Raw genomic sequence first — 115,343 nt, 5'->3', positions numbered from 1 at the left:
ATCACCGCTAGCGCTTCGCTTTTCATCCTTGTTGTGTGTGTCCGCATGGCACGATCGTATGCCCATTATTATGAAAATAATCATCAATGGGCACAGAAGTAAGAGTAGGAAAGGACTCATTCCTATAAGCCATTCGCGGGCGCCAGGAAATACCAAATAGGCACCAGTAACAAGGGCTGCTAGCCAAATACCAGCCTTCAACATCGTTTTAATATCGCATTTCATATTTTCTCTCCTGACAGGGGGCTGGCATGGCGTGGCAGTGTCAACTTTATCCTGTAGCGCCTGTCAGGATGATTGCCCTTCTATTACAACTTTGTAACCCAGGGCGGCTTCTGCTACCTCACTACGCCGCGGCTATATGACAGAACGGTAATTAAGAAGTCATCCTCCAGACAGAAATTGCCAACTATTGTTTGCATAGAACATACCTAATCCCATTTTGTCCTGGAGATTTATACTATGCTTAAGCTTCGTCCTACCCTCGTAGCGGTTTCATTAGCCCTCTCCATCGGTACGGGTCATGCGGCATCCATGCCCAATGCCGTTGTCTATAGTGCCAATGAGGGTGACGGCTCAATCAGTGCAATTGAGCTGCGAACAGGGGCTGTGAGCACTACAGCTATTTCCATCGTGCCTCATAATGTTCAGATATCCCCTGATGGGCAGATATTACTCGCTGTAGGTAGCCCGAAATCGGGATCGAAAGAGCAAGGCGGTCATGGTGGCCATGGCCAAGCGGAAGGTGGTGCAAAGGGGTTACTGCTGATGGATCCTGAGCAGCCGGAAAATGTACTGGAGGCTCTTCCTTCAGGCAGTCATCCTGCCCACGTCGTAACCAGTCAGGACGGGCGCTATGCCTACATCACAAATGCGGATAATGATATTTTGACGGTCGTTGATACGCAGAGGAAAACCGTTGTTGCAGAAGTTGAGACTGGAAGTTACCCCCATGGCTTACGCCTGAGCCCGGATGGTGATGAGCTTTATATCGCTAACGTCACTGATAATAGCGTGTCAGTTATAGATACAGAAAATCTCAAGGAAGCGGCACGAATCCATGTGGGCCAAGCTCCCGTTCAAGTAGCATACACGCCGGATGGTAAATACGTTTATGTGTCATTGCGGGATGAAAATAAGGTGGCGATCATAGATGCCGAGACGAGAAAAGTGGTCGATCGTGTTAGCGTAGGACGCAACCCTATCCAGCTATTCGCCGCATCAGACGCTAAAATGTATGTCGCGAACCAGGGCGATGCGGCCGACCCAGATGATAGTGTTACTGTAATTGATACAAACAACAGGACAGTTGTGAGTACGATAGTAACGGGGAAAGGGGCGCACGGTCTGGTGGCCAGTGATGACGGAGATTTTATGTTCGTCACCAATAACGTGGATAATACGGTAAGCGCCATTGATGTAAGGAAAGAAAAGGTAATCGCCACGTTTTTGGTTGGCCCAAATCCGAATGGCATCACCTATCGCAGCGTTCGTTAGTTATCTCCTACCAGCTTCGATAAAGCTAAAGCAGCCCGGCCTTCAGTCCAACCTGAAGGCCGGGCCGAATATTCAGTAGAGGAGTCAGATGATGGATAGACAATTTCAACCAAACCTGGGGCCCGCAGAGGTATACGAACGCTATCTCAGCCGGAATATTGCAGATCCGTGGGCACGCGTGCTGCTTGACCTGGTTTCCCCCCAGCCAGGTGACCATGTTCTGGATCTGGCATGCGGTACGGGTAGTGTGGCAAGGCAGGTTGCGCCGCTGGCCGGGGAGGATGGTCGCGTTGTTGCGGTCGATATAAATCCAGACATGTTGAAGGTCGGCAGCAAACAACAGATTCCGGACGGGGCCGCCATCATCTGGCACTCAGGGGATGCCACGCAGCTCGACCTTCCGGATAACGAATTCGATATTATTTTCTGCCAACAAGGGTTTCAGTTTTTCCCAGACCAGCCTGCAGCTGTGCTCGAAATGCGACGGGTACTGCGTTCCGGTGGTAAAGTAGTTGTCAGCGTATGGCAGTCGTTAAACCAGCAGCCCTTATTCCAAATCCTGTTTTCTTCAATTTCAAAGCATCTTGATGTGCCAGTTGCTGATTTGGATATCGCGTTTTCTTTGGGTAATGAAGAAACGCTGCATCAATTATTCAGCACCCAATTCAAAGATGTGCAGGTCGCCGCTATAACTTTACCTGTCCGAATTCCTGAACCTGAAAAATTTGTACAAATTTCAATATTAGGGGCTGCTACTTCGATTCCATCATTTGCAAACATGGATGCTACAAGCCGTCTTGCCCTCATAGAGAAGGTGACTAGCGATACGCTTGCGGCCGTGCAGGGGTTTGCGGAAGGAGGAGTTTTGGTTTTCGACATGAGCACGCATATTGTGGTTCTGAGTTGACAGCGAGCCAGTGTCATCGTTTACCTAGATAAAGCAGAAGACGCTATCGGTTTACGGGGCTTTCAAACACTGGGTTCGCGTCTGCCTTGATGTTAGACAGGTATACAATCTTTGCCTCTTGGCCAAAACAGCCGTTTTATCAAAAGCTAGCGGTTTTCTTTCGCATTCGAGCCTAATGAAGGCAAAGCATTTCCAGCGCAGTGTGACTGCCACGACCTTGACAACCTCTGGCTGTTCGACAATCATCACTCATGTATTCCGTCGTCCACGCCCGGTAATCGTGGAGCCCTTAGCGCTGAGAAGCGCCTCCTTTGAGCGGCTGCGCATTCCGAAAAGCCGCCAGCACCCGGTGCTGAATGCTCGTCTCATCACGCTTTATCGCTTGACCTCAAATCCGCGGTACCCACCTTGCGGGGAATGCTTTCCCTGCAAGGGAAAAGCTGTCTCCGCTTTTCAGCACGTTCAGAAATCGGAGAATTGCCATGAGCGCTACTCAAACCTCAGAAACCAAATACTTTGACCTTCACACCACTGGTATCGGTTACCTCAATCGCCTGCGGGAGGTGACTCCGCGCAAGGGAAAACCTTTCATGGCTGTGACCGTCGCCGCTCTGAAGGGGGCGACTGATGCTGTCGAGTACACCTACGTTGATTGCAATGTTGTCGGCGAAGAGGCTGAAAAGCAGATTCGTCGTTGCCAACAAGCGGTAGATGCTGAAATGAAGGTTCTGGTTGGCTTCCGGATTGGTGACATCTGGCCGGATGTTTTTACCTACCAGAATGGCCCCAAGCAGGGTCAGGCCGGTGTTTCACTGAAAGGTCGACTGCTGTATATCGGCTGGATCAAGATAAACGGCAAGATGGTCTACCAGGCCAAAGCGGTCACTGCCATGCCTGAACAGGAGCAAGAGGTAGCCTGATTTCAGGGCAGAGCAACCGCCCTTTCATATTCAATACACTCAAACCCATCGGGGAGCAATCTCACTCCCGGCGGGCGTGATGATTCTCCCCTTATTTCTGTTCGGAGAATCGACATGCTTTCAAAACAATTGTTGGTGGAAAATCCGCAGGGACATTACGCCCCGGCAACCATGGATCAGGTGTTCGAAGCTGCTCGGGATGCCATGCAGCAAAAGTTCCGCCGCGGAACAGCCTTCACCGCCCCAAGTGCTGTCAAAGAATATCTTTGGGTCCAGATGGTTAACTATGAACACGAAGTATTCGTTGCACTATTTCTCGATAACCAGCATCGCTTGATTGCTTGTACCGAGCTATTCAGGGGCACGATTGATCAGGCTGCTGTGTATCCAAGGGAGGTGGTCAAGGAAGCGTTGCGTGTTAACGCCGCCGCAGTGATCTTTTCCCACAATCACCCCAGTGGCTCGCCTTCTCCCAGTGAAGCTGATAAACGGCTGACTCATCGTTTGGTTCAGGCTATGGGATCTGTAGATATCCGCGTTCTGGATCACATCATCGTTGCCGGCACTGAAACTGCTTCGTTTGCTGAGCAAGGACTGATATGACCAAGGGTTGTTACATGGATCCACAGTCAACGGATCGTCATCTGATCCGTTTTAAGCATAGGTCTGACTACAGCGCCATGGCGTCGTAGGGCATTTATATCTACACCCTGCCGGGGTTCCCGGTAAGGGACTCCGGCCACTTCATGAGGATTCATTTCATGGGATGGTTATTTTCATATCGCAATAGAATGGATTTGATTCAAAAGCTGCTAGCTCCTGACAGAAACTATATTCGTAACCGTAAGGTGTTGCAGCATGCTTTGGTGGGCAACGAGCTGTGGATGGTGGTGAGACTGAAGCTGAAGATTGCCGGGGTGGTGAATGACAACGCCGTCGGCGACGACTACACCTTCATAGTCTGCGAGCTGCTTGCGTGTGCGGATGGCCTCTGGGGGCACAAGTCTATACCGGAAGAGATGGGGCCGTTCTACTACGGATGCCCGCTGCATTTTCTCGATATTACTCCAGACGGCAATAACCCTGAGTGGCGCGCTAAGCTGCGTGAGATCCATCGCCAGCGTGCCCCTGCGCATTCAGTGCAAGAGCGTGATGCAGCTTTAATTCCCACTGGGAAGGTGGTCATGACGCGCGCTGTATATGAACTCGTGCGTCGAGGTCTGGTTAATCCGTACCCGTACCTGCAGCGGCACCTGGCTGGGGATTGGGGAGATCTTTGTGACGAGGACAAGGCAGTAAACCTGTTGGCGTTAGATGAGCACGGTCAGTTGTTCTCCAGTTATGTGATTCCGGTAGAGGGGTCGCCCAAGCTATGGGTCATCACTGAAGGAGACCGCAGCGTAACAACCTTGTTGTTGCCTTCCGATTATTAGCTGAAAGCGGCGAATATTCTCTATTGATGCATCCGAGGATCTTCGTCTCTGATCGGATATCTGCAGCAAAAAAAATAAAGATGGCCACCAGTCGGTGGCCATCTTTTTGTCAGCTAAAGCCGTGGTGGTTTTACGTTTCATTAAACCAGTCAAATGAGGACTGATGACATGAGCCAGGCTAGCAATTCATATCTGGTAGAAGCAGTTGATGATGTTCTCGGTGGGCGCAGCGTCAGGGAATTCGAAAGCTTTGAAGACTTCTGGGCAGAATTCGATGCCGCTTTCTGGTACGAGAGTCAGGACGCCGGCGAGGACACATTGGAGAGCTATGACTACATAAAGAAAATATTCATGAAGCGCCTATAGGAAGTTGGGACCGGTGCGGTCAGCAACTCTCCATTCATGCGGTGAGGGACACCCAGACAGGAACAGTCTTGCTCCGTCTGGGTGGTAATACCAAGGAGGGAAGGTTGGGTTAAATCAATTGATCCAGTGATCCTCGCAGCCGGTACCGCTGCGGAGGGTTATCGTTGAACTTCGCTTTGTACCATTGCTCCAGGCTGACGCCGCTCCGGCGGGAAAAAGCCGGCGTCTCGTAGTCTGACCAGTCTCTGTTTTCAGCCAAAGGGTTATTGAGGTGCATTTTTGCTGCGTTGATTAAGCCGGAGATACCAAGCAATAACGGGGTCATGTGAATACTCCTGAGTAACGTGGGACACGCAAGCGCCAAGGCGGCTTGCGATTGCCAATCGGGTGGGAATATGACGAGACCCTGCCCAGGCGGGAAAGGCCCGTCTGGGTTGGTTTGAATAGCATTCAGCGCTGCAGAGCGCCGTCGACTTTTCAGAATGCGCAGTCGTTCAAAGGGTAGCGCTTCATTGCGCTGAGGGTTCCACGATCACCGGCCGTGGACGACGGTTGCCAGACAATAATTGGATTGCTTTGAGCTCCTGTCAAGCTGCTAAAGAAATACCAGAAATGGGTATTTCATTTCCCCTGTGCTTGGCCAGAAGATTACGCTGTAGTAACCCTGAACACAGGTGCATTACGGAGTGATCATGACAATGCAGGCTATCCTGAGGCGTCTTGTATTCGGGCTGGACGAAGACATTGAGGAGGTGACAGACCCTCAATGGTCGCGCCTGCAAACAGCCAATGATCTGTTGGGCACTCCATACCGCCGGGGCCTGTTGCAGCTGCTGTATGAGATGAGCGCAATACCGAGGGCTACGTTCGATACCTACGTTATGGCACCGATAGAACGTTACGCTGCATTTGTTCAGCTACTTCCTGCGTCTGAATCTCATCATCATTCTTACCCGGGTGGAATGCTGGATCATGGACTGGAGATCATGTGTTATGCCCTCCGAATTCGCCGGAAGCATTTATTGCCCGCGGGAGCCAGACCAGAGGATCAGGTATCGGTAGGCGAGCTGTGGAGCATGGGTATTCTGTACGCTGCACTACTGCATGACGTGTCAAAAGCGGCTGTGGATGTCGATATCTTGTTGCAGGATGGCTCGTTGTGGCGTTTGTGGAATGGTCCCATCCCAGGGACTTATCGCGTGCGCTACAAGTCAGGTCGTGATTACCACCTACATGCAGCAACCGGCGCTCTTTTTGCCCGTGACATTCTAGGCGGGGCGGTGCTGGATTGGTTGTATAGCGATGCAGTTTTGTTTGGACAGGTGATGTATTCGATCTCTGGCCATATGGAGCGGGCTGGCATTGTCGGCGAGATTGTTCATCAAGCCGATAAAAGTAGTGTGAGCAAGGCGATGGGCGGCGATCTGCGGCGGCTCGATGCCGCACCCAAACAGTCCCTTCAAAGAAAGTTGATCGATGCCCTTCGGCATCTCGTGAAAAGTGAGCGCTTGCCATTGAATGGGACTAAAGGTTCCGCCGTTTTCTTGTCCGAAGATGCTGTTTGGTTTGTCACACCAACGGTGCCGCGTTCGCTTAAGACGTACCTATATGAACAGGGGATACCCGGCGTCCCGGCAGATGAAAGTCGTTTATACGATGAAATGCTCGCGCATGGCCTGGTATTGCCAAACCCTGAAGGATTGGCAGTGTGGTCTGGCTGCACTGTGAAAGTCGGTGAATGGAGTACCTCCAAACTGCATTTGCTCAAAGCAACTCCGTCGCTCATCTGGGCAGCGGGAGACGAGCGCCCGGAAGCTAAAGCTGTCGTGACGTCCCCAGACGTTGAGCAGAGCATGGATTCAAGCGATCCAGCGCTGGAGACAGGGGCAAGTATCGGCGATACGAGGAATCGGTTGATTTCCGATGAGCTTGGTGGGAATGTAATTCCCGCCGCTGATGCGTCGTTGCCGCTGGTTCCACAAGCAACGCACCAGCGGCTACATGGTGAAACTGAGAAGATCGGCGAAGTAGCTCACGACCAAGGGGATGAATTTATCTCTTGGGTAAGGGAAGGCATTCACTCCAAGAAACTCGGGGTTAACCACGCCAAGGCCGTTGTCCATGTTGTGGCCGGTTCATGGTTCCTGGTGAGCCCGAATATCTTCAAGAAATACTGTGTAGACCGTTACGGACACGATGGGGCATGGGAACAGGTTCAAATCCGGTTCCAAAAAAAGAAGTTACATGTCCGCTGTCCAGGTCCAGAAAAGCGAAATATCGTTACTGTATCCGTCGCTGGCCCCAGCGGTAAGACCAGCACCCTCAAGGGAGTGCTGCTCAGTAAACCTGACATCCTGGGCGTTCCTCCTGCAAACAATATTTATCTCGAACTTCGAGAAGGAAATTGATGTGCACGGTTTAACGTTTGATGAGCTAATGACCGAGCTGTTCACGGAACGCTGGTCTTCTCTGAAAACACAGTCAGGCTATGCCATGTGCGTTCGTGTGATGAAGAGACACATAAAAACTGATTATCCGGCAGAGGTTACCAAGCAGCAGGTATTGGCTTGGCGGGCAACGGTTGTAAAGCGCCCGGGGAGGCCTGAGGGCATCTCCGAAGTAAGCTGGAATACATATAGTCGACACTTGAAGGCCCTCTACAACTTTGGAATTGAGCGGGGGTACGTTACAGAGAACCCTTTTCTTCGGGTCAATCTGAAGCCCCCCATACTAAAGACCAAAACGCTACCGGACGGGGCTATATCAAAAATACGACAGCTGCTCAGGTATTGCATGGATCTTGAGGAGAAAGGCGAGCCTCGGGGTGCTTATATCCATCCGGCCTGGTTCTGGCTGGTGGTGGTGGAGATGCTTTACCACACCGGCATAAGACAGAGGCAACTGCTATGCATCAAGCTGCATGACATCGACCTGCGGAACGCCCGCTTTATATGTTCGGCGGAAGGGGCAAAGAACTCGAAAGAAAGCCTGCTACCGCTGCACAGGGAGTTGATTCCGTTGCTGGACCACCTGTTGGACCAAGCGGTGCGCAGAGGTGCGAAGCCGTCTGACCAGCTGTTCAATGTGAACCTTCACAGCAAGAGGCACCGGCTCGAAACAATGAACACCTGGCAGGTGGGCATGTTTTTCACCCGGTTATCTCGCAAGCTGGACATGACAATCTCTCCGCACCGATTCCGCCACAGCTTCGCTACCGAGCTGATGGCCGGTGATAACGCGGATATTCACCTGACCCAGCTGTTGATGGGGCATTCGGATATCCGGTCCACGATGGTCTATGTGGATGTGCCGGTTGATAAGCTGAGAAATTATTTGATGCAGCGGTCCGAGGCGTAACGCTGAGCCTTGCCCCACCTCACGAGCGAATGGAATCGCTCAATCTCGGCTGGTGAGCAGGCACTCAGCCTGCATTTTTAGACCTACAGTTTCTTTGTCGACATGAGCGCAGCCCATTATTGCTGCCGCTTTTAATCCCACTACTTCCGCAACGACAATCCTGCTCTTTGTACCCTTAGCCACTACTGTCTGGCATCATGCCTTCGGAGAGATATCGCCCTGTCCAGCATGTGCGTAGGACATCTGCAGGCATAGACAAGGAACGAAATGCATGGCAATTCCAGATTTTCAGAGTCTCATGCGACCAGTGCTGGCGACCGTAGCCGATGGTACACCATTGGCATTGAGTAGCCTGCGTGAACAAGTCGCCAGCGGCTTTCATCTTAGCGATGCGGAGCTGCACGAGCGCCTGCCCTCAGGTAAGCAAACTGTGATCAACAACCGCATTGGCTGGGCGCGTACCTACCTGAACAAGGCTGGGCTGCTGAGTATCCCGGCCAAGGGCATGGTGCAGATTACCGAGCGTGGCTTGGAAGCTCTCAGCACCGGCCCAGAGCGCATAACTGTTACTTGGCTCAAGCGGTATCCCGAGTTCGCAAGTTTCCACACAGCACGCCCGGCCGACAGCAGCGTCAGTCCGCAACCTAGCGAGCCGTTAGAACAGGCCACACCTGACGAGCAGCTGACCAGCGCCCATCAAGCATTGACTCAGTCACTGGCGGATGAGTTACTGGCCCAGGTTCGCGCTGCCTCGCCTGGTTTCTTTGAGCTCCTGGTAGTGGATCTTATGATCGCCATGGGCTACGGCGGCTCGCGCAAGGAGGCCGGCAGCGCTACTCAGGCCACAGGGGATGACGGCATAGATGGCATCATCAAGGAAGACAAGCTCGGCCTGGATGTGATTTACCTTCAGGCAAAACGCTGGAGTAATACTGTACACCGCCCCGAGATCGATAAATTCATCGGAGCCTTGACCCGCCAGCGCGCTCGTAAGGGCGTGTTCATCACAACCTCGGACTTTTCCACCGGCGCGCGCGAAGCAGCGCTCAGCCTGGATATCAAGGTTGTGCTGATCGACGGAATAGAGTTGGCTCGGCTGATGGTTGAGAATAACCTCGGATGCAGCGTTAAACAGGTCTATGAGATCAAACACTTGGATACGGATTATTTCAACGAGGACTGAAATCGTTCTTAATTCAGCTGCAATGGAATGCTAAAAATGTTCAGGGAAATACAAGTCTGAAGCTGACCGTCCCCTGATCTGTGACCCTTCACGAGACGCCAGTCGCGCACATTCCGCTGACTGTTTGGGTGCGCTAGCCCGCTGATTCTTGACATTCGCTCAAGGTCGATTATGATCTTTCTCAGCAACATTGTGGATTAGCGGCAGTAGCCGTAGACACATTTAAGGTCAGGGCCTGACTTGTAATCAGTAGGTCCCGAGTTCGACTCTTGGTGCCGGCACCATCATTGAAAAGGCTCGCAGAAATGCGGGCCTTTTTTGTTTTGGGCAGATTGGACATGAGGGTGGCGGTGAGGACCTGACACGCCATCAAGCAAGCGCCAGTTTGGCGATACCCGAGCCGCCTGGGATCGGGTCGATAATCTCTTGCGGCTTCTGTATAGTCAGCCCCTCTAGAATTTCGGAAGACAGTTTGAAGATGACTACCCAGCTTCACATTGAACGGCAGCTAACGCCGCCATAGCGCCCAGCCCCCTCCGCTGTAAGCGACCCTGGACAGTCCAGTGGTTTTGTCTCGCTGTGCATGAGAGCTCCGCTCCTACGCAGCATCTCTAATCTTTTTGAAAATGTCATGTCGATCCATTGCGTCCGGTTCAAGCCGTGCTGCGTCGCCGACTCATGCAGTTGAGAAATACAATGCTTCTATCACTGAAACAAGACTGGTTCTCCAATATCCGCGGGGACATTCTGGCGGGTCTCGTTGTTGCCCTTGCACTCATTCCTGAAGCAATCGCGTTTTCCATCATCGCTGGTGTCGACCCCAAGGTCGGGCTTTACGCCTCATTCTGTATCGCCGTGGTAATTGCCTTTGTGGGTGGGCGTCCCGGCATGATTTCGGCGGCGACCGGTGCTATGGCCTTGTTGATGGTGACCCTGGTAAAGAATCACGGCCTTGAGTATCTGCTTGCCGCAACCTTGCTGTGTGGCGTGCTGCAGATACTGGCTGGTTACCTGAAACTGGGTTCGTTGATGCGGTTTGTTTCGCGCTCGGTCGTTACCGGCTTTGTTAACGCCCTGGCGATCCTCATTTTCATGGCGCAATTGCCTGAGCTGACCGGCGTTACCTGGCATGTCTATGCGATGACCGCGGCCGGTCTGGGAATCATCTACCTTTTTCCTTATTTACCCCGAGTGGGCAAGCTGATTCCGTCTCCCTTGGTATGCATCCTGACACTTACCGCTGTGTCTCTTTACCTTGGGCTGGATATCCGTACGGTGGGTGACATGGGTGAGCTGCCGGATACTCTGCCGGTATTTCTCTGGCCGGATGTCCCGCTGACTTTCGAGACGCTGGCCATCATTTTTCCCTATTCCGCTGCGCTGGCGGTGGTTGGTCTGCTGGAGTCCATGATGACCGCAGCCATTGTCGATGACCTGACCGACACCACCAGTGACAAGAACCGTGAGTGCAAGGGCCAGGGCGTAGCCAATATCGCTTCCGGGCTCATTGGCGGTATGGCCGGTTGCGCCATGATTGGTCAGTCGGTGATCAACGTGAAGTCGGGCGGGCGCACACGATTGTCCTGCCTGGTGGCCGGCGCTGTGCTGTTGATTCTGGTGGTGTTTCTCAGCGACTGGGTCAGTCAGATTCCCATGGCTGCCCTGGTCGCTGTGATGATCATGGTCTCGATCGGCACCTTCAACTGGTCTTCCATCACGGACCTGAAGAAGTACCCGCTGTCGACCAATATCGTCATGCTGGTGACGGTCGCCGTGGTCGTAGTCACCCATAACCTTGCATTCGGTGTGCTGGCGGGCGTGCTGCTGGCTGCTTTGTTCTTCGCCAACAAGGTGGGGCACTATATGGAAATCACCTCGACGCAGGACAAAGAGGGGAAGCAGCGAATCTACCGAGTTGTGGGCCAGGTTTTCTTCAGTTCCTCGGATAAGTTCGTCTCCGCCTTCGACTTCAAGGAGGTGTTGGAGAAGGTCACTATCGATCTGAACAACGCCCATTTCTGGGATATCACTGCTGTTTCGTCACTCGATAAGGTCATTCTCAAATTCCGGCGTGAACGGACGGAAGTAGAGGTGCTGGGACTCAACCAGGCAAGCGCGACCATCATTGACCGCTTTGGCGTCCATGACAAACCGGATGCTGTCGACAAGCTTATGGGCCACTGAGGAGGGTACTCGGAATGCAAGCCCAACCTTGATGCACTGATTTTCATCATGCTCCATTTCAACGCAAGCTCTCAGCCGCCAAGCCTCTAAATCAAGTCTTGGCGAGGCGGCACAGATATTGCTCCGTCCCTGTTGATCCATTCAATGAGGACGATCCATGTCTATTCGCAATCGTTTTACCCGCTTGCTCCCTTTCGCTCTGCTTCCTTTGGCTGTCGCCGTGCATGCCGATTCTCCAGAGCCATTCGCCATTCTCGAGCAGCTTTCCGACACCGCTACTCAACTGGAGCAGGGGGAATATGCCGGGAATTTCTACGTACCGTCTTCCTTGGATAACGTGATCTGGGGGTATCTCCCGAACCGCACCGCCAAGCCGGTATTGACTGTTCCATCCGGCAGCGTGGTCACCTTTGACACGGTGTCCCACGAAGGTCTGTTGGAAGATCAGGGTCGCGACCCTGCCGCGTATTTCGGGTCGCATGGCGTCAAGCACGAGCATGTTCTGGCCGAGGCTATCGCCTTGACCGCCTCGGACCGTGCCCATGATTTCAGCAAGGATGGCCCGCATGTGGTGACCGGCCCGGTTGCCATCGAAGGCGCCGAGCCGGGCGACGTGCTCAAGGTGGAGATCCTGGCGGTCGAGCCGCGCGTTCCCTATGGTGTCATTTCAAACCGGCACGGCAAGGGCGCGCTGCCGGGTGAGTATCCGAAGACCCCGGCTCAGGCTGATGCCAGTGCCGAGCATCCAGAGCGGTACGGTAATCTGTCGATATTCACACCCATTGAATGGAGTGAGAACGGATACGTCGGAGTGCTGGACGGCGGCGATGGCAGGAAGATCAAGTTTCCGCTGCAACCTTTCATGGGGATCATGGGGGTGGCCGCCGATACCGATGAACCCGTCCACTCCGTGCCCCCGGCCCACTACGGCGGTAACGTGGATGTAAACGACTTCGGTGCGGGTGCGACAGCCTATTACCCCGTTGCGGTTCCGGGTGCCCTGTTCTACACCGGTGACAGCCACTTCGTGCAAGGTGACGGCGAGGTCGCCTTGACCGCGCTGGAAGGCTCGGCGCGTGCCACCTTTCGTTTGACGCTGCTGAAGGGTGGGGCCAGTGACATCCCTGGCAAACAGCTCTCCCAGCCCATGGGTGAAACAGACGATTTCTGGATTACCCTGGGCCTGGACGAGGACCTGGACGAGGCAATGAAAAAGTCCACGCGTGAAGCTATCCGGTTCCTTGTCGAGCAGTACGGCGTGGACGAGACCGTCGCCTACGCCTATCTCAGCGCAGCGACTGACTTCCAGGTGTCCCAGGTAGTCGACAAGACCAAAGGCATCAATTCCATGATCCGCAAGGCGGACTTCAGTGAATTCCAGCCGTGACAGCCGTCGCTTTTTTCACAGCGAATCAAGAGCAACTTACACCTGATCCCGAGTCGAGGAGCAAAGCATGATTTCAAGCCGAGAAGAAGTGACCCGTATGATCCTCGCCAGCAAGGTCCGCAAAGGCCTGCAATGGCGGGAGGCAGCGGAGGTGGTAGGGCTATCCAAGGAGTTCGTGACCGCGGGTTGTCTGGGTCAGATGACCTTTGACAAGGCGCAGGCCGAGGCGCTGGGCCAGTTATTCGAGTTGCCTGACGAAGCCATAGCCTGGCTGCAGATCGTGCCGTACAAAGGGTCATTGCCCAGCGCGGTGCCCTCTGATCCGCTTATCTACCGCTGGTACGAGATCGTCAGCGTCTACGGCACTACCATCAAGGAGCTTATCCATGAGGAATTCGGTGATGGCATCATGAGCGCCATCGATTTCTCCATGGATATCCAGCGCCAGGCTGATCCGAAGGGGGACCGGGTCAACGTGGTACTGTCGGGCAAATTCCTGCCTTACAAGAGCTACTGAGTATAGCTTTCAGCAATCGGATGCTGCGGAAGAAAACTTAACGCAGCGTCCGGTGTCAGTTAACCACGACAGCGCAAGCTGTCCCTGATGAGGTTGTTTCCAACGCAATGAGTTTGAAAGGTATTTAATGCAATTAACTATCAAGGCACTCGTCCTGCTGGTGGTGCTGGCTGTGATATCCGGGTGCAGCAGCATGCCCGGGTCGGGTGCTGGCGGCAACTGGGTGGGGCATACAGAATCAGGTCAGGCGTCGTTCTATGCCGACCGCTACGAGAACCGGAAGACCGCCAGCGGCGAGCGCTACAAAGCCCGCCAGAACACGGCAGCACACCGGACACTGCCGTTCGGCTCACAGGTCAGGGTGACCAATGTGCGAAATGGTAGAAGCGTGGTGGTGCGCATTAACGACCGAGGGCCATTTGTCCGTGGTCGGGTTATCGATCTTTCTCGTTCGGCCTTTGCCAGTATCGGTGATACCTCCGCAGGCCTGCTGAAAGTCAGGATGGAGGTCATCAAGTAGTTCGGGTGGCCGCCTGAACATTGCTCTCTGCTCCGTCCAAGCGACGGGCATAGAGCACGCCCCAGATCATCCCCTATGCAGCAGCGGCCACCGAGCCCAGCAGTACACCCAGCTTGGCCGCGCGTGAAACCGACACTAGCCTGTCGCAGAACGCACAGTTTTCTGCACGGTATCGGCCAGGCGGCGCAGGCGCGGCAGATAATCATCCAGCAACACCTCAAGGGGTACCCGTGCGGCATTGGTACTGATATTGATGGCGCCGAGCAAATCACCATTGCTGGCGAACACCGGCGTCGCCACCGAGCGCAAGCCCAGGTCCAGTTCCTGGTCGACCAGGGAATAACCTCGCTCCCTGACCTGCGCTATCTCCGCGCGCAGCGCATCCATGTCGACCAGCGAATGGGGCGTGTGGGCGCGCAATTTCACCTGCTGCAACAGGCTATCAAGCTTCGCCTCCGGCAGTTGCGCGAGCAATACCCGGCCCATGGACGTATAGGCAGCGGGTAGTCGTGTACCGACCGACAGGCTGATTGCCATCAACCGGTGCGGTGCTGCCGAACGCACCACATACACCACATCGACCCCATCCAGCACGCTGAGCGAGGACGACTCGCCGATTTCGGCGGTGATGTCCTGTAGGTAGTGCTGGATGACGGCGCGGTACTGGTTGGACGCCTGGAAGGCATGCCCCAGCTCCAGAACCCGGGGGGTCAACTCGAAATCTCGAGCGCTGCGCCTGACGTAACCCAGGGCTTCCAGGGTCAGCAGAAAGCGCCGGGCCTTGGCCCGGTCCATATCGGTGCGGGTGGCCATCTCGGTGAGGGTCATGCGTGGATGCTCGGCATCGAAGGCGCTGAGTATCTGTAATCCCGACGCCAACGCAGCGACGTAATCCCGATCACCGGGTTGAAGTTTATTGTCCAGAGCCGTTCTCCCTGAGATGCATGACAGAGGCGATCTTAGCATTGTTCGCATGGCGAACATCAGCGCGTATTTCGATTAAGCCCAAAGCTGGTATTGACGGAAGGAAAGTAGTTGCGCCATGATGTTCGCATACAAAACAAAAGTTCGCCATGCGAACTTGCCCAGTTAATCTTAGTGGAGATATGTAATGGCTGAATTCCTCTCTCTCCAGGACGCGGTGAAAAAGCATATCCACGACGGGGATACCGTCGCGATGGAAGGCTTCACCCACCTGATTCCCTTCGCCGCGGGCCATGAAATCATCCGTCAGCAAAGACGCGAGCTGACCCTGATCCGCATGACTCCGGATCTGGTGTACGACCAGATGATCGGTGCCGGCTGTGCCAGCAAACTGATCTTCTCCTGGGGCGGCAATCCGGGTGTAGGCTCGCTACATCGCCTGCGCGATGCCGTCCAGCAGAGCTGGCCGTGCGCTCTCGAGTTGGTCGAGCATAGCCACGCGGCCATGGCCAATGCTTACGAGGCTGGCGCCGCCGGGCTCCCGCTGGCGGTATTGCGCGGGTACATCGGCAGTGATCTGCCCAAGGTCAACGATCAGATCAAGTTCATCGAGTGCCCCTTTACCGGTGAGCGTCTGGCGGCGATCCCGTCGATCCGGCCGGATGTGACGGTCATTCACGCCCAACGTGCTGACCGCAAGGGCAACGTGCTGGTGGAAGGTATTGTCGGCGTGCAGAAAGAAGCGGTGCTGGCAGCCAAGCGCAGCATCGTCACCGTTGAGGAAGTTGTCGACGACCTGGGCGCTTCGGTAAACGCCTGTGTCATTCCGTCCTGGGCTATCAGCGCCATCGCCGTAGCGGAAAAGGGCGCTGCGCCTTCCTATGCGCTGGGCTACTACGATCGCGATAACGCTTTCTACAAAGATTGGGATGCCATCGGCCGTGATCGCGAGCTGTTCCAGGCCTGGCTGAAAGACAACGTATTCGAGAATGGAGCGGCTTGAGATGACTAGCGAATTTACCTCCTCGGAAATGATGAGCGTCACTGCGGCGCGCGCACTGAACAACGACATGACCTGCTTCGTCGGTATCGGCCTGCCCAGTGAGGCAGCGAACCTGGCGCGTCTGACCCATGCGCCGGATATCACTCTGATCTACGAGTCCGGCACCTTGCAGACCAAGCCCGACGTGCTGCCGTTGTCCATTGGTGATGGCGAGCTGTGCTCATCGGCACTGACCACCGTCTCGGTACCCGAGATGTTCCGCTACTGGCTGCAGGGCGGGCACGTCAGCGTCGGCTTTCTCGGCACCGCGCAGATCGATCGTTATGCCAACCTGAACACCACCTTGATCGGCGATTACCGTGATCCCAAGGTACGCCTGCCCGGCGGTGGCGGCGCCCCGGAAATCGCCACCAATGCCAAAGAGGTGTTCATCACCGTCAAGCATTCCAAGCGTACCTTCGTGAAGGACATAGACTTCATCACCACTGTCGGCTTTGGCCGCGATGGCAAGGCGCGGGATAACGTGCCAAACATTGGCCGTGGCCCGACCGTGGTGATCACCGATCTGTGCATCCTTCGGCCCGATCCGCAGGACAAGGAGCTGGTCGTCACTTCCCTGCATCCGGGCGTGACCCGCGAGCAGGTGATCGAGGCCACCGGCTGGGAGATTCGTTTCGCCGATAGTCTGGAAAGCACCCCGCCGCCCAGCGAGCAGGAGCTGACCGTGCTGCGCGACCTGAAAGCGCGTACCGCGGCGCACCACGCCGGTCAATAAATCGAGGACTGTCATGAGCAACGTCTATATTTGTCACCCCCGCCGTTCGGCCATCGGCCGCTTCGGCGGCACCCTGGCCAGCGTGCGCCCCGACGACCTGGCAGCACAGATCTTCCGTGCCGTGCTGGAGCAGGCGCCCGAGCTGGACCCGCATGCCATCGATGAAGTCATCATGGGCTGTGCCAACCAGGCCGGTGAAGACAACCGCAACGTCGCCCGCATGTCCGCGTTGCTGGCCGGGCTGCCGACCAGCGTACCGGGCACCACACTGAACCGCCTGTGCGGCTCGGGCATGGATGCGGTAGGCACCGCGTTCCGCGCCATCCGCGCCGGGGAAATGGATCTGGTGCTGGCCGGCGGCGTCGAGTCGATGTCCCGCGCGCCCTATGTCATGGGCAAGGCGGACAGCGCCTTTGGCCGCGGCCAGAAGATCGAAGACACCACCATCGGCTGGCGCTTCGTCAATCCGCTGATGAAAAAGCAGCACGGCATCGACTCCATGCCGGAAACAGCGGAAAACGTCGCTGAGCAGTTCGGGGTTTCCCGCGCCGACCAGGACCTATTCGCCCTGCGCTCCCAGGAAAAGACCGCCCGCGCCCAGGCCGATGGCATCTTTGCCGAGGAAATCGTGCCGGTCAGCATTCCGCGCCGCAAGCAGGAGCCGCTGAGCTTCGACACCGACGAGCATCCGCGCGCCTCTACGCTGGACAAGCTGGCCGCACTGCCCGCGCCCTTCCGGGATAACGGCACGGTCACTGCCGGCAACGCCTCCGGCGTCAACGATGGCGCTGCCGCCATGCTGGTGGCCAGCGAAGCTGCGGTGCAGTCCTATGGGCTCAAGCCGGTGGCGAAGATCCTCGGCATGGCCACCGCCGGTGTCGAGCCGCGCATCATGGGCATTGGTCCGGTCCCGGCGACCCGTAAGTTGCTGGATAAGCACGGCCTGAAGATCGACGACATCGACGTTATCGAACTCAACGAAGCCTTCGCCGCCCAGGGCCTGGCAGTCATGCGCGAGCTGGGCATCGCCGATGACGACCCGCGGGTCAACCCTAACGGCGGTGCCATCGCCCTGGGCCACCCACTGGGCATGTCCGGCGCGCGGTTGCTGATGACGGCTGCATTCCAATTGCAACGCACCGGTGGGCGTTATGCTATCTGCACCATGTGCGTGGGTGTGGGGCAGGGGATTGCGATGCTGATCGAGCGGGCGTAATCCAGTCGATAGCGGGGCCCCCACAAGGGGCTCCGCTGTCGGCATTTTAATGCCTATGATTGGCTGCTATGTATGATTAAAGGCATTAAAATGCCGTTTCTGCTTGTCCAAGACCTGATTTTAGGTATTATAATACCTATCAGGATCTCCGGAGGCAGGTCATGGACTCGAACAGGGTAACACTACAAACCCATCTCGACGGTCGCTGGCAGGATGCAATGGTGATCCGTTTCGACCAGCCGGAGCAGGGACTGGCCAGCGTCTGTTCAACAGAATATTTCAGCCATTATCTCGTTGAGCATCTGCACGCGCTGGATTCTGTCCTCCAACCATCGGTAAGTGCAGGGTACCCCCTGTCATGGGATATCCACCGCGGTATCGCTCCCGCATTTCTGCATGACATCATCCCCGCTGGCGCAGCCCGGAGGCATATCCTCGCTTGCATGTCCGTGCCTCTCGGTGCGGGAGAAGATTTCTTCCTGCTACAGCAATGCACAACCGCACCTATCGGTCATCTGCGCATCCTGGAAGGTGTTGAGCGCCTGTCATCCAGTCCACTGACCGGGTTCTCCCGGGCTGAAGTCATTCGCCGCGACACCCTGTTTCTTGATCATGCCTATGACCATGGCGCTGCCGTGGGTGGAGCTTCGGGTGCCGGCGGTGAAGCGCCCAAACTGCTACTGGCAGAAGATGTAAGCGGTGCCCTGTATCCGGATGCGTCGTTACCCGACGAACAGGCCCGGCACCACTGGTTCGTCAAGTTTCCACGGCATCCGGCGGCCGCGACGGATCGCAATATCCTGTTCAGCGAATATTGCTATTACCGAGCACTGGGGGCACTGAGGTTCAACACCATCGCAAGCGATGGACTGGCCTACGAAGAAGCGAACCGTCCCAGCCTGTGGATGCCCCGTTTTGATCGGCAAGTTGAGGGTGAAACCGTCAAGCGTCTTGCCGTTGAATCCATCTACTCACTGTGCGGTGTAACTCGGCCGGGTAGCCGAATGGACCATGTTGCTGTGGCCGAGCGTCTGGTCGAGGTTTGGGTGGCAGCGGGGCAGCAGCAGGGTATACCCGGCATGCTGCGTGAGTATCTGCGGCGCGATCTGATTAATCAGGTACTCGGCAATACTGACAATCATGGGCGCAACCTTGCTGTGCAACGAGAGGCGGACAGCATCAGCCTGGCCCCCATGTATGACATCGCACCCATGGTAATGGACCCCGCTGGTGTGGTGAGAACAACGCGGTGGCCGGATGGTATCGAGCAGCTTAATCAGGTGGATTGGCGCAGAGCCTGCCAACAGCTGGGGCGATGGGTTGATGGCGATGAGCTATTTGAGGGTTTGCGAGAGGATGCCGCAGCGTTGCTGGCCTTGCCCGACCTACTCAGTTCTCTACATCTACCCGAAGAAACCTGGAACGCTCCGTTGATACCACTCAGGCGCTTGCCGGCAACCTTGCAGAAATGGGGGTTGATATGAAAGAGCAGAGTCGTGCAGAGGTGTTCGATGATATCTGGCGCCAGCTCGACGAAGGCAGCATCAGTCTCGGCGAAACCGTCCGTCAGCTACGCACTCGCATTACAGGGCTCACCCAGGCGGATTTCGCCCGCATGTGCAATATTTCCCTGCGCACCCTGCGGCAGTTGGAGCAGGATAGCGGCAATCCGACGCTGGAGACCGTCAACAGTGTGTTACGGGCCTTTGGTATGCAGATGGGTGTGGTGCCGTTGCGGCGAAAATAATGGGCGGGTGCGTTACCTGAAGCACTTTGGCAGCGAACCAATGAGTGTCGATTTTGAGCTGCTGGATAATTGATAAGCCCCATAAATACAGGGCCATGTGCCCTGTATTTATGGGGTAGGGGAGAAACAAACTTCAAACTTTCAAATCACCTGTTTAAACAGCTCCACCATCTTGGCCGGACTCTCCACCGCCGGCACATGCCCAACCCCCTCCAACACCACCGGCTCCGCCGCACCTAATGCCTTGGCCAGTGCCTGCAGTGATGCGGGCGGGGTGGCGATGTCGTCGCTGCCGGCAATGATCTGCAGCGGTACCTGCACATTGCTGAAGGCTTCGCTGTAGTTGCAGCGGCCGAGCATCAGGCATAGCAGGGCGTAGCTGCGGTTGTCGGTGCGGCCCAGCTGTATGCACCAACCCGGGACCAGCGCTGGCTGCTCATTGCAGATCTTCGGGCCGAACCAGCGTGGGACCAGATCCGGCGCCATGGTTTGCAGGCCTTTTTCCATGATCATGTCAGCGCGCTGGCGCCAGGCGTCGGGCGTGCCGATGACCGGGCCGGTATTGGTCAGGGTGGCGGACAGTAGCTTGTCAGCGTGCTGGCTCAGCAGTTGTTGGCCGATCACGCCGCCAATGGAGGTGCCGGCAAAGTGGAACTGCTCGGCACCGGCCAGGCCCGCCAGCATCAGTGCTTCCTGGGCCAGGTCTTCGGCTTCGATGGCATCGCGATCATCCGGCCAGGCGCTGCTGGCACCGTGGCCGGGCAAATCCCAGGTGAGAACACGAAAGCGGCCGAGCAGTTCGGGGAGCATGTCGTCCCAGATGCCCTGGGTCATGCCCAGCGGATGGGCGAGGAGCAGCAGAGGGCTCTCGGGCTGGCCGAGCAGGCGATAGCTGATGGTGCGGCCTTGGTGAGCGCAGAATGTCATGGTGAATGTCCTGTCCGGTTGATAGATGTGATGTTCGCATTACGAACTAAAGTTTTTAATGCGAACATCTTGCGGTCAGATGATTTGCTCCGTCAAGTGCAGCCGACCATTGTCCGCCGAAAGTCGAACTCTCGTTAGCGCGGCGACGTCTCCTCAGGGGTAGCGGCCCGTGAGCCGGTTTTCCACCAGTTCCGCCAGAATGGTATTGGTCAACCGCATGATGGCGTTGGGGTTTTCCCCGTGGCGACGCGAGGCGATGACCGGGACGGTGATGTTGTCATCAGCCAGCGGCATGTATTCCACATCTTCTCGCTGCAGGCGACGTACCTGTTCTGGTACCAAGGTGAACCCCATATCCGAGGCCACCAGCGATAGGGCGGTCTGCAGATCGTTGACCTGTTGGATGACATTGACCTTGAGGCCACGCCGCCGGAACAGGCCGTGCACCAGATCGGCGAAGTTGGGGCCGGTACTGGAAGGGAAGACGATCATGTTCATCTCCGCCAGTTCCTTCATAGTCGGGGGGCGGGCCGTCAGCGGGTGGGATACGGGTAAGGCGGCGATCAGCGGCTCGTCGAACAATTTTTCCTGATCCACTTCAGCATCTTCGATGCTGATGCGGCCAAAGCCGATATCGATCTTGCCCGCCTTCAAGGCATCGACCTGTTCCCGAGTCTTCAGCTCGTGCAGGACAATTTCCAGATTCTTGTTCTGCCGCAGGCGGCGGACCATCAGCGGCAGCTGACCATAGAACACCGACGGTACGAAGCCGATGGAGAATATAGTCTTGCGATGGGAGGCAATCCGACGGGTATCAGCGATGGTCGTCTCGACCTTGTCCAGAATCTGTTGGGCATGGGCGAGGAAGTAGGCGCCGCCCGATGTCAGCTCCAGCCCCCTGGCCTTGCGGATGAATAACTCCACGCCGATCTCTTCTTCGAGCTGCTTGATGGCTCTAGTCAGGGGGGGCTGGGCGATGAACAACTTTTCCGCGGCGCGGGTGAAATTGCGCTGGTCTGCCACTGCGACGAAATAACGCAGGTGTCTGAGTTCCATCCATACCTCCAGGGTATTGCTGCCTACTTATTCAATATTGGTTGGCATAGCTGAAACTTCGTACTGTTCGACTCACAGTCCTTTTGTCTCGCATTCGGAGTACACATGCCCGCCACCATTCAGTCCCTTGAAGCCGTTCTGGTCGACATTCCGACCATCCGGCCGCACAAGCTTTCAATGACCACCATGGGTGTACAGACCATGGTAATCGTGCGCATCAAGGACTCGGACGGCCTCGAAGGGTTGGGCGAGGCAACCACTATCGGCGGTCTGGCCTACGGCCCGGAAAGCCCCGAGAGCGTCAAACTTACCATCGACACCTATTTCAAGCCACAGCTGATCAATCAGCCAGCGGATAACATCAATACCCTACGGGTAATGCTGGATCGCTCCAGCCGCGGCAACAATCTGGCCAAGTCGGCGATCGAGACCGCCCTGCTGGACCTGCTCGGCAAGCGTCTGAACCGGCCCGTATCCGAGCTGTTGGGTGGCGCGATTCATCAGCACATTCCGGTGCTCTGGACTCTGGCCAGTGGCGATACCGCCCGGGACATCGATGAAGCCGGAACCCTGATGGCCGCCAAGCGCCACTGCGACTTCAAGTTGAAGATTGGTTCGCGCCCGGTAATGGATGACGTACGCCATGTGGCAGCGATCAAGGCTGCCGTCGGCGATGAAGCCAGTGTCCGGGTGGATGTGAACCAGGCCTGGGACGAAGCTACCGCCGCTAGGGGCATGGCCGAGCTGCAGGCAGCCGGTATCGATCTGGTCGAGCAGCCGACGCCGATGAAGGATTTCGCTGCCCTGGCCCGCCTGTCCGCCAAATTCCACATCCCGATTCTGGCCGACGAAGCCGTGGCCGACGCCACTGACATGTACAAGCTGGCCGCGGAAGGTTTCAGCGGTGCGGTGGCGATGAAGATCGCCAAGGCCGGTGGCCCGCTGCGGGTGCTGGAGCAGGCCGCAGTGGCCAAGGCAGCCGGTATCGGCCTGTACGGCGGCACCCTGCTCGAAGGCACCATCGGTACAGCAGCCTCGCTGCATGCCTGGTCGACGCTGGACACCCTGCACTGGGGCAGCGAGATGTTCGGCCCGCTGTTGATGAAGGATGACATTGTGGTTCAGCCGTTGAATTTCCATGACAACGGCGTGGATCTGCCCCGCGGTCCGGGACTGGGCGTCGAGATCGACGAAGACAAGCTGGCCGAATACCGCCGCAAATAACCGAGGAGAAGAACATGCTGTTCAAGGTCGAGATGAAGGTCAACATTCCCCACGACATGCCGGCGGAAGTGGCCAATGAAATCAAGGCGCGGGAAAAGACCTACGCCCAGGATCTGCAGCGCCAGGGCAAGTGGCGCCATTTGTGGCGCGTGGCCGGTAGTTACGCCAACGTCAGTATTTTCGATGTGCAGGACAACGCTGAACTTCAGGATCTGATCAGTGGCCTGCCGTTGTTCCCCTATATGGACATCAGCGTGGCGCCCCTGTGCCGCCACCTGTCGTCGATCCACGAGGATGATCGCTGACAGGACGCTGTGAAACAGGCGCCGTCAGGCAAGCAGGCGCCATTGAACAACATTGCCAACGCCCAAGCTGTGATCAGGCAATAAGAATAAATATGAGGACAATAACCATGACAATCCAAACCACCCACACTGCCGAAGTACAAGAACTGCTGAACAAGGTTGCTGGTTTCCACGTCGAGGCCGGTAATGAGCGAGTGAAGAAGATCGTGCATCGCTTCATGAGCGACGTCTTCCAACTGATTGAAGATTTTGATGTCACTCCGGAAGAGTTCTGGAGTGCGGTCTACTACGTCGGTGAGCTGGGCAAGAATGGCGAAGCTTCGCTGTTGGCGCCGGGCCTGGGCATGGACAAGTACCTGGATATCCGCATGGATGCTCAGGACGAAGCAGCCGGCCTGGCCGGCGGCACGCCGCGCACCATCGAAGGTCCACTGTATGTGGCCGGCGCGCCGCTGGCGGACGGCTTCGCCCGGATGGATGATGGTACCGATGAGACAGCTGAACCCATGCTGATCAAAGGTCTGGTTACCGATGAGGATGGCAAGCCCCTGGCCAACGCCATCGTCGACATCTGGCATGCTGACTCCAAGGGCAATTATTCCTACTTCGACAAGTCGCAGAGTGACTTCAACCTGCGTCGCCGGATCAAGACCGACGAGCATGGCCGCTATGCCGCTCGCTCGATCATTCCGTCCGGCTATGGCTGCCCGCCCGAGGGTTCCACCCAGGCGTTGCTGAACCAGCTGGGCCGCCATGGCCAGCGCCCGGCGCATATCCACTTCTTCATCTCGGCGCCCGGTCACAAGCACCTGACCACCCAGATCAACCTGGCCGGCGATGAATTTACCTATGACGACTTCGCCTTCGCGACCCGCGACGAGCTGGTGGTCGAGGCTCGCGCAGTCGAACATTCCGCCGACGGCGAAAAGCATGGTGTCAGCGGGCCGATCACCGAAGTGGAGTTCAATTTCCAACTGGTCTCCACCGACAAGGCCGAGCTGCAAGCCCGCCATGAGCGCAAGCGCGCCCTGGAAAACGCCGCGGTAGCCTGAACCACCCCAGCGCCAGCAAGCAGGACATCGACCAGCCCGGTAACGGGCTGGTCCGGGGGCCTATACCCCGGTGCTGGCGACCAATAAAAGCATGAAGGAGTTACGCACATGACTCGTCAACTCGACCAACTCGAGAAAAAAATTCGCGGCGCGGTGGAAGTCGATCCAGCCAACGGCAATTACCGTTGCGATCGCAGCATCTTCACTGATCAACAGCTGTTCGACCTGGAGATGAAATACATCTTCGAAGGCAACTGGGTATTCCTCGGCCACGAGAGCCAAGTGGAAAACCCCGGTGACTATTTTACCCTGACCCTGGGTCGTCAGCCGGTGGTCATCACCCGCACCAAGGAAGGCGAGCTGCAGGCGCTGCTCAATACCTGCTCGCATCGCGGCGCCACCCTGTGCCGCAAGAAGCGCGGTAACAAGGCCTCGTTCACCTGCCCCTTCCATGGCTGGACTTTCAAGAATGACGGCAAGTTGCTCAAGGCCCGCGACCAGAAAAAAGGCGGCTACCCGGAGAGCTTCAATACCGACGGCTCCCATGACCTCAAGCGCCTGCCGCGCTTCGAGAACTACCGGGGCTTTCTGTTCGGCAGTCTGAGTTCGGACGTGCTGCCGCTGGCCGAGTATCTGGGCGAGACCACCAAGGTTATCGACAACATCGTCGATCAGGCCGAAGACGGTCTGGAAGTGCTGCGTGGCACCTCGACCTACACCTACGAAGGCAACTGGAAGCTGACTGCCGAGAACGGCGCCGATGGTTATCACGTTGGCACCGTGCACTGGAACTACCTGTCGACCATGGGCCAGCGTGACTATGAGAAGGGCGGCACCGAGGCGGTGGACGCCAAGAGCTGGTCCAGTGAAGGCGGTTTCTATTCCTTCGAGAACGGCCACATGATGCTCTGGACCCGCCTGACCAATCCCCAGGTGCGCCCGGTGTACAAGCATCTGGAGCGTCTGCAGGGGAAGGTGGGCGAGGCGCGTGCCGATGCCATCGTCAACACCACCAAGAACCTGTGCATCTACCCGAACCTGTACCTGATGGACCAGTTCTCCACCCAGATTCGCGTGCTGCGCCCGATTTCGCTGAACAAGACCGAGATCACCATCTATTGCTGGGCACCGAAGAACGAGCCGGCGGACGAGCGTGCCAAGCGTATCCGCCAGTACGAGGACTTCTTCAACGTCAGCGGTATGGGTACACCGGATGATCTGGAAGAGTTCCGTGCCTGCCAGCAGGGTTACAACGCCGAAGGCCTGAAGTGGAACGACATGAGCCGCGGCGCGGCGCACTGGATCGAAGGCGCGGACAAAGGTGCCCAGCGCATCGATCTCCAGCCCACGCTCAGCGGCGCCAATCCCGAGGATGAAGGCTTGTACGTGACGCATCACCAGCATTGGGTCGAGGAAATGTTGCGTGCCGTCGAGACCGAACGCGCCCGTTTCGTTGCCCTTACCGCACAGGAGACTTCGGCATGAGCATGACTTTCGAACAGATCCAGGCCTTCATCAACCGCGAAGCGCGCCTGCTGGATGATCGCCAGTGGGATGAGTGGCTGACTTGCTACCACGAGGAAGCGGTGTACTGGATGCCCTGCTGGGATGATGAGGCCGCGCTCACCGAGAACCCGCAGACGGAGCTGTCGCTGATCTATTACCCCAGCCGCAAGGGTCTGGAAGATCGTGTCTATCGGATCAAGACCGAGCGCTCGGGTGCCACCTCCATGCCGGAGCCCCGCGTCACGCACTTGCGGACCAATCTGGAAATTCTGGAGCAGACTGACGGCCAGGTGAAGCTGCGCTTCAACTGGCAGACCAACAGCCATCGCTACCACACCACCCAGATGTTCTTCGGTACCGCCTTCTGCACCCTGGATGTCACCGGCGAGCAACCGGTGATCACCGAGAAGAAGGTCATTCTGAACAACGATTACATCAATCAGGTGATTGATATCTATCACCTGTGATTGATCGGACGCGCCGATCAGGAGTAACCGACATGAGCTACAACATCGCACTCAATTTCGAAGATGGCGTCACCCGTTTCATCAGCTGCAACGAGGGTGAAACCGTGCTGGATGCGGCTTACCGCAACCAGATCAACCTGCCGATGGACTGTTCCGATGGTGTCTGCGGCACCTGCAAGGGCAGCTGCCAGCAGGGCGTATATGACCTGGGCGAGGAGTATATCGAGGAAGCGCTGACCGAGGACGAAGCCGAGCAGGGGCTGATCCTGACCTGCCAGATGGTGCCCTCCAGCGATTGCGTGGTGAATATCCCGGCGGCTTCCACCCTGTGCAAGACCAGCATCATGGAAACCACTGGCACGGTGTCCGAGGTGAATCTGATTTCACCCACCAGCATCGAGCTAAAGGTCACCGCTGATACCGATATCGTCTTTTTGCCCGGCCAGTACGTGAATATCCAGGTGCCCGGCGGCAGCGAAACCCGCGCCTATTCCTTCAGCTCCGCCCCCGGTAGCCGGGAACTGAGCTTTCTGATCCGCAACGTACCGGGTGGCCTGATGAGCACCTGGCTGGTGGGCAGCGCGAAAACCGGTGATCAGGTCAAGCTGGCCGGCCCCATGGGGATCTTCTACCTGCGCGCGGTGGAGCGTCCGGTGGTGATGCTGGCTGGTGGTACCGGTCTGGCGCCGTTCCTGTCCATGCTCGAACAGCTCAAGGCCAATGGCAGCAGCCAGCCGGTCCATCTGATCTATGGCGTGACCAGTGATGAGGACCTGGTGTGTGTGCCGGCATTGCAGGCGTTTGCCGAGGCCATTGACGGCTTCACCTTTACTACCGTGGTCTCCAGCCCGGACAGCAACCATCCAAACAAGGGTTACGTGACCAACCATATGGACGGTGCGCCCCTCAATGGCGGTGATGTCGACGTTTACCTGTGCGGGCCACCGGCGATGGTCGATGCGGTGCTGGGTTACTTCCGCGAGCAGAACATCGAGCCGAACTCCTTCCATTACGAACGCTTCACGCCCAGCGTAGCGGCGCAGGAGGTCGCATGAGCGCCCGCTTCACCGGCAAGGTGCTGGTAATCACCGGCGCCGCCCAGGGCATCGGCAAGCGGGTTGCCGAACTGGCCGGCGCCGAGGGCGCCCGGCTGGTACTGGTGGACATTGCCGATTATGTTCAGGGCGTGGCTGGCGAGCTGCGTGACCGGGGGATTGAGGCGCTGGCATTGCAGGCCGACCTGGAAACCTGGGAAGGAGCCGAGAGTGTCATGGCGCGGGCCCATCAGGAATATGGGCGGATCGATGTATTGATCAACAACGTCGGCGGCACCATCTGGGCCCAGCCCTTCGAGCATTACCAGCCCGAACAGATCCAGAAGGAAATCCAGCGCTCGCTGTTTCCAACCTTGTGGTGCTGTCGTGCGGTGCTGCCGTATATGGTGGCGCAGCAGCAAGGTGCCATCGTCAACGTGTCATCGGTGGCCACCCGCGGGCTGATGCGCGTGCCCTATGGTGCGGCGAAAGCCGGCGTGAACGGGCTGACGGTGAACCTGGCGTTCGAATATGCCGAGCAGGGCATCCGCGTCAATGCCACCGCCCCGGGCGGCACCGAGGCGCCACCGCGACTGACGCCGCGCAATACCGAGGCGCAGGGCGAGCGGGAGCAGGGCTGGTATCAGACGCTGATCGCGCAGACCAACGACAGCAGCTTCATGCACCGCTACGGTACGCTGGACGAGCAGGCCGAGCCGATCCTGTTTCTGGCATCGGATGCGGCCAGCTATATCACAGGCACCATTCTACCGGTGGCAGGTGGGGATCAGGGCTGACCAGCGGTCGGCCGATCAAGCTGGGTACTGGCGCCAGACGCCTGCGAGGTTCGAGCATCAGCTCCTATCTTGCTGGCGATGGCATCGGTGTTGTCTGATGGGAAAGCTGTCGAGCTGGTGCTCGACAATCCCAGGGGGCGAGCAGGCCGCATCCACAAGCCTGCTCCCTGTTATCTCAAATCGACCACGCCTCCAACTGCTCCCGCAGCGCCGGTGAAATCGGCACTGGCCGGTTGGTGGCGGGGTCGATCACCACCATCACGCTGCGCGCACTGACCTGCACCGCATCCTTGTGCAGGGCGCAGCTGGTGAACAGGAACGAGCTGTTGCCGATACGGCTGATGCCGGCGGCCAGTTCCAGCGGCGTCCAGCCGGCCTGGTAATGCTCGAAGCTGACATCCACCGACGCTACCAATACGCCCAGGCCGTCAAAGTCCAGCTGCCGCACGCCAGTCGAGCGGGCCTGTTCCATATACAGCGCCAGCGCCGACTCGCTGCGCTGGCTGTCCGCGTCCACATCGGCATAGCGCGGCGTAAGCTGCTGGCGAATGGCGAAGTTGTGCGCATGTTGCAGGTGGTCGCGGTAGTCCGCTGGTGCCAGCGGGCCGGCGCTACCATTGCTGGCAGCCGCCATGACGGTACGAATATTCTCGGGCAGGGCGATCCGATGGCCATTCTCGAAAGCGGCCATTACCGATTCCTGAGTTCCCACCAGTGCTCCATCTTGATACAGCTCGCAGCGCAGGCGGAAACTGTCATCGTCGCAGTCGGTCACGCTGATCCAGGCATTGATATCGCGGCCGTACCAACTGACCTGGCGATAATCGGTGATGGTACGCAGCGGCCGCAGGCGCACGTCATCGGAAAACCAGGCGTCCTGGCCGAAACGGCTGACGTGGGCGAGCACGCGGGCTTCGAGGTGCAATTGATAGATACGGGAGTTGTTCACGTGCCGCCAGGTATCCAGATCGGTATAGCGGGGCGAGAAGCTGAAACTCAGGGGTGATGTTGTCTTGTCTTGTTCGGTCATGGCGCAGGTGAATCCGTCGTATGGCTGTATAACCCGAGCATCCGGTTTTAAGGCGGCGGAAGCAATCTCATCACTGCGATAAATGCAGGTCGATCAGGAAAAATTCACCTGAACCCTGGCCCGCAGCGTCCGGTCACAGTCTCAGCAGCGCCTGGCCCCGGGCTGCGATCCGGGGCGGATACGGTCGAGCCGAGGAGGTGATTCCATGGGTACTACAGTCAGTGACTATTTCGTTGAGCGCCTGTACGACTGGGGCGTGCGGCGCATCTACGGTTACCCGGGCGATGGTATCAACGGGGTCATGGGGGCGCTGAATCGGGCCAATGGTAAAATCCGCTTCATCCAGGCGCGCCACGAAGAGATGGCGGCGTTCATGGCCTCTGCCGATGCCAAGTTCAGCGGCGGCCTGGGCGTCTGCCTGGCCACCTCGGGGCCGGGCGCCTCGCATCTGATCACCGGTCTGTACGATGCGCGCCTCGATCATATGCCGGTACTGGCGATCGTCGGCCAGCAGGCGCGGACCAGTCTGGGCAGCCACTATCAGCAGGAGCTGGATCTGACGGCGATGTTCAAGGATGTGTCCGGTGCCTTCGTGCAGCAGGCCAGCGCACCGGCCCAGGTGCGGCATCTGGTGGACCGGGGCATCCGCACGGCCTACGGTGAGCGCCGGGTGGCAACCATTATCCTGCCCAACGATCTGCAGGACGAGGCATACACCGAGCCGGGCCATGCCCACGGCATGGTGCACTCGGGCATCGGCTACAGCCGGCCCAAGGTGGTGCCCTATCGGGAGGATCTGGAACTGGCGGCCGAGGCGCTGAATGCCGGGCGCAAGGTCGCTATTCTGGTGGGTGCCGGTGCGCTGGGGGCCACGGACGAAGTGATTCAGGTAGCGGAAAAACTCGGCGCCGGGGTGGCCAAGGCCCTGCTTGGCAAGGCGGCGCTGCCGGATGAACTGCCCTGGGTAACCGGCTCCATCGGCCTGCTGGGCACCGAGCCGAGCTATAAGTTGATGACCGAGTGCGACACCCTGCTGATGATTGGCTCGGGTTTTCCCTATTCCGAATTTCTGCCGCAGGAAGGGCAGGCCAGGGGTGTGCAGATCGATATCAAGGCCGACATGCTCAGCCTGCGCTATCCGATGGAGGTCAGCCTGCAGGGCGATGCCGCCGAGACGTTAAGGCTGTTGTTGCCGCTGCTCACCGACAAGGCCGACCGTAGCTGGCGCCGCAAGGTCGAGGCTTGGCGCGAGGATTGGGAAAAGACCCTGGAAGCCCGCGCCATGGTCGCCGCAGACCCGATCAATCCGCAACGGGTAGTGTTTGAGCTGTCGCCACGGCTGCCGGACCGGGCAGTAATCACTTGCGATTCCGGCTCCTGCGCCAACTGGTATGCGCGGGACCTGAAGATTCGCCGCGATATGCTGTGCTCGCTGTCCGGCGGGTTGGCGTCCATGGGCGCGGCGGTGCCCTACGCCATTGCTGCCAAGTTCGCCCATCCGGACCGGCCGGTGGTGGCGCTGGTCGGCGACGGGGCGATGCAGATGAACAACATGGCCGAGCTGATCACGGTTGCCAAGTACTGGCGGGAATGGGGCAACGGCCAGTGGATCTGCGCGGTGTTCAACAACGAGGACCTCAACCAGGTGACCTGGGAGCAGCGGGCCATGCAAGGCGATCCGAAGTTCGAGGCGTCGCAGAATATCCCCAACGTGCCCTATCACCGCTTCGCCGAATCCATCGGCCTGAAAGGTATTTATGTTGACCGCGAAGACGCCGTGGCCGCAGCCTGGGAAGAGGCGTTGATGGCTGACCGGCCGGTCGTCATCGAATTCAAGACCGACCCGGATGTGCCGCCGCTGCCGCCGCACATCAAGCTGGAGCAGGCCAAGGCCTATGCCCAGACATTGCTGCAGGGCGACCCTGATCAACAGGGCATCATCAAGCAGTCGGCCAAGCAGGTATTGAGCCGTATGTTGCCCGGTAAAGCAAAGGACTGAACCGGCTCCAGGGTTACCAGTGAACTCTTCGCCCTCGCGGGAGATGCCGAAAGCGAGCTTTTGCCTGAACTGTCAGGCCACCGTCCGGGTCGAAAAATGACATACCTCGAATACGGAGTTCTCTATGCTCAAGTTTCTCGCCAGCACTGCAGGTATCATCTTTCTGGTTGGTCTGCTGGTCATCATCGGTCTGCTGATGCTGATTTTCTGACCCGTCCCAACCACCTGTCCCAGCGCAGGTTCACCCACAACGACAGGCCGATCACCGCGCCGCCCAGCAGCAGGCGCGGCAGGTCGGCTTGCTGATTCCAGATCACCAGATTGACTACCAGCCCAGCGGGAATCAAAGCGTTATTCATGATGCCCAGGGTGCCGGCATCCACCTGGGTGGCGCCGCGATTCCAGAAGAAGAACCCCAGCCCGGACGCGATCAGCCCCAGCCAGCCAAGTACGCTCCAGTGCAGCCACGTCTGTGGCAACTGCTGGTGATTGCCGAGCAACAGCCAGGCCGGTAGCGCCAGCAGCAGGGCGCCGATGAAGAAGAAGCCGAAACCGTGCCACTGCTGGCGGCGGTCCATCTGGAAGTGATGCACCAGATGGGCATATCCCACCTGGCCCAGGGCGAAGGCGAGGTTAGCCAGCTGCAATAATAGAAAGCCTTTCACATAATCATCGCTAATCCCGTCATAACGAATGATGCCCGCGCCCACTACGGCGATCAGTGTGGCGACCACCGGGCCGACGCTGAAACGCCGCCGCAAGGCATTGTCCACCAGCGCCACATACAGCGGCGTGAAGATGGTGAACAGCAGCACCTCGGGTACCGTGAGCAACTCGAAGGACAGATACAGGCAGATATAGGTCAGGCCGAACTGCAGTGCGCCCACGGCGAGCAGGCCGGGAGCCGCGCCGCGGGGCAACCGCCACGGACGCAGCAGCGGCAGGAACAGCGCCCCGGCCAAGACGATGCGAGTCAGTACCGAGAAATAACTGTCGACCTGGCCGGCCAGGTACGCGCCGATCAGGCTGAACGAGATGGCCCATAACAGGGTGACGGCGATGAGATAGAACATGGGTTTCCTTGGGCAACAGCCCTTGGGCCAGGGCGGCGAAGGATGATAGCCAGCTTCGGGAAAGGAGTGCAATCTGCCGAGGGCTGTGGCAGATTTGTGCGGTTCGCCGCAGCGGCGAATCAATACCATTCACATGCAAGGACAACACGATGAACAAGGCAGGGATAGCAGCGGGCACGCTGGCGTTGTTGGTGGGCGCAGGGAGCGCCGGGGCCTGGTATACGGGCACGCGGTTGGAGGCGGTTCTGCAGGACTCTGTCCGCAAGGGCAACGAGCAACTGGCGGCGCAGTTTCCGGGTAGCGATATGGCCCTTGAGCTGGTTGAATTCAAGCGTGGCATTCTCTCCAGCGAAGCGCGTTATCGCCTGGCTCTGCCGGCAACTGACAGCGCCGAGCTGCCGGTCGAGCTGTTCATCAAGGATCGGATCGAGCACGGTCCCCTGCCGCTGTCGCGACTGGCTTCGTTGCGTTGGATGCCGGTGATGGCGGTCAGTCATGCCGAACTGGAGCCCAGCGATGCACTCGCCGGGTTGTTCGCCGCCAGCCGCGCCCAGGCTCCGGTGATGGTCAATAGCAGCATCGGTTACCGCAACGACATTACCGGCGATATCCGCATAGCACCGATGGTGGTTAATGAGGATGGCACCGAGCTGACGTTCTCCGGTCTGGATGCGGATTTTGCCACCGATACCCAGGGCAGCAAGGTGGTGATGACCGGTCGGGTCGACTCGCTGAAGATCCAGGGGCTGGCCCAGATCGACATGGTGGGTGGTGAGTTCGAATTGGATCGCCGCCGCGAGGGCGAATACGGCCTGTATCTGGGTGATGGTCGCCTGACCCTGGACAGCCTGGCCATGGAGATCGCCGACGGACCCGTGATGGTACTGCAGGATATCGTACAGACCGACAGCACCACGTTGGGCACCGAGGGAGTAAAGGGCGCGCTCAACTACCAGGTGGGTGCGGTCAGCTACGGTGGTCAGTCGTTGGGTTCAGTGCGCATGGACTGGAGTCTCAGCCGGCTCGACCCGGCGGCGACCGCCGTGCTCGCCGGCCTGTATAACACCCTGAGCATGGGCCTTGAGCCGAGTGATCCGCAGGCGCTGGAGGAGCAGTTCACCACGGCGATGCAGCAGTTGCTGGAGCGCAAACCGAGGGTGGCGCTGGATAACCTGTCGATCCGGACGGCCAATGGCGAAAGCCGCTTCACCCTGGGGGTGGATCTGAGCCAGCCGGCGTCCTTCGATCTGCCGCCGGCCATGCTGGCGCAGCAGTTGATTGGTGGCCTGGACGCCAATCTGACGCTGTCCAAACCGATGCTGAGTGATATGGTGCGTTACAAGGCGCTGTTCCAGCCGGACGCGGACGCGGCTGCGGTGGAGCAGGAAGCGTTGATGTTGGCGGAGATGGCCGCAGGCATGGCGGAGATGATGCAACTGGGTACGCTCGAGGGTGACAACATTCTGTCCAACCTGCGTTATGCCGACGGTCTCATCGACCTCAACGGCCAGAGTATTCCCCTTGAAGACTTCATCGGGATGCTGGCGATGCTGTCACCGGACACCAGTCTGGAAGCATTGAAATAACGCCCGGTATTGCCCGCCTTGGCAGTGTCATGGCGGGCAAGTAACATGTTCGGTCCAGCCTGCGACAGGCAGTCCGCAGGCAACCATCGAAGAGAGTTGCAATGACCCCTACTGATGAACTTCACCTCATGCTGGGCCTGCTGGTGATCGGCTTTCTGTTGCTGGGCACCGGGTTCAGCTTTCGCGACAAGGGTTGGGGGGTGGGGCTGATGCTGTTTGGCTCTGCCGTGTTGCTGGTGACAATAGGGACACGCATTCTGGAGGCGGTGTCGCTGAGCTGAACAGGCGACACCGGCGCTATCAACTGATCAGAAGTGCACCTTGACCAGCAGGTTGGTGACGTTCTGGTTGGTATCGAAAGCTGCGGTATTCTTGATACCGTACTTGTCTTTCCAGTAGCTGTACTCGATGCCGGTATACAGCTGTTTGGCCTTCCAGCCCAGCGCCTTGCCCAGATCATATTTGACCTGTGGATTGAAATGCAGGTTGGCGTGCTTGCCATCCCCATCGTTGTCGACGATCCAGTCGATGTAGCCATCGATCAGGATATCCGACTTGCCGACCGGCAAGGTCACCGCCCACACCGGGGTCACCTGCCAGGCGCCCCGCACGCCGTCCGGCGTATCGGAGTGACGGTAGTAGGTATTGAGCTGGAAGTAGTCGAAGCCGGGCAGGTTCAGGTCAAAGCCGGGTCCGAGCAGGTAGTTCTTGATGTCGCCACGGCCACGCTCGTAAGTACCGGCCAGCAGTACATCGGTGATCGGGCCGAATGTGAGCTGTTGTCCACTCAGCTTGCCGAATGACAGGCGCGGTGCGACTTCCCCATACCAGGTGCTGTTGTTGCCATTGGCATCCTTGGCCCCGTTGTAGTGAATGCTGTCGACAAACAGGAACAGGTCGCCAAAACTCCAGCCGCTGACATGCTCGAAGGTGACTGCCTGCTGGGTCTTGGGGTCGACCTCGAAATCATTGCCGTACAGGTAGGTCAGGCTGTTGTCTTGCCATTGCAAGGGGGAAGCGGCGGCAAGGCTGCTGGCGAGTGCCAGGGTGGTGGCCGCGATGCCGATGATCGGTTTGTGCATTGTGGATTCCGACTACTGGGTTGAGAAGCGCGCATATTAAAGCCTTTGCCGAAAAAGCCAAACGGCATCGCAATGCCGAGCGCGGATCTCTGGAACACCTTGGGCCATTGCCTGTCACAGACATTATGTCGCACGCCGCGTGATCCGCCTGATGGTATCGTGTTGCCTGTTACCCCTGTGGATATCGGTGCCGCCGGTTTTCTTTCTCCAGTCCAAGGAGTTGCACAGATGGAACTCGATCCGCTGCTGCTATCTCGCCTGCAATTTGCTTTCGTTGTCTGTTTTCATGCGATTTTTCCCGTGTTCACCATCGGTCTGGCGACCTTTATCGCCTTTCTTGAAGCCTTGGCATTCAAGACCGGCAATCCGTTATACACGCGGCTGTCGCAGTTCTGGATTCAGGTGTTCGCGGTGGCCTTCGCCATGGGGGTGGTGTCGGGTATCGTCATGTCCTTCCAGTTCGGCACCAACTGGAGCAATTTTTCCTATGCGGCGGCCAATTTCATCGGGCCCATGCTCAGCTACGAGGTGGTGACCGCATTCTTCCTGGAGGCGGCTTTTCTTGGGGTACTGCTGTTCGGGCGCAACAAGGTGCCGCCGGGGGTACACCTGTTCGCCGCCTGTATGGTGGCATTGGGTACGATTATTTCCACCTTCTGGATTCTGGCGGCCAATAGCTGGATGCATACACCGGTCGGCACCGAGCTGACCGATGGTATGTTCGTGGTCGGCAGCTGGCGCGAAGCCATCTTCAACCCGTCCTTCCCGTACCGTTTCACGCATATGGTGTTGGCGTCGTTCCTGACCGGCTCATTCGTGGTGGCGGGCGTCAGCGCCTGGTACTTGCTGGTGGGGCGTGAGGTGGAGGCCAACCGCCGGGCATTGTCCATGTGCCTGTGGCTGATCCTGTTCCTGGCGCCGACCCAGGCAGTGGTCGGTGACTATCACGGTTTGAATACCCTTGAACACCAACCCACCAAGGTGGCGGCGATCGAGGGCAACTGGGAGACCACGCGCGGCATGCCGCTGCTGTTGTTTGCCATTCCCGATCAGGAGAACGAGACCAATCACTTCGAGATCGGCTTGCCGAAACTGGGTAGTCTGATCCTCACTCATGATCTGGACGGTGAGGTGCCGGGGCTCAAGGAAGTGGCGCCGGAGGAGCGGCCGCCGGTGTGGATCGTGTTCTGGGCGTTCCGCATCATGGTGGGTATCGGCTTGCTGATGATCGGCTGCGCGCTTGCCGGACTGTTTCTACGCGCCGGAGGGCGCTACTGGCGGCAACCGCAGTTTCTCAACGCCATGCGGCTGATGACCTTCGCGCCCTTCGCTGCGGTGCTGTGTGGCTGGATCGTCACGGAGGTAGGTCGCTTCCCCTGGGTGGTATATGGGCAGATGAGTCATGCGGAAGGGCTGACACCATCGCTGACCGGTGGAATGGTGCTCTTCACCCTGTTGGGCTACATCGCGGTCTATGCGGCGATCTTCAGCGCCGGTCTGTACTACCTGATGCTGGTATTGCGCGCCGGTCTGGAAAGTATCGACCAGGATGACGAGGAGGTACACGACATCGAGCGTCCGAAGCGGCCGCTGTCGGCGTCTCACGTCGGTATCGAAGAAGGAGGGCGCTGATATGCATGGCATTGATCTGACTATTATCTGGGCGGTGATCATCGCCTTCGGCATCATGATGTACGTGCTCATGGACGGTTTCGATCTGGGGGTGGGTATCCTGTTTCCCTTCGCCCCGGATGAGGACGCGCGGGACGTAATGATGAACTCGGTGGCACCGGTCTGGGACGGCAACGAGACTTGGCTGATTCTCGGTGGGGCGGGGTTGCTGGCAGCCTTCCCGCTGGTCTATTCGGTATTGATGCCGGCGCTGTACATCGGTGTATTTTTGATGCTGGCCGGGCTGATCTTCCGCGGCGTGGCCTTCGAATTCCGCTTCAAGGCCGGCTCCCACCGCTACTTGTGGAACTGGGCATTTGCCGGCGGTTCCATGGTTGCGGCCTTTGCCCAGGGCGCGGTGGTGGGCGCCTATATCGAAGGCTTCAACACGCTGGATGGCCGTTACGTGGGCGGCGCGTTGGACTGGCTGACGCCCTTTACCGTATTGACCGGGCTGGGGCTGGTGGCCGGTTACGCGCTGCTTGGCAGCACCTGGCTGATCATGAAGACGGAGGGGCATATCCAGCAGTGGGTCTACCGGCTGGCGCCCTGGTTGCTGGCCGCCGTGCTGGCAGTCTTTGCAGTAGTAAGCGTATGGACCCCGGCGGTGGACCCATCGGCTTTCGAGCGCTGGTTCAGCGTGATCCGGCTGATCTGGATCTTCCCCTTGTCGGCGTTGCTGTTTGCCTTGCTGGTAGTGCGCGGCCTGCGTCGACGCCAACAGTCCATGCCCTTTGTTGCGACCATGGGCATGTTCGCCTTTACCTATCTCGGTCTGCTGGTGACCAAATGGCCCTATGTGGTGCCGCCCAACTACACACTGTGGGACGCCGCCGCTGCGCCGGGTTCGCAGCTGTTCCTGCTGATTGGCATGCTGTTCGTGATTCCGGTGATCCTGGCCTACACCGCCTGGACCTACTGGGTGTTTCGCGGCAAGGTCAAGGTGGGTGAGGGTTACCACTGAGCAGCGCTGCGCCGGTGTCTGATCCTGCAGAGACAAAAAGCTGGCTCCGTTGGCTGCTGGCGCCGCAACAGCGCTTGCTGAATGCGGCGCTGGCGCTGGCCGTCGCGGCGGCCGGGTTGTTCATCCTGCAGAGCTGGTTGCTGGCCAGCCTGTTCAGCCACTGGCTGCTTGCCTGGCAGGCGGGCAGCTTGGCCAGCTTCGATTCTTCCTTCTGGTGGCCGTGGCTGGTCGGGCTGCCGCTCTGCTTTATCCTCCGCCCATGGCTGCAATACGGCCGCGAACGCCTGTCGCAGCGGGCCAGCCTGCGGGTGCGCCAGGCGCTGCGCGAACAATTGCTGCAGCGGTTGGCGATGCTCGGGCCGGCGCGGCGTGGGCTCGGCGCCGATGCCGAACTGGGCAGCCGTCTGCTGGAGCAGGTGGATGCGCTGGATGGCTATGTCAGCCGTTATCAGGTGCAGCGCCAATTGGTGGTCATCGTCCCGCTGCTGCTGTTGTTGGCCACCGCCTGGCACAGTCTGCTGGCTGCCGCCTTGCTGCTGGCGACAGCGCCGTTGGTGCCGCTGTTCATGGTGTTGTTGGGCCAGGCGGCGGCGAACGCCAGCCAGCGCCAGTTCGTGGCGCTGGGACAGATGAGCGGGCGTTTTCTCGATCTGCTCCGTGGCATGGCAACCCTGCGCCATCTGCAGGCGCTGGATAGGGCGCAGCTGGCGGTGGAGCAGGCCGCCGAGGATTACCGCAGCCGCACCATGCGCGTGCTGCGCATGGCGTTCTTGTCCGGCGCAGTGCTGGAGCTGTTCGCCTCGATCGCCATCGCCATGGTGGCGCTCTATCTGGGCATGGGCCTGCTGGGCATGCTGCCCTGGGCCCAGGGCGAGATTCCGGTGCCTTATCAGGGCGCCCTGTTTATTCTGCTGCTGGCGCCGGAGTTCTATGCACCGCTGCGGCAGTTGGGCAGCGATTACCATGCGCGAGCCGAAGCCGAGGGCGCGCTCGCCGAATTGCTGCCGTTGCTGAAGCTTGAGCTGTGGCAGCATCCGGGCACGGAGCCGTTGCAACTCCAGCAGGCCCCGGTCATTGATTGTCGCAGCGTCGGTATCGATCTGCCCGGCGCCGCAGCGCGCCTGTGCCCGCTGGATCTGCGTCTGGCCGCGGGTGAACGGGTCTGGTTGCGCGGGCCCAGTGGCAGTGGCAAATCGACCCTGCTGCATGTACTGCTGGGGTTTCTGCCCCATACCGGTGAGGTACTGATCGATGACCTGCCGCTGGATGTCGTGCGGCGCAGCGACTGGCATCGTCATGTGGGCTTTCTGGCCCAGCAACCGGAGCTGATTCCGGGCACGCTGGCAGACAATCTGCGCCTCGCGGCGCCCGGCGCCAGCAACCAGCAGCTGATTGCGGCGTTGCAGGAGGTCGACCTGTGGCCCCTGCTGCGGCAATTGCCCCTGCAACTGGCAACGCCGCTGGGCGAGCGCGGGCTGGGGCTATCCGGTGGCCAGCTCAGCCGTCTGGCCCTGGCCCGGCTGTTATTGCGTGATACCTGGGTCTGGCTGCTGGATGAACCCCTGGCACATCTGGACCCGCAAACCGCCGAGCTGATCGGCAGGTTGCTGGAGCGGCTCAGCCGCGGCCGCACTGTTTTGCTGGTCAGTCATGAGACGGTGGGGCTGGACTGGCTGGATCGGCAGGTGGAATTGCAGGAAGGTGAACATGGCTGAACAGCATCAACCGGCGGTGCGTCTGCGCAGCCTGCTCAACAGCCGCCTGGGTGGTTGGTGGGTGGCTGGCGTGCTGGGTTTCATCACGCTGTTTTCCGCCATCGCGTTGCTGGCGGTGTCCGGCTGGTTTATCAGCGCTGCGGCGCTGGCAGGCCTGGCGCTTGCCAGCGCCAGTGTCGGACACGGCTTCGATATCTTCCGCCCGGCTGCGGTTATTCGACTGCTGGCGCTGACCCGCACCGTAGGCCGCTATACCGAGCGGCTGGCGTCGCACCATGCTGCCCTGGGTCTGCTGCGGGACCTGCGCAGCCGTCTGTTCCGGCGAATCACCCAGGCTCGACGCCTGCCGCTGCGCACCCCGGGTGCCATGCACCGGCTGGTGGCGGATATCGATTTGCTGGATCAATTCCCCCTGCGCGTGGTGCTGCCCTGGGCCTGGGCCAGTCTGCTGCTGGGGTTGCTGTTGCTCTGGCTGGCGTTGCTGAGCCCGGGGTTGTTGCTGGTGACGTTGCCCGGGCTGCTGCTGGCCTGGCTGTCACCCTGGCTGGGATACTGGCAGGGCGGACGGCTGGCGCGTGAAGAGGTCGCCCATGCCGAGCAGCGGCGGGAATTTCTGCTCGATAGCCTGGAGCTGCTGACCCCGCTGTTGATCTGGCAACGCTGGGGGGAGCGCAGCGCCGCCTTTGCCGGGCAGGACCGCGCGCATCTGCAACGCCAGGACCGCCAGCAGCGGCTGAGCAGCCGCATCGCGCTGCTGCAGCAATGGGCGTTGGCCGCCAGCCTGCTGGCCCTGCTGTGGCAAGGCTGGCCGCTGATCAGCGAGGCGGCAGTGTCGGTGCCGTTGTTGCTGGCGGTGTTGCTGACATTGCTGGGGCTGAGTGAGGCGCTGCTGCCGCTGGCCGGCAGCTTCGTTGCCCTGGGCCTGAGCCAGGCGGCGCGGGATCGACTCAATAGTCTGGCCGGGGAGGCACCGCAGCAGGAGCCGTCACGTCCGCGCCCTGAAGGGCCGTGGAGGTTGCAACTGCATGCCGTTACCGCCCGCTGGCCCGGTGCGCTGAATGGCCCGGACAATATTCATTTGCAACTGGAACAGGGCGAGACGTTGCTGTTGCAGGGCCCGTCCGGTGGCGGCAAGTCCACCCTGCTGCAGCTGCTGGCCGGCGAGCAGCTGCCGTCCAGCGGTGAGTGCCGGCTCAATGGCCAGCCACTGCTGCATTGGGATGTGCGTCAAGTGATCGGCTACCTGCCGCAGGATATCGATATCTTCAACCTGTCACTGGCCGCCAACCTGCGCCTGGGTAATCCACAGGCCAGCGATGAGCAGTTGTGGCAGACGTTGACGGACGTGGCGCTGGCGGATTGGGCCAGGGCACACCCGCAGCAGTTGCAGCTGCAGCCCGGGGAACTGGGTTCGGCGGTGTCCGGCGGGCAGGCGCGGCGCATTGCCCTGGCGCGGTTGCTGCTGGCCGAGCGGCCGGTACTGCTGCTCGACGAGCCCTTCGCCGGGCTGGATGCCACCACCCGTGAACAGGTGATGGCAGCGCTGGTGCGGCGCCAGGCGCAGGGCTTGCTGGTCATTGCCAGCCACCAGCCGATCATGGCTGATCGGCTACGGGTTCTGCCTGTTGGTGATGGCTGACCGCAGGTAGCTGTTACCAGGTATCCACAAACGGCCGCATGCCGCGCTGCAGCGACTCCGGCGGCGCTGAGCTCAACCCGCGCAGCAACCAGTCCCGGGTTTCCGCCGGGTCGATGACCGCGTCGATTTCCAGGAAGCTGGCCATGCTCAAACCCTTGCCGCGGGCATACAGCTCGCCCACCAGCTTGTCGAACAACGCCTGCTGCGCTGCGGGATCGTCCAGCGCTGCCAGTTCCTTGGCAAAGCCCAACCGCACCGCGCCCTCCAGGCCCATGGCACCGAACTCGCTGCTCGGCCAGCCGATGGTGAACATGGGCGCGTGAAAGCTGCCGGCGGCCATGGCCTGGGCGCCGAGGCCGTAGCCCTTGCGCAGCACTACGGTGAAGAACGGAATACTCAGGCTGGCGGCGGTGACGAACATCCGCGACACGTGGCGCACCGTGCCCTGCTGCTCCGCCTCCGGGCCGACCATGAAGCCGGGCGTGTCGCACAGCGATACCATCGGCAGTCCGTGCGCCTGGCACAACTGCATGAAGCGTGCGGCCTTGTCCCCGGCTTCCGCATCGATGGCGCCGCCCAGGTACATGGGGTTATTGGCGATCAGCCCGAAGGGCTTGCCGCCGACGCGGATCAGCGCGGTGATCATGCCCGGCGCGAACTGCCGACGCAGTTCCAGCACCGAGCCGGTATCGGCCAGCGCCTCGATGACCTGGCGGATGTCATAGACACGCAGGCGATTCTCGGGAATCAGGTGGCGCAGCCGCCGCTGGTCGGCGCAATCGTCCGCCGCCAGATCGCCCTGGAAATAGGACAGGTACTGCTTGGCGACCCGGGTCGCTTCGGCTTCGTCTTTCACCAGTACATCGATCACCCCGTTGGGCGCCTGCACGCTGGTTGGTCCGACCTGTTCCGGGGTATAGCTGCCAAGGCCACCGCCCTCGATCATCGCCGGGCCAGCCATGCCGATAGTCGCGTTCTCGGTGGCGATGATCACATCGCAGCAGCCGAGCAATGCGGCGTTACCGGCGAAGCAGCGCCCCGACACCACGCCAACCAGCGGTACCTGGCCGCTGAGCCGGGCCATGCGCATGAAGGTGGTGCAATCCAAGCCGGCCACGCCGACCTTGTCCACATCCCCCGGTCGGCCGCCACCGCCCTCGGTGAAGAACACCAGCGGCAGCCGCCATTGCTCGGCGAGCTCCAGCATGCGGTCGGTCTTCTTGTGGTTCATTACGCCCTGGGTGCCAGCGAAGACCGTATAGTCGTAACTCATGGCCATGCAGCGGGCAGTTTCAGCGCCGAACAGTTCAGCGTTCACCGTGCCGATGCCGGCGATAAGACCGTCGGCGGGGCTCATCTTCAGCAGGTCTTCGTGGCTGCGGCGGGTGCGCTGGGCGGCCAGGGCGAAACCGCCGTATTCCATGAAACTGCCATCATCGAGCAGCTCGGCGAGGTTCTCACGGGCGGTGCGCTGACCGGTCTTGCGGCGCTTGGCAACCGCCTCGGGGCGCTCGGCATCGGTCAGTCCGGCGCGGCGCTCAAGAACCTCCTGCAGGTCGGCGCGGATATGCTGCAGATCGATCTGTTCTTCGTTGAGCTGTTCCGCGCCTGCTGTGCCGGTCGGCTCGATAAACAGCAGCGGGTTGCCCGCAAACAGGTTGTCACCGGGGCTGGCGGCCAGGGCGCGGATGATGCCGCTGCACTCGGCCTTGACCTCGAATTCCATCTTCATCGATTCCATCACCGCCAACTGTTGGCCAGCGCTGACCTGCTCACCCGGCTGGACCGCTAGACTCACCAGCACGCCCTGGACCGGCGCCTTCAGCGGCTCGCTGCCAGCCGGTGCGGCGGCTTCGGCTGGGCCAGACTGCCGCGCCTCGGTGTTGCTGTTGGCATGCAATTGGGGATGCGGTTGATCGGTGGTGCCAACCAACGCGGCGGCATTGGCTTCGATGAAGCCGGTGGTGACCTGGTTGCCCTGCACCTCGGGGTGCAGCAGCAGGTTCTGCAGAAAAGCCCGGTTGCTGTCCACGCCCTCCAGCCGGAACTCGCATAGCGCGCGGTAGGCGCGGCGCAGGACGCTGGGATAATCTCCCTCGCCCTGCACGATCAGCTTGGCCAGCAGTGAGTCGAATGCGGGGTTGGTGGTGTAGCCGCTGTAACCGTAGCCATCGACGCGCACGCCATGACCACCGGGTGGCTCATAGGCCGTCAGGGTGCCGCCGCTGGGGGTGGCGCTGCCGTCGGATTGCATGGTCTCCAGATTGATGCGCAATTGCACCGCGTAGCCCCGGGGTGGCGCTATGCGTGATTGCTCCAGATTCAACTCGGCGAGGCTGGCGCCCGCGGCCAGACGGATCTGCAGTTGCGCCAGATCCAGCCCGGTCACCGCTTCGGTGACGGTGTGCTCGACCTGAATGCGCGGGTTGGCTTCCATGAACACGAAATCGCCGCTGTCCTCGTCCACCAGGAACTCGACGGTACACAGGCCGCGATAACCCACGGCGGCGGTCAGCGTCACGGCAGCGGCCAGCAGCCGCTCGCGCAGCAGCGGGTCGAGCCCCGGCGCGGGAGCTACTTCCAACAGTTTCTGATTGCGCCGTTGCAGGGTGCAGTCGCGCTCCCACAAATGACTGACTGCACGACCATCGCCGATAATCTGCACCTCGATATGCCGGGCGTGGCGGATCAGCCGTTCGATATAGAGGTCGCCATTGCCGAAGGCCGCGCGAGCCTCGGAGCTGCAGCGAGCGAAGGCCTGCTCCAGTTCTCCGATGGAGTGCACCGCACGCATGCCGCGCCCGCCACCGCCGGCGAGGGCCTTGAGCATGACCGCCGAGCCTGCCGGCAGCCCGGCCATGAAGGCCTGCGCCTGTTCCAGACTGGTCGCCTGGTTGGTTCCCAGGACCAGCGGTACATCATGCTGGACTGCCAGGCGCCGGGCGCTGGCCTTATCACCGAACAGGTCCAGCACCTCGGCACCCGGGCCGATAAAGGTAATGCCTGCCTCGGTGCAAGCGCGGGCGAAATCGGCATTCTCGCTGAGAAAGCCGTAGCCCGGATGGATGGCATCGCAGTCATGGTCCCGGGCGATATCGATCAGTTGCCGGTGATCCAGATAGGCTGCGGCGCCCCGGCCGCGCAGCGCCACCGCGGTATCGGCCTTGCGTACATGCAGCGACTGGGCATCGTCTTCGGCATAGACCGCCAGACTGGGGATATCCAGCTCGGCTGCGGCCCGGGCCAGGCGAATGGCGATTTCGCCGCGGTTGGCAATCAGCAGACGTTTGAAAGGCATCAGATCCATTCCTGTAGTTCGTTCTTCTTCACCTTGCCGGTGGCGGTCATGGGCAGGGTATCCACCAGCCGCACCTCTGGCACCTTGTACACGGCCATGGTCTGGCGGCACCAGTCGCGCAGTTGGTCAGCGGTCAGGCCACTGCCGGGCCGAGCGATGACAAAGGCCAGCGGCGTCTCGCCGCGCTGTTCGTCCGGTCGCCCGATCACCGCCGAAGCGAGAATGCCCGGATGCTGGCCGAGCATGGCTTCCAGCTCGCTGGGGAACACGCTCATGCCATTGACCTTGAGCATCTCCTTGCGCCGACCCAGGTAACGGATAAAGCCCTGCTCGGTGATCACGCCGCTGTCACCGGTATGCAGCCAGCCATTGCGCAGGGCCTCGGCGCTGGCCTCGGGTTTATTCCAGTAGCCCTTGAACAAGGACGGAGAGCGCACGCACAGCTCGCCCTCGCTGCCTAGCGGCAGCAGCGTGCCGCTGTCGAAATCGCACACCTTGAACTCGGTGCCAGGCACCGGCAGGCCGACGAAGGTCGGTGCCGAGCGCAGATCGAAATCATCTTCCTGCAACCCGGCGGTAAAGGTGTCGCAGGTATGGGTTTCGGTCATGCCGAAGCTGGTCTCGAACAGGGTACAGCCGGTCAGCTCGCGCCAGCGGCGACGGTATTCGGGGGTCAGCTTCTTGATGAAGGACACGCAGCTGGTGACTTCCAGCGAACTGAGATCGAACTCATGCCGCTGCGGGTGATCGAGGACTTCCGCCGCGCTGTCGACCAGCAGGCTGCCATGACTGACCTGGTAGTGCTGCACCGCGCCCATGAACGCCAGCGCATCCCAGCGCGCCAGCAACACCAGGGTAGTCCCGCCGAATACCGGGAACAGCAGCCCGGAGTTTTCTCCGGCAATCCAGAATTCGGGCATGAAGTTCAGGGTCACGCGTTCGCTATCCAGGCCCAGCGCGGCGGGCAGAAAGCTGGCGCAGGTATAGAGCATGTCGCCATGGGTGTGGATGCAGCCCTTGGGCAGGCCGGTGGTGCCGCCGGTGTAATTGAGCGCGGCGATATCGTCGAGTGCCGGTTCAGGCAGATCTGCTCTGGGCTCGGTGGCCGCCAGGGCTGGCAGCAGGTCGATACTGTCGGTAACGGCCAGTTTCGGCGTTTGCAGCAATTCAGGTATGGCGAAAGGCGGCTCGGCGGGACAGACTTCCGCCAGACTGGTGCTGATCAGCACGCGCAGCGCAGTTTCACCAGACGCGGCGCGCACCACTGGCAGCAATTGATCAAAGCACACCATGACGCTGGCACCGCAGTCCTTCAGTTGGTAGGCCAACTCTGTCGCCGTGGCCATGGGACTGACCGGAGCGTGAATGGCGCCGGCTTTGAGAATCCCGTAGAAGACGACATGCAGTTGCGGACAGTTGGGCATATATACGGCGACGCGATCCCCGGCTTGCACGCCCTGATCCAGCAGCAGCGCAGCGAAGCGGTCGCTTAGCTCATGCAGCTCGGCATAGCTGAGGTCATGACCATAGAAGCGTACGGCGGGCTTGTTCGGGGTCGCCTGCGCCCAGTGCTGCAGATAATGCGTAAGCGGGCGCTGACCCAGCGGGTACTGCGGTTCGCTGGCATGGCCGGCGGGCCAGGCCTGGCGCTGTAGGTCGCGAAGCTGCTCCAGATAGTCTCGCTCATGCATGATCGACACCTGCCTTGTTATTGTTGGTGGCAGGTCAGAGTAGAGCGGTTCGGCAGGAAAAGCAGCATGCTTGCCATGGCGAATGGCGGGGCAGTACCGATGTTTATGGTGAGCGCTGGCATGACGCTGCTGATTTTGTGGGAGCGGCCTGGGCCGCTCTCACCAATAAGGTGTGATGCTGCCCTGCACCAGCGGTTAGAACAGTTCCAACGGGGTGATGCCACCATCGCTGCTGTAGCCACCGGAGTCCAGCTCACTGGCTGGCGGCGGGACATCTTCTTCCTTGAATATTTCCAGGTAGGCGCCTGGGGTGCCGGGCCGGGCGCTACGCCCGGTCAGCGGGTCGACCCGGGTGACGACCAGGCCTTCGGGTTGCTCCAGATCATGCTCGGGCTGGCCTTCCAGGGCGCCGGCCATGAATTCCATCCAGATGGGCAGTGCAGTGGTGCCGCCGTATTCGCGCCGACCCAGGGTCGAGGGCTGATCAAAACCGACCCAGACAGTGGCTACATGATCGCCATTGAAGCCGGCGAACCAGCCATCCTTCTGCTCATTGGTGGTGCCGGTCTTGCCACCCAGGTCGCTGCGCTGCAGCGAACGGGCGCGGGAGCCTGTGCCGCGGTTGATCACGTCCTTGAGCATGCTGGTGAGCTGATAGGTGGTGCGCGGATCGATTACCTGTTCGGCCACGCGAGCCTCGGGCGGTACTTCACCTGGCGTCAAACCGATATAGGCATCAATGCGCTGCTGTTCGGAATCCACCGCCCGGGGGATAACTGCCGGACGGGCAAAGTCGATTACCTGATGTTCGGCACTTTCAATACGCTCGATCAGCCAGGGCCGGACTGCATGACCGCCATTGGCGAAGACGGCATAGCCGGTGGCAATCTGCAGCGGCGTGAGTTCCGGGGTGCCCAGCGAGGCGGACAGGTTGCGCGGCAGTTCTTCGCGGCTGAAACCGAAGCGCTCCATATAGGTCAGCGACTGGTCCACGCCGATGTCTTGCATCAGGCGAATTGAAACCAGATTGCGCGAGCGGTAGAAGGCTTCGCGCAGGCGGATCGGGCCGAGGAAGTCGCCGCTGGAATTGCGGGGCCGCCAATCGTCGCGCTGATTGCCATCATTGAAGACCAGCGGGGCGTCATTGACCAGGCTGGCGGGAGTATAGCCATGGTCCAGCGCCGCGCTGTAGAGGAACGGCTTGAACGAAGAGCCCGGCTGGCGGCGCGCCTGGGTTACGCGGTTGTAATTGCTCTGCACGAAGGAAAAGCCGCCGGTCAGCGCCTGAATGGCACCGGTTTCCGGCGAGAGCACCACCAGGGCGCTCTGTGCCTGGGGTATCTGCGCCAGTTTGTACTGACCGTCCTGCTCGGCCGGCTGTACCCGAATAAGGTCGCCGCGCTGCAACACATCGGCCGGTTTGCTCGGGTTCGGTCCCATGCTGTTGGCGCTCAGGTAAGGACGGGCCCAGCGCATGGCTTCCCAGGCGACGGTGCCGCTGTCACCGTTACGCAGCAGGATGCTGACGGTATCCGCGCCCACGTCGCTAACGATGGCCGGACGCAGCCCGCCCATGCTGCGGTGGGGCTTGAGCAGGTCGATCAGTTGTTCGGGAGTGGCATCCGGGTGGCGGGCTTCCGGGCCGCGGTAGCCATGGCGCTGATCATAGGTCATCAGGCCGGCGCGCAGGGATTGGTTGGCCAGCGTCTGCAAGCGACTGTCGACCGAGGTATAGACATGGTAGCCGTCGATGTAGGCCGCAGTGCCGAACCGCTCGAGCATCTCCAGCCGCGCCATCTCGGCGACATATGGCGCTTCCATCTCTGGGTTGGCGCCATGGTTGCGGGCGATGATGGGCGAGGCGACGGCCTCGTCATAGGCGGCCTGGTCGATGCTGCCCAGAAGCAGCATGCGCTGCAGGATCCAGTCGCGACGAATCCGGGCCCGCTCAGGATTGGCGACCGGATTGTATGCGGAGGGCGCCTTGGGCAGCCCGGCGATCATCGCCAGTTGCGCCAGCGGCAGCTCGGCGATGGGCTTGCCATAGTAGACGTGGGCGGCCGCCTCGATACCATAGGCGCGGTTGCCCAGGTAGATCTTGTTCACGTACAGCTCGAAGATCTCTTGCTTGCTGAGGTTGCGTTCGATCTGCAACGCCAGCAGAATCTCGTTCAACTTGCGTGAGAACACCCGGTCGCTGCTGAGGAAATAGTTCTTCGCCACCTGCATGGTAATAGTGCTACCGCCCGTCTGAATCTGCCCGGTGCTCAGCAGTTCGGAAGTGGCCCGCAGCAGACTCATGGGATCTACCCCATGATGGTTGAGGAAGTTGTCATCCTCGGCGGCCAGAATGGCGTCGATAAATTCTTGGGGAATCTGCTCGAAACTGATCGGCAAGCGGCGCATCTCGCCAAATTCGGCGATCAGTTTGTGATCTGCGCTGTAAATGCGCAAAGGGGTTTGCAATTTGACATCACGCAGTGTATCTACGTCTGGTAATGTCGGGCTGAGATACAGGGCGACCCCGCTGATGACCAGTAGCGGTGCGCTCGCCACGGCGACCAGCAACCAGAAGAGAAAAATTATAAAACGCATGAGGGATTGAGCATTTCCCTGTCAAATGAAACGGTTGATATGAGATGGTGTTGAGAACGGGTTAACAGTCCGCATTATAAGCGAATTATTTTCCGTTTAGCCATTTGCGCTGGGACAAGGACTGTTATTTAATGCGGTAAAACATAAACCGCCCGTAAGTGGCGGATGCTGATAGGAAATTGGCTGTGCTAGGGCTATTCAAAAAAAAGGCGAATACGCTGCTGGGTATTGATATCAGTTCCACAACCGTGAAACTGCTTGAACTCAGCCGATCAGGGAACCGCTACAAGGTGGAGGCCTATGCGGTTGAACCGCTCCCACCCGGCGCTGTAGCGGAAAAAAACATCATCGAACTCGAAGGCGTGGGCCAGACCCTGGAAAAGGTGCTGGCCCGTTCGCGTTCCTCGCTGAAACAGTCGGCTGTCGCCGTGGCTGGTTCGGCGGTGATTACCAAACTCATCGAAATGGATGCCGGCCTCGATGACGACGAGATGGAAGAGCAGATCAAGCTTGAGGCGGATCAGTATATTCCGTACCCGCTTGACGAGGTCTCCATCGATTTCGAAGTGCAGGGCGTCTCGCCGCGCAGCCCCGAACGGGTCGAGGTGTTGCTGGCGGCCTGTCGTCGGGAGAACGTCGATATCCGCGAGGCTGCACTGGCGCTCGCCGGGCTGGACGTCAAGGTCGTCGAGGTCGAGGCCTACGCCATGGAGCGGGCCTGCGAACTGGTAGTCGATCAGCTCGACGGCAATCCCGACGATCTGACCATTGCGGTGATCGACATCGGCGCCACCATGATGACCCTCAGCGTGCTGAGCCAGGGACGCACCATCTATACCCGGGAGCAGCTGTTCGGCGGCAAGCAACTGACCGACGAGATCCAGCGCCGTTACGGGCTGTCCCAGGAAGAGGCCGGCCGGGCCAAGAAGCAGGGCGGCTTGCCGGACGACTACGAGAGCGAGGTGCTGGAACCGTTCAAGGATGCGGTGGCGCAGCAGGTGTCCCGCTCATTGCAGTTCTTCTTCGCCGGTGGTCAGTACCAGGATGTCGACTACATTCTGCTGGCCGGCGGGACTGCCTCGATTCCGGGACTGGATCAACTGATCCAGCAGAAACTCGGCACCACCACTCTGGTGGCCAACCCCTTTGCAAACATGACCCTGTCGAACAAGGTGAATGCGGTCGCGCTCAGCAATGACGCGCCGGCACTGATGATCGCCTGTGGCCTGGCAATGAGGAGTTTCGACTGATGGCTCGCATTAACCTGTTGCCCTGGCGCGAGCAGCTCAGGGAAGAGCGCAAGAAACAATTCATCAGCATTCTGGTGCTTATCGTACTGTTTGCCGGTCTGCTGGTCTTTCTCGGCGACCGCAACCTGAACGGCAAGATCGATCAGCAGAATGCTCGCAATGACTTCCTGCGCAAGGAAATCAGCCTGCTGGACGGGCGTATCAAGGAAATCGAACAACTGCAGGCTCGACGCACGCAACTGCTGGACCGGATGAAGATCATCCAGGACCTGCAGGGCAATCGTCCGATCATCGTGCGTGTGTTCGACGAAATGGCTCGCACGCTGCCGGATGGCGTGTACTTCACCTCGGTCAACATGAAGGGAGCGGTGATCGGCATCAAGGGTGGAGCGGAGTCGAACAGCCGGGTGTCCAATCTTATGCGACAGATGGATGCCTCCGACTGGCTGACTACGCCGAACCTGACCGCCGTGAAGGCGGTCACCCAGGGAGCATTGGATCAGGCCAACGTATTCGAGATGTCGGTCCGCCAGACCGAGCCGGGTGCGCCAGCCGCTGAGGGAGAACAGCAGCAATGAGTTTTGCTCAATCCATGGAAAGTCTGAAGAAGGTCGACATCAATGACCTCGACTTCAACAATATGGGCTCCTGGCCCGGTGCGTTGAAGGTGATCGTCGGCGCACTGGTATTCGCGGTGCTGCTGTTTCTCGGCTACCACTTCCATCTCAAGGACCTGCAGACCAATCTGGAGCGTACCGAGAGCGAAGAAGTGAAGTTGCGTAACGAATTCGCCGGAAAGTCGTTCAAGGCCGCCAACCTGGAAGCCTACAAGGAACAACTGGTCGAAATAGAGGAGCGTTTCGGCACTCTGCTCAAGCAGTTGCCTAGCGACACCGAGGTGCCCGGTCTGCTGGAAGACATCACGCAGATGGGCCTGAACAGTGGCCTTGAGTTCGAATCCATCACCCTGCAGCCGGAAGTGGCCCAGCAGTTCTATATCGAACTGCCGATCAGTATCGTGGTGCAGGGCAATTACCATGATATCGCCACCTTCGTCAGTAGCGTCGCCGGCTTGCCGCGTATCGTGACCCTGCATGACTTCGATATCGCACCGGTCAGCGAGGGCAACCCCGATCTGTTGAAGATGAATATCCTGGCCAAGACCTACCGCTATCATGATACGGATGCGGGAGGTCAGCCATGAGCCTGTTCAAGCCGGTTTCCGGTCTGGCCATCCTCGGCGCGTTGCTGCTCGGCGGCTGTGGCGGCAATGACTTCAGTGATTTGCAGGTCTTCATGGAAGAGACCCGGGCGCGTCCGGCGGGCAAGATCGAGCCATTGCCCCGGTTCAAGCCCTATGAAGCCTTCACCTACAGTGCCTCCTCCCTGCGCAGTCCCTTCCAGCCTCCGGTGCGTATTGACCTGACGCAACGGCAGAAGGGCTCGCAGGACATCAAGCCGGACGAGAACCGGGTCCGGCAGTTCCTCGAAGGTTTCAATATCGAGGGGTTCGAGATGGTCGGCGTGCTCAGCAACAACCAGGGCATGCAGGCACTCATTCGTGGCGCGGGAAGCGTTCACAGGGTCAAGGTCGGTGATTATCTGGGCCGTAACCACGGCCGGGTTACCAGCATCGAGGAAGGTCGTGTCGATGTGGTCGAGATAGTACCGGATGGGGAAGGTGGTTGGTTGGAGCGGCCGCGCACACTCAGCTTGCCTGAGCGCGGATAAGGTCAACCAGGGAGAGATAACATGAACTGTAAACAGTCACGCGTGGAACGCAATCAAATGCCTCTAACCAGGAAGTTTTCATTCGCAGCCGTGCTTGCGCTGCTCAGTCCGCTGGCGCTTGCGGCCGACCTTGAACGTCTCGATGTGGCCTCGCTGCCTGGGGAACGGGTGGAACTCAAACTGTCCTTCGACGAGCCGGTGGCGGCCGCACCCAAAGGCTATACCATCGACCAGCCTGCCCGGATTGCCATCGACTTGCCGGGTGTCAAGAACAAGCTGGGCGAGCGTTCGCGGGAACTCGGGCTGGGCAATGCCCGCAGCCTGACCGTAGTGGAAGCCAACGACCGCACCCGCCTGATCATCAACCTGGCAGATCTGGCACCCTATACCACCCGGGTCGATGGCAACGATCTGTATATTCTGGTCGGCGCTGACAAGGCGCCCGGCTATGCTGCGGGGGCCACGCCGGCCGCCGCTCCGGCCCAGGCCGGTAACAGCAATTGGCGGAGCAATGAGCAGGCAGCGGTGAGCAGTCCTGCGGCGGCGACCAGTGGGCCGGCTATTCGCAGCCTGGACTTCCAGCGTGGCGAGCAGGGTGAGGGTAACGTCATCGTTGATCTGTCCGATCCGTCGATCCGCGTCGATGTGCAGGAGCAGGGCGGTCGCGTACGGTTGAACTTCCCCAATACCAGCCTGCCCGATGAGCTGCGGGTACGCTTGGATGTGAAGGACTTCGCCACCCCGGTCAATTTCGTCAATGCCAGCGCCTCCGGCAAGGACACCACCATTTCCATCGAGCCCACTGGTTTCTATGAGCACCTGGTCTATCAGGCTGACAGTCGGCTGATTGTCAGCTTCAAGCCCCTGAGCCAGACCGAGGTCGAGCAGCGCCGCGCCGATGCTTTCTCCTATACTGGCGAAAAACTGTCGCTCAACTTCCAGGACATCGAAGTGCGCTCGGTATTGCAGCTGATCGCCGATTTCACCGATCTCAATCTGGTGGCCAGTGATACCGTTCAGGGCAGCATCACCCTGCGACTGCAGAATGTGCCCTGGGATCAGGCGCTGGACCTGGTATTGAAGACCAAGGGCCTGGACAAGCGGCAGATCGGCAACGTTCTGCTGGTCGCGCCGGCCGAAGAAATTGCTGCCCGCGAGCGTCAGGAACTGGAGTCGCAGAAGCAGATCGCCGAACTGGCGCCGCTGCGCCGTGAGCTGATTCAGGTCAACTACGCCAAGGCATCGGATATTGCCACCTTGTTCGCTTCCGTCACCGCTGGAGAGGGTGAACAGCGTGGTTCGATCACGGTAGATGATCGTACCAACAGCATCATCGCCCTGGAAACCCAGGCCAAGCTGGATGAGCTGCGCCGCATCGTGACCCAACTGGATATTCCGGTACGTCAGGTGATGATTGAGGCGCGCATCGTCGAGGCCAACGTCGGCTTCGACAAGGCGCTGGGTGTGCGTTGGGGTGGTAACGTGAATCTGGGTAGCCGGTTCAATGCCTATGGTAAGGATGGCAATATCGATGTTACTGACGATCCCTATCCTGTCACGGTAACCAATCCCGATGGCAGCACCCAGGAAGTTTCGCGAAACACTGCCGGTTTCATCGGTATTCCGGAAATCCCGCTGAATACTCCCTTCGTCGATATGGGCGTGTTGGGTGCTACCTCGGGTATCGGTATCGGCTTCATCACCGACAACACCATTCTCGATTTGCAATTGTCGGCCATGGAAAGCACTGGTAATGGCGAGATTATTTCCCAGCCCAAGGTAGTTACCTCTGACAAGGAAACCGCCAAGATCCTCAAGGGCTCGGAGATCCCCTATCAGGAGGCCAGTTCCAGCGGCGCCACCACTACGGCCTTTGCCGAAGCGGTGCTGTCCCTGGAGGTAACGCCGCAGATCACGCCGGACAACCAGGTGATCATGGAAGTCATCGTGACCAAGGATGAGCCCGACTTCACCAGGGATGTAAATGGTGTGCCGACCATCCGCAAGAACGAAGTCAATGCCAAGATTCTGGTGGCTGATGGTGAAACCATCGTCATCGGTGGTGTATTCTCCAGTGAATCGCAGAAGAGTCAGGAGAAGGTGCCCTTCCTCGGAGACCTTCCAGTTATCGGCAGAGCCTTCCGGCGTGACGTGAGTTACGAAAGCAAAACCGAACTGCTGGTATTCCTGACTCCGCGCATTATCAACAATGGAGCTATCAGTCTTGCCAGGTAACAGTGTTGCGTAACGTCTTCCTCGTAGGCCCGATGGGGGCAGGAAAAAGTACCATCGGGCGCCTGCTCGCCAAAGAGCTCAGGTATCCCTTCAAGGATTCGGACCGGGAAATCGAGGCCAGAACCGGCGCCGATATTCCCTGGATCTTCGATGTGGAAGGGGAAGAGGGATTCCGCCAGCGTGAAGAAGCCATGATCGCCGAGTTGGTGCAGGAGCGAGGTATCGTTCTTGCCACTGGTGGTGGTGTTGTCATGCGCGAGGCCAATCGCTTGGCACTGGCGGCCAATGGTTTGGTGGTCTATCTACGCACCAGCGTTGATCAGCAATTGCAACGCACCAGCAAGGATCGCCAGCGACCACTGCTGCAAACCGCTGACCCGGAAAAGGTCTTGCGCGAACTGATGGCCCGTCGTGATCCGTTGTACCGGGAAATCGCCCATCTCACCATCGATACCGATCAGCGCGGTCCCAAGGTGGTGGTCAACACGATCATGACGCAGTTGGAGCAGGAGCCGGAGTAGTACCAACAGCTCTAGTCATCCCCGCGTTGATGATAACTGCTTCTCATTGAAGGCTGCATGCGCAGATATCGGGACTGATGTATCCTTGCGGGTTTCAGGGCAACCGATCCTATGGGGAGTTTCATGCAGCAATTGACCGTTAATCTCGATGATCGTAGTTACCCCATTCATATCGGTAGTGGCCTGCTTGATCGCGTAGAGCTGCTGGCTCCGCATATTGCTGGCCGCCAGGTCTGTATCGTCACCGATGACACCGTCGCTCCGCTGTATCTCGAACGCCTGACCCGCACTCTGGTCGATTACGCAGTACTACCGGTGGTGCTGCCAACCGGCGAAGCCTTCAAGAACTGGGCGACCCTGCAACAGATCTTCGACGCTCTGCTCGCTGCCCGGCACGACCGCCGTACCACGCTCATTGCGCTGGGGGGTGGGGTAATCGGCGATATGACAGGCTTTGCTGCCGCCTGCTATCAGCGCGGCGTGGACTTTATCCAGATCCCCACCACCCTGCTGTCCCAGGTGGACTCCTCGGTGGGTGGCAAGACCGGTATCAATCACCCGGCCGGCAAGAACATGATCGGCGCCTTCTATCAGCCAAAGGCGGTGCTTATCGATACCGACAGTCTGCGCACCTTGCCGGAACGTGAGATCAGTGCCGGGCTGGCGGAGATTATCAAGTACGGCCTGATTCGCGACAGCGCCTTCCTCGACTGGCTGGAGCAGAACATGCCGGCCCTGCGCACCCTGGATCCGCAATTGGTGACCGAAGCGATTGCCCGCTCCTGCGCGATCAAGGCAGAGGTGGTGGCGGCGGATGAGCGCGAAGGCGGTATCCGGGCCATTCTCAACCTGGGACATACTTTTGGTCATGCGATCGAAGCTCACCAGGGTTACGGGGCCTGGCTGCACGGCGAAGCGGTTGGCGCGGGCATGGTCATGGCGTTGCAGCTGTCGCGCAGGCTCGGCTGGCTGGCTGCAGATGAAGAGCTGCGCTGCATTGAGCTGATTGCTGCCGCCGGGCTACCGGTCGCGCCGCCGGCCGATATGCGTGCAGAGGACTTCACGCGTCTCATGGCCGTGGACAAGAAAGTGCTGGATGGGCAATTGCGCCTGGTGCTGCTCAAGCGTCTGGGCGAGGCGGTGGTTACCGCGGATTTCGATAAGCAGGCCCTGCACGCCGTTCTGGCGGTGGCTGGCCGATGATTGATCAACCGGAAGAAGATATGAGCGACTTGAGCGCAACAGAGGATTTTCTCAGTCATTACCAGTTGCAGCATGACCCTTTCGCTGGGCGCACGCCGGGATTTCGCTTCTTCACACTCAAGCGCAAGCCGGTGTTGGCACAGTTGCACCACATGGCGCATTTCTCCGAGCAGGTGCAGGTGGTGGTCGGACCGGCTGGCGCCGGCAAGACGCTGCTGCGCCAGGCCTTGGTTGCCAGTTGCAACAAGGACAATGTGCAATGCATTGTCACCTCGGGGCGTGATCTTGCCGATGCGCCAGCGCTGACGCGCTTTCTCTGCCAGGCGCTGAACGTAGCGGATACCCGGGCGCTATGCGAGCGCGCGGAACAGCTGCATGCCACTGGTTTGCAGCTGTATCTGGTGGTGGATGATGCCGATAGTCTGGACAGCGAAGCAATTCAGTTGCTGGCCGATCTCAGTCAATCCGGCGGGCGAGCCGCGCCACGAGTCTTTCTATTTGCAGATGAAAGCATCGCCGACCTCCTGGCGACTGTGGATATGCCGGCGGATCGGGTCTGGCTGCAACTTGTCGAGCTGGCTCCCTTCGAGTTGGAGGAGACCCGCGATTATCTGGGACAGCGTCTGGAGACAGCGGGCCAGGGCATCGAGCTGCTGGATGACGAGCAGATTGCCCAGATCCATCAGCAAAGCGGCGGTTGGCCAGGAAACATCAACGAGGTCGCCAGACAGGTGATGATTGACGCGATCGAGCCGGCTCGGCCGATGCCGCCGCGCCGGGCCAAGGGCGCGGTGCTGCCGTTACGCTCGCTGGTCGCGCTGGTACTGGTGGGTATCGGAGTCGCCATCGCCTGGATGATGGGCGGTGATGAGCCGGAAGCCACCCGTACCGTCATCAACCTGCCCGATCAGGTTGCCACTGTGGATGTGAGCGGTGCAGAAGGTCCGGTATTGCAGATGCCCAGCGACAATGCTGCAGATCCGCTCGAGCGGATCCTGCAGGATCCGGATGCTGAGCCGGCAACCCCCGCCATTGCTAGCGGTAACGAGCCAACACTACCGCCGCCCAGCGTCGCCGATCCCAATGATCTGCCCGAGCCGATGGCCATGCCAGAGCCGACGCCCATCGAGGCGCCTGCGGTCGTTGCGGCGCCAGAGCCAGTGGCAGCGCCTGCGCCCCAGCCGCAATCTCAGCCTCGACCCCAGCCTGAATCGGCCGCGCCGACCGCGCCACCGACCACTACCTCTGCACCAGCCACCGGTGGATACCACGAGGCTGGCTGGTATCGTCAACGTGCGGCCAGCGAGTACAGCTTGCAGGTGCTGGGCAGCCGTTCGCGTCAGGCAGCACTGGACTTCATTAGAGCCCAATCAGGCGTAGCGGATCTGGGTTATTTCGAGACGGTGCATGAAGGCAAACCCTGGTTCGTCGTGACTCAAGGTGCCTATGCCGGCCGTACCCAGGCGCAACAGGGCGCGGCGAGGTTGCCCGAGTCTCTGCGCAAGCTCAATCCCTGGCCACGCAGCATGGGTAGCATCCAGCAGTCGCTACGCTGACAGCAACCCTGCATGGTGTGGTGCAACTACGCCACACCATGTGGAAGCGGTCCCGACCGCATCGGTTTGCCGGCCTCCATCACTAGCCAGCCCGTTTCCAGCTGTAATCCGTTCACTTAGGCATTCCAGGCTCCGTTCGAGTGGCGCTTTGTCGTGCTCGACCCTGTCATTCTCGTCTGCGCCAAGCATGACGGGGCCAAGTGAGCGGCGTTGGGCTCCCAGTTGACACTTCAGTTCGATCCTCTCCCGGCGTTCCCTGTACTGATATTGCCCTCTCATGGTGCAGGAAAGTTATTCCTTGCACTGCTTTGGTTCAAAATTTCCATACTCGGAAATAATGCATTCATTTTTACGACAGTTATATATGTTTTTGCGGCAAAAATAATTGTAGGCCCTAGGTCGCGTGTGTACAATCGAGTTCTCCCTTGCAGCGTCCATCGGCTCTTTCTGTGGCTGATTAAGACTGCAAGTGCCTGAAATTCAAGGAAATACGAGAGCGTGTCTATGAAAGCAGGTCTATATCAGCCTGAACAATTCAGGGATAACTGTGGCTTCGGTCTGATTGCTCATATGCAAGGCGAGGCCAGTCATCATTTGCTGAAAACCGCCATCGAAGCGCTGACCTGCATGACCCATCGCGGCGGCATCAACGCTGATGGCAAGACCGGTGACGGTTGCGGCTTGCTGCTGCAGATGCCCGATCGTTTCATGCGCACCATTGCCCAGGATGAGCTGGCGGTGAGCCTGCCGCAGCAATATGCCGTGGGCATGGTATTCAGTGGCGCCAGTGAGCAAGCGCAACAGTGCGCGCACCAAGCCTTCGCCACCGCCTTGGCTGACCAGGAACTATTATCCCTGGGCTGGCGCCAGGTGCCGGTACAGCCGGATGTATTGGGTCCATTGGCGCTGAGTAGCCAACCCCATATCGAGCAACTATTCATTTCCGGCGAAGGGCTGGACGAGCAGCAGTTCGCGATCAAGCTGTTCTATGTCCGCCGCCGGGTGGAAATCGCTCTGCAGGAAGATCCGGACTTCTATATCTGCAGCCTCTCGCCCAAGGTGATTTCCTATAAGGGCCTGATGATGCCCGCCGATCTGGACAAGTTCTTTCCCGAGCTTGGCGATCCGCGCATGGAAACTGCGATCAGCGTATTCCACCAGCGCTTCTCGACCAATACGCTGCCGCGTTGGCCCTTGGCGCAGCCGTTCCGCCTGTTGGCGCATAACGGTGAAATCAACACCATCACTGCCAACCGCAACTGGGCCCATGCCCGGCGCAACAAATTCACCAATGATCTGCTGCCCGATCTGGACAGCCTGGCACCGCTGGTGAATGTGACCGGCTCGGACTCGTCCAGCATGGACAACATGCTAGAGCTGCTGCTGGCCGGAGGCATGGACCTGTTCCGTGCCGTGCGCATGGTGGTACCGCCGGCCTGGCAGAACATGGAAACCATGGATGCCGACCTGCGCTCCTTCTATGAATACAACTCCATGCATATGGAGGCCTGGGATGGCCCGGCCGGTATCGTCTTGACCGAAGGGCGCTACGCGGTCTGTCTGCTCGACCGCAACGGCTTGCGCCCGGCGCGCTATGTCATCACTGCCAACGGCTACATCACCCTGGCCTCGGAAGTCGGGGTCTGGGACTACCGGCCGGAAGATGTCATCAGCAAGGGGCGGGTCGGCCCGGGGCAGATTCTGGCCGTGGACACCCGCACTGGTGAAGTGCTGCACACCGATGAGGTGGATAGCCGGTTGAAATCGCGGCACCCGTATCGCAAGTGGCTCAAGCAGCATGCCCTGCGTATCCAGGGTACGCTGGATGACCGGGATAACCGTGACGAATTCCTCGCATCCGGAGCCCTGCAGCAGTATATGAAGATGTTCCAGGTCACCTTCGAGGAACGTGATCAGGTATTGCGGCCGCTGAGTGAGAATGGCCAGGAAGCAGTTGGCTCCATGGGTGACGACACGCCCATGGCGGTGCTGTCGAGCCGGGTACGTACGGTCTATGATTACTTCCGGCAACAGTTCGCCCAGGTCACCAACCCGGCCATCGATCCGCTGCGCGAAGCCGTGGTCATGTCGCTGGAAACCTGCCTGGGCGCTGAGCGTAACGTCTTCGAAGAGACCCCCGATCACGCCAACCGCGCCATCCTCAGCAGCCCGATCGTGTCGCCAGCTAAATGGCGCACCCTGATGAACCTTGAGCGTCCGGGGTTCGCCCATCAGGTCATCGACCTCAACGTGGCTGCCGATGTGCCCTTGGGTGCCGCCGTAGCCGCCATCGCTGAGCAAGCTGAAGCTGCGGTACGTGCCGGCAAGACGTTGCTGGTGCTGAGCGACCGGGCAATCGAGCAGGGCAAGCTGCCGGTGCATGCGGCCCTGGCGGTCGGCGCGGTGCATCATCACCTGATCGCTGCCGGTTTGCGTTGCGACTGCAACATTTTGGTGGACACTGCTACCGCCCGCGATCCGCACCATTTCGCGGTGCTGATCGGTTTCGGGGCCTCGGCGGTCTATCCGTACCTGGCGTATGAGGTGCTGGCCGACCTGATTCGTACCGGTGAGGTCATTGGTGATCTCTATGAAGTCTTCAAAAGCTACCGCAAAGGCATTTCCAAGGGGCTGCTGAAAATCCTGTCGAAGATGGGTATTTCCACCGTCGCCTCCTACCGTGGTGCGCAACTGTTCGAAGCGGTCGGTCTGGCCGATGAGATCGTTGATCTTTGCTTCAAGGGCGTGCCCAGCCGGATCCAGGGCGCGCGTTTCAGCGATCTGCAGGCCGAGCAGGCATTGCTGGCCCGCGAAGCCTGGAACCCGCGCAAGACCATCCAGCAGGGCGGGTTGCTCAAGTTCGTTTTTGGCGGCGAGTACCATGCCTACAACCCGGACATCGTGCGGGCCTTGCAGGACGCAGTGCAGGGAGACAGCTACGACAAGTATCTGGAGTACGCCGCGCTGGTCAATCAGCGCCCGGTGTCGACGCTGCGGGATCTGCTGCAGCTACGTGAGGATCAGACACCCATTCCGCTGTCCGAAGTCGAGCCGCTGGACTCCTTGTTCAAACGCTTCGACTCCGCGGGTATTTCCCTCGGCGCATTGTCGCCGGAAGCCCATGAGGCCATCGCCGAGGCGATGAACCGGCTGGGCGCCCGGTCCAACTCCGGCGAGGGCGGGGAGGACCCGGCACGCTACGGCAGCATCCGCACCTCGAAGATCAAGCAGATCGCCTCGGGTCGTTTCGGGGTGACGCCGGAATATCTGGTCAACGCCGAAGTGCTGCAGATCAAGCTGGCCCAGGGCGCCAAGCCGGGTGAGGGCGGGCAATTGCCCGGTGGCAAGGTCAACGAACTGATCGCGCGGCTGCGGTATGCGGTGCCCGGCGTGACCCTGATTTCACCGCCGCCGCACCATGACATCTACTCGATCGAGGATCTGGCGCAGCTGATCTTCGATCTCAAACAGGTCAATCCCCAGGCGCTGGTGTCAGTGAAGCTGGTCGCCGAGCCGGGTGTGGGCACCATCGCCGCGGGCGTGGCCAAGGCCTATGCTGATCTGATTACCATTTCCGGTTACGACGGCGGTACCGGCGCCTCGCCGCTGACCTCCATCAAATATGCCGGCTCGCCGTGGGAGCTGGGCCTGTCCGAAGCCCACCAGACCCTGCGTGGCAACGACTTGCGTGGCAAGGTGCGGGTGCAGACCGATGGCGGTCTGAAGACCGGTCTGGACGTGATCAAGGCAGCGATTCTCGGCGCCGAGAGTTTCGGCTTCGGTACCGCGCCGATGATCGCCTTGGGTTGCAAATACCTGCGTATCTGCCATTTGAACAACTGCGCCACCGGCGTGGCTACGCAAAACAAGACCCTGCGTGATAACCACTACATCGGCACGGTGCAGATGGTGATGAACTTCTTCACCTACGTCGCCACCGAAACCCGCGAATGGATGGCCAAGCTGGGCGTGCGCCAGCTGCAGGACCTGATCGGCCGTACCGACTTGCTGGAAATTTTGCCCGGTGCGACTGGCAAACAGCAGGGCCTGGATCTGCGCCCGCTGCTGCATAGCGACGCGGTACCGGCGGACAAGCCGCAGTATTGCCAGATCCAGGGCAACGCACCCTTCGACAAGGGCCTGACTGCCGAGCGCATGGTGGAAATGGCGCGTGCGGCCATTGAAGGCGCTACCGGCGGCGAGTACGAACTGACGTTGACCAACTGTGACCGCTCGATCGGCGCCCGAATCTCCGGCGAGATTGCCCGGGTACATGGCAACCAGGGCATGAGCAGCGCGCCCATCACCTTCCGTTTCAGCGGCACCGCAGGCCAGAGCTTCGGGGTGTGGAATGCCGGTGGCCTGCATATGTATCTGCAGGGCGATGCGAATGACTACGTCGGCAAGGGCATGACCGGCGGCAAGCTGGTGATCGTACCGCCGGCGGCCAGTACCTTCCGGTCCGAGCAGAGTTCGATCATCGGTAACACCTGCCTGTACGGCGCCACCGGCGGCAAGCTGTTCGCTGCCGGCGTGGCCGGTGAGCGCTTCGCAGTGCGCAACTCGGGTTGCCATGCGGTGGTCGAGGGCACCGGGGATCATTGCTGCGAATACATGACCGGCGGCATGGTCTGCGTGCTCGGCAAGACCGGCTACAACTTCGGTGCCGGGATGACCGGTGGCTTCGCCTACGTGCTGGATATGGATAACAGCTTCTTCGACAAGCTCAACCACGAGCTGGTGGAGCTGCAGCGCATCAGCGGCGAAGCCATGGAGGCCTATCGCAGCCACCTGACCCAGGTGCTGACCGAGTACGTCGCGGAAACCGGCAGTGCCTGGGGTGCCGAGGTGCTGGAGGATCTGGACAACCACATCCGGCGGTTCTGGCTGGTCAAGCCGAAGGCAGCGAGCCTGCGCGCGCTGCTGCGGACCACCTTGGCCAACCCGCAGTAACTCCCGGCGGCGGGCCCGGTTGGGCCCGACCACGACAAGGAACATCAGGCAGCGACGGGCAAACCCACGGCGCTGCAGTAATGAGGTGCAACAATGGCAGACCGTCTGAATAACGACTTCCAGTTCATCGAAGTGGGCCGCAAGGACCCGAAAAAACGGCCGCTGCGCCACCGCAAGACGCGCTTTATCGAGATCAACGAGGCGTACAAACCGCAGGAGGCGGCGGAGCAATCACATCGCTGCCTGGAGTGCGGCAACCCCTACTGCGAATGGAAATGCCCGGTCCACAACTTCATCCCCAACTGGTTGAAGCTGGTAGCCGAGGGCAACATCATCGAGGCGGCGGAGCTCTCGCACCAGACCAATACCCTGCCGGAGGTGTGTGGCCGTGTCTGTCCGCAGGACCGGCTCTGTGAAGGTGCCTGCACCCTGAATGACGAGTTCGGCGCGGTGACCATCGGCTCGGTGGAGAAATACATCACCGACACTGCCTTCGCCATGGGCTGGCGCCCGGATATGTCCCAGGTGGTGCCGACCGGCAAGCGGGTGGCGATCATCGGTGCGGGCCCGGCGGGTCTCGGCTGCGCGGACGTGCTGGCGCGGGCCGGGGTCAGCCCGGTGGTATTTGACCGTAACCCGGAAATCGGCGGCTTGCTGACCTTCGGCATCCCCGAATTCAAGCTGGAAAAGACCGTGATGTCGCGCCGCCGCGAGGTGTTCGCCGGCATGGGCATCGAGTTCCGTCTGAATACCGAAGTCGGCAAAGACGTGACCATCGACCAGTTGCTGAGTGAATACGATGCGGTATTCATGGGTATGGGCACCTACACCTACATGAAAGGCGGCTTCCCCGGCGAGGACCTGCCGGGTGTGCATGACGCGCTGGATTTCCTGGTGGCCAACGTCAATCGCAATCTGGGCTTCGAGAAGTCGGCTGACGATTTTGTCGATATGCACGGCAAGCGGGTGGTGGTGCTGGGCGGCGGCGACACCGCCATGGACTGCAACCGCACCTCGATTCGCCAGGGCGCCAGTTCGGTGACCTGTGCCTATCGCCGAGATGCGCAGAACATGCCGGGCTCGCGCAAGGAAGTGAAGAACGCCAAGGATGAAGGGGTGAAATTCCTGTTCAACCGCCAGCCGATCGCGATCGTCGGCGATGGCAAGGTCGAAGGCGTGAAGGTGGTGGAAACCCGCCTTGGCGCACCGGATGAGCGCGGCCGTCGCAGTCCCGAGCCCATTCCCGGTTCCGAGCAGATCCTGCCGGCCGATGCGGTCATCATCGCCTTCGGCTTCCGCCCCAGCCCGGCACCCTGGTTTGCCGAGGTGCAGGTGCAGACCGACGATCAGGGCCGAGTCATCGCCCCCGAGCAGGCCCAGTACAAATTCCAGACCAGCAACCCGAAGGTGTTTGCCGGCGGTGATATGGTGCGCGGCTCGGATCTGGTGGTCACCGCCATCTGGGAAGGGCGCCAGGCGGCTGAAGGGATTCTGGATTATCTCGAGGTTTGATGCCGGTTGGGGGTGCTTGCGGTTTGCGTTAGCGTTACTTGATGGTATTGGTGTCTGGGTTGACGGTCTGGCCTGCCTTCGCAGACACGCCGTGAACCCATCCCTGGGGGCTCGTTGATGCCATCCCTGGCATCAAACGGTCTGCGAAGGCAGGCCAGACCATCAACCCTGCGAGACATTGAGCCGCTGATGGATTAAACCCTAACGTTCTGCTCAGCCAAATTGGTGAGAGTTGTCTCACAGCCTCTGATTTTTATTGGTGTTTGGCCTCCGTCTCGCACGGAGATGACGGCAGCGGTTACCGGTCGGGCCAGCTCGACCGTCGGTTGCCAAGGATGGCAACCGCGAGCCTACAGGGACGTATTCACGGCGTGTCGAGCAGGTCCGACCGGTAACCGCAGTCCCTGCACAATATCCAATATTTATAACCTCATCGAAACGAAGCCCCCCGCGCCCCTTTGCCGCACCGCCCCTTATCTTCCCCGCGAGAACGGTTACAATGGCTGCATTTACGCCACTGGATACCGATTTCATGTCTGAATTGAAGAATGACCGTTTTCTGCGTGCGCTGCTGCGCCAGCCTGTTGATGTAACCCCGGTATGGATGATGCGCCAGGCAGGCCGCTACCTGCCCGAGTACCGCGCCTCCCGCGCCCGCGCCGGTGACTTCATGGGCTTGTGCATGAATCCCGAGATGGCCTGTGAAGTGACCCTGCAGCCGCTGGAACGCTATCCGCTGGACGCCGCCATCCTGTTTTCCGACATCCTGACCATCCCCGACGCCATGGGTCTGGGCCTGCACTTCGAGACCGGCGAAGGCCCGCGTTTTCGCAAGCGCATCGACACCCTCGCCGATATCGAAGCCCTGCCGATTCCCGATCCACGCCAGGACCTGGGCTATGTCATGGATGCGGTCAGCACCATCCGCCGCGAGCTCAATGGCCGGGTGCCGCTGATCGGTTTCTCTGGCAGTCCCTGGACCCTGGCGACCTACATGGTAGAAGGCGGCTCTTCCAAGGATTTCCGCAAGATCAAGGCGCTGATGTACGACCAGCCCGAGGCGGTGCACCTGCTGCTGGACAAGCTGGCGCAATCGGTCACCAGCTACCTGAACGAGCAGATCAAGTCAGGCGCCCAAGCGGTGCAGATCTTTGACACCTGGGGCGGCAATCTGTCCGCCGATGCCTATCAAACGTTCTCCCTGGCCTATATGCGCAAGATCATCAGCGGTCTGATTCGTGAGCATGACGGGCGCCGCGTCCCGGTGATCGTATTCACCAAGAACGGCGGCCTGTGGCTGGAAAGCATTGCCGAGTGTGGCGCTGATGGTGTTGGTCTGGACTGGACCATGGATATCGGCGTGGCCCGTTCCCGGGTCGGCGCCAAAGTCGCGCTGCAGGGCAATATGGACCCCACCGTGCTGTATGCCAACCCGCAGGCGATCCGCAATGAAGTGGAACGGATTCTCGCCAGCTACGGCAAGGGCACCGGCCATGTATTCAACCTAGGCCACGGCATCACCCCGGAAGTGGACCCGGCTCACGCTGGTGTGTTCATCGAGGCGGTGCATGAGTTTTCGGCCAAGTACCATGACCTGAAGGCAGTCTGACGACTGAACAGTTATAGGGAGAAAACAATAATGAAGCTCGAAACTCTGGCAATACACGCCGGCTACAGCCCCGACCCGACTACCAAGTCGGTCGCGGTGCCGATCTACCAGACCACGTCCTACGCTTTCGACAGTACCCAGCATGGCGCTGACCTGTTCGATCTGAAGGTGCCCGGTAACATCTACACGCGGATCACCAATCCGACCAACGATGTACTCGAGCAGCGGATCGCGGCGCTGGAAGGGGGCGTAGGAGCCCTGGCGGTGGCATCGGGTATGGCCGCGATTACCTATGCGATCCAGACCATTGCCGGGGTGGGCGACAATATTGTTTCCACCGCCAAGCTGTACGGCGGCACCTATAACCTGTTTGCCCACACCTTGCCGCGTCAGGGCATCGAGGTGCGTTTTGCCGCGCATAACGATATCGCCGCGATGGAAGCGTTGATCGACGAGAACACCAAGGCGGTGTTCTGCGAGTCTATCGGCAATCCCGCGGGCAATATCGTCGACCTGCAGGCGCTGGCCGACGCGGCGCACCGGCATGGCGTACCGCTGATCGTGGATAACACGGTAGCCACGCCGGTGTTGTGCCGGCCCTTCGAGCATGGCGCCGATATCATCGTGCATGCGCTGACCAAGTATATCGGCGGCCATGGCAATAGCCTGGGCGGCATGGTGGTGGATTCGGGCAAATTTCCCTGGGCGGATAACAAGGAGCGTTTCCCGCTTCTGAATACGCCTGATCCTTCCTACCACGGCGTGGTCTACACCGAAGCCTTCGGTCCGGCGGCCTTTATCGGTCGTTGCCGGGTGGTGCCGTTGCGCAACATGGGCGCGGCGTTGTCGCCGTTCAACACCTTCCTGATCCTGCAGGGTCTGGAAACCTTGAGCCTGCGCATGGAACGCCACTGCGAGAACGCGCAGAAGGTGGCCGAATACCTACAGCAGCATCCGCAGGTAGCCTGGGTGAAATATGCCGGGCTCAAGGATAATCCTGAACACGATCTGGCCCAGCGCTACATGGGCGGTCAGCCGGCGGCGATCCTGTCCTTCGGGATCAAGGGTGGCCAGGAAGCCGGTGCGCGTTTCATCGATGCGCTGGAGTTGGTACTGCGGCTGGTGAATATCGGTGACGCCAAGTCATTGGCCTGTCATCCGGCCTCGACCACGCACCGCCAGCTGGACGACGAGGAGCTGGAGAAAGCGGGAGTGCCGCGAGACCTGATTCGGCTGTCGATCGGTATCGAGCATATCGACGATATTCTTGCGGACCTGGCGCAGGCGCTCGAAGCGGCAAAATGAGTCAGTGCTGAAAATATAAAAGGCGGCCTTGGCCGCCTTTTATGTTTCTGTCAGGCCGGAAACAATGGCCAGATCAGCGGGATTACCAGCGTCGCCGCGGCCCACATGATCAGGTTCAGTGGCAGGCCGATCCGCACGAAGTCCATGAACCGGTAACCGCCGGCGCTGTAGACGAAGGTGTTGGTCTGGTAGCCGATCGGCGTGGCGAAGCTGGCACTGGCGGCGAGCATCACCGCCACCACGAACGGGCGCGGATCAGCGCCCAACTGGTAAGCCACGCCAATGGCGATGGGTGTCAGCAGCACGCCCACCGCATTGTTGCTGACAATCTCGGTGAGAATCGAGGTCAGCAGATAGATGAAAGACAGCATGAACAGCGGGCCGAGCAGCGGCGACAGGGTCATCACCTGACCGACGATGCCGTCCACCAGTCCGACCTTGTCCATGGCGATACTGATCGCCAGCATGCCGAAGATCAGCGCCAGGATCTTCCAGTCGATGGACTTGTAGGCATCCTCGACTTCCAGGCAGCCGGTGGCGACCACCACGGCGGCAGCGATGATCGCCAGTCCTTCGATCGACATCACCCCCAGCGCCGCCAGCACCATCACTGACAGCATGGCGACAATGGCAATCGGGGCCTTGTTGCGGCGATAGGCCCGTTCTTGCACGGTATTCAGGCTGATCAGGTCGCCGTTATCGGCGAACTTGCGGATCTGCGCCGGCGAGCCTTCGACCAGCATCACATCACCGAACTGCAACTCGAAGTCGTCGAGGTTGTCTTGGATGTGTTCGTCCTGCCGATGCACGGCCAGTACGTGGATCCCGTAACGGGCAGTCAGGTTGAGGTCGCGCATGGGCCGGTTGATGTAGCGTGAGCTGCGCGCCACCACGGCCTCGGCCAGTACCACATCGCGAGTGGAGATGGTTTCGAAACTCTGGTCGCGGTTGAATTCCAGTACGCCATTGTGCCGCAGCTCGACGAAGTCGCGCACATTGGCATGCAGTATCAAGCGGTCGCCAGCATTGAGCATGGTGGTGTTGAGCGGGGTGGTCAGCTCGTCGTCACCGCGAAACAGCTTCAAGACCTGAATGCCGCTATCGCCATTGAGCTGGGCTTCGGCGATGGTCTGGTTGATCACGGGTGAGTCCTGGGGCACCAGCAGTTCGGTCATGAAGGTGCGGCTGCGAGTTGGCCGCAGGCGGTCCGACAGGCTGTCGCGGTCTGGCAGCAGACGGTTGCCGAACAACATGATGAAGGCCAGGCCGATGGCTGACATGATCGCACCCGCCAGGGTGATCTCGAACATACCGAACGGCGCCAGCCCCTCCTGTCGGGCTACCCCGTCGACCAGTATGTTGGTGGAGGTACCGATCATGGTCATGGTGCCGCCGAGAATAGTGGCATAGGACAGTGGAATCAGAACCTTCGATGCCTTGCTGCCAACCCGGGCGGCGAGGGTGACCGCCACCGGCGTGAGAATCGCCACCACCGGCGTATTGTTGATGAAGGTCGACAACAGCATGGCGGTGACCAGCAGGGCGAACAGCATGCGCGTAGGGCTGGTACCGCCGATACGGGCAAGCACACTGCCCAGCTTGTCCACGCAGCCGGTGCGTTCGAGGGCGGCAGACAATACGAACATGCAGGCGATGGTGATCGGGGCGCTGTTGGACAGCACGCTGAGTACCTCTGTCGGCGTCAACAGGGTGGTGGCCAGCAGAATGGCGACGGCAATACCGACCACCACGTCGGGACTCAGCTTCTCGCGGACAAAGGCGTACATCACCCAGCACAACAGGGCGGCCACACCAAGCGTGGCCAGGGTATCCCAATTCATCGGTACCAAAATCTCGTGTGAGGTATCGGTCCCGCAACGGGAACCAGACTAGAGCCGCTACCCTAGTTGCCGCCGCTTAGTCTGTCCAAGACCTGATAATGATTTTGTTATTCCTTAAAGGTATAAGTGGTGCGGTTTTGCTGTGCAAGCCGCTACGAGCGTGGAAGACCGCTTTTCGGATTGTCGAGTAGTGCTCGACGATAAGGCAGGAAGGCTGCGATGCCGCAGGCGTAGCGCATGTGCGCTACACCCGAAAGGCAATACCGGATGGCGGACATCAGGACGAACAGCTGATCTCCAGCCGCCGCCCCCAATCCGGCGGTGGCGCAGTGTAGGCTTCCTGCCCCGGTTGCCGAGTAAATGGCTGGCGCAGGACCTGATGCAGGCGGCGGACTTCGCTGAAGTCATCCTGCTCGGCTGCCGTAATGGCCTGCTGCGCCAGATAATTACGCAGTACGTACACAGGATTGCAGTCCAGCCGGCCGGCCAAGGCGCTGGAGTCCGCGGCCTGTCGAGCCTGATGCTGCGTCAGCCAGCGGTCAAAAGCGTCGCGGTCGATGAACTGACCCCGTGCGCTGACATCATCCTCGGCCAACAGCCGCAGAGTGATGTGGTAATCACTGGCGCTGGTCTGCATCTGCTGTAGCAGTTGCTGCAACAACTCCTCATCCTCGGGCTGCTCGCCGGCCCAGCCCAGGCGCGCGCGCATCAGGCGCAGATATTCCGCCTGATAACGCGGCATCGCTGTCGCCAGTGCCGATTTCAGCGCTTCGACTTCGACATAGGGCGTTAACGCCTGGGCCAGACAGGCCAGGTTCCAGTGGGCAATGGCCGGCTGCCGATTGAAGGCATAACGACCCTCGTGATCGGAATGGTTGCAGATATGGCCAGCGTCATACTCGTCAAGGAAGGCGTAGGGGCCAAAATCGAATGTGATGCCGAGAATCGACATATTGTCGGTGTTCATCACGCCATGACAGAAACCATAAGCCTGCCAGCGGGCGACCATGTCCATGGTGCGCTGCAGAACCTGATTGAACATGTCCAGTACCGGGTCGGTGGCTTGCTGGGACGCTGGATAGCAGGTCTGCAGGGTGAAGTCGATGAGCTGGCGCAGTGCGTCATGCTGCCGGGTGTAGTAGAAGAACTCGAAATGCCCGAAGCGGATGTGTGACGGGGCCAGGCGCAGCAGCATGGCACCGCGCTCCTGCCGCTCACGATAGACCGGATCGTCACCCACGGTGACGCACAGCGCTCGGCTGCTGGGAATACCCAGCGCCGGCAGCGCCTCGGAGGCTAGGAATTCGCGGATCGACGAACGCAACACTGCGCGCCCGTCACCCATCCGCGAATAGGGCGTGCTGCCGGCACCCTTTAAATGCAGATCCCAATGCTCACCGCGGCCATTGACCACCTCGCCGAGCAACAAGCCACGACCATCCCCCAACTGCGGGTTGTACACGCCGAACTGGTGGCCGGAATAGACCATGGCCCGTGGCTCCGACGCACTCCACAGTTTGGCCCCGGAAAACAGTTCGGTGAATAGCTCAGAGTCCGCTTCGCTGGTGTCCAGGTCGATCAGTGCCATGGCATCGGCGCTGCTGACCACCAATCGTGGATTGCTCAACGGGTCGGGCACCACCTTGCTGGAGAAAGTGTCGCCGAGGTCGGCGAAGCGGTTGTCGAATTGCAGGTCGGCCAGCGTGGTCATAAGCACACCATCGGGATGGAAAGACCTCCATGCTGCCTGCCTTATGGCCCTGTATCAAGCGGTGTAATGGTGAGCCGTTTCCGTTGACCGTCCGGTCAGCGGGGCATAATGTCAAACGACTGTATGAATAATAAACAGCCCACCCGCTGCGTCATTTTCGGAGAAACCAATGCCCAGTTACAACGCTCCCTTGCGCGACATGCGCTTTGTCATGGATGAAGTATTCGATTTCGCTGCCGGTTATCAGACCCATGGCTTGACCGACGCCACGCCCGACCTGGTAGACGCCGTGCTCGAGGAAAGCGCCAAATTCGCCAGCGAAGTACTGGCCCCGCTGAACCGCACCGGTGATGAGGAAGGTTGCCATTTCGACAACGGCGTAGTCACCACGCCCAAGGGCTTCAAGGAAGCCTATCAGCAGTACGTGGACAACGGCTGGGCAGCCATGAGCGGCCCGGTAGAATTTGGCGGCCAGGGCCTGCCCGCCTCGCTGGGCCTGGTGGTCAACGAGATGACCGCCGCCGCCAACTATGCCTGGAACATGTATCCTGGCCTGACCCACGGCTGTGCCTCGGCCATCCGCGCCCATGGCAGCCAGGAGCAGAAAGAGCTGTACCTGAACAAACTGGTGCCCGGCCACTGGACCGGCACCATGTGCCTGACCGAGCCCCACTGCGGCACCGACCTGGGCCTGATCAAGACCCGCGCGGTGCCCCAGGCCGATGGTAGCTACTCGGTCACCGGCACCAAGATCTTCATCTCCTCCGGCGAGCACGACATGGCCGAGAACATCGTCCACCTGGTGTTGGCCAAGCTGCCCGATGCACCCGCCGGCACCAAGGGTATCTCGCTGTTCATCGTGCCCAAGTTCCTGCCTGACGCCAATGGCGAGAAGGGCGAGCGCAACGGCGTAGTCTGCGGCTCCATCGAACACAAGATGGGTATCAAGGCCTCGGCCACCTGCGTGATGAACTTCGACGGCGCCACCGGCTTTCTGATCGGTGAGGTCAACAAGGGCCTGAACTGCATGTTCACAATGATGAACGGCGCCCGCCTGGGTACCGGCATGCAAGGGCTGTGTCATGGCGAAGTGTCCTATCAGAACGCCGTTGCCTACGCCAAGGACCGTCTGCAGATGCGCTCGCTGTCCGGTCCGGCCGAACCGGAAAAGCCGGCAGACCCGATCATCGTGCACCCCGACGTTCGCCGCATGCTGCTGACCATGAAAGCCTTCAACGAGGGCAACCGCGCGCTGGCCTACTACACCGCGCAATTGCTGGACAGTGCCCACTATTCACAGGACGAAGCCGTTCGCGCCAACGCCGAAGACCAACTGGCCTTCCTGACGCCGATCTGCAAGGCGTTCATGACCGAGACCGGCCTGGAAGTGACCCTGCTGGGCATGCAGGTGTTCGGTGGCCACGGTTACATCCGCGAATGGGGGCAGGAGCAGCAGGTACGTGACTGCCGCATCGCGCCGATCTACGAAGGCACCAATGGCATCCAGGCCCTGGACCTGCTGGGCCGCAAGGTGCTGATGAGCCAGGGCAAACTGCTGCGCGCCTTCTCCAAGGAAGTGCACCTGTTCTGCCAGGCCAACGAAGGCCATGCGCAGTTCGGCGAGTACTTCAACAAGCTCACCGCCCTGAATGCCCAATGGGGCGAGCTGACCCAGAAGGTCGCGGTCAAATCCATGCAGAACAAGGAAGAAGTCGGCGCTGCTGCGATGGACTTCCTGATGTTCTCCGGCTACGTCATTCATGCCTTCTTCTGGCTGAAAATGGCCGTGGTCGCTCAGCAGAAACTGGAAGCCGGTAGCTCCGATGCTGCCTTCTATCAGGGCAAGCTGGCTACTCAGGAGTTCTACTTCAAGCGACTGTTGCCTCGGGCCCAGGCGCATGTGGAGGCCCTGGAAGCGGGTGCTGATGCTTTGATGCGGATGACTGCTGATCAATTCTGACGTTCTGTGAATTGACGTTGGGTTGCTGTTGGTGCTGTGTTGGGTTCTGGTGGGTATTACCCCACTTCAGAACTCGCACCCCGCCATCCATGGCGCTCGTGTGCGTCCGTCCCTGGACGCACACGGTTCTGAAGTGGGGTAATACCCACCAGAACCGGCGATTTTGTGTTGGCTGCAGGAAGAAAAACCGTTATGAGATATGGATTGGCTAGTCGGCAGTATGTTGTCCATCGCCGATTGGTAGCTATAAATATCTAATTTCTCAACTCCTCACTCCCCTCCCTGTTTCTCCATCAACCACCTCAATCTGAGTTCGGCCGTAGGGTACTTCCCCCTTTTCAGAACCGTGTGCGTCCAGGGACGGACGCACACGAGCGCCAGGGATGGCGGGTGCGAGTTCTGAAAAGGGGGAAGTACCCTGCGGCCTTGCACAAACTCTCCGCCCAAGAACATCCACACAAGCACAAAGCCAGCCAATCCAATAAATATGTGACCATATCAAAGACAAAAGTCACAACAAGACGCTATCGTTTGAAATGGTCTCAGTCTACAATCAGCCCAATCGACCCGGTTGAGCCGGCACACTGACTGAGGAGTTCCCATGGCCGAGTACCAAGCCCCCCTGCGTGACATCCGTTTCGTTCTCAATGAAACCTTTGCAGCCGACCAGCTGTGGCAGAGTCTGCCCGGCCTGAATGGCGCCATTGATGCCGATACTGCCGAAGCCATGCTCGAAGAAGCGGCCAAGATCACCTCCCAGACCATCGCCCCGCTGAACCGCAACGGTGATGAAGAAGGTGCCGTGTGGAACAACGGCGAAGTCACCACTCCAGCCGGCTTCAAGCAGGCTTACGCCACCTATGCCGAAGGCGGCTGGGTAGGGTTGGCTGGTAATCCCGAGTTCGGTGGACTGGGCATGCCCAAGACCCTCGGCGTCCAGGTTGAAGAGATGATCTACGGCGCCAATAGCAGCTTCGCGCTGTACATCGCCCTGACTGCCGGCAGCACCCTGGCGCTGGACGCCCATGGCAGCGAAGAACTCAAGCAGAAGTACCTGCCGAACATGTATGCCGGCACTTGGGCTGGCACCATGTGCCTGACCGAGCCCCATGCCGGTACTGACCTGGGTATCATCCGCACCAAGGCCGTACCCGAGGCCGATGGCAGCTACGCGGTGACCGGCACCAAGATCTTCATCACCGGCGGTGAACACGACCTCACCGAGAATATCATTCACCTGGTACTGGCCAAGCTGCCCGACGCACCGGCCGGCCCCAAGGGCATTTCCCTGTTCCTGGTGCCCAAGTTTCTGGTCAACGAGGACGGCAGCCTGGGTGAGCGCAATACCCTGAGCTGCGGCTCGATTGAACACAAGATGGGTATCAAGGGCTCGGCTACCTGCGTGATGAACTTCGATGGTGCCAAGGGCTATCTGATCGGTGAATTGAACAAGGGCCTGAATGCCATGTTCACCATGATGAACTACGAGCGCCTGTCCATCGGTATCCAGGGCATCGGTTGCGCCGAAGCGTCTTACCAGACGGCCGTCGCCTACGCCCGTGAACGCATCCAGAGCCGCGCTCCGACCGGCGCAGTACAACCGGACAAAGCCGCCGACCCGATCATGGTGCACCCGGACGTGCGTCGCATGCTGCTGACCATGAAGGCGATGACCGAAGGTAGCCGGGCCTTCTCCACCTATGTTGGCATGCAGCTGGACATCAGCAAGTTCGCTGACGACGAGCAGATCAAGAAGAAAGGCGAAGACCTGGTGGCGTTGCTCACGCCGGTAGCCAAGGCCTTCTTTACCGACGTCGGCTTCGAAAGCTGCGTTCATGGTCAGCAGGTACTCGGTGGCCATGGCTATATCCGCGAGTGGGGCCAGGAACAACTGGTGCGGGATGTGCGTATCGCGCAGATCTACGAAGGGACCAACGGCATCCAGGCGCTGGACCTGATGGGGCGCAAGACAGTCGCCAACGGTGGTGCCTTCTTCAAGGTATTTGCCGATGAGATCGAAGCGTTCATCAGCGAAAACGATGCTGCCGAAATGGGTGAGTTTATCGAGCCCCTGCAGGCGGCACTGGAGAACCTCAAGGAGTTGACTGCCCAGGTCATCGATAACAGCAAAGCCAATCCCAACGAGATCGGCGCGGCTTCGGTGGAGTATCTGCACACCTTCGGCTACACGGCCTACGCCTACATGTGGGCGCGGATGGCCAAGGCGGCATTGACAGCGGAGCAGGGTGCTGACGGTTTCTATCAGGGCAAGCTGGCTACTGCGCGCTTCTATTTCAAGCGTCTGCTGCCGCGTATCCATTCGCTGAGCGCGTCGGTGCGCGCCGGTAGTGACGTGTTGTTCGAACTGGAATCGGCGCAATTCTGAGACGCTTCTTCCGTACGTAGGAAAACACTTACAAAACGTGGCGGTAATAGCCTATGGGCCGCCACCTGACACCTGCGTACTATTGGTTTCGCAAGGATGCACCGCAGGAAGCGAAGCAGTACAAAAGGGAGCAGGGATCGAGTTACAGGAAGTACCAGCGTTAAGGATGATGATCAGGACGTTATTCTGCGAAACCCCGCTTCGGCGGGGTTTTTTAATGGGCGTCTTCCAGCCATCCGGCCTTGCCGGATATCAGCCGTTCTCTGTCGACTCGTGCTCCGCCGATTCCACCTTGCGCTTGCGTAATTGCTGCAAGTCCGGCGTCTGCAATATCAGCAAGGCGCCGGCCCCGGCGACCATGCCCCAGAATGCCGATGCTATCCCCAGCAGCGACACCCCCGAAGCTGTGACCAGGAAAGTCACTAACGCCGCTTCCCGGTGGCGTTCCTCCTGCAGCGCACTGACCAGTCCGCTGCCAATGGTGTTGATCAGCGCGAAGCCGGCGATGGCCAGTACCAACTCCTTCGGAAATGCCAGAAACAGCGCGCCGATGCTGGCCCCGAAGATACCTGCCACCAGATAGAACAGACCGGACACTATCGCTGCGGTATAGCGCTTGGCGGGATCGTCATGGGCCTCGGGGCCGGTGCAGATGGCCGCGGTGATGGCGGCCAGATTCACGCCAAAGGCGCCGAACGGCGCCAATACAAAGGTCGCCAGTCCGGTCCAGCCGATCAGGGGCGAGGCGGGTGTCTGATAGCCTGCGGCCCGCATCACAGCTAGCCCCGGCAGATTCTGAGATGCCACGCAGACGGCGAACAGCGGCAACGCCACCCCCATCAAGGCCTGCACGCTGAATGCGGGTGTGACCCATTGCGGCGTAGTGACGGTGAAACTCAAGGCGCTGAAGTCGAGCGAATCACTGGCCGCTGCCACAGCAATGCCCACCACCAGCGGCGCCATCACGGCATAACGAGGGATCAGGCGGCGGGCCAGCAGGTAGGTCAGCAACATCGGGAAGACCAGACTGAAAGCCGTGGCCAGCGCGGCGAAAGCTTCCATGCCGAAGCGCAGCAGTACCCCGGCCAGCATGCCCGCCGCAATCGCCGGTGGAATCCGCTGCATGATCCGCTCGAACCAGCCGAAGAAGCCGCACAGCGCCATCAGAAGTCCGCACAGGACGAACGCGCCGGTGGCTTCCTGCAAAGTGGCGCTGGAGGCGGCGGTCACCAGGACTGCAGCGCCCGGCGTCGACCAGGCGGTGACGACAGGCGCTTTAAAACGCCAGGAAAGATAGATGCCCGAAACCCCGATGCCCAGACACAGTGCAAGCATCCAGGAGCCGATTTGCGCAGGCGTGGCGCCTAGCTCGCTGGCAGCCTGGAATACCAGCGCGGCGGAGCTGGTGAAGCCCACCAGCACAGCGACGAAGCCGGCGCTGAAGGAAGAAACGGAAAGGTCTTTGAAAAAACTCATGGGCAACTCATCAGGTCATGCACAAGGGATAGCAGTCAGGGCTACGATCTTCACATAATTGGGCCCGCTCATGTTAGCGCCGGTTGCCTTGACGTGCTCGTGCTAGGATGAGCACGCCGCACGCGGGCGGATAACAGTTTTGAGTGGAGGGATCGTGTTCTCGCTGAAGCGTAAGGGTGATTATCGGCTACAGCTGACTCGCACATTGAAAAAGCCGGGCCGCTACGACGTCGAGCTATATCTATTCACGCCCCATGAAAATGACCTGTCCGCCTGGACGCTGGATGAGCGGCAGTTCTTCTTCAGCACGCTGTCACACCGCTTCGGTTTGCTCGGTTTGCCTGAAGAAGACCGGGTCAGCAAGACAGACGGATCTTTCGCGCTGTTATCCCCTCACTATGAAATCATGTTCGGCTCCTGGCTCTTTCAATATCGGGCCTCCATGGACCGGCTGCGACAGCAGATCCAAAATGCCGGTGTGACGGAAGAGCCGCTCAAGCGGGCGCTGCGACTGAGTCAGAACTTTGCCCAGCGTCTGCGCAGATCGACGCCGGAGCAGAGCAATCAGCGGCGCTACTTCCGGCAGCTGGATATCTACTTCTCCTGGCATGCAGAACAGTTCTTTCTCGAATGCATGACCCTGGAAGGCTACAGCGAGCTGGATGAAGAGCTCATCGCAGCCATCCAGGAGTTTTTGCAGCAGGAATACCGCCATCGCCGGGAGCGGGAATATCTGAGCGACTTCCACGGCTCCCCGACCCGGGTCTGGAATCGCATGAGTTTGTATCATCGTCTATTGGAATATCCGGTGCTGCTGCGTTCCAAGGTGACCGAGCTGGGGGAAGGTACCCGCAAGCTGGTCAAGGCGGCATCAACCATGCTGATCATGACGCTGTTCACGTACTTTCTGTTCAATGCGCGGGCGGGCAATCAGCACCTATCGATTGCGCTGCTGCTGGGTATCGCCTCGGTGTACGCCATACGCGACCTGTTGCGTGACGACATGATTACGGTCATCACCCGCTGGTTGCGTAAGGGCAAGCCGCGCTGGAAGATCCGCCTGCTGATGCCTTACACAAAAAGACTCATGGCTCAGCAGCGAGTATGGCTGGACTATCGCAAGCTCCCCAATTTGCCCCATGAGGTGCTGGAGCACTCCGGCAAATGGGCTACCAATGAAGAGCGGCAGATCATCTGTTACCGTTCGGTACTTTCGCTGGAAAAGGGGGCGCTGGAACGGGACAAGATCCAGGAGCGCCTCAGCCTGGATTGCGAAAAATTGTGCGAAATGATCCAGGCCACACGAAACCGGCTGTTCAGCTACGCTGACGATGAGCCCTTTGCTGCGATCCAGGCCCACCCCATCGAGAAACAGCACGACTACAATCTGTTGCTGGTGTACACCGAGCCGGGAACGGGGCATTCCACGGCCCAGCGCTGGCGTTTGCGCCTGGGGAGCGATGGTATAGTCCACTGCGAAAGCAAGAAGACGCACTGGCCCAGCGCCGAAGAGCAGCAGCGCAGAAGCGGGCTGCTGCGCTTGCGTGACCATCTACGTCGACATTGAATGCCGGGTGAATGTAACTTTACGAAGCGGCAAGTGACCAATGAATAATAATCCGGTTTGGTGTCGCAGGGAGACAACCGAGCCGGTTGAAACAAAGGGAGCGTCACGGAGAATGTTTGTGCTCGGGTTACCGCTACAGAAGAAAATTGCATGAGGATGGCAACGCCGCTATTGCGTGCTGCCATCATCTGCCTGGCTGTTTCCACCACGGCTTGCCGTGTGTCGCCGCCAGCGGAACCGGTGTTGCCGTTTACCCTGCCGGTTACCTTCGCCGCTGAGTCTTCCGGCGCCTTCGAGCCCGCCGAGCGTTGGTGGACGGAGTTTGATGACGAACGCCTGAACCATTTTGTCGATACGGCCCTGGTACGCAATCCCGGCCTCGCCCAGGCCATCGCCCGGGCACGCATCGCCGAAGCGCGGGTCAGGTCCACCGGCGCCGATGCGCTGCCCCAGGTCGGGATTGGCCTGAACAGCACGCGCCAACGCCAGAACCTGTCGGGCCTGGGATTATCGGATCTGGGTGACGATATGGCCATGCTCAGCAATAACCACAATGCGGCACTGGATATTAGCTGGGAGCTGGATCTGTGGGGCCGCCTGTCCGCTCTGAGCGCCTCGGCCCGAGCCGAATTTCTGGCCAGCGGCGAGCAGCTGCGTGCCATGCGTCAGTCGGTAGCAGCGCAGATCACGCAGCTGTATTTCGACATCACCCATGCCCGGGCACAGGTCGAACTATCGGAAGATACCGTCACTGCCTTGGAAGAAATGGCCCGGCAGATCAACAACCGGGTCCAGATTGGGATCGCCTCGCCAGCAGACGGCATGCTCGCCGACGCCAACCTCGGCTCGGCCCAGGCCGGGCTTGAACAGCGCCGTGAGGCGCTGGCCGTCAGCGTCCGGCAGCTGGAAATACTGATGGGAAACTACCCGGCCGGCAATCTGCAGACCAGCGCCACGCTGCCTGCTGTTTCGCCGCCACCCACCGCAGGTGTGCCCGCGCAGCTGCTGGTGCGGCGCCCGGATGTGCGCGCCGCGGAGCTGGCGCTGATCGGAGCGGGATACCAGCTGGGCGCGGCCAAGCGCTCCTTTCTGCCGTCCGTCTCACTGACGGGCTCGGGCGGCTACTCCAGCAGCGAGTTCTCCGACCTGTTCAGCAGCGGCAATCTGATCTGGTCGATTGGCGGGCGCATTGTGCAGCCGATATTCCAAGGCGGGCGCCTGGTTGCTCAAGTGGATATTGCCGAAGGCCAGCGCGACGAGACGCTGAACGCCTACATCGAAACGGCGCTCAATGCCCTGGCGGAAGTCGAAAGCCGCCTGGCGGTAGAAGGGCTGCTGGCACGCCGCGAGCAGGTGCTGGATGGGTCGGCCAGTGCGGCAGAGGAGGCGGTACGGGTGTCCTATAACCGCTATCTGCAAGGGATAGATCCGTTTCTCAACGTGCTGGAGAGTCAGCAACGCGCCCTCGATGGCCGCAGCGCCCATATCACCGCCCGCCATGCGCGGATAGAAAACCGCATCGCATTGCATCTGGCGCTGGGCGGCGGCTTCGAGTCCGGCTCGTCCACGGTGCTTGCGGTAACACCCGTCAGTGCCGGCAGCCTGTCCACTAATCCCAGAGAAGAGCCCAGATAATGTGCAAGAGTCGTATGAGCGCTGTTGGCGTGGTTTTGCTGTTCGGTTTGCTGGGGTGTGGTGGCACCGAGGAACCGGAGGCGCAGCAGAACGGCCAGTCCGCTACTGCGGGGCAACAGGGCGGTGAAGCGCAATTGGTTAGCGTCAAGGCGGTGCCGGTGGCACATCGCAATCTGCAGACGTGGGTCTACAGTCAGGGCACTGCCCGCTCGCGTCAGCGTGAATTTCTGACCTTTACCCAGCAAGGCATGGTCTCCCATGTTGATGAAGAACTGCGGGTCGGCAGTCCAGTGAAGGCCGGTCAATTGATCGCCCACCAGGCACCCGAGCGGGTGCAAGCTGATCTACAGGCGGCCAAGGCGGCGCTGGCTGAAGCCGAGGCCAATCTGGAGCTGGCCAAGGTAACTCGCCGGCGCTACGAAGCCCTGATCGAACAGCGCTCCGCATCGCGACAGGAACTGGACCAAGCCGTGGTGCAGGTGGAGCAGGCCACGGCAGCACGGGACAACAGTCGTGCGCAGCTGGCGCAGGCGCAATTGACGGTGGACGAGTCGCGACTGGTGTCGCCCATCGACGGGGTGCTGGCGCGCCTCAATATCGAGAAGGGCCGTTATTTCATGCCCAGCGTGGTGCAAACCAACACCGAACAGAATGCCCTGCGCACGGTGCCTGCCCTGGTGATCGGCCCGAACCGTTTTGAAGTGCGGGTGGACCTGCCGTCCTATGACTTCCGGCAGGTCGAGAATGGCGCCCGGGCAGTGGTTGGTGGTGAGCCGCCGAGAGACGGTCGCGATGTCGATCCGTTGGTCGGGAATGATCGGGTGGCCGGCACGGTGCATGCGATCAGCCCGTCCCTGGACCCGGAAACCCGCACCTTCGAAGTGGTCGTGCATACCGAAGGCGACAACCCAGGCCTGCTGGACGGCGAGTTCGTCGCGGTTTGGATCGCGCTGCCGGTGCTGCAGGAGAGCTTGGCCGTGCCACTGGAGGCGCTGCGCTTTCGCAACGATCAATCCTTCGTCTTCGTGGTGGAACGGGATAGTGGCCGGGTCAATGAACGCCGGGTCGAACTGGGCCAGCAGGCCGGCGCCTACCGGGCAGTCGTCGAGGGGATAGCAGAGGGCGAACTGGTGGTTACCGATGGGCGGGCGGCGCTCTATGATGGACAGCAGGTCCGGGTCCTGCAAGCAGACGGGGAGCGCGAATGAGCACCGCCAACAGTCCGGACGGTGCGCTCCCGGCGACCCCGCGGCAGGAAAGCGAAGAGGTACGCACGGCCCACCCGTTGGCGCGCTTCTTCTTCCTGCAACCGATCTTCGGCATTCTGTTACTGATCACATTGTTGCTCGGTGGGCTGATGGCCTATATGCAACTGGTCAAGGAGTCGCTGCCGGATCTGAATATCCCTCAGGCCACCATCACCACCACCTGGCCCGGCGCCGATCCCCGTACCATCGAGGAACAGGTCACTGACTTCATCGAGGACGAGGTCACCACCCTGGAGGGGGTGCGTAAAGTTGACAGCGCTTCCTACGATTCCTTCTCGGTCATATCCGTCGAATTCGACGCCTCGGCCGACCCCATCGATGCCATGACTCGGTTGCGGGCCGCGGTGGCTGACGCCGAGGCGGAACTGCCGGCAGACGTGGAGCGGCCGACGATCAAACAGGCCTCGGTCGATGATCGTCCGATTCTTACCTTCACCCTGCATGGTGAGGCGGGCTCTGCAACCATGAACCAGCAGGCCAGGCGCATTCGCGATGAGCTGGAGCGCGTGCCCGGCGTCAATGAAGTGAACATTGGCGGGGAGCGTGAGGAAATCGTTCAGATACTGCTGCGCCCTGAGCGGCTACTGGCGCTGGGGTTGTCGCCGTCAGCCGTGCGCAATGCGGTGCAGCAGGCCAACGTGGAGCAGCCATTCGGTGAGATCCGCAGCGATGATATCGGGGCCGTGGTGCGTCTGGAAGGGCGCTTCCATGATGTGGACGACCTGCGTGCGTTGCCGGTGGCGCGGCTCAGTGGCCCGGGCGCCGACCGCCCCGTACGTCTGGATGAAGTGGCCTCAGTGCGCCGCATGCAGGAAACCGAAACTTCCCGGGCTTTTTTCAGCGCGAACGGCGAAGAGTACGCCGCGTCCCTGGAGCTCTCGGTCCGCAAGACCCCCGGTGCTGACACCGTGAATCTGGTAGCGAATCTGCATTCCGCGTTGGAGCGGATGCAGGACGCAGGAGCCTGGCCTTCCGGTCTGGAATACAGCATCATCCAGGATGAGGCAAACCAGATCATGGAGTCGCTGGCCGAGGTGTTCTTCAGCGCCCTGCAGACCATGGCCGTGGTGTTCATCATCCTGTTGCTGACGATTGCCTGGCGCGAGGCAATCCTGGCCGGCCTGTCAGTGCCGGTGACCTTTGCCGGGGTGCTGCTGATCATCATGTTGATGGGCTATTCGCTCAACGAGCTGGTGGTCATCGGCATGGTGATCGCGCTGGTGATGATCGTCGACGTCTTCATCGTTCTGCTGGAAGGGCTGCACGACGAGATCTACAACGGCGGCAAGACCTTCGGCCAGGCCGTGCTGGCGACCGTCAAGCGCTACGCCTTGCCCGCCTTTGCCGCACAGTTGACGACCATCCTCGCGCTGGCGCCGCTGATGTCGATCAGCGGCACCGTGGGCGAATTCATCCGGGTGTTGCCGACCACCACGGTGGTCTGCCTGATCCTCTCTTTCATCGTTGCCATGTTGTGCACCTTGCCGCTGGCCCGCGCCTTGCTGGGTAGGCAGCGCAAAGCTGAAGACCCGCAGCGTCAGGGATTGTCCGACCGGATTACCCGGCGTGCCGTCGATGGGCTGGAGCAGTGGAACGCCCGCTGGGTCGTACGGCAGCGTCGGCAAGCCTGGCTGTGGTTGCTCGGCGCCATTGTGCTGTTCATTTTCTCCATGTGGGCCTTTACCCAGGCGCGGGTCGAACTCTTCCCCGCGACGGACGGCGAGCGCCTGGGTATCAACATCGAGCTGCCGCCCACGGTGCAGCTGGAAGCTTCCCAGGCGGTCGCCGATGACATTGGCGCTATCCTGCGCGACAAACCGTATTTCGAGAATGTGGTGAAGCTGGTGGGCCTCAAGAGTCCCTTCGCCGGCGGCTCGATGGCCTCCAACCTGCAGCCCAGCGAAGCGGAGAATTTTATCGGCTTCTCCGCCACCTTCCGCCCACTGGAGGAACGCGACGCTCCGTCTTATGAGCTGGCCGATGAGTTGCGCCGCGAGCTGTCGGCCTATCTGAATGCGCATGTTGCCGCCGCGCAGTTGCTGGTTGTTCCGGAATCAAGTAGCCCCAGTGCGGGTGATCCCATCGAGATCCAGCTGATCGGTGCCGATATGGACGAACTGCTGCGCCTGTCCCGCGAGGTCCAGGCGCTGCTGGCCGATACCCAGGGCGTGGTGGATGTGCGCGATAACATCGGCATGCTCAAACCGCAACTGGCCCTGCAGCCCGACCGCGAAGCGGCCAACTTCTTCGGCATCGACCACGGTGATCTGGCTTCACAGCTGCGCATTGCCTTCAGTTCCGACGAAGTCGGTACCTTCGTCACCGCCGATGGTGACGACAACATCGATATCCGCCTGGGCACTGAATGGCCCAGCCGCCCGGGCGAGGCGGGCGGACCGCGCAGTACTGAAGAGCTCACGCGAGTACGTGCCTTCACCCAGGATGGCCGTTCCGTCGCCATGCAACAGCTACTCAACCCCACCCAGTCCGAAGCGGCTATCGCTATCTCTCACGTCGGTGGTGAGCGGGCGCTGACCGTCATGGCCAAGAACGAAGGGCGCACCGTGGGTGAAGTCTTTGCCGAAGTGCAGCCCCGGCTGGACGAGCTGCAGCAACAATGGCCCTCCGGCTACCGTGCCGTGATCGGCGGGGAAGCAGCGGATACCACCGAAACCTTCGCCTCGGCCCTGGTGGCGCTGATCATTGCCGTGGTGCTGATCGTCGGTGTGCTGGTCATCCTGTTCAGCAGCTTCCGTCAGGCTTTCATCATCTTCGCGACCATGCCGCTGGCCGTCATTGGCTCTGCCCTCGGCTTCTGGGCCTTCGACATCACCTTCTCGTTCTTCGCCATGATTGGCTTGGTCTCGCTGATCGGGATCGCCATCAACAACGGCATTATCATGGTCGATACCATGAATAACTACCTGAAGGACGGCATGACCGTCCCCGAAGCCGCCGCGGCCGGCTCCGCCCGGCGTCTGCGACCGCTGCTCACCACGGCCATCACCACCATTGTCGGCCTGGTGCCGCTGGCGGTCAGTAGTGCCTTCTATCGACCACTGACGTTGGTGATTATTTTTGGACTGCTATCGGTGTCGGTGCTGGCGCTGTTCGTGGTGCCGGCGCTGTATGTGCTATTGACCCCGGCGGATGCGGGTGAGGAGAAAGTGCTGGATTGAGTTGGGCGGGGGGCTGCTCGGTGGTTTACCTAAGCCGTGCCATTGTTTTAGTCGTTATGGATCTCTGTGCGACTGCATCAACAGCGCGGCCCACGGCTGTCTGAGAGCTGCCGCCTAAGGGCGGCTGCTCTCAGACTCCAGTTACGCGTGCTCGACCTGGCGATGGGTATCCACGGCAACCATCTCGTGGCCGATCTGCTGGGCTGCTTGCAATATCTTCGTCGAGTCAGCGGTTTCACTGTCCAATAGCAGGTGCGAGCTCAACACCTTTGCGCCGCAATAATTGAAGATGCCATGGTCGATTTGTGTCTTCATGGCCGCTGCATAGCCATGCCGCTCGAAGGTCCCCGGATCGGCGCCGCCGATACCTACCAGGTGGACGTTCAGGTACGCCAGCTTTTTAATCAGGGCGCCTCCCGGACTGAAATCGAAGGCCCAGCCGTTCGAGAACACCCGGTCTATCCATCCCTTCATAAGCGCGGGCATGCTCCACCAGTAAACGGGATATACCAATACCAAGGCGTCGGCGCGATCGATTCTGGTCTGCTCTGACTGCACATCGGCAGCAGGTGATGCTTGTGTGCGGTGTACAGTCAGGTCGGCTGCGGTGAAGCGAGGGTCGAAGCCTTCCTGCGCCAAGTCGGCTATCTCGAACGTATGCTGTGGTTGTGCACACGTAATGCCCTTGGCTATATGCGATGCGACGGCCTGAGTCAGCGACTCAAGCTCTGGGTGAGCGACTACGATGAGTGTATGCATGGCGAAACCTCTGTGAAAGTTTGAACCGCCAGCGTGGCGGCTATATACTTTTGGTAAGTTACGCCCATAAGTTACTAATGGTATATAGCGATGTCAATAACCAGCAAAGATCAAAAAGATGGATCGTCCAGGCCGCGCCGTCGGCTGACCCGGGAGGAGCGGCTACGCCAGTTGCTGGATGTGGCATGGCAACTGGTTAGCGACGAAGGCACTGACGCCCTGACGCTAGGCCGGCTCGCTGAGCAGGCCGGGGTGACTAAACCGGTGGTCTACGACCATTTCGCAACCCGTTCGGGGCTGCTCGCGGCTCTGTACAAGGATTTCGATCTGCGCCAGACGTCCATCATGGATGCTGCTATCCAGGCTAGCGATCCGACGCTCTTGAGCCGGGCCACGGTTGTGGCTTCGTCCTATATCGACTGTGTGCTGCTTCAAGGGCGGGAAATCCCCGGTGTGATTGCGGCGTTGGCGAGCACTCCAGAGCTGGAAAAAATCAAACGCGAATATGAAGCGGTTTTTCTGAACAAATGCCAGGAGCTATTTTCGCCATTCGCAGGTGGCGAGCTGAAGCTGGCCAGTCTGCACGGGATGTTGGGGGCGGCCGAAGCGCTTTCGGCGGCCGCTGTCTGCGGTGAGATTACAGCCGAGCAGGCCAAGGGTGAGCTGGTGGAGGTGATAACAGGGATGGTTGCCAGAAATGCGCGGGGGAGAGTGCCTGACCAGGTTTGAAACTCGATGCGGTGTCATCCATGATGACGCGGCTCGCTGGAACCTACCCCGCTTTACACCTTATCAGCACCGCGGCTCCAGAACCGGCGCGCCGGCTGTGTTAAAGTACCGCCCGCGCTCCCCCTCCTGGAAATAATTCATGTCTACTTCTCCTCGGTACTCGCTGATTGCGGGACTTGCCTTGCTTATTGGTTTCAATCTCCGGCCGATCATGGCTGCCATCGGCCCGTTGCTGGAAATACTCCAACGGGATCTGGGCCTCAGCAGTACCCAGGCGGGGCTGTTGACGACATTGCCGGTCGTGCTGATGGGCGTATGCGCTCTTGCTGGTCCGTGGTTGCAGCGCTGGGTAGGGGAGGTGAGGGGAATAGCACTCGGCATGCTGTTGATCACCCTGGCCAGCGCCGCGAGATTCGTGATTGATTCAGGCAACTGGTTGATCGTCTCGGCAGCCGTTGCCGGCACTGGCATCGCCATGGTCCAGGCGCTGATGCCGGCCTGGCTGAAAAGAAACCATCCCGAGCGGGCAGGCTCGCTCATGGGGTTGTTCACCACCGGCATCATGGGTGGGGCGGTGATAGCCGCCGCCGGAGCGGCCCCGGCGGCGGCTGTCGGTGGCTGGCAGCTGGTGCTGGGCATCGCGCTGATTCCTGCCTTGCTGGCGCTGATCGCCTGGATACGCTACGCCGGCGGTCGCGAGCGTACAGCGGACCGTGTGGTGCTGCCCTACCGTAGCACCCGGGCCTGGTACCTGCTGGCCTTCTTCGGCATCGGCACCAGCGCATACACCCTGGCCCTTGCGTGGTTGCCAGCCTACTACATCGACCTGGGATTCACCTCGGTTCACGCGGGTTACCTGCTCGGTACATTGTCAGCCATGGAAGTCGTCGCCGGGCTGGCCGTATCAACCCTGGTGCACCGCTTCCCGGACCGCCGGCCGTTGCTGACCGTCGTCATCCTGTTTGTACTGGCGGGCCTGGGTTGTCTGATTCTGGCGCCCATATCGCTCATGCTGCCGGCCATTGTGCTGCTGGGCCTGGGCATCGGCGCACTCTTCCCGCTGTCTCTGATCGTCACCCTGGACCACGCGGATTCCCCAGCCCAGGCCGGCGCGTTGCTGGCTTTTGTGCAGGGTGGTGGTTATGCCATCGCAGCGTTGATGCCACTCTTGGCGGGCGTCATCAGAGACACCATGGCCTCGCTGGAATGGGCCTGGATCTGCATGGCGGTGGGTGCGCTGGTGGTGCTGGCGATGAGTTGGCGACTGGGAAAAGCGGAGGACGAGGCGGAGGCTGATGCTGTCGCTTCGTTGTAATTCACTGCAACGTCAAAATGGTGGGCCCAGTAGGACTTGAACCTACGACCAATCGATTATGAGTCGACTGCTCTGACCAACTGAGCTATAGGCCCACTTATTACAACAGTCGCGGATTATACGGACTGCGGTTGGCTCTGGCTAGGCTGCTGTGCGGCAGCGGGTGGGGGAGCCTGCAAGGCACCGGGGCACCTTGCAGGCAGGTGAGTTTACTCGCTGATATCGATGCTGGAAATGCGTTCAGCTTCGATCTGCTCTCTGGTAAAGGGCACCCGATGCCAGTTCTTGTCTGCATAGGCTTCGGTGTAGTCAGCGTAGTGCGGGCTGGCCGGGTCGGTGGACTGGGAATTGCTCAGGAAGGTATAGGCTCGTACCGGTTCACCTTCGGGGAAATCCACCACGTGCATATAGGTGTTACGCAGCACGGTAAAGTAGCCTTCCTCGCCCTCGCCACCATATTGGGGGATCTGCTTGCCCGGTTTGAGGAAGAACTGCACCTCACCCAACTTGGCGTTGAGCGGGATATTGGCATCCACCAGTTCCGCAACGGCGCTGGAAAATGCGCTACGAACGGCTTCCTGCACGCTGGTATTGCTACTCAGACCCGCTGGTGTATTGACCGGATCGGCTGCATCGAAGGGCGTGGCATACAGGCTCTGGCCTGGGGCCAGATCTATGTTCATCCAGAAGGCGGTCCAGATATGGGCGCCGACGGCATCGATCTCGCCGGTATTGTTCCAGCTGGCCAGGATCTGGCAGGCCTGCTGCTCGGTGTCGGGCGCACCGGCGTCGCAGACGCTGGCAAGCACTTCGTCCTTCAGCAGTTCAGCGCTATAGACCCGGCTGTTGAGCACGATATCGCGGATATTCTCGCTGCTGGCCAAGTGGCCGTTCAAACCATCGGTACCGGCCAGCCGTTCCCTGACCAGGGTGTGACCCATGCGCGTGCGCAGGGTTTGCTGGTAGTTCTCGCGGCCGATGATGCCGTTGAAACCGGTCAGCGGTTGCTCGGGATTGCTCAGCCAGTAGCTGTCGTTCATGTTCGCCACATAGTCGTTGGTGAGCAGGCTGGGCAGCTTGCTGGGGCCGAAGGCGCCAGGCTGCCGCGAATCGCCATCCGTACGCCAATCACACTCGGTACGACTGCCATCCAATAGCGGCAGGCCTGGTACCAACTGCAACACGATGGGTCCATAAGGCTGAGCCAGGCAGCCGGGCAGCATGCTGTCGGGTACGTTGGGCACAGCGGTGATGTCGGAATAGAGCGCACGATCATCGCCACGACCGATGGCCGTGGTGTTGACCCACGGAATGCCGACGTACTGTCTGGTTATGTCATAGAAATCGGTCAGCGACTCTGCCTGGTTCCAGGCGAAGAAGTTCTCGAAGGCTCGGGTGTTTTCGAGGTTGATATCGCGCAGGGTGAAGGCGGCCTGATCGCTCCAGCCCGGCAGGCCCATGCCTGCCAGGTTGATCATCGGACCGTAGGCCGAGCGATATAGCGTCCGTGAGGCGGGGGCCAGAGAGCCATCGGCTTGCTTGACCTGAACGGTGATCTCGGTGGCCTCCAGCGCTTTCTCCTGGCCATCCTGGATGTAGCGCGTGGGATCGCCGTTCGCCAGCTGTAACTGATAGAGCGTGAAGCGGTAGGCGGTGGAGACGGTATGCGCCCAGGCGATATTGTCGTTGAAGCCCATCTGGATCATGGGTGAGCCCATGATGGAGGCCCCGGAAATATCCAGTTTTCCAGGGATGGTCATGTGGATCTGATAGAAGCGGTCAATGCCCAGGTGAAACCAATGAGGGTTGGCAAACAGCAGGCTCTCACCGGATTCGGTAGTGTCGCTGCCAAAGGCGAAGGTATTGCTGCCGATCCCCTCCTTGCGGCCCAGCTTGAAGCGCTCCGGATCGATATTCAATTCCTGCGGTGCGCTGCGGCTGCGCATTGTGGCCGCGCCGATGGCTGGCGGCTGCGCGCTGGCGATTTCCTGTACCCAGTTGGCACTGCTGGCGGCCAGGTTCAGCCCAACGAGGCGACGCATGAGGTCGTCTTCGGTTACCGTCATCAGCCATTCCTGGTTGCGGCAATCGGCATGGCGACCGGCATGCCCGCCGTCTTGTATTTCGGTTACATAACGGTTGTAGCCTGCGGTAAAGCCGTGCAAAAGGTCACGGACATCCTCGGATTGCGCGTCCTTGAATTTCTCAACCTGTTGATCATCGACTACAAAGCGGAAAAAGAAATCCGCCTCCAGGTTGGGGGGTGAGCCGAAGGTGCTCATCAGCGAGGCGGGTTCATCTGGCCCGAAATAACGTGAGCGTTCGCCACGGAAGGTAAGGAAGGCATCGGCCAGCACACAGAGGTTATCCTCCGCGATGGCGTAACCGTGTCCGTATCCTGCGCCGGCGAAATTGTCGGCGGTGATATGGGGGATGCCGTAGGTGGTGCGTTCGATAGTGGCCTTGTAACTGGCTGGAGGGGGAGCATCGCTACCGCCGCCACTGCTACCGAACTTGCACGCACCCAGCATCAGAAAGGTGCTGATCAATCCTAGTTGAGCGAGACTTCTACGCTGCCTATATTGCTGCATGTTCCTTTCCTCTTATTATTATTCAAACACCCGTTTGGGTGATGCTGCCGAAGCAGAATAAGCGAGGATGGAAGCGCAGCATAGAGCGCAGCCGTAATTTCTTTGGCGGGGAAGTGAATGTTGGAAGCAGAAACGCCCGGCAAGCCGGGCGTTTCTATTGGTACTGCGGTGTGCTTACTCGTCGAGGAAGCTGCGCAGGTGATCGCTGCGGGTTGGATGACGCAGCTTGCGCAGGGCCTTGGCCTCGATCTGACGGATTCGCTCGCGGGTGACGTCGAACTGCTTGCCGACCTCTTCCAGCGTGTGGTCGGTGTTCATATCGATGCCGAAGCGCATGCGCAGTACCTTGGCTTCACGGGCGGTGAGGCCGGAAAGTACTTCGCGGGTCGCTTCCTTGAGGCTTTCCACGGTCGCTGAATCGATCGGCGATTCCATGGCGCCGTCCTCGATGAAATCACCCAGGTGCGAGTCTTCGTCGTCACCGATGGGGGTTTCCATGGAGATCGGCTCCTTGGCGATCTTCAATACCTTGCGGATCTTGTCCTCGGGCATTTCCATGCGCTCGCCCAGCTCTTCAGGGGTGGGCTCGCGGCCCATTTCCTGCAGCATCTGACGGGAGATGCGGTTGAGCTTGTTGATCGTCTCGATCATGTGCACCGGAATCCGGATGGTGCGCGCCTGGTCGGCGATCGAGCGGGTGATCGCCTGGCGAATCCACCAGGTGGCATAGGTCGAGAACTTGTAGCCGCGGCGGTATTCGAACTTGTCCACCGCCTTCATCAGGCCGATGTTGCCTTCCTGAATCAGGTCGAGGAACTGCAGGCCGCGGTTGGTGTACTTCTTAGCAATGGAGATCACCAGACGCAGGTTGGCCTCGACCATTTCTTTCTTGGCACGGCGGGCGCGGGCTTCACCGATCGACATGCGACGGTTGATGTCCTTGACGTCGGCGATGCTCAGCTGGGCGTCTTCTTCCAGTGCGACGAGTTTCTTCTGCGCACGGATGACGTCGGCCTTGACCGCTTCCAGCTCGGCAGCATAGCGCGGCTTGTCGGCCAGCAGGCTGTCGATCCAGGCTTCGTTGGTCTCGTTGCCGGGGAAGCTGCGCAGGAAATCGGCACGCGGCATACGTGCATCCCGCACGCACAGCTGCATGATGGCGCGTTCCTGGGCGCGGATGTTGTCCTGGGTGCTGCGCACGCGAACAACCAGCGCGTCATACTGCTTGGGTACCAGCTTGATCGGCATGAACAGCTGCGCCAGCGCTTCCAGCTCGGCAACGACTTCCGGGCTGTGGCGGTCGTGCTTCTTCAGTGCCTTGCGGACTTTCTGCAGTTGCTCGTTGACCGCGCCGAAACGCTGACGGGCAAGCTCTGGATCCGGGCCGCCATCACCTTCTTCGGCCTCGTCATCGTCGTCCTGCTCTTCGTCTTCTTCGTCTTCGTCGTCGGCCTTCTTGTCGTTCTTCGGCTTGGCTGTCTCACCGGGAACGATGGCATTGTCGGTACCGGACATGCCGTCATCGTCAGGGTCGATATAACCACTGAAGATATCCGACAGGCGCCCGCCTTCTTCGGCGATGCGCTGGTATTCGCTGATGATGCCCTCGACGGTGCCGGGGAACATGGAGATGGCCGCCATCACCTCGCGGATGCCTTCCTCGATGCGTTTGGCGATTTCGATCTCGCCTTCGCGGGTCAGCAGCTCGACGGTACCCATTTCGCGCATGTACATGCGCACCGGGTCGGTGGTGCGGCCGATGTCGCTTTCAACGGCGGCCAGAGCGGCTGCGGCTTCTTCCGCGGCGGCTTCGTCGGCGTCATTATCGGCCAGTAGAAGAGCATCGGCATCGGGTGCAGTCTCGAAGACCGTGATTCCCATGTCGTTGATCATGCGAATGATGTCTTCAACCTGTTCTGGATCTGAGATATCCTCAGGCAGATGGTCGTTGACTTCCGCGTAGGTCAAGTAGCCTTGCTCGCGACCGCGGGCAATGAGCTCTTTGAGACGGGATTGCTGTTGCGCTTTTCCGGACATAACAACCCTATGTGGATGCCTTGGTGTGCAAAAAAGGAAGCTGCGGATTATACCCTGAAATCAGGGTGCCTTACCAGTTTGCCTGATTGTCAGTTCTCGGCAGTTGGTGTATGTCTTCTGCCCAGAAGCTCGCGCAGCTGCTGTTTTTCCTCGGCGATGAGTGGCGTGTGGGCCGACTTGTCGAGGAGGTGTTGGATCTGACGGTCGGTTTGTCTTGCCATCAGTGTAGTTATAGTGTCGAAAAACTGTTGTTCAAGGTTGGCACTGGCAATATTCAGTATCCATTCCTTCTCGGCCAGTCGATTGAGCTGCTCGCCGAGCGCGGTGCCATGCCATCTCGCCAGCAGTTCGATGGTCGATAGCTGCGGATTCTTCTGCAGGGTGTCGATCAGTGCGATCAGCAGCTGGGCTTCTTCGTCATCCTCATTGGCCAATTGGCTCGCCTGCTTGGCCAGCCCTGCCAGGTGCGGGTGATGCAGCAGGGTGCGGGTCGCGCTCATGACGGGGCTTTCCACGCCGCTGGTGTCGCGCTGGCGTTGGGGTTGGCGGCGGTTGCGGCTGGGGCGCGTAACTGGCGAGCTGTCCCAGTCGGGAGTCTCGTCGTACTGGCGCTCATAGCCTTCCCAGGCATCGTAACCCGGTTCCATGGGCGGTGCGCTGGTCGGCTCGACCGGTGGCGCTGCGGGCAGGCTGTCCAGATCCATGCCGGTGCGCGCTTCCAGGGACTGGCGCAGCAGGCGGCGGAGCAGGCTGCCGGGTACTTGCTCGATCAGGGGGAGCGCCAGGGTTGCCAGATGGGCCTTGCCCTCCAGGCTGTCCGGCGGTGCCTCCTCGGCCAGATGGCGGAACAGGTAGTCGGTCAGCGGCTGGGCCTGCTGCACCATGCGGGCGCGGAAGGCATCGTGTCCTTCGCTGCGGATCAGGCTGTCCGGGTCCTGGCCTTCGGGCAGGAACATGAAGCGCACATGGCGACCATCTTCCAGTGCCGGCAGACAGGATTGCAGGGCGCGCCAGGCAGCCTGACGGCCGGCGTTATCGCCATCGAAGCAGAACACGACGCTGTTGACGATGCGAAACAAGCGCTTCAGATGCTCTTCGCTGGTCGCTGTGCCCAGGGTGGCGACGGCATTGGTCACGCCATGCTGCGCCAGAGCGATCACATCCATGTAGCCTTCCACGACCAGAATGTCGTCCAGTTGCCTGTTCTGCTTGCGCGCCTCGTACAGCCCATAGAGTTCGCGACCCTTGTGGAACACCGGGGTCTCGGGCGAGTTGAGGTACTTCGGCTTGTCGTCGCCCAGAACTCGGCCGCCGAAACCGATTACCCGCCCGCGGCTGTCGCGAATGGGGAAGGTGATGCGGTCGCGGAAGCGATCGTAGCGCTTGCCACTGTCGGGATTCTCCACCACCAGGCCGGCTTCGATCAGTACCTTTTCCTCGGTATTATCGGTGGCCAGGTGGCCCATCAGGTTGTTCCAGCCGGGCGGTGCAAAGCCGATATCGTACAGCTTGGCTATCTGGCCGGTGAGCCCGCGTTGCTGCAGGTAATCCACGGCGCGCTTGCGCTGGGCATGGTGGCGCAGCTGCTGGCGATAAAAGGCAGCGGCGTTCTCCAGTACCGGGTACAGCGGGCTGTCCTGGCGTGACGGGCGGTTGCCGCCGCGACGGTCGCTGCGCTCTTCGCGGGGTACCTCCACGCCAGCCTGGCGGGCGAGCTCTTCCACTGCCTGGGGAAAGTCCAGGCGTTCGAAGTCCATCAGAAAGCCGATGGCATTGCCCCCGGCGCCGCAGCCGAAGCAATAGTAGAACTGCTTGTCGGGGCTGACGCTGAACGAAGGCGACTTTTCGTTGTGGAAGGGGCACAGCGCGGAGTAGTTCTTGCCGGTCTTCTTGAGTTTCAGGCGCGAGCCGACCACTTCGACCACGTCGGTGCGTCCAAGAAGATCGTCAATGAAACCCTGCGGGATCAGCCCGGCCATGCATGCTGCCTTGCAAAAATGGGGTGGATATTCGGGGTTGGCCCTGAGTCTGCCACAACGGGAACAGGCGTTGGAGCAGGCGGCTATCGGGGCGTGATGATAGCACACGCAGGCAGCACAAAAATCCAGCCATTTCCAGTAATACCAGAAGGCCGGACCAGTGTGCGCTTATTACTTCTGTCCTTATGCCGCTGCGTGGTGCACGCTCGGCGGGCCTGGGATCAGGCCCTGCAGGACATTACAACTGAACTCAGTACAGACGCTCGCGGCGACGGTTTTCGCGCTGCAGCTTCTTGGCGTGACGCTTGACAGCAGCAGCTGCCTTACGCTTGCGCTCGGTAGTGGGCTTCTCGTAGAACTCGCGACGGCGGACTTCAGCCAGGACGCCAGCTTTTTCGCAGGAGCGCTTGAAACGACGCAGGGCCACGTCGAAGGGTTCGTTCTCTTTTACTTTGACGGCAGGCATTTCGTACCTTTCTCAAAAACTGTGGGTAATAGCCCTGACCGTGATCAGAGCGATTGCATTTCAAGGGGAGCGGATGTTACCGCCTTCGGAGAAGAAATGCAAAGGGAGGATGCGTTTGAGGAATCCTCCGTGGCGTGGCGGGGCGATGGTCAGGAAAGGCTGGTCTGAGTGAAGCATGGGCATTATCATGCACGCCTCTTTTCCAAGCTGACCGGCAAACCTGATTCCATGCGTGTTCTGGGTATTGAAACCTCCTGTGATGAAACCGGCGTTGCGCTGTACGACAGCGAGCGCGGCCTGCTGGCGGATGCTCTGTTCAGCCAGATCGACCTGCACCGCATCTATGGTGGCGTGGTGCCGGAGCTGGCGTCGCGGGATCATGTGAAGCGGCTGGTGCCACTGGTGCGTGAAGTGCTGGAGCGTGCCGGTGTGGCGGAGGGCGAAGTGGATGGTATCGCCTATACCGCCGGGCCCGGACTGGTCGGTGCGCTGCTGGTCGGGGGTGCCTTCGCCCGAGCCTTGGCGTTCGCCTGGCAGGTGCCGGCGCTGGGTGTACACCATATGGAAGGCCATCTGCTGGCGCCCATGCTGGAAGACCGACCACCGGAATTTCCCTTCGTTGCGCTGCTGGTGTCCGGCGGGCATACCCAACTGGTACGGGTCGATGGCATCGGTCAGTATCAATTGCTGGGCGAATCCCTGGATGACGCGGCGGGCGAAGCGTTCGACAAAACGGCCAAGCTCATGGGGCTGCGTTACCCGGGCGGCCCGGAAATCGCCCGCTTGGCCGAGCAGGGGCAGTCGGGCCGGTTCGTCTTTCCTCGACCGATGACCGATCGCCCCGGTCTGGATTTCAGTTTCAGTGGCCTCAAGACCTTCACCCTGAATACCTGGCAGCGCTGTGTCGCGGAGGGGGATGACGGGGAGCAAACCCGCAGTGATGTCGCTCTGGCCTTTGAGCAGGCGGTAGTCGAGACCCTGACCATCAAGTGCCGGCGCGCGCTCAAGGCCACTGGCCTGAAGCGGCTCGTGATCGCGGGGGGCGTCAGCGCCAATCGACGCCTGCGCGCCTCCCTTGAACAGATGGCCGGGGGGCTGAAGGGTGAACTCTTTTATGCTCGCACGGAATTCTGCACCGATAACGGCGCGATGATCGCCTACGCCGGTTGCCAGCGGCTGATGGCCGGGCAGCAGGATGGGGTGGGGCTGGAAGCACGTGCCCGCTGGCCGCTGGAGCAGTTGCCGTCTATCGTCAATTGATCAGGACCTGAAACGGTTTTCGGTGCCGGCCAGCAGCCGACCGATGTTCAGCCGGTGGCGCAGCAGAATGATCAACACCATGAGGCTGACCGGTATCTGCAGCTCGGGGCTGTGCCAGGCCAGCCAGGGCAGCAGCACGACGCAGGCGACGAGCGAGGCGAGGGAGGCGATGCTGCGGATGGCAAAGGCGCCGAGCCAGGCCAGCGCCGCCACAGCGGCTGCCGGCCATGACAGAAGTAGCAATACACCGGCGGCAGTGGCTACGCCCTTGCCGCCCTGGAATCGGTGATACAACGGCAGGATATGGCCGATCACTGCCGCGAGCCCCACCCAGGCCTGCTGGACCGGTTCCAGCCCTTCGTGCCGGGCCAGCCAGACAACCAGGGCGCCCTTGCCCATGTCGCCCAGCAGGGTGGCCAGGGCCAGCGGGCGATTGCCCAGGCGCAGCATGTTGCTGGCCCCCGGGTTGCGTGAGCCGAAACTGCGTGGATCAGGTTGATGGCGCAGGCGGGCAAGCAGCACAGCGAAGGAAATCGAGCCGAGCAGGTAGGCCACACACAGCAACAGATTGAATTCGATGGTCATGGTGCCCCTGGCCGGGTTGATCGAAAGGCCATTGTAGTCGACATGGGAGAAAACGGTGGATCAGGTGTTCATCAGGGGGTTGGAAGTCGAGACGGTGATCGGCGTCTACGATTGGGAGCGCGGCATCCGCCAGCGCCTGCTATTCGACCTGGACATGGCCTGGGATATCCGCGCGGCTGCCGCGCAGGATGACCTGAGTCTGACGCTGGATTACGCCGCGGTCAGCCAGCGCTTGCTGACGTACGTGTCAGCGACCGACTTCGAACTGATCGAGTCGCTGGCCGAGCGGGTTGCCGCCCTGGTGATGAGCGAGTTCAGTGTGCCCTGGCTGCGGTTGACCGTCACCAAACCCGGCGCAGTGAAGGAAGCTGCCGGCGGCGTCGGGGTGGTCATCGAACGTGGAACCCGCAGCGCATGACAGTCATCTACCTGGGCCTGGGCAGCAATACCGACCGCGAGCACCATCTGCGCCGCGGGTTGGATGCCCTGGAGCAGTTGCTGGGGCCGCTGGAACTGTCCCCGGTGTTTGAAAGCGATGCGGTGGGTATTCTCGGCACGCGTTTCTATAATCTGGTGGTCGGGGCGCAGTGCCAGCTGGATCTGGTTGACCTGAACGCTGCGCTCAAGGCTATCGAGGCCGCATGCGGCCGCCGCGAGCAGACCTCGCCCGGGCGGATTACCCTGGATATCGATATTCTGCTGTACGGTGAGCTGGCCGGGCGACACGACGGTGTGCTGCTGCCGCGCCCGGAGACCCGCCGCAATGCCTTTGTGCTCTGGCCCCTGGCATTGCTGGCTCCGGCGGTGGTGTTGCCAGGCAGTGATACAACCATCGCCACGTTGTGGAGCGAGTGGCGCGGCGAACAGAAGGTCTGGCCGGTGGCTTTCGAGTGGCACGGTCAGACGCTGACGCCTGCTTGGCTGCTGCGTCAGCAGCTGCCCTCTGCCGATCCTGCTCCCGGTAGCGGCGCGGCCTGAACCCTTGTGTCGAGATGGCACTCGACACTCCATAGACCGCTGCGCCGACGCGACTTGCCTTGTGTCAGGAATGCACGGAGTGGCTGCGGGGAGTGGTACGAGGTGCTCGAACCTCCCAGAAGGTGATGGGCTGTCCCTGGGATCGTCGAGCATCAGCTCGATGAGCGTCTTGCCAGCAACTCCGACGCCGCCGTTTCAGTGTCAGCGGGCCGCTCGGCAATACTCCGCCAACAACCGCAGCCGCTCCTGTTCCAGCGCCGCACCCAGCTCCGCGCCCTTGAGTCCCTGTTCCAGTAATGTCTGGACATTGGCTGAGCGCGCCGCTTCGGCAGCACCCCGCAGGTAATCCGGCTGCGGGTATTCGCGCTGCGCCAATCCCGTACGACCACGGGCATCGGCCTCGCATGCACCGAGGAACTGCTCGAACCGCTCCGGCCGGCGATAGATGTCGAAGGCCTTGAACAGCTTGAGCAGGGTACCGGGCTTGAGTTCCAGGGCGCGGTGGCAGTGGGTATGGAACTCGCAGGTCAGTAGCGCCAGCTCCTGACAATCGCGCGGCGCCTTGCAGCGCTGGTTGATGGCCTTGACCGCCGCCAGCCCCGAGTTTTCATGCCCGTGGTGCTTGGGCCAGAACCGTTCCGGTGTGCGGCCCTTGCCCAGATCATGCAGCAGACAGGCCCAGCGCGCGGGCAACGGCAACGCCATCTCGGCGGCCTGGCGCAGTACCAGCAGCACATGCTCGCCGGTATCCACTTCGGGATGATGCGCCTCGGGTTGCGGCACGCCGAACAGGCAATCCACCTCCGGCAGCAGCACGGCCAGTGCGCCACATTCGCGCAGTACGCGGATAAAGACATCGGGCCGGGTTTCCATCAGCGCACGGCTGATCTCTTTCCAGGTGCGCTCGGCGGTCAGTGCCTGCAACTCGCCGGATTCCGCGAGTTCGCGCATCAGTTGCAGGGTCTCGTCGGCAACGCGAAAACCCAGCGGCGTATAGCGTGCGGCGAAACGAGCCACTCGTAGCACCCGCAAGGGGTCTTCGGCGAAGGCGGGGGACACGTGGCGCAGCAGTCGAGCCTGCAGATCCTGCTGGCCACCGTAGGGGTCGACCAGCTGGCCAGTGCTGTCCATGGCCATGGCATTGATGGTCAGGTCCCGCCGCTGCAGGTCCTGCTCCAGGGTAATGTCGGGCGTGGCATGGAAGGTGAAACCGCCATAGCCGCGACCGCTTTTGCGCTCAGTGCGGGCCAGCGCGTACTCTTCGCTGGTCTGTGGATGCAGAAACACCGGAAAGTCCTGGCCGACCGGGCGAAACCCGGCCGCGACCATCTGTTCGGGCGTGGCGCCGACCACGACCCAGTCATGTTCATGCCAGGGCACGCCCAGCAGCTGATCGCGGACCGCGCCGCCGACCAGGTAAGTAGTGAGATCTGTTTTCATGGCGCGACTCTAAGTCATTGTGCCCGGCAGGCCAAGACACCGCTGCCAGCAGCTGCGCTTCGAGGACTCAGGGGCCCGCCACCAACTGGCTGGCTCAGATAGGCGGAATATTCATGTCGAAGCGGGGAATGGCCTGCTCGCCACTGGCCGGGCGGGGCGGCATATGGGACTCGCTCTTGACGACATCGCCTTCCATGCTCAGCAGGTGGATGTCGAAGCCCCACAGGCGATGCAGATGTTTCAGCATGCGTTCGGTGGTTTCACCCAGAGGCTTGCCTTCGTGTCGCTGGTGGCGCAGGGACAAGGAGCGGTCGCCACGGCGGTCAACCTCCCATACCTGGATATTCGGTTCGTTGTTGCCTAGGTTGTACTGTGCGGCCAGCAATTCACGAACCCGGCGGTAACCGGCATCATCATGAATCGCGGCCACCTCCAGATGGTCGTCCTTCTCGTCATCGATGATGGCGAACAGCTTGAGGTCGCGGATCACCTTGGGCGACAGGTATTGCAGGATGAAGCTTTCATCCTTGAAGGTGCGCATGGCGAACTTCAGGGTTTCCAGCCAGTCACTGCCGGCAATATCCGGGAACCAGTCACGATCCTCGGCAGTAGGGTTTTCGCAGATGCGGCGGATATCCTGCATCATGGCAAAACCGAGGGTATAGGGGTTGATGCCGCTGAACCACTGGCTGTCGAAGGGCGGCTGGTAGATGACGCTGGTGTGCGACTGCAGGAACTCCATCATGAAGCCATCGGTGACCTTGCCCTCGTCATACAGATGATTGAGCAGGGTGTAATGCCAGAACGTGGCCCAACCCTCGTTCATTACCTGGGTCTGGCGCTGCGGGTAGAAGTACTGCGCTACCTTGCGCACGATGCGTACCACCTCGCGCTGCCAGGGCTCCAGCAGGGGCGCGTTCTTCTCGATGAAGTACAGCAGGTTCTCCTGCGGCTCGGCCGGATAGCGTGGCTCCTCATGCTGCTTGTTATTGGCATCGGGGCTGGTCGGAATAGTGCGCCACAGGTCGTTGACCTGGCGCTGCAGATATTCTTCGCGCTCCTGCTGGCGGCGGCGTTCCTCTGCGGCGGATACAGGGTAGGGGCGCTTGTAGCGGTCCACGCCGTAGTTCATCAGCGCATGGCATGAGTCGAGCAGGTTTTCCACGGCGTCGATGCCATGGCGCTCCTCGCACTGGCTGATGTACTGCTTGGCGAAGACCAGGTAATCGATGATCGAGCCGGCATCGGTCCAGCTGCGAAACAGGTAGTTGCCCTTGAAGAAGGAGTTATGGCCATAACAGGCGTGGGCGATCACCAAGGCCTGCATGGTCATGGTGTTCTCTTCCATCAGGTAGGCGATGCACGGGTCGGAGTTGATCACGATCTCGTAGGCCAGGCCCATCTGCCCGCGCTGGTAGTGCTTTTCGGTATGCAGGAAATGCTTGCCGTAGGACCAGTGGTGATAGCCCAGTGGCATGCCTACCGAAGCATAGGCATCCATCATCTGCTCGGCGGTGATCACTTCGATCTGGTTGGGATAGGTGTCCAGGCAGTAGATGTCATGGGCAATGCGGCCAATCTCGCGGTCATATTCGCGGATCAGCTCGAAGGTCCATTCCGATTCGGTGGAAATGGGCTGACGGGTCATGTGGCCATCCTCTTCTGGAACAGCTTGCGGAACACCGGATAGATATCCCCCGCATCCACGATCTGCTGTTGGGCGAAGCTGTCCGGGAAATGCTCGGCAACCTGTTCATATTCATACCACAGCGCCTGATGCTCGCGCGGGGTGATCTCCACATAGCAGTAGTACTGCATGGCCGGCATGAGCTGGCGGACCAGCAGTTCGCGGCAGATCGGCGAGTCATCGTTCCAGTTGTCGCCATCGGAGGCCTGGGCGCAGTAGATGTTCCACTCGGCGGGTGAATAGCGATCGGCGATGATCTGCTGCATCATCCGCAGGGCGCTGGAAACAATGGTGCCGCCGGTTTCCCGGGAGTAGAAGAATTCCTCCTCATCCACTTCCTTGGCGCTGGTGTGGTGGCGGATGAAGACCACCTCGATGCGCTCGTAGTTACGCTGCAGAAAGAGATAGAGCAGGATGTAAAAACGCTTGGCGATGTCCTTGGTGGCCTGGGTCATCGAGCCGGAGACATCCATCAGGCAGAACATCACTGCCCGTGAGCTGGGGTCGGGTTGCTTGACCAGCAGGTTGTAGCGCAGGTCGAAGGTATCGAGAAAAGGAACTCGGTCGATTCGGGCGCGCAGCTGTTCTATTTCCTCCTCCAGCGCTTTGATGTCCAGCAGGTTGTCCGGCTGCTGCTGGTGCAACAGCTCCAGCTCTTTGACCGCCTCGCGCAGCCGGGCGCGGCTGCCGCCGGACAGGGCGATCCGCCGGGCATGTGCCGAGCGCATGGAGCGGACAATATTGATGCGCGACGGATTACCCTGCTGGCTGATGCCGGCCCGCACCGTGCGGAAAGTGTCGGTACCGGTCAAGTGACGCTTGATCAGGTTGGGCAGGGCCAGATCCTCGAACATGAAGTCGAGGAACTCTTCCTGGGTGATCTGAAAGACGAAGTCATCTTCTCCTTCACCGGAATTGCCGGCCTGACTGCCACCTCCACCGCCGCCACCCCCGCTTTCGGGGCGGGCGATACGGTCGCCGGTAGAGAATTCGCGGTTGCCGGGAAAGACCCGGGTCTGCCGGCCTCCTGGACCGTGGTGGAAAATCGGTTCGTCGATATCCCGGCCGGGGATGCTGATCTGCTCCCCATGCTCGATATCAGTAATAGAGCGGCGGCCTACCGCCTCTTCCACTGCCTTCTTGATATGCGCCTTATAGCGGCGCAGAAAGCGTTGGCGGTTGACCGTGCTCTTGTTCTTGCCGTTCAGACGACGGTCGATCACATAACTCATAGGCCCCTCCGGGGTAGCTCGCGGCTGCCATTACTGCGCTTTGCGTACCCGCAGATACCATTCCGACAACAGGCGCACCTGCTTCTCGGTATACCCTCGTTCGACCATCCGGGTGACGAAGTCGTTGTGTTTTTTCTGATCCTCGGTGGATGCCTTGGCATTGAAACTGATGACCGGCAGCAGGTCCTCGGTATTGGAGAACATCTTCTTCTCGATCACGACGCGCAACTTCTCGTAAGACAGCCAACTGGGATTCTTGCCGTTGTTGTGGGCGCGGGCGCGCAGCACGAAGTTGACGATCTCGTTGCGGAAGTCCTTGGGATTACTGATGCCTGCGGGCTTCTCGATCTTCTCCAGCTCTTCGCTGAGAGCGGCGCGGTCGAGAATCTCGCCGGTATCCGGATCGCGGTATTCCTGATCCTGAATCCAGAAATCGGCATAGAGTACATAGCGGTCGAAGATGTTCTGACCGTATTCGCTGTAGGACTCAAGGTAGGCGGTCTGGATTTCCTTGCCGATGAATTCGACGTAGCGCGGTGCCAGGTATTCCTTGAGGAAGCGCAGGTAGCGCTCGCTGACCTCGGCCGGGAACTGCTCCTGTTCGATCTGCTGCTCCAGTACATACAACAGGTGCACCGGGTTGGCCGCCACCTCGGTATTGTCGTAGTTGAAGACCTTGGACAGGATCTTGAAGGCGAAGCGGGTGGACAACCCGGTCATGCCCTCGTCGACCCCGGCGGTGTCACGATACTCCTGGATCGATTTGGCCTTGGGATCGGTGTCCTTCAGGTTTTCGCCGTCATAGATGCGCATCTTCGAGTAGACGTTGGAGTTTTCCGGCTCCTTGAGCCGCGACAGGGCGCTGAACTGGGCCAGCATCTTCAGGGTATCGGGTGCGCAGTGGGCGCTGGCCAGCGAGCTGTTGGTCAACAGTTTCTGGTAGATCTGGATCTCATCGCTGACGCGCAGGCAGTAGGGCACCTTGACGATATAGATTCGGTCGATGAAAGCTTCGTTGTTCTTGTTATTGCGGAAGGTATGCCATTCCGATTCGTTGGAGTGAGCCAGGATCACGCCGTTGAAGGGAATGGCGCCGAGACCTTCGGTGCTGTTGTAGTTGCCTTCCTGGGTGGCCGTCAGTAACGGGTGCAGCACCTTGATCGGAGCCTTGAACATCTCGACGAATTCCATCAGGCCCTGGTTGGCCCGGCACAGGGCGCCGGAATAGCTGTAGGCATCCGGGTCATTCTGCGGAAACTCTTCCAGCTTGCGGATATCCACCTTGCCCACCAGCGCGGAGATGTCCTGGTTGTTCTCGTCACCCGGCTCGGTCTTGGCAATGGCAATCTGCTGCAGAATCGAGGGGTACAGCTTGACCACCCGGAACTGGCTGATATCGCCGTTGAATTCATGCAGGCGCTTGACCGCCCAGGGCGACATGATGCCATTCAGGTAACGCGACGGAATACCGAAGTCCTCTTCGAGGATATGGGCATCCTCGGCGGCATTGAACAGTCCCAGGGGCGACTCGAACACCGGTGAGCCCTTGATCGCGTAGAAGGGCACCTGTTGCATCAACGCCTTGAGCTTTTCTGCGATGGACGACTTACCGCCGCCAACCGGCCCGAGCAGATAAAGAATCTGTTTCTTTTCCTCCAGCCCCTGGGCGGCATGCTTGAAGAACGACACGATGTGCTCGATGGCGTCTTCCATGCCATGGAAATCGGCGAAGGCTGGATAGCGTTTGATCACCTTGTTGGAGAAAATCCGGGACAGCCGCGGGTCCATGGAGGTATCGATCAGCTCCGGCTCGCCAATGGCTGTTAGCAGGCGCTCGGCGCTGGAGGCGTAGGTCATGGGGTCCGACTTGCACAGATCCAGATAGTCCTGCAGGGACATTTCCTCCTGCTGGGTGGTCTCGAATCGATTCTGAAAATGGCTGAATATACTCATGACATGACCTCGCTGTTACTGAAAAAGAGGTTCGGGGCTTCCGAATCGGAGCCCATCTGCCACGCAGCGAAGGGCGAAGATGATGGCATGCGCAAATCCCCCGTTACCGCCTGTCAGACAAGGCCCGGGAAGTGGGTCGACGGCAGCTTGTGCTGCGGTACGACATGCTCCCCTTGTTATCAGAAGCCGGCAGACCGGCTTTACTTTAGGGAACCTCCGGGAAACGATTGCGCTCGGTCATCTTGCGTGGATATCGAACCGGGACTCGCCGTGTCGAATGCTCAATGACTACACTCGCTGCGCTTCTCAGAGACTCCTGGAATTGTTGCCTTGCTTTCAGGATAGTTGGTTTGTACGTGGGTGACAGAAGATGTGAGAAAAATTTTGCAGGCGCAGGGCTGGAATGGGATCAGCCGCGGCTGACGAGGGCGGGAAATTGCTGCTGCCACAGCTCGAAACCGCCATCCAGGCTGTACACCTGGCTGAAGCCGATGCCGGCCAGCCAGGCGGCGGCCTGTTGACTGGAATTGCCATGGTAGCAGCACACCACCAGCGGCTGCTGACGATCGGCGGTGGCGACAAATTGCTGGACGTTGTCGTTATCCAGGCGCTGGGCTCCGCTGATATGCCCGGCCTGGTAGCTTTGCGGGTCGCGAATATCCACCACGCAGGCGTCGGCGTCCAGCAGTTGGGCTGCGGTATCGGGAGAAATACGCTGAAAGTCGCTCATGGCGGTGCTCCGTTGAAGTGATGGATCAAGGCTATGGCAGGCGTGGTACGCAGGTCAATGGTCGCAGTCGCATTGGCGCTTCTCGCCGGTATCCACATTCATCAGCGTCAGGCTGTTGCCCCATACGCAGCCGGTATCCAACGCATGGATGCCGGGCACTGTCACCTTGCCTTCCAACGCAGCCCAGTGGCCAAAGATGATGCCTATGGTGGGATCGCGGCGGGGCAGGGTGAACCAGGGGGCATACCCTTTCGGGGGCTGATCGGGGGTATCCTTGGACTTGAAGTCCAGGGTGCCATCAGCGCGGCAGAAGCGCATGCGGGTCAGGTAATTGGTGATCGCCCGCAGGCGCTTGACGCCATCCAGTTCTGGGCTCCAGCACGCCGGCTCGTTGCCGTACATCTGATCGAGAAACCAGGGCAGTTGCTGGTCGCAGCGCAGTACCGCCTCGACCTCGGCTGCCAGGACAAGCGTCTCCTGCGGGCTCCAGATCGGTGGTATGCCGGCGTGGGTCATGATCAGGCCCCGCTGGGTATCCATGTGGGCAAGGGGGCGCTGGCGCAGGTTGTCTAGCAGCCTTTCCCGATCCGGTGCCTGCAGGGTTGGCAGTAGGGTGTCGGATTTGCGCAGGCGTTTGGCATCGTAGGCCGCAGCCAGCAGGTGCAGGTCATGATTGCCCAGTACGCTGATGCAGGCGTTGCCCAGACTATCCAGGTACCGCAGGGTATCAAGGGAGGCCGGGCCGCGGTTGACCAGATCGCCAACACACCAGAGCGTATCGCGCGACGGTGTGAAGTCGACTTCCTGTAACAGGCATTGCAGCGGCTTGAGACAGCCCTGGATATCTCCCACAGCATAGACGGTCATGCGGTACCTCAGTTGAGCGCGTTGGGTCTGGCCAAACGGAAGACCGCGACCGGCGCGCGAAATTCCTCCCCATTTGCACTGCGCATGCCATAGCTGCCTTGCATGCTGCCCACCGGGGTTTCCAGCAGACAACCACTGGTATAGGTGTAGCTGGCACCGGGCTCGATCAGTGGCTGCTCGCCCACCACACCCGGGCCGCGGACTTCCTGGACCTTGCCGTTGCCGTCGGTGATGACCCAGTGGCGATCGAGCAGTTGGGCGGCGACCTGGCCGGCATTGCGGATGGTGATGGTATAGGCAAAGGCGAAGCGGTTTTGCGCCGGGTCGGACTGCTCGTTCAGATAGCGTGTCTGCGCCTCGACCAGAATGTTCTGTAGCCGGGAATCAGTCATGGTCACGCTGCTCGCGAGCCAGGCGGTTGGCCAGCCGCACAAAGCCGGCCAGGTCGATCTGTTCCGGCCGCAGGGTCGGATCGATACCTTCGGCGGCGATGGCATCGGCATCGAGCAGGCCCTTGAGCGTGTTGCGCATCGTCTTGCGCCGCTGATTGAAGGCTTCACGGACGATCAGCTCCAGGACCTTGGGATCATCAGCGGGATGCGGCAGCACGGCATGGGGCGTCAGGCGCACGATCGCCGAGTCGACCTTGGGCGGCGGATTGAAGGCGCCGGGACCCACATCGAACAGATGCTCTACCTGGCAATGGTACTGCACCATGATGCCCAGGCGGCCGTAATGATTCATGCCGGCGCCGGCAGCCAGGCGCTGCACCACTTCCTTCTGCAGCATGAAATGCATGTCGGCGATGCAGTCGGCCTGATTGAGCAGATGGAACATCAGCGGCGTGGAGATGTTGTACGGCAGGTTGCCGACCACCCGCAGTTTCTCACCCGGCTGGGCCAGGGAACGGAAATCGAACTTCAGCGCGTCGCCCTTGTGCAAGGTGAACTGCGGGTTGCCGCCGAAGCGGGCCTGCAGCAGCGGGTGCAGGTCATGGTCCAGCTCGACCACGTCGAGTCGGCCACCACTGGCGAGCAGACCTTCGGTCAGCGCACCCTGGCCCGGACCAATCTCGACCAGGTGCTGGCCTTCACGCGGGGCGATGCCACGCAGGATACGATTGATCACGCCGTGATCATGCAGGAAATTCTGACCGAAACGCTTGCGCGCCCGGTGTGGAGCAAATTCATTCATTGCCGGCCTCGGGCTTCGATCATGCTGATGGCGGTGTGCAGGGCGACCTTCAGGCTGCCTACGTCGACCTGTCCGGTGGCGGCCAGATCCAGCGCTGTGCCGTGATCGACCGAGGTGCGAATGATCGGCAGGCCCAGGGTGACGTTGACCGCCTGACCAAAGCCCTTGTGCTTGAGCACCGGCAGGCCCTGGTCGTGATACATCGCCAGTACCGCATCGGCCTGGTCGAGATGTTTGGGGGTGAACAGGGTATCGGCGGGCAGTGGACCATCCAGCTGCATGCCTTCATCGCGCAGGCGCTCCAGCAGCGGGATGATGATGTCGATCTCCTCGCGGCCCAGGTGCCCGCCTTCGCCGGCGTGTGGGTTCAGACCGCACACCAGGATGCGTGGCGCGGCGATGCCGAACTTGCTGCGCAGATCGTCGTGCAGGATGCGGATTACCCGTTCCAGCGCCTGCGGCGTAATGGCATCGGCCACCTCGCGCAGCGGCAGATGGGTGGTCGCCAGGGCCACGCGCAGGCCGGGGCAGGCCAGCATCATCACTACCTGCTCAGTGCCGGTCTGGTCAGCGAAGAACTCGGTGTGCCCGGAGAAGGGCACGCCGGCATCGTTGATCACGCCTTTGTGCACCGGCGCTGTCACTACCGCGGCGAACTGCCCGTCGATACAGCCCTGGCCACCCAGACGCAGGGTTTCCAGCACGTAGCGGGCGTTGGCCGGGTTCAGTTTGCCGGGCTGGCAGCCAGCCGCCAGGGGTACTGGCAACACACTGAGCTGGCCGGCCTGCTGCGCAGCCGGCGGGCGTGTCGGGTCGTAGGCTTGCAATTCGATGGCAAGGCCGAGCTGATGGGCACGCTCGGCAAGCAGGTCCGGATCGGCGATGACCACGCGCTCATGGGCACAGGGCTCACGGGCCAGCAGCAGACACAGATCGGGACCGATGCCGGCGGGTTCGCCGGCGGTCAGGGCAATGGCGGAAACAGTCACTTAGCTCTTGATCTCGACATAGGCTTCGTCACGAATCTCCAGCAGCCAGGTCTGCAGCTCCTCATCGAACTTGCGGTTCTGCAGCAGGTTGCGGGCTTGCTGCTCACGCATTTCATCGGTCATATCGACCTGCCGCTGACCTTCCACCTGCAGGATGTGCCAGCCGAACTGGCTCTGGAACGGCGCTGAGATCTGATTCTCCGGTGTTGAAGTCATGACCTCGCGGAACTCGGGGACCATGGCGTCGGCAGTCACCCAGCTGAGCGAGCCACCGTTGAGTGCCGAGCCCGGGTCTTCCGAGAAGGAGCGAGCCAGGGTGGCGAAGGATTCGCCGGCACGGATGCGCTCATACAGCCGCCCAATCAGCTGGGCGGCTTCTTCTTCGCTGCGGATTTCGCTGGGCTTGATCAGGATGTGGCGCACATTGAATTCGTCCACCAGCAGGTTGTCGCCGCCGCGCTTTTCCAGCAGCTTGAGAATGTGGTAACCAGCGGGGGAGCGCAGCGGTGCGGTAATCTCGCCAATCTCCAGATCGGCTACCGCATTGGCGAAGGTCGGAGGCAATTGGGCGGCCTTGCGCCAGCCCAGCTCACCGCCTTCCAGGGCGTGCTCACCACCGGAACGGCTGACCGCCAGGCGAGTGAAATCAGCGCCCTCGCTCAGTTCGCGGTGGATATCGCTGACAACCTCAGCTTGCTGGCGGGCCTCATCGCTGCTGGCGTTTTCCGACACCGGCAGCACGATCATGGCCAGGCGGTAATCGGCGGCGGTCTGATAGCGACCGACTTCGGAGTTGAGGAAGTTGCGCACTTCCTGATCACTGACCTGAATCCGCTCGGCCACCCGGCGCTGGCGCACCCGGTTGATGATCATTTCCCGGCGCACCTGTTCGCGTGCCTGGTTGTAGTTGATGCCGTCGCGATCGAGGGCGGCGCGAAACTGCTCCAGGGTTACCCCGTTGCGCTCGGCCAACTGCTGCATGGTCTGGTTGAGGCTGGCATCATCGATACGAATGCCGGCTCGCTCGCCCATCTGCAACTGGATGCTTTCCAGCACCAGACGGTCGATCACCTGGGTGCGCAGCACCTCTTCGGGAGGTAGTTCGGTACCCCTTTCGCTGAGTTGCTGACGGATGGTGTCCATCCGTTCTTCCACCTGGCTCTGCATGACCACGTCGTTATCGACGATGGCCGCGACCCGGTCCAATTCAACCATCTGGGCTTGCAGGCCAGTGCTGATCAGCAGACCGGCACACAGGCCGATGAGCTTGCGGTGTAGCTTAAAATGCATTGTTTTCACGCTCTCTGTAGCCAGGAATGCCTTCGTCCAGAAGACTGTCGACACGATTGCCGGTGACGCTGCCAAGTCCTTTGAGGACCACCTGCAGGAAGATGCCGCGGTTGCCCTCATCACGGGTAACCGACTCGAACTCGTTGTAATCGACCCAATAACGGTTGATGAAGCGGAGCTTCCAGCAGCAGCTGTCATACTCAAGACCGCCGAAGGCTTCCAGGGTTCGGTCTCCGGCGAAATCATGCTGCCAGCGGCCGATCATGCTCCACTGCGGGTTGAGCGGCCAGATAAAGGACATGTCGGATTGATCGATACGACGGTTCTCGTTTTCATTGAAGCGGCCGGTCAGGGCATTGAAGGTATTGGTCTCGTTGCGGAAGCGATAACCGGCGTTGATGACCTTGCGCGGCTCTGGTTGGTAATTGACCAGCAGGCTGCCCGCGTTGTTATTGTTTTCCTCCGGATCCCACAGCACATCGCTGCGCAGTTTCCAGGCGTCGCTGACCCGGTACATGAGCTCGGCTGCATAGGCGGAAGTGGAGTTGTCGTTCTCCTCGCGGCGCTGACCGTCGGTATTGAGCAGTTGAACGCGTTGATCCTCGAAATAGAAGATCTGCCCGAAACTGGCGCGGGCGCGTTCAACACCATTGCTCTCCAGCGCCCGGCTGGTCACACCCAGCGCCAGTTGGTTGGCATCGCCGGTGCGGTCGTTGCCGCTGAAGCGGTCGTCACGGAATAGCGAGTTATAGCTGAAGGTATTCTCGTTGGTGTCGAACAGCGGCTGATCACTTTGGTCGCGGTCCGGCGCATACAGATAGAAAGCGCGGGGCTCCAGGGTCTGCCGCAGATCCTTGCCGAACCAGCTGGTGTCACGGTCGAAATACAGGCCGGCGTCGAAACTGGCCACCGGAATGGTGCTGGAGGGGTTGGTATCGGCGTTGTCGTAATCGAAGAACAGGTCGGGGTTGGTGGCCACGTCGCGATGCTGGCGTTTGTCGAAATCCAGATCGTAATAGGTCGACTGCACGCGAGCCGCGGGGGTGAAGTAGCCCCAGCTGTTCTGCATCGGGTAGCTCAGGCGCGGGCTCAGGCTGACGCGATGGCCGGTGGCGCGCTGCAGGCCGATGAGGTTTTCATCGGGTGTCGAGATCGGACCGAAGGCATCAACGTGCACACCATTTTTGCCTTCCAGGAAGCCCCGGCCCAGATCCCGGTCGAAATAGGCGTACTCGGCCCGATAATCGAATTTCAGGCCGCTGTCGCCCAGCCAATGGGCACCATTTAGGCGCAACTGTGGCAGACGCTCATAGGGCGTGACCGAAGTGATGGTCGCCAGTTCATAGGCGTGCACCGCCGCCTGGAACTGCCAGCCGTTGCCCCGGTAGGTGACGGCGCCGCGCTGGTTGACATAGGTATCGCTGCGGGCATCCAGCGAGCTGTTCAGGTCCTGGAAATAGAACGGATCGCTGATGTCGAAGTACTCGACCTCGGTGGTCCAGCGACTTTGCAGCCCGCCCATGTGTTCCCAGCCATAGAGCCAGCGGTTGTCGTCGAACTCGCGGTCATCCAGGAAGGAGGCGCTGAGCTGGCCTTCGTGCCCCGGCTGCATGTAGCGGAACTCGCCTTCCATCTGCAGACCGCGCTTGCTCATCAGGCGAGGGTACAGGGTGGCGTCATAGTTCGGGGCGATGTTGATGTAGTAAGGCGTGACCAGTTCGGTGCCGTTGTCGGTCGAGTTGCTGATGGTAGGCGGCAGCAGACCGGTCTGGCGGCGGTCATCCAATGGGAAATAGATGTACGGGGTATAGAACACCGGTACATCCTTCACCTTCAGGGTCACATGCTTGGCTTCGCCCCAGCCTTTTTCCCGGTCCAGCTCGATATCATCACTGTGCAGGCTCCAGGCGTTGTTGCCTGGGGAGCAGGTGGTATAGCTGCCATCGGTCATGACGATGACGGCGTCGTCGCGGCGCATCAGCTTTTCGGCGCTGCCGCGGGCATTGGCGTCGTGGACGACATAGCGTACCTGCTCGATACGGGTTTCGCCGCTGTCGATCTGCATCTGAGCCCGATCACCCAGTACCAGCACACCCTGGTCGCGCAGGCGCACGTCGCCGTTCAGGCGGACCAGATTGTTGCCCTGATCGAAGCTGGCTTCATTGGCCTGGGCCTGGAGTCTGCCCTGCTGCAGCAAGACGTCGCCCTGCAGGGTGCCGGTCTGGTTGCGTTGTTCGAAGCTGCTGGAGTCGGCGCTGGCATAGACCGGGAGCTGGTCGAAGGGGGTGTTGTCATCCCGACCGGCCCGCGGCGGCTCGATGTAGTCGCCACTGCAATAGGGGGCGATGGCAGCCTGCTGGGCTTCGGTCAACTGGTCGCGGGGTACCCAATCCAGTTCGCTGAAGTCCGCCGTCTGCGGGCTGGCGGCGGGCTGGCGGATTTCACTGACGGCGCGTTCGGGCTCCGGCTCTGCTTCGGTGGTACGTACCACCGGCGTGCCGGGCCGCGGCGGCAGGTCCGCGGTGGCTTCGAGTGGCACACATACCCAGCCACCGCCGGCGCTGTCGGCGCGGCATTCGACCTGGCTGACCGCCAGGCTGGTAGCGGGTTGGGCCAGCAGGAGTCCGCTGGCCAGCAGCAGGGAGAAGGAGGGGCGAAACGGTGGTTTTGGGTAGGCCATTTGTCGTTATCCGGGATTCAGTCGGGCGTGCAGGCTCGCGATGACTCGGAAGCGTCTCCCTTGTGCGAGGCAATTGCAACATGCATGCTGCGTCTGCTTATCGAGATCGTGGATAATAAAGCATTGTTAGGCGCCAGAGCCAGTGCGGAAGCAGGAGACCCCAAGGTGGATGCAAGACGAAGTTTGTTGGAGGCTTGGTTGCCCGCGGCGTTGGCCGAGGCGCACCAGCAGCAGGGCTGGGCTCAGGTCGGTGCCGGCGAGCTGCAACCGGCCAGTGCCGATGCCAGTTTTCGCCGTTATTTTCGCTGGAGCGATGGGGCGCACAGCCTGATCATCATGGATGCGCCGCCGGAGCAGGAAGACGTGCGGCCATTTATCCGGATCGCCGGTTTGCTGGCCGCCGCCGGCGTGAAGACACCCGCCATTCTCGCCGCCGACCCGCAACAGGGCTTTCTGCTGCTGGAGGATCTGGGCGCGCGCACCTATCTGCAGAGTATCCAGGCCGGGGTGAGCGATGCTGAGCTGGAGCGGCTGTACGCCGGGGCCATCAGCGCCCTGGTGCGCTGGCAGGCCAGTAGTCGGCCGGGTGAGCTGCCCGAGTACGATGAAGCGGTATTGCGCCGTGAGCTGGCGCTGTTTCCTGATTGGTTTGTCGCCCGACATCTGCAGCATGAGCTGAATGCCGAGCAGCGGGCGGACTGGGAAACCTTGTGCACTACATTGCTGGACAGCCATCTGGCCGAGAACAAGGTCTTCGTGCATCGGGACTACATGCCGCGCAACCTGATGACGGCCCCGGGCGAGCCTGGTGTGCTGGATTTTCAGGATGCGTTGTACGGCCCAGCCAGTTATGACGTGACCTCGCTGTTTGCCGATGCCTTCTTCAATCTGCCGCTGGCCGAGCGTGAGCGCTGGATCGGCCGCTACTGGGAACAGGCGCGCGCAGCAGGTATCGGCTTGCCGGCGCACTTTGACACCTTTCTTGGTCAGTCCCGGCTGATGGGGGTGCAGCGTCACCTCAAGGTGCTGGGCATCTTCGCCCGCATCCGCTATCGCGATGGCAAGCCGCATTATCTGGAAGATGCACCGCGCTTCGTGCAATACCTGCGTGACGCCTGCGGCAGCGATGCGCGGCTGGCCCCGCTGAGCCGCTTGCTGGACAGTCTGGAGTTGTAATAGATGAAAGCAATGATCCTGGCGGCGGGCAAGGGCGAGCGTATGCGCCCACTGACCCTGCATACTCCCAAGCCGTTGCTGCCGGTGGCCGGAAAACCGCTGATCCAGTGGCATATCGAAGCCTTGCAACGGGCCGGACTGGGCCAGCTGGTGATCAACCACGCCTGGTTGGGGGAGCAGCTTGAAACGGCCTTCGGTGATGGTACCGCCCACGGCGTGCGGATCAGTTGGTCGGCCGAAGAGCAGCCACTGGAAACCGCCGGCGGTATCCTGCGCGCCCTGCCGTTGCTGGGTGAAGAGCCTTTCGTGCTGGTCAATGGCGATATCTGGACCGATTTCGACTTTTCCCGGCTGCAGTTGCCAACGGGCAAGCTGGCGCATCTGGTCTTGGTGGATAACCCGCCCTTCAAAGCCCATGGCGACTTCCTGCTGCGCGAAGGGGCAATCGTCAATCCCGCGAACGAGGCCGAGCGAAGCGCAGCCCTGACCTACAGCGGCATCGCGGTATTGTCGCCACGGCTGTTCGCTGGCTTGGCCGAGGGCCCGCAACCGCTGGCGCCGCTGCTGCGGGCCGCTGCCGAGCAGGGGCTGGTCAGTGGCGAAGCCCATGCTGGCAGCTGGATCGATGTCGGCACGCCGGAGCGGTTGCAGCAGGCCGATCTGCGGGCGCGGGAGCGCTGATATGTTGTGGCCGATGACCGTAGTGGGTGTGCTGTTGGGAAGTGCCGTTGCCGGCGTGCCCGGCGGTATTCTCGGTGGGGTACTCGGCCATGCGCTGGACCGGCATTGGGGTTTGCGGCGCTGGTCCGAGTTGCCGGCGCAGCTGGGGCGGCGGCTGGGGCTGAGGCCGGAATTCCAGCAGGTGCTTTTTCTCTGTCTGGGGCGTATGGCCAAGGCCTATGGCAGGGTAACGCCCGAGCACCTGCAGTTGGCTCGGGAACTGATGCAGCAGTACCGCCTGGATGAGTCACAACGGTTGGCCGCCATGGCCGATTTCAACCGGGGCAAGTTGCCGGCCACCACTATGGAGAGGCAACTGCGCCGCTTGTGCCGCCAGCAGCCGGGGCGCAATGCCGAGTTGCTCGATGGTTGCTGGCGCATGGCGCTGGTACAGGGGCAGCCGAGTACGGCCGCGCGCCAGCTGCTCGACCGCTGGGCCGTCATTGCCGGCCTGGGCAAGGCCGAGCAGCAGCGGATGCAACAGCGCCACCAGCGCCGCCGCCCGGGCAGCGCCGCCCCGGTTTCCGCCGGTGGTGGGCTGCAGCAGGCTGCGGCCGTGCTGGGCATTGAGCTCGACGCGGAACCGGCGCAGATCAAGCGCGCCTATCGCCGGCTGCTCAGCCGTCATCACCCGGATAAGCAACTGGCCGCTGGTGCGGGTGAAGCCGAGTTGGCCGCAGCGGGTGAGCAAGTCCACCGGATCCAGCAGGCCTACGAGAAGATCCGGCGGTATCGCGGCTTCCGCTGACGGGCGCGCAGCCAGCGCATCCCCACGAGTGCTGCTCGAGAGGGTAGAATACCCGGGTTCCGATTATCCCAGAGGTCTGCCATGCCTGATTACGCGATAGCCCCGTCCATTCTCTCTGCCGACTTCGCCCGTCTCGGGGAAGATGTGGATCGGGTGCTGGCGGCGGGTGCCGACATTGTTCATTTCGATGTGATGGACAACCACTACGTACCCAACCTGACCATTGGCCCGATGGTCTGCACTGCGTTGCGCAAATACGGCGTTACCGCGCCCATTGACGTGCATCTGATGGTCCGCCCCGTCGACCGCATCATCGGTGATTTCCTCGAAGCCGGCGCGTCCTTCATCACCTTTCATCCGGAAGCCAGCGACCACGTTGATCGCTCCCTGCAACTGATCAAATCAGGTGGCGCCAAGGCCGGGCTGGTGTTCAACCCGGCAACCTCGCTGGATGCCTTGAAGTACGTGATGGATAAGGTAGACATGATCCTGCTGATGAGCGTCAACCCCGGTTTCGGTGGGCAGAAATTCATCCCCGGCACCCTCGACAAGCTGCGCGAGGCGCGGGCGCTGATCGACGCCAGCGGGCGGGATATCCGCCTGGAAGTCGATGGCGGCGTGAACGTGCAGAACATCCGGCAGGTAGCCGAAGCGGGCGCTGACACCTTTGTTGCCGGCTCGGCCATTTTCAATGCGCCGGATTACAAGACTGTGATCGATCAGATGCGCGCCGAACTGGCCCAGGTGAAGCGCTAGCATGAGCGAGCTGGAGCGGCTGTTCGACGGTGCCTTGCCACGCCTGGTGATGTTCGATCTGGACGGCACTCTGGTCGACTCGGTGCCGGATCTGGCGGCAGCGGTGGACCAGGTACTGGCCCTGCGCAATCGTCCGGCCGCCGGCGTCGCGCGGGTAAAGGACTGGGTTGGCAATGGTGCCCTGGTCTTGGTGCGCCGTGCACTGGCCGATAGTATTGATCATGCGAACGTGGACGAGGCCGAGGCCCAGGCGGCGCTGGCCGATTTCATGCAGGCCTATTCCGGCGGCCATGACGCTACCACCGTCTACCCGGGCGTGTCGGCGCTGCTGGACTGGCTGCGGGCGCGGCAAGTGGCGTTGGCGGTGATCACCAATAAACCCGAACGCTTCGTTGCGCCGTTGCTGGAAGAGAAAGGGCTGGGCCGCTTCGACTGGATTATCGGTGGCGATACCCTGCCAGTGAAGAAGCCCGATCCGGCGGGGCTGCTACAGGTCATGTCCGCCGCTGGCGTGACCGCGCAGCAGAGCCTGTTCATCGGTGATTCGCGCAACGATGTACTGGCCGCTCGCGCCGCCGGCGTCAGGGTGGTCGCGGTCAGCTACGGTTACAACCATGGCCGGTCGGTTGCACTGGAGGAGCCGGACCTGCTGGTTGATTCGCTCGATGCGCTCATATAGTCTTGCAGCGTTACCTGTTCACCGAATCGATGGATCAGCCGTGTTTGTCAGCAACCGCATACTGATGGGAATGATGAAGGCGCTCGCCCGCTGGCGTTGGCGTCCCTGAACTTCTTTCGCCTGCCTTCTGCGCAGGCGCCCGGTTTGTGTGTGTGACATCTACCCGCCCATGAGGCTGATCATGACCCAAGACGAATTCCTCCGCCTGGCTGCCCAGGATTGCAACCGCGTACCCGTTGTGCGCGAGGTGCTGGCTGACATGGACACGCCGCTGTCCACCTATCTGAAACTGGCCGACGCGCCCTATTCCTATCTGCTCGAATCCGTACAGGGCGGTGAGAAGTGGGGCCGCTATTCGATTATTGGCTTGCCGGCGCGCACCTTGCTGAAGGTGCATGGCTACACCGCCAGCGTGCTGGTGGACGGTGTCGAAACCGAATCCCACCAGTGTGAGGATCCGCTGGCCTTCGTCGAAGAGTTCAAGGCGCGCTACCAGGTGCCAAGTATTCCCGGGCTGCCGCGCTTCAATGGCGGGCTGGTCGGTTATTTTGGCTACGACTGCGTGCGCTATGTGGAGCGCCGGCTCGGTGATTCACCCAACCCCGATCCACTGGGCAATCCGGACATCCTGCTGATGGTGTCCGATGAGGTAGTGGTGTTCGACAACCTGGCCGGCAAGCTGCACGTCATCGTGTTGGCCGACACGGCAAACGACGATGCCTGGGAGCAGGCCAACCGCCGTCTGGATGGGCTGCTGGCGCAGCTGGCCGCACCCTTCACCCCGCGTCCCGGGCTTGATCTGGCTGCCGTCGCAGAGCGTGATCTGGAATACCGCGCGAGCTTCACCCGTGAGGATTACCAGAACGCGGTCGACACCATCAAGGATTACATCCTGGCTGGGGATTGCATGCAGGTGGTGCCATCCCAGCGCATGAGCATCGACTTCAAGGCGGCGCCG

The 115,343-nt window shown here is 60.4% G+C and carries 93 protein-coding genes and 2 tRNA genes (2 of these 95 running past the window's edge); 63 read left to right on the top strand and 32 right to left on the bottom strand.

The genetic code is table 11. The features are described from left to right. Window positions 1-225, bottom strand: partial view of a DUF2933 domain-containing protein gene (locus BM267_RS05695; RefSeq protein ID WP_074777421.1) — the 5' portion only. Its footprint begins 12 nt before the window's first position; only the first 225 of its 237 coding nucleotides appear in the window; its start codon is at window positions 223-225; its stop codon lies beyond the left edge, outside the window. A gap of 237 nt (window positions 226-462) precedes the next feature. Between BM267_RS05695 and BM267_RS05690 the strand changes: the two genes are divergently transcribed. The 6 genes from BM267_RS05690 (at window position 463) to BM267_RS05665 (ending at window position 5,123) form a co-directional block, all read left to right on the top strand. Beyond that, window positions 463-1,497: a cytochrome D1 domain-containing protein gene (locus tag BM267_RS05690; RefSeq protein ID WP_074777423.1), complete on the top strand. Its 1,035-nt coding sequence runs from the start codon at window positions 463-465 to the stop codon at window positions 1,495-1,497. A 91-nt stretch (window positions 1,498-1,588) separates the two neighbouring features. After that, complete coding sequence (locus BM267_RS05685; RefSeq protein ID WP_036990115.1) at window positions 1,589-2,404, top strand: class I SAM-dependent methyltransferase; 816 nt, start codon at window positions 1,589-1,591, stop codon at window positions 2,402-2,404. A 482-nt stretch (window positions 2,405-2,886) separates the two neighbouring features. After that, entirely contained in the window at window positions 2,887-3,324 is a 438-nt protein-coding gene (locus BM267_RS05680) for an STY4534 family ICE replication protein (RefSeq protein ID WP_083392344.1), read from the top strand. A 114-nt stretch (window positions 3,325-3,438) separates the two neighbouring features. After that, complete coding sequence (gene radC / locus BM267_RS05675; protein ID WP_074777425.1) at window positions 3,439-3,927, top strand: RadC family protein; 489 nt, start codon at window positions 3,439-3,441, stop codon at window positions 3,925-3,927. Window positions 3,928-4,085: 158 nt separating this feature from the next. Next, window positions 4,086-4,757: a hypothetical protein gene (locus BM267_RS17045; RefSeq protein ID WP_235818217.1), complete on the top strand. Its 672-nt coding sequence runs from the start codon at window positions 4,086-4,088 to the stop codon at window positions 4,755-4,757. A gap of 168 nt (window positions 4,758-4,925) precedes the next feature. Beyond that, complete coding sequence (locus BM267_RS05665; protein ID WP_074777427.1) at window positions 4,926-5,123, top strand: hypothetical protein; 198 nt, start codon at window positions 4,926-4,928, stop codon at window positions 5,121-5,123. Window positions 5,124-5,232: 109 nt separating this feature from the next. On the opposite strand, the gene BM267_RS05660 is transcribed toward BM267_RS05665, so the two are convergent. Then, window positions 5,233-5,448 carry a hypothetical protein gene (locus BM267_RS05660; protein ID WP_074777429.1) on the bottom strand — a complete coding sequence of 72 codons (216 nt, stop codon included), beginning with the start codon at window positions 5,446-5,448 and terminating at the stop codon, window positions 5,233-5,235. 367 nt (window positions 5,449-5,815) lie between these two features. Between BM267_RS05660 and mobH the strand changes: the two genes are divergently transcribed. From mobH to BM267_RS05620, 8 genes are all read left to right on the top strand, one after another. After that, window positions 5,816-7,531: a MobH family relaxase gene (gene mobH / locus BM267_RS05655; protein WP_074777431.1), complete on the top strand. Its 1,716-nt coding sequence runs from the start codon at window positions 5,816-5,818 to the stop codon at window positions 7,529-7,531. Between the two features lies 1 nt (window position 7,532). Beyond that, window positions 7,533-8,480: a tyrosine-type recombinase/integrase gene (locus BM267_RS05650; protein WP_074777433.1), complete on the top strand. Its 948-nt coding sequence runs from the start codon at window positions 7,533-7,535 to the stop codon at window positions 8,478-8,480. 271 nt (window positions 8,481-8,751) lie between these two features. Then, window positions 8,752-9,663, top strand: a complete 912-nt coding sequence (locus tag BM267_RS05645; RefSeq protein WP_074777435.1) for a restriction endonuclease — start codon at window positions 8,752-8,754, stop codon at window positions 9,661-9,663. Between the two features lie 209 nt (window positions 9,664-9,872). Further along, a tRNA-Thr gene (locus BM267_RS05640) sits at window positions 9,873-9,947 on the top strand. A 412-nt stretch (window positions 9,948-10,359) separates the two neighbouring features. Next, window positions 10,360-11,847 (top strand): SulP family inorganic anion transporter, encoded by a 1,488-nt coding sequence (locus BM267_RS05635; RefSeq protein WP_074777437.1) that lies wholly within the window; start codon window positions 10,360-10,362, stop codon window positions 11,845-11,847. Between the two features lie 157 nt (window positions 11,848-12,004). Next, window positions 12,005-13,234 (top strand): acetamidase/formamidase family protein, encoded by a 1,230-nt coding sequence (locus BM267_RS05630; protein ID WP_074777439.1) that lies wholly within the window; start codon window positions 12,005-12,007, stop codon window positions 13,232-13,234. Window positions 13,235-13,301: 67 nt separating this feature from the next. Next, window positions 13,302-13,751 carry a cyanase gene (cynS, locus tag BM267_RS05625; RefSeq protein ID WP_074777441.1) on the top strand — a complete coding sequence of 150 codons (450 nt, stop codon included), beginning with the start codon at window positions 13,302-13,304 and terminating at the stop codon, window positions 13,749-13,751. A 127-nt stretch (window positions 13,752-13,878) separates the two neighbouring features. Next, window positions 13,879-14,271, top strand: a complete 393-nt coding sequence (locus tag BM267_RS05620; RefSeq protein WP_074777443.1) for a septal ring lytic transglycosylase RlpA family protein — start codon at window positions 13,879-13,881, stop codon at window positions 14,269-14,271. A 135-nt stretch (window positions 14,272-14,406) separates the two neighbouring features. On the opposite strand, the gene BM267_RS05615 is transcribed toward BM267_RS05620, so the two are convergent. Then, window positions 14,407-15,237: an IclR family transcriptional regulator domain-containing protein gene (locus BM267_RS05615; protein ID WP_074777445.1), complete on the bottom strand. Its 831-nt coding sequence runs from the start codon at window positions 15,235-15,237 to the stop codon at window positions 14,407-14,409. Window positions 15,238-15,382: 145 nt separating this feature from the next. Between BM267_RS05615 and BM267_RS05610 the strand changes: the two genes are divergently transcribed. The 5 genes from BM267_RS05610 (at window position 15,383) to BM267_RS05590 (ending at window position 19,936) form a co-directional block, all read left to right on the top strand. Further along, on the top strand, window positions 15,383-16,198 hold the full coding sequence (locus BM267_RS05610; protein ID WP_036989075.1) for a CoA transferase subunit A: 816 nt from the start codon (window positions 15,383-15,385) through the stop codon (window positions 16,196-16,198). Between the two features lies 1 nt (window position 16,199). Beyond that, window positions 16,200-16,973, top strand: coding sequence for a CoA-transferase subunit beta (locus BM267_RS05605; RefSeq protein WP_036990144.1), 774 nt, complete (start codon window positions 16,200-16,202; stop codon window positions 16,971-16,973). 13 nt (window positions 16,974-16,986) lie between these two features. Beyond that, window positions 16,987-18,189 (top strand): 3-oxoadipyl-CoA thiolase, encoded by a 1,203-nt coding sequence (gene pcaF / locus BM267_RS05600; RefSeq protein ID WP_074777450.1) that lies wholly within the window; start codon window positions 16,987-16,989, stop codon window positions 18,187-18,189. A 161-nt stretch (window positions 18,190-18,350) separates the two neighbouring features. Then, window positions 18,351-19,673: a HipA domain-containing protein gene (locus BM267_RS05595; RefSeq protein WP_074777451.1), complete on the top strand. Its 1,323-nt coding sequence runs from the start codon at window positions 18,351-18,353 to the stop codon at window positions 19,671-19,673. Next, a complete protein-coding gene (locus BM267_RS05590) occupies window positions 19,670-19,936 on the top strand; it encodes a helix-turn-helix transcriptional regulator (RefSeq protein ID WP_235818219.1) in 267 nt (88 codons plus the stop codon). The genes BM267_RS05595 and BM267_RS05590 overlap by 4 nt, the downstream gene beginning before the upstream one ends. 141 nt (window positions 19,937-20,077) lie before the next feature. Here BM267_RS05590 and BM267_RS05585 read toward each other — a convergent pair whose 3' ends face one another. Both BM267_RS05585 and BM267_RS05580 read right to left on the bottom strand, forming a co-directional pair. Continuing rightward, window positions 20,078-20,863 (bottom strand): alpha/beta fold hydrolase, encoded by a 786-nt coding sequence (locus tag BM267_RS05585; protein ID WP_074777455.1) that lies wholly within the window; start codon window positions 20,861-20,863, stop codon window positions 20,078-20,080. A gap of 153 nt (window positions 20,864-21,016) precedes the next feature. Further along, the gene (locus BM267_RS05580) at window positions 21,017-21,919 is read right to left on the bottom strand and encodes a LysR family transcriptional regulator (RefSeq protein ID WP_074777457.1); all 903 of its coding nucleotides are present in this window, start codon (window positions 21,917-21,919) and stop codon (window positions 21,017-21,019) included. Between the two features lie 105 nt (window positions 21,920-22,024). Here BM267_RS05580 and BM267_RS05575 point away from each other — a divergent pair, with 105 nt between their 5' ends. The 7 genes from BM267_RS05575 (at window position 22,025) to benD (ending at window position 28,304) form a co-directional block, all read left to right on the top strand. Beyond that, the gene (locus BM267_RS05575) at window positions 22,025-23,143 is read left to right on the top strand and encodes a muconate/chloromuconate family cycloisomerase (RefSeq protein ID WP_074777459.1); all 1,119 of its coding nucleotides are present in this window, start codon (window positions 22,025-22,027) and stop codon (window positions 23,141-23,143) included. A 14-nt stretch (window positions 23,144-23,157) separates the two neighbouring features. Beyond that, complete coding sequence (gene catC, locus BM267_RS05570; RefSeq protein ID WP_074777461.1) at window positions 23,158-23,448, top strand: muconolactone Delta-isomerase; 291 nt, start codon at window positions 23,158-23,160, stop codon at window positions 23,446-23,448. 107 nt (window positions 23,449-23,555) lie between these two features. Further along, window positions 23,556-24,500: a catechol 1,2-dioxygenase gene (gene catA, locus BM267_RS05565; protein ID WP_074777463.1), complete on the top strand. Its 945-nt coding sequence runs from the start codon at window positions 23,556-23,558 to the stop codon at window positions 24,498-24,500. Window positions 24,501-24,608: 108 nt separating this feature from the next. Next, window positions 24,609-25,985, top strand: a complete 1,377-nt coding sequence (locus BM267_RS05560) for a Rieske 2Fe-2S domain-containing protein (protein WP_074777466.1) — start codon at window positions 24,609-24,611, stop codon at window positions 25,983-25,985. Beyond that, window positions 25,982-26,473 (top strand): benzoate 1,2-dioxygenase small subunit, encoded by a 492-nt coding sequence (gene benB / locus BM267_RS05555; protein WP_074992199.1) that lies wholly within the window; start codon window positions 25,982-25,984, stop codon window positions 26,471-26,473. The genes BM267_RS05560 and benB overlap by 4 nt, the downstream gene beginning before the upstream one ends. Window positions 26,474-26,505: 32 nt before the next feature. Then, the gene (gene benC / locus BM267_RS05550) at window positions 26,506-27,528 is read left to right on the top strand and encodes a benzoate 1,2-dioxygenase electron transfer component BenC (RefSeq protein WP_074777470.1); all 1,023 of its coding nucleotides are present in this window, start codon (window positions 26,506-26,508) and stop codon (window positions 27,526-27,528) included. Beyond that, complete coding sequence (gene benD / locus BM267_RS05545) at window positions 27,525-28,304, top strand: benzoate diol dehydrogenase BenD (protein WP_036989093.1); 780 nt, start codon at window positions 27,525-27,527, stop codon at window positions 28,302-28,304. Before benC ends, benD begins: the two co-directional genes overlap by 4 nt. A gap of 175 nt (window positions 28,305-28,479) precedes the next feature. Here the strand turns inward: benD and BM267_RS05540 are convergent, their stop codons facing one another. Then, entirely contained in the window at window positions 28,480-29,334 is an 855-nt protein-coding gene (locus tag BM267_RS05540; RefSeq protein ID WP_074777472.1) for an acyl-CoA thioesterase, read from the bottom strand. Window positions 29,335-29,539: 205 nt separating this feature from the next. Here BM267_RS05540 and BM267_RS05535 point away from each other — a divergent pair, with 205 nt between their 5' ends. Together BM267_RS05535 and BM267_RS17040 are read left to right on the top strand one after the other, a co-directional pair. Next, window positions 29,540-31,333, top strand: coding sequence for a thiamine pyrophosphate-requiring protein (locus BM267_RS05535; protein WP_074777474.1), 1,794 nt, complete (start codon window positions 29,540-29,542; stop codon window positions 31,331-31,333). 124 nt (window positions 31,334-31,457) lie between these two features. Beyond that, entirely contained in the window at window positions 31,458-31,544 is an 87-nt protein-coding gene (locus tag BM267_RS17040) for a small membrane protein YohP (RefSeq protein WP_136868991.1), read from the top strand. On the opposite strand, the gene BM267_RS05530 is transcribed toward BM267_RS17040, so the two are convergent. Then, entirely contained in the window at window positions 31,516-32,406 is an 891-nt protein-coding gene (locus BM267_RS05530) for a DMT family transporter (protein WP_074777476.1), read from the bottom strand. The genes BM267_RS17040 and BM267_RS05530 overlap by 29 nt on opposite strands. A 149-nt stretch (window positions 32,407-32,555) precedes the next feature. Here BM267_RS05530 and BM267_RS05525 point away from each other — a divergent pair, with 149 nt between their 5' ends. Further along, the gene (locus BM267_RS05525; protein WP_074777478.1) at window positions 32,556-33,992 is read left to right on the top strand and encodes a YdgA family protein; all 1,437 of its coding nucleotides are present in this window, start codon (window positions 32,556-32,558) and stop codon (window positions 33,990-33,992) included. A gap of 101 nt (window positions 33,993-34,093) precedes the next feature. Then, window positions 34,094-34,273 carry a hypothetical protein gene (locus tag BM267_RS05520; protein WP_036989100.1) on the top strand — a complete coding sequence of 60 codons (180 nt, stop codon included), beginning with the start codon at window positions 34,094-34,096 and terminating at the stop codon, window positions 34,271-34,273. A 27-nt stretch (window positions 34,274-34,300) separates the two neighbouring features. Here BM267_RS05520 and BM267_RS05515 read toward each other — a convergent pair whose 3' ends face one another. Further along, entirely contained in the window at window positions 34,301-35,074 is a 774-nt protein-coding gene (locus BM267_RS05515; RefSeq protein WP_074777483.1) for an outer membrane protein OmpK, read from the bottom strand. 228 nt (window positions 35,075-35,302) lie between these two features. On the opposite strand from BM267_RS05515, the gene BM267_RS05510 reads away from it, so the two are divergent. Genes BM267_RS05510 through BM267_RS05495 form a run of 4 tightly spaced genes read left to right on the top strand, consistent with a single transcriptional unit; the run spans window position 35,303 to window position 41,063 of the window. Next, on the top strand, window positions 35,303-36,706 hold the full coding sequence (locus BM267_RS05510; protein ID WP_074777484.1) for a cytochrome ubiquinol oxidase subunit I: 1,404 nt from the start codon (window positions 35,303-35,305) through the stop codon (window positions 36,704-36,706). Between the two features lies 1 nt (window position 36,707). After that, window positions 36,708-37,709 (top strand): cytochrome d ubiquinol oxidase subunit II, encoded by a 1,002-nt coding sequence (gene cydB / locus BM267_RS05505; RefSeq protein ID WP_036989103.1) that lies wholly within the window; start codon window positions 36,708-36,710, stop codon window positions 37,707-37,709. Window positions 37,710-37,723: 14 nt separating this feature from the next. Then, window positions 37,724-39,424 (top strand): thiol reductant ABC exporter subunit CydD, encoded by a 1,701-nt coding sequence (gene cydD / locus BM267_RS05500; protein ID WP_074777486.1) that lies wholly within the window; start codon window positions 37,724-37,726, stop codon window positions 39,422-39,424. Beyond that, window positions 39,417-41,063 (top strand): amino acid ABC transporter ATP-binding/permease protein, encoded by a 1,647-nt coding sequence (locus BM267_RS05495; RefSeq protein ID WP_083392345.1) that lies wholly within the window; start codon window positions 39,417-39,419, stop codon window positions 41,061-41,063. Before cydD ends, BM267_RS05495 begins: the two co-directional genes overlap by 8 nt. A gap of 13 nt (window positions 41,064-41,076) precedes the next feature. Here the strand turns inward: BM267_RS05495 and BM267_RS05490 are convergent, their stop codons facing one another. The 3 genes from BM267_RS05490 to BM267_RS05480 all read right to left on the bottom strand — a co-directional run bounded on the left by BM267_RS05490 (window position 41,077) and on the right by BM267_RS05480 (window position 48,647). Beyond that, window positions 41,077-44,361: an acetyl-CoA carboxylase family protein gene (locus BM267_RS05490; protein WP_074777490.1), complete on the bottom strand. Its 3,285-nt coding sequence runs from the start codon at window positions 44,359-44,361 to the stop codon at window positions 41,077-41,079. Beyond that, window positions 44,361-46,052: an AMP-binding protein gene (locus BM267_RS05485; protein WP_074777492.1), complete on the bottom strand. Its 1,692-nt coding sequence runs from the start codon at window positions 46,050-46,052 to the stop codon at window positions 44,361-44,363. Before BM267_RS05485 ends, BM267_RS05490 begins: the two co-directional genes overlap by 1 nt. A gap of 195 nt (window positions 46,053-46,247) precedes the next feature. Beyond that, window positions 46,248-48,647 (bottom strand): penicillin-binding protein 1A, encoded by a 2,400-nt coding sequence (locus BM267_RS05480; RefSeq protein WP_074777494.1) that lies wholly within the window; start codon window positions 48,645-48,647, stop codon window positions 46,248-46,250. Between the two features lie 185 nt (window positions 48,648-48,832). Between BM267_RS05480 and BM267_RS05475 the strand changes: the two genes are divergently transcribed. From BM267_RS05475 to BM267_RS05420, 12 genes are all read left to right on the top strand, one after another. Then, window positions 48,833-49,897, top strand: coding sequence for a pilus assembly protein PilM (locus BM267_RS05475; RefSeq protein WP_036989108.1), 1,065 nt, complete (start codon window positions 48,833-48,835; stop codon window positions 49,895-49,897). Continuing rightward, window positions 49,897-50,475 (top strand): PilN domain-containing protein, encoded by a 579-nt coding sequence (locus tag BM267_RS05470; protein ID WP_074777496.1) that lies wholly within the window; start codon window positions 49,897-49,899, stop codon window positions 50,473-50,475. The genes BM267_RS05475 and BM267_RS05470 overlap by 1 nt, the downstream gene beginning before the upstream one ends. Continuing rightward, on the top strand, window positions 50,472-51,101 hold the full coding sequence (locus tag BM267_RS05465) for a type IV pilus inner membrane component PilO (RefSeq protein WP_074777498.1): 630 nt from the start codon (window positions 50,472-50,474) through the stop codon (window positions 51,099-51,101). The genes BM267_RS05470 and BM267_RS05465 overlap by 4 nt, the downstream gene beginning before the upstream one ends. Further along, window positions 51,098-51,628: a type 4a pilus biogenesis lipoprotein PilP gene (pilP, locus tag BM267_RS05460; protein WP_036989112.1), complete on the top strand. Its 531-nt coding sequence runs from the start codon at window positions 51,098-51,100 to the stop codon at window positions 51,626-51,628. The genes BM267_RS05465 and pilP overlap by 4 nt, the downstream gene beginning before the upstream one ends. Window positions 51,629-51,685: 57 nt before the next feature. Further along, window positions 51,686-53,863, top strand: coding sequence for a type IV pilus secretin PilQ (gene pilQ, locus BM267_RS05455; RefSeq protein ID WP_074778665.1), 2,178 nt, complete (start codon window positions 51,686-51,688; stop codon window positions 53,861-53,863). 5 nt (window positions 53,864-53,868) lie between these two features. Next, window positions 53,869-54,384 (top strand): shikimate kinase AroK, encoded by a 516-nt coding sequence (aroK, locus tag BM267_RS05450; protein ID WP_074778663.1) that lies wholly within the window; start codon window positions 53,869-53,871, stop codon window positions 54,382-54,384. A 123-nt stretch (window positions 54,385-54,507) separates the two neighbouring features. After that, entirely contained in the window at window positions 54,508-55,587 is a 1,080-nt protein-coding gene (gene aroB, locus BM267_RS05445) for a 3-dehydroquinate synthase (RefSeq protein WP_074777500.1), read from the top strand. A gap of 20 nt (window positions 55,588-55,607) precedes the next feature. Then, the gene (locus BM267_RS05440; RefSeq protein WP_074778667.1) at window positions 55,608-57,143 is read left to right on the top strand and encodes an AAA family ATPase; all 1,536 of its coding nucleotides are present in this window, start codon (window positions 55,608-55,610) and stop codon (window positions 57,141-57,143) included. 504 nt (window positions 57,144-57,647) lie between these two features. Next, complete coding sequence (gene gltB, locus BM267_RS05435; RefSeq protein WP_074777502.1) at window positions 57,648-62,096, top strand: glutamate synthase large subunit; 4,449 nt, start codon at window positions 57,648-57,650, stop codon at window positions 62,094-62,096. Between the two features lie 93 nt (window positions 62,097-62,189). Continuing rightward, window positions 62,190-63,608, top strand: a complete 1,419-nt coding sequence (locus tag BM267_RS05430; RefSeq protein ID WP_036989117.1) for an FAD-dependent oxidoreductase — start codon at window positions 62,190-62,192, stop codon at window positions 63,606-63,608. A 532-nt stretch (window positions 63,609-64,140) separates the two neighbouring features. Then, the gene (hemE, locus tag BM267_RS05425) at window positions 64,141-65,217 is read left to right on the top strand and encodes a uroporphyrinogen decarboxylase (RefSeq protein ID WP_074778669.1); all 1,077 of its coding nucleotides are present in this window, start codon (window positions 64,141-64,143) and stop codon (window positions 65,215-65,217) included. A 30-nt stretch (window positions 65,218-65,247) separates the two neighbouring features. Further along, entirely contained in the window at window positions 65,248-66,522 is a 1,275-nt protein-coding gene (locus tag BM267_RS05420; RefSeq protein ID WP_036989118.1) for a bifunctional O-acetylhomoserine aminocarboxypropyltransferase/cysteine synthase, read from the top strand. 50 nt (window positions 66,523-66,572) lie between these two features. On the opposite strand, the gene BM267_RS05415 is transcribed toward BM267_RS05420, so the two are convergent. Then, window positions 66,573-68,375 carry an SLC13 family permease gene (locus BM267_RS05415; RefSeq protein WP_328586261.1) on the bottom strand — a complete coding sequence of 601 codons (1,803 nt, stop codon included), beginning with the start codon at window positions 68,373-68,375 and terminating at the stop codon, window positions 66,573-66,575. Window positions 68,376-68,640: 265 nt separating this feature from the next. Further along, window positions 68,641-70,074: a protein adenylyltransferase SelO gene (gene selO / locus BM267_RS05410; RefSeq protein WP_074777505.1), complete on the bottom strand. Its 1,434-nt coding sequence runs from the start codon at window positions 70,072-70,074 to the stop codon at window positions 68,641-68,643. 169 nt (window positions 70,075-70,243) lie between these two features. Between selO and BM267_RS05405 the strand changes: the two genes are divergently transcribed. Together BM267_RS05405 and BM267_RS05400 are read left to right on the top strand one after the other, a co-directional pair. Then, window positions 70,244-72,034, top strand: a complete 1,791-nt coding sequence (locus BM267_RS05405; protein ID WP_074777507.1) for an acyl-CoA dehydrogenase C-terminal domain-containing protein — start codon at window positions 70,244-70,246, stop codon at window positions 72,032-72,034. A 601-nt stretch (window positions 72,035-72,635) separates the two neighbouring features. Then, complete coding sequence (locus tag BM267_RS05400) at window positions 72,636-74,420, top strand: acyl-CoA dehydrogenase C-terminal domain-containing protein (protein WP_036989122.1); 1,785 nt, start codon at window positions 72,636-72,638, stop codon at window positions 74,418-74,420. A 252-nt stretch (window positions 74,421-74,672) separates the two neighbouring features. Here the strand turns inward: BM267_RS05400 and BM267_RS05395 are convergent, their stop codons facing one another. After that, window positions 74,673-75,896, bottom strand: a complete 1,224-nt coding sequence (locus tag BM267_RS05395; protein ID WP_051610762.1) for a benzoate/H(+) symporter BenE family transporter — start codon at window positions 75,894-75,896, stop codon at window positions 74,673-74,675. Between the two features lie 154 nt (window positions 75,897-76,050). On the opposite strand from BM267_RS05395, the gene BM267_RS05390 reads away from it, so the two are divergent. From BM267_RS05390 to BM267_RS05375, 4 genes are all read left to right on the top strand, one after another. Beyond that, complete coding sequence (locus BM267_RS05390) at window positions 76,051-77,463, top strand: hypothetical protein (RefSeq protein ID WP_036989123.1); 1,413 nt, start codon at window positions 76,051-76,053, stop codon at window positions 77,461-77,463. Between the two features lie 150 nt (window positions 77,464-77,613). Beyond that, entirely contained in the window at window positions 77,614-79,098 is a 1,485-nt protein-coding gene (locus BM267_RS05385; protein ID WP_083392347.1) for an efflux transporter outer membrane subunit, read from the top strand. Further along, window positions 79,098-80,306, top strand: coding sequence for an efflux RND transporter periplasmic adaptor subunit (locus BM267_RS05380; RefSeq protein WP_083392348.1), 1,209 nt, complete (start codon window positions 79,098-79,100; stop codon window positions 80,304-80,306). The genes BM267_RS05385 and BM267_RS05380 overlap by 1 nt, the downstream gene beginning before the upstream one ends. After that, entirely contained in the window at window positions 80,303-83,545 is a 3,243-nt protein-coding gene (locus BM267_RS05375) for an efflux RND transporter permease subunit (RefSeq protein ID WP_074777513.1), read from the top strand. The genes BM267_RS05380 and BM267_RS05375 overlap by 4 nt, the downstream gene beginning before the upstream one ends. Before the next feature lie 141 nt (window positions 83,546-83,686). On the opposite strand, the gene BM267_RS05370 is transcribed toward BM267_RS05375, so the two are convergent. Continuing rightward, window positions 83,687-84,304 (bottom strand): NAD(P)H-dependent oxidoreductase, encoded by a 618-nt coding sequence (locus tag BM267_RS05370; protein ID WP_074777514.1) that lies wholly within the window; start codon window positions 84,302-84,304, stop codon window positions 83,687-83,689. 90 nt (window positions 84,305-84,394) lie between these two features. On the opposite strand from BM267_RS05370, the gene BM267_RS05365 reads away from it, so the two are divergent. Both BM267_RS05365 and BM267_RS05360 read left to right on the top strand, forming a co-directional pair. Next, window positions 84,395-85,033 (top strand): TetR/AcrR family transcriptional regulator, encoded by a 639-nt coding sequence (locus BM267_RS05365; RefSeq protein WP_074777516.1) that lies wholly within the window; start codon window positions 84,395-84,397, stop codon window positions 85,031-85,033. A gap of 139 nt (window positions 85,034-85,172) precedes the next feature. Further along, window positions 85,173-86,348: an MFS transporter gene (locus BM267_RS05360; protein WP_074777518.1), complete on the top strand. Its 1,176-nt coding sequence runs from the start codon at window positions 85,173-85,175 to the stop codon at window positions 86,346-86,348. 18 nt (window positions 86,349-86,366) lie between these two features. Here the strand turns inward: BM267_RS05360 and BM267_RS05355 are convergent. From BM267_RS05355 to rpsU, 5 genes are all read right to left on the bottom strand, one after another. Beyond that, window positions 86,367-86,443: transfer RNA gene (locus BM267_RS05355), tRNA-Ile, on the bottom strand. Window positions 86,444-86,557: 114 nt separating this feature from the next. Next, complete coding sequence (locus BM267_RS05350; protein WP_074777520.1) at window positions 86,558-88,939, bottom strand: penicillin acylase family protein; 2,382 nt, start codon at window positions 88,937-88,939, stop codon at window positions 86,558-86,560. 174 nt (window positions 88,940-89,113) lie between these two features. Beyond that, on the bottom strand, window positions 89,114-90,976 hold the full coding sequence (gene rpoD / locus BM267_RS05345; RefSeq protein WP_074777523.1) for an RNA polymerase sigma factor RpoD: 1,863 nt from the start codon (window positions 90,974-90,976) through the stop codon (window positions 89,114-89,116). Between the two features lie 89 nt (window positions 90,977-91,065). Then, window positions 91,066-92,955 carry a DNA primase gene (dnaG, locus tag BM267_RS05340; protein ID WP_074777525.1) on the bottom strand — a complete coding sequence of 630 codons (1,890 nt, stop codon included), beginning with the start codon at window positions 92,953-92,955 and terminating at the stop codon, window positions 91,066-91,068. A 250-nt stretch (window positions 92,956-93,205) separates the two neighbouring features. Next, window positions 93,206-93,421, bottom strand: coding sequence for a 30S ribosomal protein S21 (rpsU, locus tag BM267_RS05335; RefSeq protein ID WP_036989131.1), 216 nt, complete (start codon window positions 93,419-93,421; stop codon window positions 93,206-93,208). 228 nt (window positions 93,422-93,649) lie between these two features. Between rpsU and tsaD the strand changes: the two genes are divergently transcribed. Continuing rightward, complete coding sequence (gene tsaD / locus BM267_RS05330) at window positions 93,650-94,681, top strand: tRNA (adenosine(37)-N6)-threonylcarbamoyltransferase complex transferase subunit TsaD (protein WP_036990157.1); 1,032 nt, start codon at window positions 93,650-93,652, stop codon at window positions 94,679-94,681. Here the strand turns inward: tsaD and plsY are convergent, their stop codons facing one another. After that, window positions 94,682-95,266, bottom strand: a complete 585-nt coding sequence (gene plsY / locus BM267_RS05325; protein ID WP_036989132.1) for a glycerol-3-phosphate 1-O-acyltransferase PlsY — start codon at window positions 95,264-95,266, stop codon at window positions 94,682-94,684. 55 nt (window positions 95,267-95,321) lie between these two features. Between plsY and folB the strand changes: the two genes are divergently transcribed. Next, window positions 95,322-95,684 (top strand): dihydroneopterin aldolase, encoded by a 363-nt coding sequence (gene folB, locus BM267_RS05320; protein ID WP_036989133.1) that lies wholly within the window; start codon window positions 95,322-95,324, stop codon window positions 95,682-95,684. Then, complete coding sequence (gene folK, locus BM267_RS05315) at window positions 95,681-96,244, top strand: 2-amino-4-hydroxy-6-hydroxymethyldihydropteridine diphosphokinase (RefSeq protein WP_074777527.1); 564 nt, start codon at window positions 95,681-95,683, stop codon at window positions 96,242-96,244. The genes folB and folK overlap by 4 nt, the downstream gene beginning before the upstream one ends. 201 nt (window positions 96,245-96,445) lie before the next feature. Here folK and BM267_RS05310 read toward each other — a convergent pair whose 3' ends face one another. From BM267_RS05310 to BM267_RS05260, 11 genes are all read right to left on the bottom strand, one after another. Beyond that, the gene (locus BM267_RS05310) at window positions 96,446-97,684 is read right to left on the bottom strand and encodes a multifunctional CCA addition/repair protein (protein ID WP_074777528.1); all 1,239 of its coding nucleotides are present in this window, start codon (window positions 97,682-97,684) and stop codon (window positions 96,446-96,448) included. A 94-nt stretch (window positions 97,685-97,778) separates the two neighbouring features. Continuing rightward, a complete protein-coding gene (locus BM267_RS05305) occupies window positions 97,779-99,332 on the bottom strand; it encodes a SpoVR family protein (RefSeq protein WP_074777530.1) in 1,554 nt (517 codons plus the stop codon). Then, window positions 99,329-100,603, bottom strand: a complete 1,275-nt coding sequence (locus BM267_RS05300) for a YeaH/YhbH family protein (RefSeq protein WP_036989138.1) — start codon at window positions 100,601-100,603, stop codon at window positions 99,329-99,331. The genes BM267_RS05305 and BM267_RS05300 overlap by 4 nt, the downstream gene beginning before the upstream one ends. Before the next feature lie 30 nt (window positions 100,604-100,633). Next, a complete protein-coding gene (locus BM267_RS05295; protein WP_036989139.1) occupies window positions 100,634-102,556 on the bottom strand; it encodes a PrkA family serine protein kinase in 1,923 nt (640 codons plus the stop codon). A 409-nt stretch (window positions 102,557-102,965) separates the two neighbouring features. Further along, window positions 102,966-103,286: a thiosulfate sulfurtransferase GlpE gene (glpE, locus tag BM267_RS05290; RefSeq protein ID WP_074777532.1), complete on the bottom strand. Its 321-nt coding sequence runs from the start codon at window positions 103,284-103,286 to the stop codon at window positions 102,966-102,968. 54 nt (window positions 103,287-103,340) lie between these two features. Then, window positions 103,341-104,153, bottom strand: a complete 813-nt coding sequence (locus tag BM267_RS05285; RefSeq protein WP_074777534.1) for a symmetrical bis(5'-nucleosyl)-tetraphosphatase — start codon at window positions 104,151-104,153, stop codon at window positions 103,341-103,343. A gap of 8 nt (window positions 104,154-104,161) precedes the next feature. Continuing rightward, entirely contained in the window at window positions 104,162-104,545 is a 384-nt protein-coding gene (gene apaG, locus BM267_RS05280) for a Co2+/Mg2+ efflux protein ApaG (protein WP_036989142.1), read from the bottom strand. Continuing rightward, window positions 104,538-105,347: a 16S rRNA (adenine(1518)-N(6)/adenine(1519)-N(6))-dimethyltransferase RsmA gene (rsmA, locus tag BM267_RS05275; RefSeq protein ID WP_074777536.1), complete on the bottom strand. Its 810-nt coding sequence runs from the start codon at window positions 105,345-105,347 to the stop codon at window positions 104,538-104,540. The genes apaG and rsmA overlap by 8 nt, the downstream gene beginning before the upstream one ends. After that, entirely contained in the window at window positions 105,344-106,336 is a 993-nt protein-coding gene (pdxA, locus tag BM267_RS05270) for a 4-hydroxythreonine-4-phosphate dehydrogenase PdxA (RefSeq protein ID WP_074777538.1), read from the bottom strand. Before pdxA ends, rsmA begins: the two co-directional genes overlap by 4 nt. Then, window positions 106,337-107,626 carry a peptidylprolyl isomerase gene (locus BM267_RS05265; RefSeq protein WP_074777540.1) on the bottom strand — a complete coding sequence of 430 codons (1,290 nt, stop codon included), beginning with the start codon at window positions 107,624-107,626 and terminating at the stop codon, window positions 106,337-106,339. Beyond that, window positions 107,616-110,306 (bottom strand): LPS-assembly protein LptD, encoded by a 2,691-nt coding sequence (locus BM267_RS05260; RefSeq protein ID WP_074777542.1) that lies wholly within the window; start codon window positions 110,304-110,306, stop codon window positions 107,616-107,618. The genes BM267_RS05265 and BM267_RS05260 overlap by 11 nt, the downstream gene beginning before the upstream one ends. Before the next feature lie 84 nt (window positions 110,307-110,390). Between BM267_RS05260 and BM267_RS05255 the strand changes: the two genes are divergently transcribed. The 6 genes from BM267_RS05255 to trpE form a co-directional block, all read left to right on the top strand. Further along, complete coding sequence (locus tag BM267_RS05255; RefSeq protein WP_083392349.1) at window positions 110,391-111,482, top strand: aminoglycoside phosphotransferase family protein; 1,092 nt, start codon at window positions 110,391-110,393, stop codon at window positions 111,480-111,482. 3 nt (window positions 111,483-111,485) lie between these two features. Further along, window positions 111,486-112,163 carry an N-acetylmuramate alpha-1-phosphate uridylyltransferase MurU gene (gene murU / locus BM267_RS05250; RefSeq protein ID WP_074777545.1) on the top strand — a complete coding sequence of 226 codons (678 nt, stop codon included), beginning with the start codon at window positions 111,486-111,488 and terminating at the stop codon, window positions 112,161-112,163. Window position 112,164: 1 nt separating this feature from the next. Next, complete coding sequence (locus tag BM267_RS05245) at window positions 112,165-112,950, top strand: DnaJ domain-containing protein (protein WP_074777547.1); 786 nt, start codon at window positions 112,165-112,167, stop codon at window positions 112,948-112,950. 81 nt (window positions 112,951-113,031) lie between these two features. After that, on the top strand, window positions 113,032-113,706 hold the full coding sequence (rpe, locus tag BM267_RS05240; RefSeq protein WP_036989152.1) for a ribulose-phosphate 3-epimerase: 675 nt from the start codon (window positions 113,032-113,034) through the stop codon (window positions 113,704-113,706). Window position 113,707: 1 nt separating this feature from the next. Continuing rightward, window positions 113,708-114,385, top strand: coding sequence for a phosphoglycolate phosphatase (locus BM267_RS05235; RefSeq protein ID WP_074777549.1), 678 nt, complete (start codon window positions 113,708-113,710; stop codon window positions 114,383-114,385). A 181-nt stretch (window positions 114,386-114,566) separates the two neighbouring features. Next, window positions 114,567-115,343: the 5' portion of an anthranilate synthase component I gene (trpE, locus tag BM267_RS05230; protein ID WP_036990160.1), read on the top strand. The gene runs 702 nt beyond the window's last position; 777 of the gene's 1,479 nt are visible here — the first part of the coding sequence; the start codon lies at window positions 114,567-114,569; its stop codon lies beyond the right edge, outside the window.

Origin of the sequence: Halopseudomonas bauzanensis, assembly GCF_900114735.1 — a bacterium.
In the GTDB taxonomy this organism is placed as follows: Bacteria; Pseudomonadota; Gammaproteobacteria; order Pseudomonadales; family Pseudomonadaceae; genus Halopseudomonas; species Halopseudomonas bauzanensis.
The sequence above is the reverse complement of the archived record's forward strand: the minus strand, read 5'-3'. Positions and strand labels throughout refer to the sequence as shown.

Coding starts and splice junctions, on each gene's coding strand:
- BM267_RS05690 (WP_074777423.1), top strand. CDS start 463: ATGCTTAAGCTTCGTCCTACCCTCGTAGCGGTTTCATTAGCCCTCTCC.
- BM267_RS05685 (WP_036990115.1), top strand. CDS start 1,589: ATGGATAGACAATTTCAACCAAACCTGGGGCCCGCAGAGGTATACGAA.
- BM267_RS05680 (WP_083392344.1), top strand. CDS start 2,887: ATGAGCGCTACTCAAACCTCAGAAACCAAATACTTTGACCTTCACACC.
- radC (WP_074777425.1), top strand. CDS start 3,439: ATGCTTTCAAAACAATTGTTGGTGGAAAATCCGCAGGGACATTACGCC.
- BM267_RS17045 (WP_235818217.1), top strand. CDS start 4,086: ATGGGATGGTTATTTTCATATCGCAATAGAATGGATTTGATTCAAAAG.
- BM267_RS05665 (WP_074777427.1), top strand. CDS start 4,926: ATGAGCCAGGCTAGCAATTCATATCTGGTAGAAGCAGTTGATGATGTT.
- BM267_RS05660 (WP_074777429.1), bottom strand. CDS start 5,448: ATGACCCCGTTATTGCTTGGTATCTCCGGCTTAATCAACGCAGCAAAA.
- mobH (WP_074777431.1), top strand. CDS start 5,816: ATGACAATGCAGGCTATCCTGAGGCGTCTTGTATTCGGGCTGGACGAA.
- BM267_RS05645 (WP_074777435.1), top strand. CDS start 8,752: ATGGCAATTCCAGATTTTCAGAGTCTCATGCGACCAGTGCTGGCGACC.
- BM267_RS05635 (WP_074777437.1), top strand. CDS start 10,360: ATGCTTCTATCACTGAAACAAGACTGGTTCTCCAATATCCGCGGGGAC.
- BM267_RS05630 (WP_074777439.1), top strand. CDS start 12,005: ATGTCTATTCGCAATCGTTTTACCCGCTTGCTCCCTTTCGCTCTGCTT.
- cynS (WP_074777441.1), top strand. CDS start 13,302: ATGATTTCAAGCCGAGAAGAAGTGACCCGTATGATCCTCGCCAGCAAG.
- BM267_RS05620 (WP_074777443.1), top strand. CDS start 13,879: ATGCAATTAACTATCAAGGCACTCGTCCTGCTGGTGGTGCTGGCTGTG.
- BM267_RS05615 (WP_074777445.1), bottom strand. CDS start 15,237: ATGCTAAGATCGCCTCTGTCATGCATCTCAGGGAGAACGGCTCTGGAC.
- BM267_RS05610 (WP_036989075.1), top strand. CDS start 15,383: ATGGCTGAATTCCTCTCTCTCCAGGACGCGGTGAAAAAGCATATCCAC.
- BM267_RS05605 (WP_036990144.1), top strand. CDS start 16,200: ATGACTAGCGAATTTACCTCCTCGGAAATGATGAGCGTCACTGCGGCG.
- pcaF (WP_074777450.1), top strand. CDS start 16,987: ATGAGCAACGTCTATATTTGTCACCCCCGCCGTTCGGCCATCGGCCGC.
- BM267_RS05595 (WP_074777451.1), top strand. CDS start 18,351: ATGGACTCGAACAGGGTAACACTACAAACCCATCTCGACGGTCGCTGG.
- BM267_RS05590 (WP_235818219.1), top strand. CDS start 19,670: ATGAAAGAGCAGAGTCGTGCAGAGGTGTTCGATGATATCTGGCGCCAG.
- BM267_RS05585 (WP_074777455.1), bottom strand. CDS start 20,863: ATGACATTCTGCGCTCACCAAGGCCGCACCATCAGCTATCGCCTGCTC.
- BM267_RS05580 (WP_074777457.1), bottom strand. CDS start 21,919: ATGGAACTCAGACACCTGCGTTATTTCGTCGCAGTGGCAGACCAGCGC.
- BM267_RS05575 (WP_074777459.1), top strand. CDS start 22,025: ATGCCCGCCACCATTCAGTCCCTTGAAGCCGTTCTGGTCGACATTCCG.
- catC (WP_074777461.1), top strand. CDS start 23,158: ATGCTGTTCAAGGTCGAGATGAAGGTCAACATTCCCCACGACATGCCG.
- catA (WP_074777463.1), top strand. CDS start 23,556: ATGACAATCCAAACCACCCACACTGCCGAAGTACAAGAACTGCTGAAC.
- BM267_RS05560 (WP_074777466.1), top strand. CDS start 24,609: ATGACTCGTCAACTCGACCAACTCGAGAAAAAAATTCGCGGCGCGGTG.
- benB (WP_074992199.1), top strand. CDS start 25,982: ATGAGCATGACTTTCGAACAGATCCAGGCCTTCATCAACCGCGAAGCG.
- benC (WP_074777470.1), top strand. CDS start 26,506: ATGAGCTACAACATCGCACTCAATTTCGAAGATGGCGTCACCCGTTTC.
- benD (WP_036989093.1), top strand. CDS start 27,525: ATGAGCGCCCGCTTCACCGGCAAGGTGCTGGTAATCACCGGCGCCGCC.
- BM267_RS05540 (WP_074777472.1), bottom strand. CDS start 29,334: ATGACCGAACAAGACAAGACAACATCACCCCTGAGTTTCAGCTTCTCG.
- BM267_RS05535 (WP_074777474.1), top strand. CDS start 29,540: ATGGGTACTACAGTCAGTGACTATTTCGTTGAGCGCCTGTACGACTGG.
- BM267_RS17040 (WP_136868991.1), top strand. CDS start 31,458: ATGCTCAAGTTTCTCGCCAGCACTGCAGGTATCATCTTTCTGGTTGGT.
- BM267_RS05530 (WP_074777476.1), bottom strand. CDS start 32,406: ATGTTCTATCTCATCGCCGTCACCCTGTTATGGGCCATCTCGTTCAGC.
- BM267_RS05525 (WP_074777478.1), top strand. CDS start 32,556: ATGAACAAGGCAGGGATAGCAGCGGGCACGCTGGCGTTGTTGGTGGGC.
- BM267_RS05520 (WP_036989100.1), top strand. CDS start 34,094: ATGACCCCTACTGATGAACTTCACCTCATGCTGGGCCTGCTGGTGATC.
- BM267_RS05515 (WP_074777483.1), bottom strand. CDS start 35,074: ATGCACAAACCGATCATCGGCATCGCGGCCACCACCCTGGCACTCGCC.
- BM267_RS05510 (WP_074777484.1), top strand. CDS start 35,303: ATGGAACTCGATCCGCTGCTGCTATCTCGCCTGCAATTTGCTTTCGTT.
- cydB (WP_036989103.1), top strand. CDS start 36,708: ATGCATGGCATTGATCTGACTATTATCTGGGCGGTGATCATCGCCTTC.
- BM267_RS05495 (WP_083392345.1), top strand. CDS start 39,417: ATGGCTGAACAGCATCAACCGGCGGTGCGTCTGCGCAGCCTGCTCAAC.
- BM267_RS05490 (WP_074777490.1), bottom strand. CDS start 44,361: ATGCCTTTCAAACGTCTGCTGATTGCCAACCGCGGCGAAATCGCCATT.
- BM267_RS05485 (WP_074777492.1), bottom strand. CDS start 46,052: ATGCATGAGCGAGACTATCTGGAGCAGCTTCGCGACCTACAGCGCCAG.
- BM267_RS05480 (WP_074777494.1), bottom strand. CDS start 48,647: ATGCGTTTTATAATTTTTCTCTTCTGGTTGCTGGTCGCCGTGGCGAGC.
- BM267_RS05470 (WP_074777496.1), top strand. CDS start 49,897: ATGGCTCGCATTAACCTGTTGCCCTGGCGCGAGCAGCTCAGGGAAGAG.
- BM267_RS05465 (WP_074777498.1), top strand. CDS start 50,472: ATGAGTTTTGCTCAATCCATGGAAAGTCTGAAGAAGGTCGACATCAAT.
- pilP (WP_036989112.1), top strand. CDS start 51,098: ATGAGCCTGTTCAAGCCGGTTTCCGGTCTGGCCATCCTCGGCGCGTTG.
- pilQ (WP_074778665.1), top strand. CDS start 51,686: ATGCCTCTAACCAGGAAGTTTTCATTCGCAGCCGTGCTTGCGCTGCTC.
- aroB (WP_074777500.1), top strand. CDS start 54,508: ATGCAGCAATTGACCGTTAATCTCGATGATCGTAGTTACCCCATTCAT.
- BM267_RS05440 (WP_074778667.1), top strand. CDS start 55,608: ATGAGCGACTTGAGCGCAACAGAGGATTTTCTCAGTCATTACCAGTTG.
- gltB (WP_074777502.1), top strand. CDS start 57,648: ATGAAAGCAGGTCTATATCAGCCTGAACAATTCAGGGATAACTGTGGC.
- BM267_RS05430 (WP_036989117.1), top strand. CDS start 62,190: ATGGCAGACCGTCTGAATAACGACTTCCAGTTCATCGAAGTGGGCCGC.
- hemE (WP_074778669.1), top strand. CDS start 64,141: ATGTCTGAATTGAAGAATGACCGTTTTCTGCGTGCGCTGCTGCGCCAG.
- BM267_RS05420 (WP_036989118.1), top strand. CDS start 65,248: ATGAAGCTCGAAACTCTGGCAATACACGCCGGCTACAGCCCCGACCCG.
- selO (WP_074777505.1), bottom strand. CDS start 70,074: ATGACCACGCTGGCCGACCTGCAATTCGACAACCGCTTCGCCGACCTC.
- BM267_RS05405 (WP_074777507.1), top strand. CDS start 70,244: ATGCCCAGTTACAACGCTCCCTTGCGCGACATGCGCTTTGTCATGGAT.
- BM267_RS05400 (WP_036989122.1), top strand. CDS start 72,636: ATGGCCGAGTACCAAGCCCCCCTGCGTGACATCCGTTTCGTTCTCAAT.
- BM267_RS05395 (WP_051610762.1), bottom strand. CDS start 75,896: ATGAGTTTTTTCAAAGACCTTTCCGTTTCTTCCTTCAGCGCCGGCTTC.
- BM267_RS05385 (WP_083392347.1), top strand. CDS start 77,614: ATGAGGATGGCAACGCCGCTATTGCGTGCTGCCATCATCTGCCTGGCT.
- BM267_RS05380 (WP_083392348.1), top strand. CDS start 79,098: ATGTGCAAGAGTCGTATGAGCGCTGTTGGCGTGGTTTTGCTGTTCGGT.
- BM267_RS05375 (WP_074777513.1), top strand. CDS start 80,303: ATGAGCACCGCCAACAGTCCGGACGGTGCGCTCCCGGCGACCCCGCGG.
- BM267_RS05370 (WP_074777514.1), bottom strand. CDS start 84,304: ATGCATACACTCATCGTAGTCGCTCACCCAGAGCTTGAGTCGCTGACT.
- BM267_RS05365 (WP_074777516.1), top strand. CDS start 84,395: ATGTCAATAACCAGCAAAGATCAAAAAGATGGATCGTCCAGGCCGCGC.
- BM267_RS05360 (WP_074777518.1), top strand. CDS start 85,173: ATGTCTACTTCTCCTCGGTACTCGCTGATTGCGGGACTTGCCTTGCTT.
- BM267_RS05350 (WP_074777520.1), bottom strand. CDS start 88,939: ATGCAGCAATATAGGCAGCGTAGAAGTCTCGCTCAACTAGGATTGATC.
- rpoD (WP_074777523.1), bottom strand. CDS start 90,976: ATGTCCGGAAAAGCGCAACAGCAATCCCGTCTCAAAGAGCTCATTGCC.
- dnaG (WP_074777525.1), bottom strand. CDS start 92,955: ATGGCCGGGCTGATCCCGCAGGGTTTCATTGACGATCTTCTTGGACGC.
- rpsU (WP_036989131.1), bottom strand. CDS start 93,421: ATGCCTGCCGTCAAAGTAAAAGAGAACGAACCCTTCGACGTGGCCCTG.
- tsaD (WP_036990157.1), top strand. CDS start 93,650: ATGCGTGTTCTGGGTATTGAAACCTCCTGTGATGAAACCGGCGTTGCG.
- plsY (WP_036989132.1), bottom strand. CDS start 95,266: ATGACCATCGAATTCAATCTGTTGCTGTGTGTGGCCTACCTGCTCGGC.
- folK (WP_074777527.1), top strand. CDS start 95,681: ATGACAGTCATCTACCTGGGCCTGGGCAGCAATACCGACCGCGAGCAC.
- BM267_RS05310 (WP_074777528.1), bottom strand. CDS start 97,684: ATGAAAACAGATCTCACTACTTACCTGGTCGGCGGCGCGGTCCGCGAT.
- BM267_RS05305 (WP_074777530.1), bottom strand. CDS start 99,332: ATGACCCGTCAGCCCATTTCCACCGAATCGGAATGGACCTTCGAGCTG.
- BM267_RS05300 (WP_036989138.1), bottom strand. CDS start 100,603: ATGAGTTATGTGATCGACCGTCGTCTGAACGGCAAGAACAAGAGCACG.
- BM267_RS05295 (WP_036989139.1), bottom strand. CDS start 102,556: ATGAGTATATTCAGCCATTTTCAGAATCGATTCGAGACCACCCAGCAG.
- glpE (WP_074777532.1), bottom strand. CDS start 103,286: ATGAGCGACTTTCAGCGTATTTCTCCCGATACCGCAGCCCAACTGCTG.
- BM267_RS05285 (WP_074777534.1), bottom strand. CDS start 104,153: ATGACCGTCTATGCTGTGGGAGATATCCAGGGCTGTCTCAAGCCGCTG.
- apaG (WP_036989142.1), bottom strand. CDS start 104,545: ATGACTGATTCCCGGCTACAGAACATTCTGGTCGAGGCGCAGACACGC.
- rsmA (WP_074777536.1), bottom strand. CDS start 105,347: ATGAATGAATTTGCTCCACACCGGGCGCGCAAGCGTTTCGGTCAGAAT.
- BM267_RS05265 (WP_074777540.1), bottom strand. CDS start 107,626: ATGCATTTTAAGCTACACCGCAAGCTCATCGGCCTGTGTGCCGGTCTG.
- BM267_RS05260 (WP_074777542.1), bottom strand. CDS start 110,306: ATGGCCTACCCAAAACCACCGTTTCGCCCCTCCTTCTCCCTGCTGCTG.
- BM267_RS05255 (WP_083392349.1), top strand. CDS start 110,391: ATGCTGCGTCTGCTTATCGAGATCGTGGATAATAAAGCATTGTTAGGC.
- murU (WP_074777545.1), top strand. CDS start 111,486: ATGAAAGCAATGATCCTGGCGGCGGGCAAGGGCGAGCGTATGCGCCCA.
- BM267_RS05245 (WP_074777547.1), top strand. CDS start 112,165: ATGTTGTGGCCGATGACCGTAGTGGGTGTGCTGTTGGGAAGTGCCGTT.
- rpe (WP_036989152.1), top strand. CDS start 113,032: ATGCCTGATTACGCGATAGCCCCGTCCATTCTCTCTGCCGACTTCGCC.
- BM267_RS05235 (WP_074777549.1), top strand. CDS start 113,708: ATGAGCGAGCTGGAGCGGCTGTTCGACGGTGCCTTGCCACGCCTGGTG.